Consider the following 113,141-nt stretch of genomic DNA (forward strand, 5'->3'; position numbering starts at 1 on the left):
CAGGTCCCGCCCGCGCCCCGAGCATGTGCTCGTGGATGGCATCGAAGACGCCGCTATGAGCAACGAACAAGAGTCTTTCCTCCGGGTGCGCGATCATCCATCGAGCAATGACCGGCGGAATGCGTTCGAAGATCTCGGTCCACGGATCGGCATCCGCCGGCAGAACATTCCGCGAGGACTGATCCGGCCGCAAACCGTGGCGTTCCTTCACCTCACGGATCACCTGCCCGTCGAAAGCGCCGAAACTGCGCTCGATCAGGCCCCGATCGACATGGAGCGGGCGCTCCAGGCGCTCCGCGACCACGGCGGCCGTTTTGAGCGCGCGAACGAGCGGGCTCGTGACGATGCGGGTGATCTCCGCGCCGGCCAGCGCTTCCCCGGCAGCTTTGGCCTGCGCAATCCCCGCCGCATTGAGCGGCACGTCGGCGTGCCCCTGATAGCGGCCTTCGCGGTTCCAATCGGTCTCGCCATGACGCAGGAAATAGAAGGGCCGCTTGGGGATCATGCGGAGGCTCACGGGACGGAGACGGACGGCATAGGACGGGGACAGGATCCTATCGGATGCTTTGTCGCCTGTCAGGAAGCCCACCTTCTCGGCTACAGAGAGCCAAACTCCGGGTGGGAACAGACCTTGACGTTGGACGCGCTCTGGCCGCTGCTCATCATGCTCGCTTCGGCCTTTGGCGCGGCGACGCTGCTGGTCTTGCCCTCCGAGGCCATCCTGATCGCTCAGATCAAGGCCGGCCTCGCGCCTGCGTGGGCCATTCTGGTTGCTGCGACCATCGGCAATGTCGGCGGATCGGTCTTCAACTGGTGGCTCGGTATTCACGCGCGCCGCTTCGAGGGGCGACGCTGGTTCCCGTTCACGCCGCAGACGATCGAGGCTGCCAGCGCGCGCTTCCAGCACTGGGGACTGTGGTCGCTGCTCCTTGCGTGGGTCCCGGTGATCGGTGATCCGCTGACATTCATCGCCGGCGTGCTGCGCGTGCCATTCGCGCTCTTCCTGCCGCTCGTCGCCATCGGAAAGTGCGCGCGCTACGCTGTGCTGGCATTCGGTCTGTAGGGATACGGGACCAACTCCATAAAAGACGGGGGCTCCGGGGGTGTCCGTCGTGTCGAAGACACGCGCCTCCGGCACGATGCGGAGCGCGAGGCCGCGGCCTCGCTCGCGCCAAAGGCGCGATACCTCACCGCCGCACGCCTCCCCATGGCGCCACGAGCAGGCCGCCGAGCATCATGGCGCCGCCGCCGATCGCGAAGATCAGCACGTGGCTCTGCGTGAGCTCGTAGATCTGCGGCAGCACAGCGCCGGCAACGACAGCGCCGCCTGCACTCGACAGGATCATGGCGCGCATGAGCCGCGGCATGTGCTGGGCATCGGCGAGATCGCGCACGCGCGCGGCCATGAGCGCTGAGAGGCCCGGTTGCGCTCCGAAGAGGACAGACGAGAGGAAGAGTACGCCGCTCGCACCGCTCAGGAGCGGCGCACCGATGCCAAGACCGAGCGTGATGAAAGAGAGCGGCAGCGCCCAGGCCGTGCCGAGCAGCAGCCCCAGCGCGGCCATGGACCATGGGCCGAGCGCCGAGGCTATGCCGACGATGCTCCAGTGAAGGCCGCCCTCGGCCATGCCAAGCCCGAGCCCGCGCGCAAGGTAGTCCACCCAGTAGAGCGTGTGCGGCACGATGGCGATCGAGAAGAAGAAATATCCCGCGAGCAGGAAACGCAGCGGCCATGTCCATGGGGTGGCCGCGCCCAGGCGTGCGGGAGCAGGCGTGCTCGCAGCCGGCGCCCCCCGCCATCCCCAGATGGCAAGCATCATCGCCGCGAAGCCGCAAGCCGCGAGGCCAAGCCAGGCGGTTGCCAATCCCCGCTCGAGCAGGCGCGGCACCAGAATGCCCGTCATGAAGATGGCGAGGCCGACGCCGGCAAAGACGAAGCTCGCCGCCACCGGGCGCCATGCGGAAGGCGCCGTCGATGCGATCAGCGCCAGCGAGAGCACCATGATGATGCCAGCGGTCAGTCCGACCAGCCCGCGCCAGAAGCCGAGCCAAGCGAAGCCCAGCGGGACAGCCGAGGCCGTAAGCGCCAGCACGGAGAGGATTGCCACGACCGTCAGCAGGCGAAAGGCGCCCACGCGCACGCTCATCGGCACCGAGATCAGCGCACCCAGCGCGAAGCCCGCGATATTGATCGCGCCGATGCGGCCGGCTTCGAGAACATTGAGCTGGCCGGACGAGATCAGGGCCGGCACCATCGCGGTGTAGGAAAAGCGCCCGAGGCCCATGCCGACGAACATGCCGCCCCCGCCGCCGAGCGCCACCCGCCGCCATGCCGGCCAGCCATCCATGCTTGCCTGCCCCTCACGCGGCGGCGAGGCCGCCGCGGGCTCGCTCATCGCGCGAGCTCCCGATCCACCTTCTCGATGAGGTAGGCCCATTTCTGCTTCTGGGCCTCGACCAGGGCTTCCATGCGCGTGCGCAGACGGGCGAGCGCGGCGCAGTCCGGCGTCGGCGCGGCAGAGCCCTCCGCGCCCATGCGCTCGATGTCGGCGAGCAGCTCGCTCGAAGTCTTGTCGAAGGCGTCGGTGCGATCGTCCTGCACGATCGGCGCCGCTTCCTTGAGGAACTGGTCGTGCGCCCAGCCGCGCTTGTCCCTGAGTGCCCTGAGCCGGGACTGGAACAGCGGCCGGTTCTGGCTGGTGAGATCCCGGAGCGCCGCCGCCGACTGGCCGACGACCGACTCGAAGGCCTGGCGCGTGCAACCGACGTCCTGGCCCGCTGCAGGCGCCGAGAGGGACAGGATCAATGCCGCTGCGGGCGCGGACGCCGCCACCGCTGCAGCCAAACCCCCACGTATCGCGCGAGCGAGCACCAACTCCGAGCTTCCTTCCTGGTCGGCCCGCCGGGCCCCCATTATTGCTTGTTTGGCAGGATCAGTAAGATCGCACCCTCTTGCCATCCCCAGGCGACCGCCGCCAGCCGGACCGGGGGAATTTAGCCGTGTTCCCCGAATCACGGAATACCGGCTGGCCGAGGCTGCCACACACGGCCGGACAAGACGACGGCCAGACCGCATAACAGCATGAGCGCAAACCAAAGATCTCCGTAGCGAGCATAGCTGGTCGGCGGGATGGCCGCTGGCACGCGCGCGTCGATCACCCCCACCACATCGAGGTCCAGGCGGTGCAGGACGCGGCCGCGGGCGTCGATGACGGCGGAGATCCCATTATTGGCCACGCGCAGCAGGGGCAATCCCTCCTCGACCGCACGCACACGCGCCTGATGCAGGTGCTGGCGCGGGCCCGTCGTGTTGCCGAACCACCCGTCATTGGTGACATTCACGAGGAACGACGGGCGTTCCTCACCTTGCACGACGGCACGCGGGAAGATGGCCTCGTAGCAGATGAGCGGGGCAAAGCTGGCCATGCGTGGCAGCGCCATGAGCGGACGCGGGTTCGGACCGGGGGTGAAGCCTCCGCGCCGGCGCGTCAGCGGCTCGAGCCCGATGGCATCGAGCAGCGCGTTGAGCGGCAAATATTCGCCGAAGGGTACGAGGTGGATCTTGTCGTATATGGCCACCGGTTTTGCTCCGGCACCGAAGGCAATCAGGCTGTTGTAGATGCGGCGCGATCCCCCTGGCGCGCTTGCGTCGGGTGGATCGGCGCGCAGGCCACCGGAAATGAGATGCGTGCCAGCCGGCAGGGCTTTGCCCAGCTCTTCGAGGGCCGTGGGCGTGTCGAGGGGGAGGAAGGGCATAGCCGCCTCGGGCCAAATCACGAGATCGACGCCCTTGGCACCATCCTCAATTCCCGCGGCATTTCGGGACGTCAGCGCGAGGTGCAGATCGAAGATCCGCCGCTGGTGCTGGGACTGCCACTTCTCGCGCTGGGGCACGCTCGGCTGGACGAATCGGACGCGCGGTCCTTCGGTCGATACCGCTTGGACCGCCGCGAGCTGCCAGTGGCCATAGGCCATGAGTGCGAAAATCGTTCCGACCGAGATTGCCATGCCGCGCAACGGCGCTCCGTCGGCCCACGCCACGAGCGGCGCCGCGAGCACGAGCACGGCGACGAGGCTCAATCCGTAGATGCCGATCAGCCCCGCGGTCTGCATGAGGCTCTCGGGATAGGTGAGCGCATAGCCGATCACGTTCCACGGAAAGCCGGTGAAGACGTGCCCGCGCAGCCATTCGGCAGCGGCAAGCGCCAGCGCAAGAGCAAGGACGCGCACCAATCCCGGCCGCCACACGAGGGATGCCGCCGCCGCGGCACCCGCCCAGAAGAGCGCGAGCCCGGCCGGCATGACGGTGACCGCAATGGGGATCAGCGCGGCAAATTTCTCTGCCTCCACGAGGAAGGCTTCCCCGATCCAGAAGAGGCCGGCAAAGAAATAGCCGAACGCGAACCACCAGCCGATCAGCGCCGCGCGCGCCGTGGGCCTATGGCGCCACGAGACGCCCGCCGGGAGAGCCAGCGCCCCATCGATCTGCCAAACGAGCAGTGCGAACGTCACAAACAGCACGGGCCAGATGTGAAACGGCGCCACGGCCAGCACGGAGACGACACCGGCCGAGCACGCCAGCGCCGCTCGCTGCCATCCCGTGCGTCCCCGCACCCAGTTGGCCAAACGCTCTATGATCATGGGTATTAGTGCCTAGTGTCCCGATTCCGCAGTTCGCCACATCTCGATGCTAGCGCCCCGAGCGAACTTCGGAATCAAAAGGGGCACTAGAATCATAAACTTGCTTGTGTGATTCAGATCGAGAAATTCGCTCGATGCCGTGCCCCGGGAGATGGCGAATTTCTCGATCATCACACTAGTCGCGGCTTTCCTCGATGAGCCACGTGCGCAGCTCGGTCTTCAGGATCTTGCCGTAGTTGTTCTTCGGCAGTGCGGCAACAAAGCGGTAGCCGCGAGGGCGCTTGTAGCGGGCGATATTGTCGAGACAGAGCTGATCGAGGTCCCCCGGCCCTGCCTGAACGCCCGGACGCAGGACAATATAAGCGACAACCTCCTCGCCCCAGTCGGCGTGCGGCCGCGACACGACCGCGGTTTCGAGCACGGCGGGGTGCGTCAGCAGGACTTCCTCGATCTCGCGCGGATAAATGTTCGAGCCGCCCGAGATGATCATGTCCTTGGAGCGGTCCTTGATGGTGAGGAAACCTTCGGCATCCATGGTGCCGAGATCACCCGTCCAGAGCCAACCGTCGCGCAGCGCCTTGGCGTTCGCTTCGGGGTTCGCCCAATAGCCTTTCATCACCGCGTCGCTGCGCGTGACGATCTCGCCGACCTCACCCCGCGGCACCTCACGGCCCCGATCGTCCACGACCTTGATGGCGCAGCCCGTGCGCGCGATGCCCGTCGAGCCGAGCCGCTCGTCGTAGCGCGGGTGCTCGCTGTCGGCGTGCATCCATTTCGGCAGGCCCGAGATGGTCATCGGCGACTCGCCCTGACCGAAGAGCTGGTAGAACTTCGGCCCGAAGACCTCCATGGCGCGCTTGATATCGGCGACGTACATCGGCGCGCCGCCATAGCTGATCGTCTTCAGGTTGCGCGTATCGGCAGAGCCCGCGAGCGGATGCGTGACGAGACGCGTCACCATGGTCGGCGCGGCGAACATCGCGATGTTCGAGTGCAGCGGCATGGCACGCAGAATGCGCTCCGGCTCGAAAGAGCCTGGAATGATGACATTGTGCCCACCCCGCGCCGCGAAGGCGGCCGCCCAGCATCCCGAGCCGTGCGAAAGCGGCGCCGCATGGAAGCACGTATCGCGATGATCGATATGGTCGATGTCCGTGCAGTAGGCGTGCGCGCAGAACAGCAGATTGCGGTGCGTGAGCATGGCGCCCTTGGGCCGCCCGGTCGTGCCGCTCGTGTAGAAGAGCCACGCTTCATCATCGATCGTCACCGGGCTCTCGCTGATGGCTTCACCGGCAAGCAGCGCCGCATGATCCCGCGAGCCCGTCTCGATGATCAGCGGCAGTGAGACGCCCCCCGGCAGCTCGGCAAGCTGGGATAGTTTGTCGGGCGTGATGAGGCACAGCTTCGCGCCTGAGTTCTCGAGGATCCACTGGAGCTCCTTGGCATGGAGCTTCGCGTTGATCGGCACGACCGCAAGGCCCGCCCGCCAGGCGCCGAACATGAGCGGCAGGTATTCGAGGCAGTTCTCCATCCAGAGGCCTACCCGGTCGCCAGCCCTGAGGCCGTGGCGAGCGCGGAGCGCGCCCGCAATTCGCGCGACTTGGTCCTCGAACGCGGCATAGGAGAGTGTGCGCCCCTCCTCCGATATTGCGGGGCGATCGGGCTGGTATTCCGCCACGCGCTGCAATGTGTAAGACAGGTTCATGCCGCCTCCCTCGCCCGTGCCCGGGCAATCCGGGCGCCCTACATTACGGGCTTCGGGGGCGGGCGCCAGTGGGCAAGGCGCGGCAAAATCAATCGAGGCGGAGGCGCGCGGCTCTGCCCCGTGCTAGGCGGCAGCTTCAATCTTGTTCTTGAGCTGCAATTCCTCGCCCTTCAGCAACGGCCCGATCTCGTGAGCCGGCCGCGGTCGGCTGAACAGGAACCCTTGTCCCTCGGTGCAATTGACCGAGCGAACGGCCTCCAACTGCTCGTGCGTCTCGATGCCTTCCACAGTCAAATCCATGCCGAGGCCGTTGGCGAGCATGGCCACCGCCCGCACGATCTCGTACGAGCTCGGATCCGTGATGATATTCTTGATGAAGCAGGGATCGATCTTGAGGCGATCGAACTCGAACTTCTGCAGATAGCTCAAGGACGCATAGCCCGTCCCGAAGTCGTCCATCGCGATGCTTACGCCCAGCTCCCGCAGGCTTCGCAGCACGTTGAGGGTCTCCGCCGTGCTTTCGAGAACTGCGGTCTCGGTAACCTCGATCTCAAGGCGCCGCGGTGGCAGGTCGGACGCGACAAGCGCGCTGACGATCATTTCCAGCGCCCGGTGGTGACGCAACTGCACCGCCGACATGTTGACCGAAACACGCATCTCCTCCGGCCAGCCCGCCGCAATCGCGCACGCTTGCCTGAGCGTCCATTCGCCGATGGCATTTATGAGCCCGGTCCGTTCGGCGAGCGGGATGAAGTCCGCGGGCGAGATGAGGCCCTTGATAGGATGATGCCAGCGCAGAAGAGCTTCGCAGCCCGTGACCTTGCAGCGCTCGAGATCGACGAACGGCTGAAAGAACAGCTCGAGCTCGCCGTTTGCGACGGCCCGCTGCAGATCTCGCTCCATGGTGTGCTCTTCGAGGAGCCGTTCTTCCATCTCCGGCTCGAAGAACTCACAGAGCCCGCGCCCTTTCCCCTTGGCTCGGTACAAGGCGAGATCGGAATTGCGCATGATCTGATCCACGAGATGCCCGTCCCGCGGAAAGAGCGCAATGCCGATGCTGACCCCGATCGTGATCGGCTGACCATCGATCTCGTAAGGCTGACTGATGGCCTCGACAATGCGCTGGGCCATCGCGGCGGCATCTGCCGGATGAGAAAGCGCGCTCTGGACGATCGCGAACTCGTCGCCCCCCATCCGCGCGATCACGTCGCTTTCTCTTGCCGCGCCCCTGAGGCGGCTGGTCACGCCTTGGAGGAGCTTGTCGCCGGCTTCGTGACCGAGCGTATCGTTCACGTACTTGAAGCGGTCGAGATCGAGGAGATGGACTGCAACGAGCTCATTCTGCCGCGCACGCGACAAGGCCTGATCCAAAGTGTCGTTGAAAAGCACCCGATTGGGCAAGCCGGTCAGCGCGTCATGGCGCGCCATGAAAGCGATCCTCTCATGGACGCGGTATCGCTCGGTCACATCCTTATGAGTCGAAACCCACCCGCCGCTCGCCAGCGGCTCCCGTGACATTGCGAACCAGCGCCCGTCGCTGAGCTGCTCGATGGAGGACGCTCTTTCCTTGGCGAGGCCCAGAAGCTCCCGGCGGTACGCCTCGGGAGAGCCGAACGCGTAGATCCCGCGCAGGATGCGCGCCTCCACGATCTGGCCAAGCGGGGTTCCCGGCAGCACATCGTCGAGCGACAGGCCGTACATGTGCGCGTAGCGCGCATTGCACACGATGAGCCGCTGCTGCGCGTCGAACATCGCCAGGCCATGCTGCATGTTCTGCAAGGCCGCGTTGAACTGCTCATTGCGGACACGTAGCTGATCGGCGGATTTCTTCATCGCCTTTTCCGCGAGATCGCGGGCCAGGACGTAGGGCCGCACTACCCAGAAGAAGATCACGGGCGCGCAAATGAGCACGAGCAGCGCGGCATCGATGAGCGACATCGCCCACTGCGAAACCGGCAATGTGGTCGCCACTACCGCTACCGGTATTTCGATCGCCAGTACGACAGCAGCAATGCGGGCCACCAGAATGAGGTCATCCCCGCGAAGCCATCCGAGACCCTTGAGCATGAGCTAGTGACCTTGTCTGAGCTTTGAAGAAACTGCTCACGTCGCCTATTCGCAAATTGTCAGGACCGCTCGGGCGGGCTCAAGCGCGAGCACGCTCGACCGACAACACATTCCCAACTCGGCGCCGCGCCTTTTCGGGAAATTGACACCAGTTCGTGCCGCTGTGCCGGATCTCGCCACACCTCAGTGGCCCGCGAAAAAAGGGCGTGGCGCGAGGTGCCGCGCTCGAGTGTCCTGGATCATGCCGGCCGCTTTCGCCTCAGCGTCGGCGCCGTCTGGGGCCCGAGAGGGTTGACGATTTGCTTGCGCCTCGTCGCCGTTCTTGCCGGCGGCTGAAGGAATTGGACTCCGATGTCCTTGTCCTTGCGCCATGCGACCTCACAGGCCGCCTCCAAGCCGTCCATCTCGATGATGAGATCGAAGTGATGGGGGACGTGCACGACGGTATCGCAGCGCAGATGGGCTCCCGCATCGGTCAGGTCCCGCACCTGACATGGAACCGTCGATTGATGATTTCTGAAAGCGATGATCCCCGTCATGAGAACCCGACGTCGGCTGAGGCGCCTTTTGCTGTCCTGCGCCTGCCTGAGTTGCTCTTTGGACATGATATCCTGCAACTGGTGGTTGTTCATAATTGATCTTGCTACCATGAGAAACTTAACAAGAGCTACTTCTCGAAGCGCCATGCTGCGAGCGTGGCCGACATGAACTATTAGGCTAGTGTGCTATGGCCGCCCGAGATCGCGAGAGCGCCGTCGGTGAACTGGAACGGCGGGATGGCGGCACACGGGCCGGGCCAAGGCCGCGCGCAAATGCAAACAAATTGAAAGTTCGATGCGACTTGTCATTTTCGACTGCGACGGAACCCTGATCGACAGTCAGCACGCCATCTACGGGAGCATGTCCCAGGCATTCGGCGCCCTCGGGCTGCCGGCGCCTTCGCGCACCGACGTGCTCGGCATCGTGGGCCTGTCGCTGCCCGAGGCCCTCGCGGTCCTGGCCCCCAGGGAGAGCGAGGCCGTGCGCCGCGAGCTCATTGATGCCTACAGAAATGGCTTTGTGGGTGTCCGGGCCCGGCCCGATCATCAGGAAGCGCTGTACGACGGCATTTCGGCGACGGTGGCGGCGCTCGCCTCCCGCCCGGACATCGTCCTTGGCATCGCGACCGGAAAATCCAAGCGCGGCGTTGCTCGCCTGCTTGCGCAAGAAGGCTGGGAGGACCATTTCCTGACCATCCAGACCGCTGATGACCACCCCTCCAAGCCGCATCCGTCGATGCTCCTGCAGGCCATGGCCGAGACCGGCGCAGCGCCCCATGAAGCCATCATGATCGGCGACACGACGTACGACATGGAGATGGCGCTGAATGCCGGCGTGGGCGCAATTGGCGTTTCTTGGGGCTATCACGCGAGCGAGCGCCTGAGAGGCGCGGGCGCCCATGCGATCGTCGAGAAAGGCTTGCATCTCTTGGATGCCATCGAACTGCAGCTCGCGGCCCAGCAGGAGGCCGCATCATGAGCGATAATACGAGCGGCAAACCCGATCCCGTCGAGCTCGCGCGCACCGGACAGGTGCGTCAGTTGCCCAAGCGCTTCTATCGCGAGGCGACGGTCGCACCACGCGGCGGGGGCTACGCCGTGCATCTCGATGGCCGGCCGCTTCGCACACCGGGCAAACTCGTCCTCGTCCTGCCGACGTCCGCGATGGCCGAAGCCATTGCCGAGGAGTGGGCCACGCAGGGCGAGCACATCGATCCTTTGACCATGCCGCTCACCCGCCTCGCCAACAGCGTCCGCGATCAGGTCGAGGGGCGCGAGGAAGCCGTGCGCTCGGACATCGTGAAGTACGCCGGCAGCGACCTTCTCTGCTATCGCGCCGATGGCCCCGCGGGGCTGGTGGACGCCCAGGCCGCCGCCTGGGATCCCGTGCTCTCCTGGCTGCGCGAGGCGCACGGCGCCGACCTTGCTGTTTGCGCCGGGCTCATGCCGGTGGATCAGTCCGCGGCCTCGCGCGCTGCCATCGAGCGCGCTGTGGCACCGCTCGAGCCCTTCCGACTTGCTTCGGCGCATGTGATGACGACGCTGCTCGGCTCGGTCGCATTGATGCTGGCCACGCTCTCGGGGCGCCTCACGCCGGACGATGCGTGGCGTGCCGCACACGTGGATGAGTCCTGGCAGATCGCGCAGTGGGGCACGGATGCCGAAGCGGCGCGGCGCCACGAAAACCGGAAGTCGGAATTCCTTGCCGCCGTCCGCTTGAGCCGGCTACGGGACGATGCGAGCTGAGGGACCTCGGCACCACGGCGGCGCGCCTCAGAAGTCCGAGATGATGCCGCCCTTTTCCCAGTCACCGTAGCGCGCGGGATCGGGGCCGGGCTGGCCGCCCTTTTCGGCCGGTGCCTCGCGGGCCTCGGCATCGCGCTGCCGGCGGCGCTCTTCGGCTTCGGCCAATGCGCGCTGAGCTTCGGGGCTCAGAGGCCGCTTCGGCGCCTCGGGAGCCGCCTCCGGTGCGTTCGGGGTTTCTTTGGTGGTCACTTCGGCTTCCTGACTGCCTGTTCCATCTGGCATTTCGGGCAACACTTACCATATAGCATGTGCATGTTCCGCCACCCCGATTTGAGCCTGGGCCGACGGAAATCAAGGAGTGCTCGATGTCATACGCCAAGACCGCAATGCTGCTTGCCCTGCTGACCGCGATTTTCGTGGCCATTGGCGGGCTGGCCGGCGGTCAGACCGGCATGGTGATCGCGTTCGTGATCGCCCTCGGCATGAACGCCTTCAGCCTCTGGCGGTCGGACAAGATGGTGCTCCGGATGCACGAGGCCGAGGAGGTCGACGAGCGCTCGGCGCCTGAATACTACAATCTCGTGCGAGAGCTCGCCGCGCGCGCCGAGTTGCCCATGCCGAAGGTCTATGTGTTGCATAACCCGCAGCCCAATGCCTTCGCGACCGGGCGCAATCCGCAGAACGCCGCCGTTGCGGCCACCACCGGCCTCCTCGAGACGCTGAGCCACGAGGAAGTTGCCGGCGTGATGGCGCACGAGCTGGCCCACATCAAGAACCGCGACACGCTGATCATGACCATTGCCGCGACCATCGGCGGCGCCATCTCCATGCTCGCGCAGTGGCTGCAGTTCCATGCCCTCTTCGGCGGCAACCGCAACAACAGCGGCGGCGCCGGCATTCTCGCGACACTCGCCGCGATCATCCTCGCGCCCATGGCCGCCATGCTCGTGCAGATGGCCATCAGCCGCTCGCGCGAGTACCAGGCCGACCGGCTCGGCGCGCACATCTGCGGCAACCCGCTGTGGCTCTCCTCGGCGCTCTATAAAATCGCCGGCATGGCCCAGCGCATCGAGAACCCCTCGGCCGAGGCTGCGCCTGCAACCGCGCACATCTTCATCATCAACCCGCTCTCGGGTCGCGGCATCGACAATTTCTTCTCGACGCACCCGAACACCGAGAACCGCGTCGCCGAGCTCGAGGCGCTTGCCCGCGAGATGGGCGTCACGAGCTATCGCAGCGCGCCGACGCCAACGGCGTCGCCCTCGGCTGGCCCGTGGAGTGGTGGCGCGCCCTCGGGCGGCCGTGGCCCCTGGGGTTGAGGGCTGACACTTGAACCGCGACCGCACGAAGGCGCCGCCCAAGCGCCGCTACCGCAAACCGGACACGCAGACAGCCATCCGGCCGGATCAACCCCGCTCGCGCAGCCCGCATGACAAGAAGGAGCGCAAGCCGGCGGCTCCGCCACCAGCGGCGGGGCTCGAAGCGCGCGTGATGGCCGTCGATATTCTCGACAACGTGCTCGGGCGCGGCAAGACGCTCGACGAGGCGCTCGGCGCCACGCAGTCCGGCGCGCGCCAGCGTGAGCTGCCGGCACGCGATCGGGCCTTCGCGCGCCTCCTGGCCACGACAGTGCTGCGCGATCGCGGGCGCCTCTCGACGGTGCTCGGCCGTTTTCTGGAGCGACCGCTGCCGCGTGAGGCACGCCGCGCCGAGTTGATCCTGCTGAGCGGCGCAGCCCAACTCCTGCTGCTCGGCACGCCGGGTCACGCCGCCATCTATCTCGCGGTGGAACAGGCGCAGCGCGATCCGAAGGCCGAGCGCTTTCACAAGCTCACGAACGCCGTCCTGCGCAAGGTCGCAGACCAGGGCCCGAAGATCCTGCCGACGCTCGATCCGGTCACCACCGACGTGCCCGAGTGGCTGCTCGCGCGGTGGTCGCGGACGTATGGAGAGGAAGCTGCGCGGCGCATTGCCGAAGCGAGCCTGCACGAGGCCGCTCTCGATGTGACGCTCAAATCTCCATCAGAAGCCGCCATCTGGGCCGAGCGCCTTAAAGGCACCGTGCTGCCGACCGGGACGATCCGCCTCGAGGAGCACGGCCCGGTCGAGGAGCTATCCGGCTTTGCCGAAGGCGCCTGGTGGGTGCAGGACGCCGCCGCAAGTCTTCCCGCGCGCCTCCTCGGTGACGTTGCCGGCAAGCGCGTCGCCGATCTCTGCGCGGCGCCGGGCGGCAAGACGGCGCAGCTCGCGAGCCTCGGCGCGCGCGTAACGGCCGTCGATCATTCGGTTCCGCGCCTCAAGCGGCTCGATGCAAACATGCAGCGTCTCGCCCTCGCGGATCGCGTCACGACTATTCAGGCCGACATTCTGGACTGGCGCGCGCCCGAGCGCTTCGATGCCGTGCTGCTCGATGCCCCCTGCTCGGCAACGGGCACAATCCGCCGTCATCCCGATCTGCTGCACCTCAAGACTTCGGCCGACGTCGAGCGGCTCGGCAAGTTGCAGGCGCGCTTTCTCACGGCCGCTGCCGCGATGGTCGCACCGGGTGGTACGCTCGTCTACTGCACGTGCTCGCTGGAGCCCGAGGAAGGCGAGCAGCAGATCGCGCAGTTCCTTGTCGAGAACGCGGACTTCGCGCGCGCGCCCATAGCGGCGGCCGATGTTGGCGGCGTCCCCGAATGGGTCACGCCGCTCGGCGACCTGCGTACGCTGCCCTCTCATCTGCAGCTCGAAGCGCCCTATAAGTCGGGCATGGACGGCTTCTATGCGGCGCGCCTCGTGCGCAAGGCTTGAGCTTCAGGCCGCATGAAAGAGGCGCACGGCCTCGTCGCACTCGAAGAGATAGAGCAGCGTTCGGATCGCGGCACCACGTGGGCTCGTGAGCCTGGGATCGCGCTGGAGGAGCAACGTCGCATCATCGCGTGCTGCGGCGAGCAGCTCCGGGAAGCCCGGAACCTCGGCCACGCGGAATTCCGGTGCACCGCTCTGACGCGCGCCAAGCACCTCGCCGCCGCCGCGCAGCTCCAGATCCTTCTCGGCAATGAGAAAGCCGTCCTCGGTCGATCGCATCATTTCGAGGCGGGCCTGCGCGGTCTCGCCGAGCGGCCCCTTGTAGAGAAGAATGCAATAGGACTGCCGCGCGCCACGCCCGACGCGCCCGCGCAACTGATGGAGCTGCGCGAGGCCGAAACGCTCGGCGTGCTCGATGACCATGATCGAGGCATTGGGCACGTTCACGCCGACCTCGATCACCGTCGTCGCCACGAGCACCGAAAGCTGCCCGGACGAGAACGCCGCCATCGTCTCGTCTTTGGATGTGCCGGACATGGCGCCGTGCAGAAGGCCGACTTTCCCAGGCCCCAGCACTTGCGTGAGGTGCGCCGCTCGTGCCTCCGCAGCCGCCAGCTCGGAGGTCTCGGTGCTCTCGATGAGCGGGCACACCCAGTAGATCTGCGCGCCCTCGTTCACGGCGCGCTTCAGCCCGTCGACGATCTCCTCGATGCGCTCGACATTGGCGAGCCGCGTATCCACGGGTTTGCGGCCTGCGGGCTTCTCCGTAAGACGCGAGACATCGAGATCGCCGTAGTGCGTCATGAGCAGCGTGCGCGGGATCGGCGTCGCGGTCATCACGAGCACATCCGTGCCGCCATCGCGCCCCTTGGCCTGTAGCGCGAGCCGCTGATGCACGCCGAAGCGATGCTGCTCGTCGATCACCGCGAAGGCGAGATCGTGGAACACGACATCGTCCTGAAAGAGCGCGTGCGTGCCGATCAGGATTTCGATCTCGCCGGCTGCGAGGCGTTCGAGCAGCTCACGCCGCGGCTTGCCCTTCTCGCGACCCGTGAGCAAACCCACGCGCAGGCCCGAGGCCGTGGCGAGCGGCTCGATGGTTTCCAGATGCTGGCGCGCGAGCACTTCCGTCGGCGCCATGAGGGCGGCCTGCGATCCGGCCTCGACCGCGATGGCCATGGCCATGAGCGCGACCACCGTCTTGCCGGAGCCGACATCGCCCTGCAGGAGGCGCAGCATCCGGTGCGGCGCCGACATGTCCTTGGCAATATCGACAATGGCCTTCTGCTGCGAGGCCGTGAGCGCAAAGGGCAGCGCCGCCGCAATGCGCGTGCGAATAGCGCCATCGCCGATGGTCTGGCGCCCGGGTCGCGCCTTGAGGCTCTGGCGCACGAGGCCGAGTGCGATCTGGCCGGCGAGCAGTTCGTCATAGGCGAGCCGCTGCCACGGCGCGCCGCCCGGCGAGACATCGCCGGCGTCCGCGGGCCGATGCAGCCGCGCCAGAGCCTCGCTCACAGTCGGCCACTGCTTCTTGGCGAGCCATTCGTTCTCCTGCCACTCGGGGAAGGCGGGCAGACGGTCCATAGCCTGGCGTAGTGCCTTGCCGAGCACCTTGCCCGAGAGCCCGGCCGTCAATGGATAGACCGGCTCCAGCAAGGGCAGGTCGTCACGTGCCTCGGGGGCGACGATGTAGTCCGGATGCGTCATCTGCACCCGGTCGTTGTAGTGCTCGATGCGTCCCGAGATGAACCGCACCGATCCCACCGGGAGCTGCCGCTCGATGAAGCTGCGATCAGCATGGAAGAACACGAGGTCGATCTGGCCCGTATCATCCTCGCAGGCGACCTTGTAGGGCGCCTTGTTGTTGCCGCGCGGGCTCGGCCGATGCTTCAGCACGCGCACTTCGAGCGTCGCGATGGTCCCTGGAACGGCCATCGCGATGGTCGGCGCCGCCCGGCGGTCGATCACGCCCGTCGGCAGGTGCCAGAGCAAATCGACGACCCGTGGCGCCGCGATCCCCGGCGGCAGGCGGACAGCCTTCTTGAGCAGCGTCTCCAGCCGCGGCCCGACGCCGGTCAGGCCACGGGCCGAGCCAAACAGGGGTGCGAGCTGATCTGGTCGCATGCGCTCTCGTCGGCTGCCGGCTGCTCAATCTGGTCATGGCAGGTGCCCCTTGGACGGGGCCGCCTAAAGGGCTATATCACAGCCCGTGATCGTCCGGTGGCCCTGGGCCTCGGATGGTCCAAACGATCCACCGGACCTGCCGCCTTCGGGCGTGCGGGCGGGATTGGATTCCGCAGGGTCGATGATCTGCCGCATGACCGGGGGATCGACGCCGGCCGCGCCGGACGAGGAGCGCACTTCCAATGACACCAGACGAAACGCGCCGCCGCCGCGCGCTCTACCGCGCCCAGCATCGCGGCACCAAGGAAATGGACTTCCTCCTCGGTCGCTACGCGGAGGCCAAGCTCGCGGGCATGGCGGGGGGAGACCTCACGGCCTTCGAGGAGCTGCTCGCGCTCCCTGATCCCCAGCTCCAGAGCTGGCTCATGCTCGGCCAGACCTTCGAGGGCAGTGCGCTCGCAGACCTGCTCCGCGACATCCAGCACTTTCACGGCATCGGCGCGCGCGCGCAATAATCAGTATCCATGGCCCAGACTCAGACCGCCAAGCAGCCCGCACCAGCTCCCGCCATTCTGCCCGGCGAGGAGATCATCCTCGGTGCGCCCGACGGCTATGACGCCGCCGTTCTCGCGCGCCTCGCCGACGAGGCGAGCGCCGTCCATGGCGCGCCGCAGACGTTGCTGCATGTCGCTGCCGACGACCGCCGCCTCGAACAGCTCGAAACAGGCCTCGCGTTCTTTGCCCCCAAGACGCGCATCATCACCATTCCCGCCTGGGACACCGTTCCCTACGACCGTGTCGGTCCCGAGCCTGAAATCGTCGCACGCCGCATTGCCGGGCTTGCGCGGCTCGTCGCCGGCACCTCCAAAACGCCGACCATCGTCCTCACGACGGCGAACGCCATCCTGCAGCGCGTACCGCCGCGTGATTTCCTGCGCCGCGCGCTCCGCCCCATGGCGCCCGGCCAGCGCGTCGACCGCACACGCCTCATCGAGCGCCTGACGCGCGCCGGTTATGTGCGCGTCGGGACCGTCATGGAGCCGGGCGAGTTCGCCGTGCGCGGCAGCCTCGTCGATCTCTTCCCGCCAGGCCGCACAACGCCCGTGCGTCTCGATTTCTTCGGCGACACCATCGAGAGCATCAAGGCCTTCGATCCCGAGACCCAGCGCACGGGAAAGATCGTCCAGAAGCTCGTGCTCATGCCGGTGAGCGAGATCGCCTACGGCCCCGATGCCGAGAGCCGCTTCCGCCAGGGCTATGTCGCAGCTTTCGGCGCCGTGAAAGGTGACGACCCGCTCTATGAGGCGATCAGCTCGGGCCAGCGCTATCCCGGCATGGAGCACTGGCTCGCGCTCTTCCATGAGCACATGGAGACGCTGTTCGACTACGCGCCGGATGCGCTGCTCAGCTTCGATCCCATGATGGACGAGACGGTCGCCGATCGCCTCGAGCAGATCCGCGATCACTACGAGGCGCGCGTGAACGGCCTCGAGACGACGGCCTTCGGCGCTGCGCCCTACAAGCCGCTCCCGCCAGATCGCACATACTTGAGCGACGGCGAATGGCGCGGCGTGCTCAAGAAGCGCTTCCTGCTGCGCTTCTCAGCGTTCGGCGCGACTCCTGCCGAGGACGCGCGCCAGCGTGATTTCGGCGGTCGGCCGGGGCGCACGTTCGCGACCGAGCGCAACAGCGAAGGCGTGAATGTCTTCGATGCCGTGATCGCGCATGTGAAAGCGATGCAAGCGAGCGGCAAGCGCATCGTCCTCGCCGCCTGGACGATGGGTGCCGGCGAACGCCTCGCGAACCTTCTTACCGAGCGCGGTCTCGCGAAACCCACGCGCATCGCCAATCTCGCCGAAGGCCTCGTTCTGCCGCAGGCGACGCCGCTGCTCGCGACCCTCGGGCTCGAGCGCGGTTTCGAGACGCCCGACCTCGCCGTCATTGCCGAGCAGGACATTCTCGGCGACCGCCTGATCCGCCCGAAAAAGCGCTCGCGCCGCGCCGCCGATGTCATCACCGAGGCGACGAGCCTCACGGCCGGCGATCTCGTCGTGCATTCCGATCACGGCATCGGCCGCTTCATGGGCCTCAAGACCATCGAGGCACTGGGCGCGCCCTATGACTGCCTCGAGATCGACTATGCCGGCGGCGACAAGCTCTATCTGCCGGTCCAGAACATCGAGCTGCTGTCGCGCTACGGCTCGGACGAGACGAACGCGCAGCTCGACCGCCTCGGCGGCGTCGGCTGGCAGACGCGCAAGGCCAAGCTCCGTCAGCGCCTCCGCGAGATCGCTGGCGAGCTGATCAAGGTCGCAGCCCTCCGCCAGCTCAAGACGGCGCCCGTGCTCGAGGCGCCCGAAGGCGCCTATGCCGAGTTCGTGACGCGCTTTCCGCACCAGGAAACCGAGGATCAGGCCCAAAGCATCGATGCCGTGCTCGGCGACCTCACCTCGGGCCGTCCCATGGATCGGCTCGTGTGCGGCGACGTCGGTTTCGGCAAGACGGAAGTCGGCCTGCGCGCGGCGTTCATTGCCGCGATGGCCGGTTTGCAGGTCGCCGTCGTCGTGCCGACGACTCTCCTCGCGCGCCAGCACTACAAGACCTTCGTCGAGCGCTTCAAAGGCCTGCCCATCCGCATTGGCCGCGCCTCGCGCCTCGTCAGCCCGAAGGAGCTGGCGGAGGTGAAAGCCGGCCTCAAGGACGGCACCATCGACATCGTCGTCGGCACGCACGCGCTGCTCGGCAAGCAGATCCAGTTTGCCCGTCTCGGCCTGCTCATCGTCGACGAGGAGCAGCACTTCGGCGTCGGCCACAAGGAGCGCCTGAAGCAGCTCAAGGAGGACGTCCACGTTCTCACGCTCACGGCAACGCCGATCCCGCGCACGCTCCAGCTCGCGCTCTCGGGCGTGCGCGAGCTCTCACTCATCACCACGCCGCCGATCGATCGCCTCGCCGTGCGCACGTACATCTCGCCCTTCGATCCGATCATCATCCGCGAGGCACTGCGCCGCGAGCGCCACCGCGGTGGACAGTCCTTCTACGTCGTGCCGCGTATTGCCGACCTCGACGACGTCGCCGAATTCCTCACCGAGGAGGTGCCGGAGCTGCGCGTCGTGCGCGCGCACGGGCAGCTCTCGCCTTCGCAGCTCGAAGACGTGATGAGCGCGTTCTACGACGGGCAGTACGATGTGCTGCTCTCGACGGCGATCGTGGAATCCGGCCTCGACATCCCGAATGCCAACACGCTGATCGTGCACCGCGCGGACATGTTCGGCCTCGCCCAGCTCTATCAGCTCCGCGGCCGCGTCGGGCGCTCCAAGACCCGCGCCTACGCCTACCTCACGACGCCGCCCGGCAAGCGCCTCACCGAGGGCGCCGAGAAGCGGCTCAAGGTCCTCCACTCGCTCGATACGCTGGGCGCCGGCTTCTCGCTCGCCTCGCACGACCTCGACATTCGCGGCGCCGGCAACCTGCTCGGCGACGAGCAGTCCGGCCATATTCGCGAGGTCGGCTTCGAGTTGTATCAGTCCATGCTCGAGGAGGCGATCGAGGCCATCCGCGGCGGCGACCTCGGCGATATCGACGAGCAGTGGAGCCCGCAGATCACGCTCGGCACCCCCATGCTGCTGCCCGAGGGATACGTCGCCGACCTGCAGGTGCGCCTCGGCCTCTACCGTCGCCTCGCCACGCTCAAAACGCGCGAGGAGATCGACGCTTTTGCCGATGAGCTGATCGACCGCTTCGGGCCCCTCCCCGACGAGGTCGAGCATCTCCTGGATGTCATGGAGATCAAGGCGCTCTGCCGCCGCGCCGGCATTGCCGAGATCGATGCCGGACCGAAGGGGGCCTCGATCCTTTTCCGCAAGGGCCAGTTCGCCAATGCGCAAGGCCTCGTCGCCTTCATCCAGGCGTCAAGAGGACTGCTTAGGCTCATGCCGGATCAGAAGCTCGTCTTCAAGGCGGACTGGGAGGCTCCGGCCGCCCGGCTCAAAGGCGTGCGCGGGCTCGTGCAGGAGCTGGCGAAGGTCGCGGAGAGTGGCCAATAAGGCAACCCCACAGTTTCTCGCGGCCGCGGGATTGACTTGCACTGCGCGCGCGGGCTCCCTGCTCGTCCTTGGGTCCAGCAGGGAGAGCGGCCATGGCTTTCATTACTGCCGATGTGGTGCCGAGCGACGACGAGGAACAGCCCTTCAAAGTCGTCTTCATGCGCGGTGACGAGATCATCGCGGAGTGGCTTGTCGAGTCGCAGGAAGAGGGCGAGGAGCAGCTCCTCGAAGCCGTCCGCGAGCTCGGCGAGGACGACGATGATGACGACGACAAAGATGACGACGATGATGAGGAGGACGAAGACGACGAGGATGATGACGACGACAAGAAGCGCTAGAGCTTCCTCTCCTCGATCACACGTCGAATGATTTGCGGGCGCTCACGCGCCCGCTTTCGTTTCAGAAGATCCGACCGGAAGCGGCGATTACTCCGCCGCCACCGCGAGGCCGCGCTTCCGGTCCTTGATGCGCTGCTCGATCACGGGACGGAAGTTACGCAGGAGGCCCTGCACGGGCCATGCCGCCGCGTCACCCAGCGCACAGATGGTGTGGCCCTCGACCTGCTTCGAGACGTCGAACAGCAGGTCGATCTCCTCGAGCTCCGCGTCGCCGCGCTCCATGCGCTCGAGCACGCGCCACATCCAGCCCGTCCCCTCGCGGCAGGGCGTGCACTGGCCGCAGCTCTCGTGCTTGTAGAAGTAGGCAATGCGGCGGATGGCGGCGATGATGTCCGTCGACTTGTCCATGACGATGATGGCCGCCGTGCCGAGGCCGCTCTTGAGCTTCGACAGGCTGTCGAAGTCCATGGTCAGGTCGTCACACATCTCTTTCGGCAGGCAGGGCATGGACGAGCCGCCCGGGATCACGGCGAGCAGATTGTCCCAGCCCCCGCGGACGCCGCCCGCGTGTTTTTCCAGCAGCTCGCGCAGCGGAATGCCCATCTCCTCCTCGACCACGCACGGCCGCTCGACGTGGCCGGAGATCTGGAAGAGCTTGGTGCCGGTGTTGTTCGGCTTGCCGAGCGCGGAGAACCACGTCGCGCCGCGGCGCAGGATGGTCGGCACGACCGCAATGGACTCGACGTTGTTGACGGTCGTCGGGGCACCGTAGAGGCCCGAGTTCGCCGGGAACGGGGGCTTCAGGCGCGGCTGGCCCTTCTTGCCCTCGAGACTTTCGAGCAGCGCCGTCTCCTCGCCGCAGATGTAGGCACCCGCGCCGTGGTGGACGTAGCAGTCGAAATCCCAGCCGTGGATGTTGTCCTTGCCGATGAGCTTCGCCGCATAGGCCTCGTCGATCGCCGCCTGCAGGTGCTCGCGCTCGCGAATGAACTCGCCGCGCACGTAGATGTAGCAGGCGTGCGCACGCATGGCGAAGGAGGCGACGAGGCAGCCCTCGACCAGCAGGTGCGGGTCGTGGCGCATGATCTCGCGGTCCTTGCAGGAGCCGGGCTCCGACTCGTCCGCGTTCACGACAAGATAGGAAGGCCGCGGATCGTTCTTCGGCATGAACGACCACTTGAGGCCCGTCGGGAAGCCGGCGCCGCCGCGCCCGCGCAGACCCGAGGCCTTGACCTCGTTGATGATGCCGTCCTGGCCGAGGTCGATCAGGGCCTTGGTATTGTCCCAGGCGCCGCGGGACCGCGCGCCGGCGAGGCGCCAGTCATGGAAGCCATAGAGGTTCGTGAAGATGCGGTCCTTGTCAGCGAGCATCATGTCCCCTTGGGTCTTCGGGCCGTCTGTGGGCGCATGGCCCCGGAATCTGGACCCGTTCTAGCAGCCCGCACGCTGCAGGGCGAGGGCTGATCTGCCGCAGCGCTCTGCGGTTCTGGCCCGCGTTTACTCGGCGGCGGCGGGCAAATCCCGCCCTTCCACAAGCGCCAAAGCCGCCCGTACGAGATCCCCGCCCGCCGTGGCCCGCGGCCCCTGCTCGGAAAGCAGCCGGCGGAAGGCGCGTGCCCGCGGCTGACCGTGGTACAGCCCAAGAATATGCCGGAGAACATTGTAGGGCCGGCCACCCTTCGCCACATGGCGCTCGATGTACGGGATGAGCGTGCGCAGGACGTCGCCGCGGCTGATCTCGGGGCGATCACTGCCGAACAAACGGCGATCCACCTCGGCCAGAATGTAGGGCGTATGGTACGCAGCCCGCCCCAGCATCACGCCGTCGAAAGTCTGCAGATGATGCTCCGCCTCGTCGATCGAGCCGATGCCGCCATTGAGAACGATCGTCAGCTCGGGCCGCCGCGCCTTGAGCCGCGCGACGCGGCCATAGTCGAGCGGCGGGACCTCCCGATTCTCCTTGGGCGAGAGGCCCTTCAGCCAGGCCTTGCGGGCGTGCACGATGAACGTGTCACAGCCGGCCTCTGCCACGGTGTCGATGAAGCGGTCGAGATCGGCCTCGCTGTCCTGATCGTCGATCCCGATCCGGCACTTCACGGTCACGGGTACGCGCACCACCGCCCGCATGGCCGCGACGCAGGCAGCGACCAGCTCGGGCTCAGCCATCAGGCAGGCACCGAAGCTGCCGACCTGCACCCGATCGGAGGGGCAGCCGACATTCAGGTTGATCTCGTCATAGCCCCAGGCCTCGCCGATCTTCGCCGCCTCGGCGAGCCCAGCCGGATCCGAGCCCCCGAGTTGCAGGGCGATCGCGTGCTCGCTCGGATCGAAGCCGAGCAACTGCTCCCGCTTGCCGTGGATGACGGCGGGCACCGTCACCATCTCGGTATAGAGCCGCGCCTGCGCCGACAGCAGACGGTGGGCGAAGCGGCAATGCCGGTCCGTCCAGTCCATCATGGGGGCAATGCAGAAGCGGTGCGCCTGGGCCTTCATGGCGCCCATATCGGCCAAGAACGCCATTTCGGCAAGCCCGCACGCCCCTATACGCTCATGTAGTGGTATCCATCGAGGCCTGGAACCGATGCCTCGCCAGGAAGGCTGCACCTGAAATGAGAACCAATCGCACTGCCGCCGCACTCGCCGAAGCCCTCGCAGGTCCCGGTGCCCTGGTCCTCCCCGGCGCCTATGATCCCTTGAGCGCCAAGCTCGTCGAGGAAGCCGGGTTCGGCGCCGTCTATGTCGGCAGCTACGCGGCCGCTGCGGCGGGCTATGGCCTTCCCGATGTCGGCGCCCTCACGCTCGATGAGATCGTTCGCCATACTAAGGCGGTCGTCGATGCCGTCCGCGTCCCGGTTGTCGCGGATGCCGAGGACGGCTTCTTCGAGCCCGGCAATATCTGGCGCACGGTCGATGCCTTCGAGCGCGCCGGCGTGGCTGCCATCCACATCGAGGATCATGCGGGCGGAAAGCACACGACACTGCCGCAGAAGCTCATCCCGCTCGACGCGATGAAGCACAAGCTGCGCGCGGCACTCGATGCGCGACGCTCGAAGGAGCTGGCCATCGTCGCACGCACGGATGCCATCTGGGCCACCAGGAACCTCGATGAGGCGATCGTGCGTCTCAAGGCATTCGAAGATGTCGGCGTCGACTATCTCTTTCCGACCGGCGCCACGCCCGAGATGCTCCGCCACATCCGCACGCACGTGCGCACGAAGATCATTACGATCAATCTAGCGAGCGTTCCTGATCCATCAGACTGGGATGGCGCTGCCGATCTCGTCATCGATTATGGCTTCTGTCTGAGGGCAGCGACGAAGGCTCTCAAGGACAGTTTGAAGCTCGCCAAACAGCGCAAGCCCGAGGCATTCGGACCAGCCCACCTCGAAAGCGAACCCGATTTCGAGGCGCGGCTCGGTTATGCCGATTTCACCCGCCGCGCGGAGAAGTATCAGTAGCCGTCATGCCATTTCCACCCGAGCGCATCGTCTGTCTGACAGAGGAGACCGTCGAGACCCTCTATCTCATCGGCGAGGAGGCGCGCATCGTCGGCGTCTCGGGCTATGCCGTACGGCCGGCACGCGTGCGTCGGGAAAAGCCGCGCGTGTCCGCCTTCATCAGCGCGGACATCCCCAAGATCCTCGCCCTCAAGCCTGATCTGGTCCTGACCTTCTCCGACCTCCAGGCGGACATCGTCGCGAGCCTGATCCGTGAAGGTATCGCCGTCCACGCCTTCAACCAGCGCACAGTGGCTGGCATCCTCGACATGATCCGCCTCCTCGCAGCCATGGTCGGTGCTGCGGACAAGGGCGAGGATCTTGCAGCAGGGCTCGAAGCCCGCCTCGACACGATCGCGCGCGAAGCCGCCCGGCTGCCACGCCGCCCGCGGGTCTACTTCGAGGAATGGAACGAGCCGATGATCAGCGGCATCGGCTGGGTCTCCGAGTTGATCGGTATTGCCGGCGGCATCGACATCTTCGGCGACCTCTCGAAGCGCAAATCCGCCAATGACCGTATCGTCACGCCGGACGCTGTGATCGCCGCCGCCCCCGACATCATCCTCGGCTCTTGGTGCGGCAAGAAATTCCGCCCCGAGCAGGTCTGTGTGCGGCCGGGCTTCGACACCATTCCAGCCGTGCGCAGCAACGCACTGCACGAAATCAAGTCGCCCATCATCCTTCAACCGGGTCCCGCAGCCTTGACCGACGGCCTCGACGCCATCGTCAACCATGTCCATGCATGGGCGCTCGAGCCCCGCTAGACCGGGCAATCTTGTCGAATGCGGGCTAAATATCTATTTTGGGCAATCATACCTCTTCATTGTTTCCACATTTCGGATGGTGGCGGCGTCAGGAGTTTCCTATGCCAGAGCCAGACCTTTATCTTCTTGGGCGCAGCACGGCCGAAGAAACCCGTCTTCAACGACAAATTGCCGACCTCGCGCCAGCCTCGGACGCTCAGTTCGACCGGATCGGCATCAAACCGGGCGAGCGCATCGTCGACATCGGATGTGGACCAGGGGGTGCCCTGCATTTGCTCGGCAAGCGCGTCGGGCCGTCAGGCTCGGTGCTGGGCATCGAGCGAAGCCCGCACTTCGTCGAGCTTGCCCGCACATTCGTCGCAAGCCACGCCCTGAACCACGTCGAGGTGCGGGAGGGCGACGCCTATTCGACCGGGCTGCCGCGCGCCTCCTTTGACGGCGCGCATATGCGCCTCGTGCTGGTCAATGTCCCGAGCCCGGACCGCATCATGCACGAGATGGTCTCACTCGTACGGCCCGGCGGATGGATTGCCTGCTTCGAAGCGGACTACGTCGCTCATCTTTGCGACCCGCCTATCGCGGCATGGTCGCGCCTGCTCGACGCCTATACGACCTATTCGGCGGCGCGCGGCATCGACTTGTTCATTGGCCGGCGTCTGCATCGTCTTCTGCGCACGGCCGGCGTCGAGGATATTCGGACCGATGCGGTGATCCACGTCTATCCGCCGGGGCACGATCGTCGGCCCATCCTCTACGACTTCATCAGTAACGTCGCCGATCAGCTCATCGACGGTGAGTATATCGAGCGGACTGTTCTCGAGAATGACATGTCGGAATTGGCCACGCACCTCGCCAATCCAGGCGTGCTGGTGACATCGCACGTGTACTATCGGGCAATCGGGCGCGTGCCCCACTGATCGCGGCATACGTGCCCGGCGGCGAATGCTCTCATCCGCCGCCAGGTTCACTTGCTAAGCAGCAGCTCGCACGGGAGCTTTGCGGCGCGCCTGCTCGGCAATGCTCCCTGCCCGCTCGGCTTCCTCGATCTCGGCTTCGGCAATGGCCTTAGCCAGGGCAGCGTGAAGCGCCTTGGCTGCATCGAGCGTCAACTCGACGGCCGCGCGCGCACCCGGCGGCAGCTCCGTATTGATGAAGTCGAGCGTTATGACGTCTCCCGCCAGCGCGTGGCGCGCATGATCGTAGGCGACGACCGAGTGCGTCACCTCGAACCATTCGCCATCGGCTTTCGCCATGCCCTCTGCGGGCGCGATTTCGACGATCGATGTGCACATGATGCCTACCTCGCGAGATGCTTGCCGAAGAACGCGAAGACCTTCTTCCAGCCGTCGAGCGCCTGATCCACGCGATAGAGCGGCCGGTGATAATAGAAGATGCCGTGGCCGGCGCCGTCATAGCGGTGGAACTCGTAGTCCTTGCCGTGCTTCTTGAGCTCGGCCTCGTGCTGGTCCACCTGCTCGGGGCTCGGCGCGCGATCCTCGTTGCCGAAGATGCCGAGCAGCGGGCAGGAAAGATCCTTGGTGAGGTCGATCGGCGCAACCGGCGTCTTGTCGTTGAGATCCTCCTTGGGCATGACCACGCGCCCGCCCCAGAGATCGACGCAGGCATCCACATCCTTCTTCTGGCACGCGTAGAGGAAGGCGTGCCGTCCGCCCGAGCAGGAGCCGAAGACACCGACCTTGCCATTGTGGCCCGGCTGCGCCCGCATCCATTTCACAGCGGCCTCGGTGTCGCCCACGACCTGCGCGTCCGGCACGCCGCCCTCAGCGCGCACTTTCGCTGCGACATCGTCCGGGTCGCCCTGGCCATTGCGCTCGTAGAGGTTCGCGCAGATGGCGAGATAGCCGTAGTGCGCGAACTTGCGCGTCATCTCGATGTAGAGCTCGCTCCATCCCGGAAGATGATGCACGAGCACGACGCCGGGAAACGGCCCCGGTCCCGATGGGCGCGCTGTGTAGGCCGAGATCTCGTCGCCTTTGTCGCCCTTGAGCTTGATGAGCTCCACGGTCATGCCGCGGTATGGCATTCGGCTTCCTCCTTGCTTTGGCTCTCCCGCCTGATGGCTCGGGCGGATGTTAGTTTGCCGAGTGCAAGGACGCCAGCCCACCCACCTAGTGCGCGACTGCGCTGACGGTCTCACCGACCTCGGGCATATATCCACGCGCCGTGAGCAGGTGGAAGCGCGTCACGAGCAGGACGGCATAAACGATGATGCCCGCTGTCAGCCCGATCCACACGCCGATCGCGCCAAGTCCCATCTGGAAGCCGAGCCACCAGCAGCCCGTGAATCCGATCACCCAGAAGCTAAGCGTCGCAAAGAGGAGCGGCACGCGCGTGTCGTTGAGGCCCCGCAATGCGCCTGCCGCTACCGTCTGCAGGCCATCGGTAATGAAGAAGAACATGCCGACCAGCAGCAGCGTCGCCGTCAACTCGAAAGTGGCCGCGGTCTCCGGCGTTTGCGCGCCGAGAAAGAGGACCGGCAGCACATCGCGCGCCAGCGCCACAAGGCTCGTCATGATCGCCATGAAAGCCGCGCCCAGCGCCAGCGCCGCAAATCCTGCCCGCCGCGAGGCTGCCGCGTCTCGCCGGCCAACGGCATGGCCGACGCGGACCGTCGCGGCAATGGAAATGCCGAACGGCACCATGAACAGCACGGCGGCGATCTGCAGGGCGATCTGATGCGCAGCGAGCGCCGTCGTGCTGATCGTCCCCATGAGCAGCGCTGCCGCCGCGAACACGCCGAACTCGAGGAGATAAGCCCCCGAGATGGGCAGACCGACAACGAGCAGCTTGCGGAAGAGCGGACCGTCGAAACGCCAGAAGCGCCCGAGAACGTGATACTTCCTGAAAGGCCGCTGCGTCACGCAGACGACCAGCGCGACCACGCACATGGCGATGTTGACGAATGTCGTCGCGATGCCGGCGCCGAGCAGGTCCAGGCGCGGCAATCCGAACTCACCGTAGATGAGCGCCCACGCGAGGACGAAGTTCGCAGGGATGGCGACAAGCGTGATCCAGAGCGCGGGCTCGGGCCGGTTCACTGCCCCCATGAAACCGCGAATGGCCATGAAGATCCATGCGGGGATGAGACACCAGCCGAGGCCCAGGAGGTAGCGGCCCGCGAGCGCGGCACTCTCCGGCGTCTGGCCGAGAGCCTGCAGGATCTCCACGCCCCAGAATTGGAGCGCCGTGAGCGGCACGCCGGCGAGCACCGACGCCCACATGCCGACACGCAGCGCGCGCCGGACGCCTCTGGGATCACGCGCACCAAAAGCTTGCGCGGCGAGCGGCGCCACCGCGGCGACCAACCCCATGCCGAGCGTGAATGCCGCAAAGAGGACCGTGTGCGCGAGCGCCGCTGCTGCGACGACGTTCGCACCGAGCCGACCGAGCAGCATGAGATCGGTCGTCATCATGGCGATCTGGCCGAGCTGCGTCAGCGCAATAGGCGTCGCGAGCCGGACCGTATCGGTCAGCTCAGTGCGCCAAAGACTGATGCCGGGCGTGGGGGACGCGCCCGCCGGATACGTTCGATCATGTGAGGACATGGCGCCTTTTTAGGCAGCTTCGCCGGGATTGGAAGTGCGAAGTGGCCAGATCGCGAAAGCGTGAGCGCGACGTTGCGGTAAAAGCTCAGTCGTCATCCCACGCGCGGCGCTTGCGCACGGTCGGGATCGTTGGAAGATTGTGCACCCAACCGAGATGATTGGAGAGCGCGGAAAAATGACCGACATCAGACGTATCATCACGCTGCGGGACGTCATCCTGAGCGAGATGGGCCGCCCACTGGCGAACCCCATCACCCGGGCCATTGGCTTGGCGGTCATTACAAATCCGTTCGCGGGCAAATTCTCGGAAGACCTCAGCGCTCTCTTCCCCGTTGGGCGCGCCATCGGCGAAAGGCTCTCCGGCGATCTGCGCGCCCTGCTCGGCGGTCCGGCCGTCGCTTACGGCAAGGCCGCGCTCGTCGGCATCAACGGAGAGAAGGAGCATGGTGGGGCGTGCATTCATCCCATGCTCGGACGTCCCATGCGCGAGGCAATAGGCGGAGGGAAGGCGGTCATCCCGTCGAATGTCAAAGTGGCCGCTGTCGGAGCGAGCCTCGACGTCCCCATCGGACACAAGGACGATGTCTGGTCATTCGATCATTTCGACACGGTGACCGTATCCGTCGACGACGCGCCGCGTGCCGACGAGATCGTCATTGCGCTGGTCTTCGCCGATGGCGGCCGGCCACTGCCCCGATGCGGCAAAGGTCCTGTCTGAGCCATCACCTGACCATTAGCTATCGTCGTGCGTGCGCACGCGGCGGCTGACGATCTCGCACAGCTCGCGCACGTGATCTGCCGTCTCGAGTGCCTCCACCAGCGCGACAAGACGATCGCGATCCTGATCGCTCAGCAGGCCGTGCACGTTGCCTGAGAATTTCCGTCGGACCTCCTCCTGCCCGACATCGCTGTCGGCACTACCGCGGCGGTAAAGGATCTCGTGCTCGAACGTGCGCCCGTCCGTCGTCGTCACTTTCATGCGGCAGGCATGGCGGAAGCGATGTCCCATGGCCTCGAGTTCCGCGTCCTCGCGAATGGTGATCCGCGGGATGAAGGCGAGTAGCGCGGGATCCTGCATACGCTGCGCCGTGTAGTCCGCAACAGTCACATCGCCGCCGGTCGCCATGGCGGCGAGACCATAGAACATGTTCATCTGTGCGGCCGTGACGCCGGCATCGCGATAGGTCCAGGCCGTGTGCACGAACGTCATGTGCCCGCAGCCGACATCGACCGCGCGAATGTCGCTCGCGATCAGCTTGTGTGTCGTCATGATGTGGCGCAGGGCATCGAGGGACGTATGGATGCTCGTCACGTTGGGATAAAGCTTGAAGCCGACGCGCTGCGTCTCCCACACGCTCCCGAGGCCCTCGGTGAGCCGCTTCACGTTCGGCTCGCGCGAGTACGAGCTGAGAAATCCGCCGTAGCCCGCTTCGACCACGTCCGAGATCCCCGTGAAGCCGCGCTTCGCGAGCTCCGCAGCATAAACGCCGCCCTCGGCCGCGCGCCCGGCGTGCAGGCGCTTGACCATGGCCCCCTCTTGGGCCGCCATGAGCCCCGCCGCCATCGAACCGCCAATGCCGAGCGCATTCTGCATCGCACGAGCATCGAGCCCAAGCAGCCGTCCCGCAGTGGCAGCCGCGACGAATGCCCCGCTCGTCCCTTGTGGGTGAAAGCCGTTGAGAAAGAGCTTCGTCGTCGCTGCATTGCCGATACGTGTCCCGACTTCGCAGCCCGCCACGATTGCCGTCAGCAGATCCCGCCCGCTGACCTCCGGGTGTCCCTCCGCGTAGCCGATCACGATCGGCGTCGTCAGCGAGTTCGGATGGACGACGGACTCCGTGTGGATGTCGTCCATCTCGAAAGCGTGCCCGGCCGTGGCATTGGCGAGTGCCGCCTGCGACCACGAGGTCTTGTGGCGCGTGGCGAACAGCGATGCTACCGGCTTCGCTTCTTGCGTGCGCACCAGATCCTGCACGTGCCGCGTCCATGGCAGCGTTGCGCCATAAAGGCAGACGCCGATGCCATCGAGCAGGCTCAGCCTCACGCGCGCGATGACCGCGGCAGGGATCTGCTCATAGGTCAGCCCGCTCGCAAAGGTTGCCAGGTCGGCCGTAGCGTTCTGCTGCAGCGGAGGTAGTGACGCGCTCATGAGGGTTTCCTTGCCCGATTGCCGGCCTTCGCCCGCCTATGTCTCGACAAGTCCAAGGAGAGATTGAATGTCATTGAAGACATAGTCCGGCCGCGGGACAGAGTCGTCGAGCGGCACGCTACGGCGATTGATCCAGGCAATGGTCAATCCCTTAGGCTTGCCACCCACCAGGTCGGTGAACTGTGACTGACCCGAGTGCAGGATATCGCTCTTTGGAATGCCCGCGTTGTCGATAAGGTACTGAAAAAGAGTGCCGTCAGGCTTGTATCCCCCGGCCCGCTCGGCCGTACATACGAGATCGAACGATCGGCTGAGAGGCGTGAGCGCGAGAAGATCATCATCGATGTTCGATACGACGGCGAGCTTGTAACGGCCAGCAAGTCGCTCCAGCGTCGGCAGAACGTCATCATACAGGAAGAAGCTGCTGAAGGCATCGAAGTAGTAGTCAATAAGGTTTGGATCTCCTCGAATGCCGTGTCTGGCGAATGCATCGGAGAGAGAGGTCCTGCAAATCTCCCGATAGGACCGATACGGCTCCCAATACTGCTCGATGTTCCGGTGTTCCCAGAACTCCCAGAATTCCTTGGTATCGACACCTCGCGCGCCCGTCGCGTCCAGAATTCTCTGGAAGGCGCCATAGGAGCTGTCGCGGACGCTGATAAGCGTCCCGAACACATCGAACGACATCATCTTGGGGACGAGGCGCCCGTCTTCCCTCTTCCGAACCATGGGTGAAAACCGTATCGTTGGAGAGATGCAGCCAACTTCGACGCTCCGCAGTTGACTGCACCTCGGCAAGGGTTGCGACGACTGTACAGCACCACCATTGATCCCAACGCCCATTCTTTGCGGGATTCATCCATGCAGAACCGTTGGACCGTACTGGCGCTGCTGTTCACGGTGCGCCTCGCCATGGCCTTCCAGTTCCAGGCCGCCGGCGCAGTTTCTCCGGCTTTCATGAATACGTACGGTGTCGCTCTTGCCGATATCGGGCTCCTGATCAGCATCTATCTCGCGCCGGGCATCCTGTTCGCGGTACCCGGCGGCGAAATCGGACGACGCTTCGGCGACAAATCCGTTGTGTTGTTCGGGCTTGCCCTGATGATCGCGGGCGGGCTCGTCATGGCCATGGCCACGAGCTGGCACGGGCAGCTTGCGGGGCGGCTCCTCGCAGGTATCGGCGGCGTGCTCATCAACGTGCTGATGTCGAAGATGGTCACCGACTGGTTTGCGGGAAAGGAGATCGCGACAGCCATGGCGATCTTCGTGAATTCATGGCCTGCCGGTATCGCCATCGCGTTGATGGTCCTGCCGGTTGTTGCGGCCGCGGGCGGCGTCGTCGCGGTCGCGGCCACGACGGCGGTGCTTGCGCTTATCGGGCTGATCCTGCTCGCCGCGCTCTATCAGGCGCCAACCGATCAAAGGATGGCAGCCGGCGCCGCGAGCACGTGGCCGGAAGGGAACGCGCTCAGGGCGGTGCTCGCGGCCGGTTGCATATGGGGGCTCTACAATGCCGCCCTCGGGATGGTTTTCGGATACGGCACGGCCCTCCTCACCGAGCGCGGTTGGAGCCTCACGACCGCGGGCTCAGCGACGAGCCTGGTTCTCTGGCTGGTTGCGCTGTCGGTTCCCCTCGGCGGCTTCATTGCCGATCGCACCGGGCGACCGAGGGAGGTCATGCTCGCGGGTTTCGCGCTCTTCGCCTTGGCCCTTTTCGCAGGCGCGCGCGCGGACGCTGTTGTCTTGGCGTTCGTCATGCTCGGTCTCGTGTCGGGTCTTCCGGCTGGCCCCATCATGAGCTTGCCCAGCCGCGTCCTGGCCGCGAGCACCCGTGCAACGGGCATGGGTCTCTATTTCTCGATGTTCTACGTGACGGTCGTGTTGGCGCCCATCCTCGCTGGGCGCCTCGCTGAGTTCGCCGGCACGGCGCGAGCGACCTTCGACCTCGGCGTTGCAATGCTGCTCGGCTGCATGGCCCTGGTCTGGTGCTTCGATCGTCTCGCCATGCGTCACAACATGGAGCAGGCAACGACCGCATGAGCGGTCCTCGCCGCAGCCTCTTTATCACTCAGGCTCATGACCGCCTCCCCATTTTGGAAACGGATCAGGAAGCTGCCGCCACGCCCCGGTATCGACATGCCCGGTCTGAGGCAGAGAGAGCAAACAATGATCGAGTGAGGCGCGGATCGCGGCCTCGTCCATGTCCCGCGTCCCGATGAACACGATCTCCTGCTTGCGATCGCCGAACGGCTCGCTCCAGCGGCGCCGGATCATGGCAACGTGATCCGGGTCCTGCGGCCAACGCGCCTTCGGCACGGCAGCCCACCAAAGTCCCGCAGCATTGTGGCGGACCAGCGCACCGGCCATGCTCACCTCGCCGCACCATTCCGGTCGCGTCGCCACCCAGAAGAAGCCCTTGGCGCGCACGACATTGGGCCACGTGCGGTTGAAGAAGGCGTGCAGCTTGGCTGGTTCAAAAGGTGCGCGCGCCCGATAGACGAAACTGCGGATGCCGTATTCTTCGGTCTCCGGCACATGGTCTTTGAAGCCGTTGAGTTCCTTGAACCAGAGCGGATGACGATGAGCATTCTCGAAATCGAAGCGGCCTGTGTCGAGAATCTCCTTCAACGGCGCTCGACCCTCCGTGGTCTCGACAATACGCGCACTCGCATTGAGCGAGCGGACAATCATACGCGCCGCCTCGATCTGCTGCGGCGTGGCGACATCCAGCTTGTTGAGAACCACGACGTCCGCGAACTCGATCTGCTCGACGAGAAGGTTCACGAGCGGACGGTGATCTCCCTCACCGAGGGACTGGCCACGATCCGCGAGGAAATCCGTCGAGGCATAGTCTTGCAGGATGTTGGCCGCATCGACGACTGTCACCATGGTGTCGAGGCGCGCGACGTCGCCGAGGCTCACGCCACTCTCGTCACGAAAATCGAAGGTCGCCGCGACCGGCAGCGGCTCGGAGATGCCCGTCGATTCGATCAGTAGGTAATCGAACTTTCCCTGCTCGGCCAGGCGACGCACTTCATCGAGCAGATCGTCCCGCAGCGTGCAGCAGATGCAGCCGTTGGACATCTCGACGAGCGCCTCGTCGGTTCGCGAGAGATTGGCGCCGCCATCGCGCACCAGATCGGCGTCGATGTTCACCTCGCTCATGTCGTTGACGATCACCGCGACCTTCCGGCCCTCGCGATTGTTCAGCACATGATTGAGCAGCGTCGTCTTGCCGGCCCCCAGAAATCCGGACAGCACCGTGACAGGTAATCGGCCGTCCGGTCGCCCCTTCTGGCGCGCCAGATGCTGCATAAGTTGCTGATCCATAGTTATTTTGTCTCCCGTGCCCATCTCATTATATAACGTTATACTATTACATAACGGCCGTCGAGTTTGGAATGCGTCGGGGTTCCGACGATGTCAGGGTTGTTCAGGGTCAGATCGCCGTGCAGTCTTGCGCCAAGCACAAACGACGGGCGGAGGACGCGCACATGCCGGAAATGGGCCTCAAGGACAAAGTCGCCATCGTGACGGGCGCGGGCTCCCGCGCGCCGGGCATCGGCAACGGCCGCGCGGCGGCCATCCTGCTCGCCCGCGAAGGCTGCAAGGTCGCGCTGCTGGACGCGACCAAGGAGCTCGGCGACGCGACCAAGGAGATGATCGATGCCGAGGGCGGCACGTCCATGGTCGTGGTCGGCAATGTCGCCGATCAGACCTCGTGCGCGGCCGCGGTGAAGTCGGTCGTCGATGCCTGGGGGCGCGTCGACGTTCTCGTCAACAACGTCGGCATCGGCGGGCCCATGGGCAATGCGGTCGACACCAATGCCGAGGCCTGGGACATGGCCATGCGCATCAACGTCACCTCGATGATGCTCATGGCCAAGTACGCCATTCCCGAGATGCGCAAGCAGGGCGGCGGCTCGATCATCAACATTTCATCGATCGATGGCCTGAAGGGCGGCAACCCGAGCCTCTTTTATTCGGCCTCGAAAGGCGCTGTCGTGAATATGACGCGCTCGATGGCGGCTCATCATGGTCCTGAAGGCATCCGCGTGAACTGCATCGCGCCGGGGTACGTCTACACGCCCATGGTCTTTTCCGGCGGCATGACGCCGGAGCTGCGCGATGCACGCCGCAAGAACACGCTGCTGCAGACCGAAGGCACGGGCTGGGATATCGGCAGTGGCGTGGTCTATCTCGCCTCCGAGCAGGCGCGCTGGGTGTCCGGCATCATCCTCTCGATCGATGCGGGCTCCATGGCCGGAACGGTCGGCAACACCACGCCCGTCAAGGCCTTCGACTGAGCCTGCATGGCTCAGGGCGCGCTTTCTGGTCTAAGCTCGCGCCAACGACACAACGAGATTTTGGAGGACGCTGATGGCCGCCACGAAAGTTGCCAAGCTCGAAACGCTTTCCTGTGACGCCGGCTGGCGTAACTACCACTTCGTCAAGATCACGACGGATACGGGCATCGTCGGCTGGAGCGAGTTCGACGAAGGCTTCGGCGCTCCGGGGCTCAGCGCCGCGATCCAGCGCATGGCGCCGCGCGTCGTCGGCCAGGATGCTCATGACCACGAGCGCATCTACCAGGAGCTCTACGCGATCACGCGCCCCGCGGCCGGCGGTGTCGTGGCCCTCGCGCTCGGCGCGATCGAGAATGCCTTGCTCGATGCCAAAGCCAAGAGCCTCGGCGTTCCCTGCTACGAGCTACTCGGCGGCAAGATCCGCGACCGCATTCGCGTGTACTGGTCGCACTGCGCCACATGGCGGATCAATCACCCGAGCTACTACAAGCCCGCGATCACCGACCTCGACGGCGTGAAGAGCATCGGCCGCGAGGTGCGTGAGAAGGGCTTCACGGCCTGCAAGACGAACATCTTCCTGTATGAGGGCCAGAAGAACCCGAAGGGCTATCGCCCCGGCTTCGGCTCACCGAACCAGCCTGATCTCAATGTCGAACGGAATGTGCTGCGCAATCTGCGCGTGCATCTGGAAGCGCTGCGCGACGGCGTCGGCCCCGATGTCGATATCCTTCTCGACCTGAACTTCAACGCCAAGACCGAGGGCTATCTCAAGATCCTGCGCGAGATCGCCGATCTCGACATGTTCTGGATCGAGATCGACAGCTATAGCCCGGAAGCGCTCGGCTATATCCGCCGCCAGAGCCCGCACCCGATCTCATCCTGCGAGACGCTGCTCGGTGTGCGCGAATTCCTGCCCTATTTCCGCGAGCAGGCCATGGACGTCGCGATCATCGACACGCCGTGGAATGGTGTGTGGCAGTCCATGAAGATCGCCAATCTCGCCGAAGCGCACGAGGTGAACGTGGCGCCGCACAACTTCTATGGCCATCTCTGCACGATGATGAATGCGCACTTCTCGGCATGCGTGCCGAACCTGCGCATCATGGAGACGGACATCGATCGCCTCGCCTGGGATCACGAGCTCTTCACGCATGTTCCCGAGTTCAAGGACGGGCACCTCATCCTGCCGGATCGCCCCGGCTGGGGCACGGAACCGAACGAGGCGGGCCTCGCAGCCCATCCACCCAAGAACAATGCCGGGTTGCTCAACTACGGCACTCAGAAGAAGTGAGGCGCCGCCTCAGGCCGCATCATGGAAGATGATGCCGAGCGTGTGACGGCGCCCGCTCAGCACTTCACTCACGCCATGGCGGAGGTTCACGCGGTACGTGCCGCGTGTACCCCGCACCGGGCGATGGTGGACAGCGAACACGACGGCGTCGCCCTGCGTGAGGGGAGCGACGGACGCGCGAGACTGCATGCGCGGGCGCTGCTCGGTGATCACGAACTCACCGCCCGCGAAATCGCGCCCCGGTGCCGAGAGCAGGATCGCCACCTGCAGCGGGAAGACGTGCGCTCCGTAGAGATCCTGGTGCAGGCAGTTGTAGTCGCCCGCGGCGTACTGCAGGAGCAATGGCGTTGGACGTGTCTGCCCGGCAGCGTGGCAGCGCTTCAGGAAAGCCGCGTGCTCCACCGGGAAGCTCTCCTCAATCCCCATATCCGCATTCCAGCGATTGGCGATCTCAGCGAGGTGCGGATAAAGCGACGCCCGCAGCTCCGCGATCAGATCGGGCAGCGGATAAGCAAAGTACTTGTACTCGCCACGCCCGAAGCCGTGCCGCGCCATGTGGATATGGCTGCGGAAGCGGCTGTCGTCGGGATACATGGCCGCGACCGTGCGGCACTGCTCTGGCGCCAGCAGGTGCGGGAGGACGGCGAAGCCCCGCGCATCGAGGCTTTCGCCGACGGCTGCCCAGTCGATCGCCGGCGCGGACGCAGGGCGCCGCTCGGCAGCAAGAACCTTGCTCACGACCGGCTCTCCCGCGCCAGCAGCTTCTGCTTGCGCTCGACGCCCCAGCGATAGCCCGAGAGCCCACCGTCATTGCGCACGACACGGTGGCAAGGAATGGCCACGGCAATGCGGTTGGCCGCACAGGCCGCCGCCACCGCGCGCACCGCCTTGGGCAGACCAATCCGCTCGGCGAGCTCGGAATAGCTGACGGTAGTGCCCGCGGGGATCTCGCGCAGCGCCTGCCACACGCGATGCTGGAAGGCCGTGCCGCGCACATCGAGCGGCAGGTCGAATGTGGCTCCCGGCGCCTCGATGAGCGCGATCGCCTTGGCGACCACATCTTCGAACTGACGATCGCCGCCGATCAGCTCGGCCTTCGGAAAGCGCTCTTCGAGATCGCGGACCAGGGCCTCGGGATCATCGCCGAGCAGGATTGCCGCGATGCCCTTGGCACTCGCCGCCACCAGGATAGCGCCGAGGGAGGTTTTGCCGACGGCAAAGCGCAGTTGCATGTCCTTGCCGCCCGTACGAAACGTCGTCGGTGTCATGCCTAGAACCTCATCGGCATTGGCATAGAAACGGCCGCTGGAGTTGAACCCGGCCTCGTGAATGGCTTCGGTCACGCTCGTTCTCCTTTTGAGATTGTCGCGCACGCGCTTCTGGCGGTGGGCGATCGCATAGGCCTTCGGCGTCAGGCCCGTCACAGTCTTGAACACGCGATGGAAGTGATAGGGGCTGAGACCCATCGAGGCAGCGAGCGCGTCAAGCGTCGGCGGCTCCTCGGCAGCCTCGATCAGGCGGCACGCCTCGGCCACCATGCGCGCGTGCTCGGCATCGAGCGACAGCGCATTGGGCTTGCAGCGCTTGCAGGGACGGAAGCCTGCCGCCTCTGCCGCCGCACACGAGGTATGGAACGCTATGTTCTCGCGCCGCGCGAGACGTGAGGGGCACGAGGGGCGGCAGTAGATGCCGGTCGTCGCCACGGAATAGACGAACGTTCCGTCCGCAGCCTTGTCCCGCGCCGCCACTGCCGCATAGTAGCGGTCTTGGTCGCGGGCGGCCGGACGGCCGGTCTTGGACGGCGTGTGCCTCGTGGCCATTTTCGTGTGCTTTCTCGTTTCCATGCCTGAGAAGATAGGCGCCGCGGCCCCTCCCTGCACTCCGATCCTTGCTTTCAAATCAAAATTGCTGGGCCTGCCCATCCCAAGCCCGGCGCCCAGTGGCCGGGACCAACGTTCTGGGGGATTGACCGCGGGCCCTTTCGGGCTGCCAATGGGCCGGGGCTCCCGGCACTGCTCTTTCCTGCGGATTGACGACCATGCTTTGCTGCATCAGGCGCTGTGCAATCGCAGTGCTTCTTCTGCTGCTTCCCCTCGCCTCTGCGAGGGCCCAGGAAGCGAGCCTTGTCTCAGTCCAGACCCCTCGCGGCGCCAAGCAGGCATTCATCCTGATCAAACCGCAGAAGCCGGTGGCCGCGGTGATCCTGTTCGCGGGTGGTCACGGCGCGCTGCGCCTGACGAGCGCCTCGTCCATGGGCTGGGGCGCGCAGAACTTCGTGGTGCGGACACGCGACAAGTTTGCGCGCCAGGGCTTCATGGTTGCCGTTGCCGATGCCCCTTCCGACTATCAGAGTGCGCGCGGCATGAACGCCATCTTCCGCATGAGCAGCGGACACACGAACGACATCGGGGCGATCGTCAGCTATCTCAAGAAGCAGGCCAACGTGCCGGTCTGGCTGGTGGGCACGAGCATGGGCACCTTCTCCGCCGCGAACGGCGGCATCGGCCTCAAGAATATCGATGGGATCGTTCTGACATCGACGATCACGCGCGCGGATCCGAATTGGAGCATCCGCCAAAGCCACCCTCACGGCGTAGCCAGCATGCGGCTTTCCGCCCTCACCGTGCCGACGCTGATCCTTTCGCATCGTAATGACGGCTGCGCCATCACCCCGGCATCGGATACGCCGAAGCTGACCAGGGCGCTCACCAAGTCCCGCAAAGTCGATGTCGTGCTGCTCGACGGCGGCAACGCGCCGAAGTCGGAGCCTTGCCAAGCCCTGGCTCAACACGGGTTCTACGGCATCGAGGATCAGGCCGTCGCGCGCATCGCCCAGTTCATCAAGAGCAACTGAGCAACCCGCGCCGCCTCACTTCCTGAGCAGCGCCGCGCCAGCACCCAGCGCACGCAGCTTGCCGGCTGCGACCGCGCGCGGCAGGGGCGCCATGCCGCAATTCGTACAGCCCTGGATGCGCTCGGCATCGGCGTGCTTCAGCGCCTGCCGGAGCGTGCCCGCGACCTCCTCCGGCGTCTCGATCTTGCTCGTTGCCACGTCGATGGCGCCGACCAGGATCGTCTTGTCGGAGAGATGCGAGATGAGCGAAATAGGCACCTTGGAGCCCGCACATTCGAGCGAGACCTGCTGAATCTTGGAGCGGTTCAGCGCTGGGAAAATCTCCTCGTACTGGCGCCACTCGCCGCCGAGGGTCTCCTTCCATTTGACATTGGCCTCGATGCCGTAGCCATAGCAGATGTGGACGGCCGTCGTGCACTTGAGGCCTTCTGCAGCGGCCTCCAGCGCCGCAATGCCCCAATCCTTGACGTCATTCATGAAGACATTGAAGGCCGGCTCGTCGAACTGGATGACGTCGGCGCCCAACGCCTCGAGCTCGCGTGCCTCTGCATTGAGCGCCTTGGCAAAGGCCATGGCCATGTCGGCGCGGCGGCCGTAGTGCGCATCCGCGATCGTGTCGCAGATGGTCATCGGGCCCGGCAGCGTGAACTTCATCTGTCGCTTGGTATTGGCGCGCACGAAGCGCACGTCCTCGCTGTGCACGGCCCTCTTGCGCGTGATTGGACCCGTCACCGTCGGCACCTCGACGACATAGCGGTTGTCGCGAATGCCCATCTGGGTCTTCTTCTGCCAGTCGATGCCGCTCACGTGCTCGAGAAAGCCGTGCACGAAGTGAATGCGGAACTGCTCGCCATCCGAGACGATGTCGATGCCGGCATCCTCCTGCAGCTTGAGCCACACGAGAACGGCGTCCTCCTGCGCGCGGCGGAGCGCCTCGCCCTCGTAGCGCCAAGCCGCCCAGAGCTTCTCCGGCTCGGCAAGCCAGGCGGGCTTCGGTAGGCTGCCTGCGATCGTCGTCGGAAACAGTGTTTGTGCCATGGCGCTTTCCTCCCGGAACCTTCTTACCGGCGCGCATTTTTTGTGAAGCCGCGCGCTCGTGGTGGAGCCGGACCCTAAAGAGGCCCGTAGTCAAGACAGCTCACAATCCGTTGATCCGCATCAGTGCATCGAAGTGCTTCTGAGCCTGGAAATCAATGAACTGCATATACTGGCGCGCCGTCTCCTTGACCTGATCCTCGGGCATGATCTGCAGAGGCCGTCCCGTGGACATTGCGAGCACCTGCTGCTTCGCCGCGCGCTCCAGATAATAGAGGTCATCGAAGGCAAAGGCGATCGATGGGCCGCCGATCGATATGCCGTGATGGGCGAGGAAGAAGATGTCGGCCGTCGGGTTGCCCTTCTGCGCCTCGGCAATGCGCTTGCCTTCGCTCTCATCGAGGGCAATGCCGCCGAACGACTGATAAGCAATGCGGCCGTAATAGCGGGCTGCCGTCTGGTGCGCCATTTCGAGGCGGCCGCCCTGCACCATGGTGAGCGATGTCGCCCAGGGCATGTGCACGTGCAGAATGCACTGGTGACGCGGATTGGCACGATGCCCTTGCACGTGGATATGGCGCGCCGTGGCCTCGACTTCGCCATCGCCCTCGATGACGTGGCCATGCCCGTCGATGAGCAGCAGGTGCTCGGGCCGCATCTCCGACCAGTGCACGCCGTACGGATTGATCAAGTAGCGTTCCTGAGGCCCCGGCACGACCACGGAGAAATGATTGCAGATGCCCTCGGAGTAACCGAACTTTTCTGCAAGGCGGAGGGCGGCGGCAAGCTCGCGGCGCAGGTGCAGTTCAGAGGTCGGGGAAATGGGCATTCGGAACCTCGATCATCGGGGAATAGCTGAACCCCGAGGATAGGAAGGATATGCCGCCCTGCCAAGCTGTGCCGGGCCTGGCCATCGTGGGCGTGGAGCGCTTGACCGCTACAGCCGTTCGAAGGCAGGTTCAGCGGGAGCGGCACCCTGAGGGAGCGCTGCACCATCGGCGCATCGGAGGGGGAGGCCAATGCCCGCCTGGTTCGAGATATTCACACTGGTCACGGCCACGACGGGTGCCGGCCTCGTCGGCGGTATTTTCTTTGCCTTCTCGAATTTCGTGATGAAAGCGCTTGGCGAGCTCGATGCCGCCCAGGGTGCCGACGCCATGCAGCGTATCAATGTGACGGTGCTGAACCCGCTGTTTTTCGCGCTCTTCTTCGGCACAGGCTTCATTGCGCTGATCGCCGGCATCACGACACCCGATCCGTGGAGCTCTCCGGGCGCCATGCTGAGCCGCATCGGCGCCGCGCTCTATTTGTTCGGCACGCTCGGGATCACCATCGTGTTCAACGTGCCCCTGAACGAGAAGCTCGCCAGAACCAAGCTGAGCGATCCCGATCTCGCTCAGACATGGACGGACTACTTTGCCGCCTGGATGTGGTGGAACCACGTGCGCACGATCGCAGCACTGCTCGCGACGATCTGCTTCGCGCTGGCAATTGCGCTCTAGCTCAGAGCTTCGCGTGGCGCAGCCGCAGGGCGTTCGTAATGACGCTCGCAGACGAAAGCGCCATGGCAGCCGCCGCAATGACCGGCGAGAGCAGCAGGCCGAACAGCGGATAGAGCACGCCCGCGGCGACCGGCACGCCAGCAGCATTGTAGATGAAGGCGAAGAAGAGGTTCTGGCGGATGTTGCTCATGGTCGCCGCTGAGAGGTGCCGTGCGCGCACAATGCCGCCGAGATCGCCCTTGAGGAGCGTGACGCCTGCGCTCTCCATGGCGACATCCGTGCCCGTGCCCATGGCGATGCCGACATCAGCCGCCGCAAGTGCGGGTGCATCGTTGATACCGTCGCCGGCCATGGCGACCACCCGGCCCTCGCGGCGCAGGCGCGTGACGACCTTGCTCTTGTCCTCGGGCAGGACCTCAGCTTCGACCTCCGGGATGCCGAGCTGGCGCGCGACCGCCTCGGCCGTGGTCCTGTTATCACCGGTCAGCATGACGACGCGGATGCCGGCCTCCTTGAGGGCCGCGATCGCGCCGGGTGTCGTGGCCTTCACCGGATCCGCGATCGCGATGAGACCGACGGCCTTGCCATCAATGGCGACGTAGATGGCCGTCGCGCCATCGCGGCGTAGGTCGTCGGCGCGGGCATCGAGGCCCGTCGTGCCGATATGAGAATCGGCCATGATCCGGCGATTGCCGATGACCAGCGCACGGCCTTCGACAGATCCGACGACGCCTTTTCCGATCGGCGTATCGAAGTTCTCTGGATTGGCGAGTGCGAGATTGCGTTCCGTCGCGGCGCGCACGATCGCATCGGCGAGCGGATGCTCGCTGCTCCGCTCCAGGCTGGCGGCGAGACGCAACATCTCGTTCTCATCGATGCCGGAGACAGTGTGAAGTGCGACGACGCTCGGCCGGCCCTCGGTCAGCGTCCCGGTCTTGTCCACGACGAGCGTGTCGACCTTCTCCATGCGCTCGAGCGCCTCGGCATTCTTGATGAGCACGCCCGACTGCGCGCCCCGCCCGACGCCGACCATGATGGACATGGGCGTCGCAAGCCCCAGCGCACACGGGCACGCAATGATGAGCACGGAGACTGCCGCGATGAGACCGAACGTCAGCCGCGGCTCCGGCCCCCAGAGCGACCATGCGACGAACGCCAGGACCGCGACCGTGATCACCGCCGGCACGAACCACGCGGAGACCTGATCAGCCAACCGCTGGATCGGCGCGCGGCTGCGCTGAGCCTCCGCCACCATCTGCACAATACGTGCGAGAACGGTATCACGCCCCACCTTGTCGGCGCGCATGACGAAGCCGCCCGACTGGTTCATCGTGCCGCCGATGACCTTGTCGCCGGTGCTCTTCGTGATCGGCATGGATTCGCCCGTCACCATGGATTCATCGAGCGCGCTTCGCCCTTCGAGGATCTCGCCGTCGACGGGCACGCGCTCGCCAGGACGCACGCGCAGGCGATCGCCGGCCGACACATGGTCGAGGCTCACATCCTCGTCCGTGCCATCCGGGCGGATGCGGCGCGCCATCTTGGGCGAGAGATCGAGCAAAGCGCGAATGGCACCACTCGTCTGCTCGCGTGCGCGCAACTCCAGCACTTGCCCGAGCAGCACCAGCACCGTGATGACAGCCGATGCCTCGAAGTAGACGGCGACGGCGCCATCATGACCGCGCATGGAGGCCGGGAACAGGCTCGGCCAGAGTGTGCCGACAATGCTGTAGAGCCATGCGACGCCCGTGCCGATGGCGATCAGCGTGAACATGTTGAGGTTGCGCGTTTTGATCGACGCCCAGCCGCGCTCGAAGAACGGCCAGCCCGCCCACAGCACGACCGGCGTCGCCAGCGCGAGCTGGATCCAGTTCGATGTCTGCTGCCCGATCCACTGATGCAGATCGATGAGGTGGCCGCCCATCTCCAGCACGAACACGGGCAGCGTCAGCGCGAGGCCGATCCAGAACCGCCGCGTCATGTCGATCAGCTCGGGATTGGGCCCCGTATCGGCTGTCGCAATCTCAGGCTCCAGCGCCATGCCGCAGATGGGGCAGCTCCCGGGTCCCTCCTGCCGGATTTCCGGGTGCATGGGGCAGGTATAGATCGTCCCCGCAGGGACGGGCGCGGGTGGCGGCGCCTCGTCTGGCGCGAGATACCTCATCGGATCGGCGATGAACTTCTCGCGGCAGCGCGGATTGCAGAAATAGTACGTGTGGCCTTCGTGCGTATGGCGGTGCTTGGCCGTATGCGGGTCCACGCTCATGCCGCAGACAGGGTCTTTGACCTTGTGGGCAGCTTCCGTTGAGCCATGACCGTGACAGCACGAGCCGCCGTGGCCTGCGTGCGCGTCATGTGATCCGTGCGATCCGTGATTGTGCTGGCTCATGATGCCTTCTGCCTCGTTTGATCGGTGACGGCGGATATACCCCTCACCGGTATCCTTCGATTGACAGATATACCCCCGTCGGGTATTCGTCAAGCATGAGCCATGATGCCAAATCGTCCCGTCTCAAGCGCCTCAACCGGATTGAAGGTCAGGTGCGGGGCCTCGCCCGCATGGTCGAGGAGGACCGCTACTGCATCGACATCGTCACGCAGATCGCGGCGGTGCGCGCCGCGCTTCGGCGCGTCGAGGAGTCCGTGCTGCGCGATCACATCGACCATTGCGTCCGCCATGCCATTGCCAGCGGCAACAAGGCCGAGCAGGAGCAGAAGGTCGCCGAGCTCATGGAAGTGCTCAGCCGATCGGATCGCTGACCCTGGCCATCCGGCCCCCACTCAGTGAGGCCCCACATGACATCGCTCATTCGAGCCTTCTCGCGCCGTTCTGCCCTCGGTCTCCTCGCCGGTCTGGCCGCTGGCCATGCGACGCCCATCCGAGCCGAGGCCGCGCCTGCGCTCGATGTGTTCAAGGACCCGAACTGCGGCTGCTGCGGGGGATGGATTGCGCACCTGATGCACCACGGCTTCATCGCACGCGCCACAGACACTTCAGACATGACGGCCATCAAAGCGCGTCTCGGCATCCCCGATGCGCTCGCCTCATGCCACACGGCGCAACTCGGCAACTATGTCATCGAGGGACATGTTCCTGCACACGCGATCAAACGACTTCTTGCAGAAAAGCCCGACGCGCTCGGCCTCGCAGTGCCCGGGATGCCCATTGGCTCTCCGGGCATGGAAGGCGGCAAGCCGGAAACCTACGACGTGATCCTGTTCGGCAAGGGCGGACAGTCGCGCTTCGGTCGCTATCTCGGTGATCGGCCCGTCTGATACGCACGCGAAGGGGAACGAACGATGCCACCCATCAGCTTTCCCTACCGCGCGAGCGTCATCAGACGCAGTCTCTGGGTGAATGCCGCCTTTGTGGCGCTTGGCCTTCTCTATTTCGTAGTCGCACGGCCGCTCAAATGGCACTTCGTCGATGTTGCCATGCTGCTCGGCCTCGTCTTCTATGCCGCGCGCGCTCTCTATGATGTCGTGCGGCTGATGCGGCCCATGCCCGCCATCGTCATGAGCGACGATGGTCTTCGCGATCCGGCGCTTGGTGATGCCCTGATCCCCTGGAACGCGATCAAGGAGATCCGCGTCGGCCGTATGCGCGGCCTCGGGCAGTTGTTCCTCATCGCCGACTCCCAGCGCCTGTCCGCCAGCCCCGGCGGCCCGACGCTTCGGTTCGCCAACTGGGTGCGTGGTGCTCGTGCCGGCCAGCAGGGCGCCGATTTCGTGCTCCCCATGTCGCCAACGATCGCGCTCGAAGCCGGAACCGACGACCTGATCGCCGCCATTCGCGCGCGCCCGCTGAGCGCTGCCCTCGAAATCTCCGACGCCGACGCTACCCCGGCAGGTACGTGACCTTCGCCAGTAAGAGCGTTGCCATGCTCATGCCACGCGGCAAGCCTAATCCTGCGGGCAGCGACAGTCCGCCCACGGGAGGACTTGATGTGGCAGGGATGCGTGGGACTACTGACGGCGCTCATGATCGCGCTCGGAGCGATCATGCCGGCGCGCGCTCAGCAGCCCGAGAGCGAATTCGCCGAACACTTCGCGCGTTGGCAGCAGGTCCAGGACAACGAGCAGCGTATCGCGCTGGGTGAGGCCTTGCTCGCCCGCGCAGCATCGCTCGAGCCATGGCCGCTGGCTGCAGGGCGCGAGCACGTGCGCGCCGAGTTGCAGTTCGGCGTCGCGAGCGCCTATGTCAACCGACCGACGGGGGTACGAGCGGACAACATCGAGAGCGCCATCTCTCACTTCGAGTCCGCGCTGCCGGCCTGGACATTCGAGCGCGATCCGCAGAACTGGGCCACGCTCAGAAACAATCTCGGCATTGCCTACTGGGCACGCATCCGCGGCGAGCGCGCAGACAACCAAGAGCGCGCCATCGCGCATTTCGAATCCGCACTTCGCGTCTTCACGCGCACCACAGCCCCCCAGGAATGGGCACGGCTGCAGAACAACCTCGCGGTCGTGTACCAGAGCCGCATCCGCGGCACGGCAGCCGACAACCTCGAAGCCGCCATCGCACACACCGAGGCCGCATTGAGCGTGTTCACGCGCGAGGCCGCGCCGATGTTCTGGGCCATGGCACAAAACAACCTCGGCTCGATCTATCGCAATCGCATCGGCGGCACGCGCACCGAGAACCACGACAGGGCCATCGGCCATCTCCTGGCCGCCCTCGGTATCTTCACGCGCGAAAGCGTGCCCAAGGAGTGGGCCTCGGCACATTACAACCTCGCGTCCATCTACCTCGTGCGTGCCGGCGGCGAGCGCGCCGATAACCAGGAGCAGGCGATCAGCCACCTCGATGCCGCACTCACGGTCTTCACGCGCAGCGGATTTCCCATGGAGTGGGGGCGCGCGCAGAGCGCGCTCGGCAATGCCTATTCGGGGCGCATTCGCGGCCTCCCTGGCATCAACCGCGAACTCGCGATCGCCGCCTACGAGGCCGCCCTTTCCGTATTCACGCGCGACGCCTTTCCGCGCGAGCATCTGCGCACGGGCCGCGCGCTCGGCCATGTCCTCCTTCAGGCCGGCAACTGGCAGGAGGCAAGCTCTGTCCACACGAGTGCGCGCGAAGCCTTCCTTCTTCTGTTCGGTCAGGGGTTCGATGAAGTGGAGGCGCGCTCCCTTATTGCGGATGCGGGCCCGCTGTTCGCTGAAGCCGCCCTTGGTGCCGTCGAGCGCGGCGCTCCCGAAGCTGCCGTTGCGCTCGCCGACGAAGGACGCGCGCATCTGCTGGCCGTATCGCTGCGGCTGCAGTCGCTGGAACTTTCCGCAGAGAACCGTACTCGCCTCGAGATGCTGCGCGCATCGATCAGGAATGCTCAGAGCACCCTCGAGGCTGCAAGCGCCACCGAGCGCGCCGCCGCGATCGAGCATCTGGCCGGGCTACGCCGCGAGCTCCTCAAGCTCGTATCGGCGAGCGGCACGAATGAGGATCGCAGCGGAATGGTGCTCGCGGAGGCGCGCCGGATCACCGCCGAAGGCGGCGCGGTCGCCATCCCCGTCGTCACGGCCCTCGGTGGTCGGCTCATTGTAATGACAGGCGGCGGTGGCGGAAGTTTCGAAGCCATCGACCTGCCCGAGCTGACACCCGAGCGTCTCTCCGTGCTGCTTGCCGGGCCCGATGGCACGACGGGCGCCGGTTGGGTCGGTGCCTACTTCGCCAACTACTTCGAGGGCGAGGAGAAGGAAAAGCGCTGGCCACAATGGCTGGCAGCGATCGATGATCTCGGGCCGGACCTCTGGCGCCTCTTCGCAGGCGAGCTCGACGCAACGCTCAAGGCGCAGGGCGTGAAGCCCGGTGCGCAACTCGTCTGGATACCTTCGGGCTGGCTCGGCGCGCTGCCCCTCGGCCTCGCTCAGGATCCAGTCAGCAAGCGACGCCTTGCCGACGACTATGAGATCACCGTCGCGCCAAGCCTTGCCGCACTGGCAGCTTCGCGCGAGCGCGCAGCGACGGCCGACACCGCGACACTCGCGGCCGTGATCAATCCGACGGGCGACCTGCCCGGCTCGGAGATGGAGGGCGCGCTCGTCGCCGCACGTTTTGCGGAAACCTCGCGCACGATCCTCTTAGGGAACACTGCCACCCTCGATGCCACACTCGACGCGCTCAAAGGGCGCACGCACTGGCACTTTGCCTCGCACGGCACGTTCTCATGGTCCGACGTTCGCCAGTCGGCCCTCATCATGCATGACTTCGCGCGGCTGAGCGTTGGCCGCCTGCTCGAGGCGGACGGGCTCGGCAAACCCCGGCTCGTCGTGCTTTCGGCCTGCGAGACGGGGCTCTCGGAGATCACGAACAATCCCGACGAATTCATCGGTCTCCCCGGCTCCTTCATGACGCTCGGTGCGGCGGGAGTTCTCGGCACCTTGTGGCCGGTCTCGGATGCGGCGACGGCACTGCTCATAGCCCGCTTCTACGAGTTGCATATCGACGAGCGGCTGCGTCCCGCGACGGCGCTGCACCGGGCACAATCCTGGCTCAGGCAAGCGACGAATGCCGAACTCACGGCGTACGTCGAGGATGCCGCCAAGGCGGAGCGGATCACCCGCCGCCAAGCCGGTGAGATTGCCCGGAGCCTGAGCCCGGAAACTCTGAAGCGCGGGCGCAATCGCTCAGCCATCGAATGGCCCGCGCGCAGCGATGGCCAAAAGGAAGCCGCTGATCCCACGGCGGTCGCCCGTCCGTTCGCACATCCCTATTTCTGGGGCGGTTTCGTCCATACCGGACACTGATTGCGACGCGCGCGCAGCCATCAACTGGCAGGCATGTCGGCAAGGTCCCTTGCCTTGAGGCGCTCCTTGGTCGAGCATTGCCGGGAAAGCCTGCCCAGCAGACGTCTCCAGAAAACGGGAGTGCCTCCGTGTCATCATCCGCCTATACGCCCCCGCCCGACGGCTCCAGCTGGGACGCCATCGCTCCCGCCGCAGGCGGCTTCAATGCCGAGAAGCTCGAAGCGGCCATCGCCTGGGCCGAGGCCTCCGAGAGCCCGTGGCCGCGCTCGCTCTACTATCCCGATGGCCGCTATGTCGGGAACGTCGAGTGGAACGAGAGCGGACCGTGGAGCGAGATTGCCGGCATCGTGCGCCCGCGCGGTGGTCCGGCCGGCATGATCCTCAAGGGCGGCCGCATTGTTGCCGAATGGGGCGATACGCGGCGCGCCGACGTCACTTTCAGCGTCGCGAAGAGCTATCTGTCGATGCTCGCCGGCATCGCCATCGGCGACGGCCTCATCGGCAGCGTCGACGACCGCGTCGGCGCGACCGTGAAGACGGGTCACTTCGACGGGCCGCACAACGGCCTCATCACATGGCGGCATCTGCTCACGCAGTCCTCCGAGTGGGACGGCGTGCTGTGGGAGAAGTCCGATCAGGTCGATCACTTCCGCCAGGTCGGCGGCGCGGAGAACAACAAGCGCAAAGGCGAGCTGCGCCAGCGCCAGACGCCCGGCACGTATTACGAGTACAACGATGTGCGCGTGAACGTGCTCGCCTTTGCGCTGCTGCAGCGCTTCGGCCGGCCGCTCCCCGACGTGCTGCGCGAGCGCATCATGGACCCGATCGGCGCGTCGAAGGATTGGGAGTGGCACGGCTACTCGACGTCGTGGACAGAGGTCGCCGGCAAGCGCGTGCAGTCCGTCTCGGGCGGCAGCCATTGGGGCGGTGGCCTTTTCATCCCGACACGCGATCACGCGCGCGTCGGCCTCCTCGTCGCCAGCAACGGGCGCTGGGGCAGCCGCCAGCTCCTTCCCGAAGGCTGGATGGCGCAGTCGCTCGAGCCTTCCGCGACGAACGACGGCTACGGCTTCCTCTGGTGGCTGAACCGCGGCGGGCGCAACTATCCAAGCGCTCCGGCCGATAGCTGGTTCGCCCTCGGCGCCGGCACGAACCTGATCTGGGTTGCGCCCTCTCAGGATCTCGTCGCTGTCGTGCGCTGGATCGACAAGGCCAAGGCCGACGGCTTCTTCAAGCGGCTCATGGCCGCCGCCGCGTAGAGGATCGCCAACGAGGAGGACCATCATGCAGAAGACCGCCGATGAGCCCGTCACGCTCGAGCGCGTTCGTGAAATCGGCGCGGCATTCGCCCGCCGCGACGTGGATGCGATCGTCGACTGCTTTGCCGAGGACGGCGAGTTCCGCAATGCCAAGGGCCCCGATGTGTGGGGCCAGTCGTACAAGGGCAAGGAGCAGATCCGCAGCTACTTCGTCCCCCTGTTCGCCAACAGCCCGGATGTCCGCTGGGAGCACACGGCCGAATACGTCGTCGGCAATCGCGCGGTCACGGAATGGCTCCGCACGGCGACGCTCCCCAATGGCCAGAAGCAGGAATGGCTCGGCTGTGATCTCTACACGTTCCGCGGCGACAAGATCGTGCGCAAGGACACCTACATCAAGGTCGTCGCCTGAGGCAGGGGCTTCAGTCCGGGATGAGGCCGCCATCCACGTTGAAGGACTGGCCGCTGACGTTTCGTGCGCGCGCCGAGGCGAGGAAAACGATCATGTCGGCGATGTCCTCGGGCTCATTGGGCCGGCGCAGCGGGACGCTGGCAACAGCGCGCGCCTCGACGACCTCGATGCTGAGGCCCTCGGTCTCGGACATGACTTTCACAATCTGCTCGTAGAGCGCCGTCCGCACGATGCCGGGGCAGACAGAGTTGACATTGATGTTGTGCGGCCCAAGCTGCTGGGCGGCCGTCTTGGTCAGGCTGATGACCGCGCCCTTGCTCGCGGCATAGATCGCGTTCGATGTGCCTGGAAAGCCCTTGCCCGCCACCGAGGCGATATTGATGATGCGGCCGCTGCGGCGCGGGATCATCTCGCGCGCGACGCGCTGCAGGCAGAAGAAGACGCCCTTGGCGTTCACGCGATGAATGCGGTCCCAATCCTCCTCCGTGAGGTCCATGATGTAGGCGCGCCGCGTGACGCCCGCATTGTTGACCAGCGTATCGATGCGCCCGAAGGCCGCCACGCTCTCGGCGATCATGCGGTCGATCTCCGCGACACTGCCGAGGTCGGCGCGGATCGCGAGCGTGCGCCGGCCCTTGGCCTTCACGGCCGCCGCCGTCTCCTCGAGCGTGCGCTCGTTGATATCGACGACCACGACATCGGCTCCCGCATCTGCGAGCGCCAGCGCCGCAGCCTTGCCAATGCCCTGACCTGCGCCCGTCACGATGACGACCTGATCGCTGAGATCCATTTCTCCCTCCCTTGATTGCAGTCCGGTGGGCCTGAGGGGCCTCTGCCGCATACTGACATCCTCGCGGCTCGCCGACCATATGCCGGCGTCATCCCGCGGGGCTCATGCCAGCCGCGCAGAGTTCCCCCTTGCCGGTGCGCCGCCCGCGCGGCAACAATCCACGCACCAGCCGCCATCCATCCGCGAGCCCATGTCCGGCTCATCTACCGAAAGCGATCCCATATGAACGCACCCGCCCGTATGCGCGCCCTCCTTGCCAAGCCCGACTTCGTGGTCATGCCCGCCGTCTGGGACGGCCTCACGGCCAAGCTCGCCTTCGGGGCGGGCTTCGAGACCGCGTTTCTTTCGGGCTCCTGCGTCGCGGCGAGCCGACTTGGCGGCCCCGATCTCGATCTCATCACGTTCGCGGAGATGTTCGACTCCTTCAACATGGTGCGCGGCGCCGCGCCCGATCTTCTCGTCCTCGCCGACGGCGATCACGGCTATGGCAATGCCATGAACGTGCAGCGCACCGTGCGCGCCTATGGCCGTGCCGGTGCAGCCGCGATCCTGATCGAGGACAAGATCACGCCCCGTGCGCTCACTTCCGCCGGCAAGCCCTGCCTGCCGCGCGAGGAGGCGCGCATGAAGGTCCGTGCCGCCGTGCAGGCAGCGAAAGAGTCCGGCATCCTGATCATGGCGCGTACCGACTGCCGGCCGACGGCGGGCATCGAGGAGGCCGTGGCGCGCATCGAGATGTTCGTCGAGGAAGGCGCGGACATTCTCTTCCTGGACTCGCCAGCCGACGAGGCCGAAATCCGCCGTGCGGTCGCGGCAGCAGCCGGACGGCCATCGTTCGCCGTGCTCTCACCGGGCGCACCGCGCGAGACGCCCAATCAAAAGCGTGCGGCCGAGCTCGGCTTCAAGATCGGTACGTATCCAACGGCAATGCTCTCGCCGGCTGCGGCCGGCATGAAGGCCGGCCTCGCCGCTCTCAAGGAGGGAAAAGCCGAGGCCGCGAGCGCCCTTCCGCCGCCCGAGCTGCGCGCGACGCTCGGCTATCAGGACTACGAGGCCCATGCCAAGCAGTTCATCGTAGGCTGAAGCACGCAGACAACGGGGCACAACAAGCGGCCCCCGTGCGCCGTACTTGAGGAAGACCAACCAAAGGAGAGTGACCGCATGTTCTCACACGTCATGCTCGGTGCCGATAACGTCGACGCATCCAAGAAGTTCTACGATGCCGTCCTCGGTGTTCTCGGGGTACCGGAGGGCAAAGCCGACCCCAAGGGGCGCATCTTCTATCGCACCAAGACGGGCGTGTTCGGCCTGAGCAAACCGATCGACGGCAAGGCGGCGAGCCACGCCAATGGCGGCACTGTCGGTTTCGCCTGCGACAGCCCGGAAAAGGTCAAGGCCTTCCACGATGCGGGCGTGGCGAATGGCGGCACGAGCATCGAGGACCCGCCCGGCTGGCGCGAAATGGGCCCGGCCAAGCTCTATCTCGCGTACCTGCGCGATCCCTACGGCAACAAGATCTGCGCGCTGCATCGCGGCTGATCGGCACCGCGCGGAACCGCGTCATGGCGCTCAGGCTTGCCTGGGCGCCTTTTCTTTTGTCGCGGGGTGGGCCTGATCGCCACGCTAGGCGGGATTGTCGAGGTTCAGCTCGTTCGTATTCTCGTCGTAGCCGAACAATTCGGCGTAGCGACCCCAGGAAATGACGGCGCGCATGGTCTCCTCGGCGCGCTCCTCGGACATGTGATCCTCGAGCTCCTCCGAGAAGCGTCTGAAGGGCGCCCTGTGGCTCGGCCGCTCGTCCAACACGCGCCGGATCAGCCCCGCCAGCGGGACGAATGCGAGCAGGTGATCGGCAAAGAGCCGCTTGCGCGCATCGAGAGAGGATTCGACATAACGCCGGCCATAGGGCGTGAGCTTCACGTCACCCTCGGCCACCTCGGCAAAGCGCAGGAGCTGAAGTGCTTCCGCAATGGGGAAGAGATCGTCGACTTCCATCTGCAGCGTCGCGGCGAGGTCGGGAAGATCTGCGCTGCCGTCGTAGGGAGGCGACGCCAGGGCTTCCATGAGTCCCGACAGACGGTTGGTGGAGATGCGAGGCAGCGCCATGCCGATCCCGCTCCCGAGAACGACGCCGCCGGTCCGCTTCTCCACGCGCTCAGTCGTGGGGCGCTGCGTCATCAATCCGTAGATGTCGTCGACGAGCTTGCGGAATACCGGATCCGTACGCGAGCGCGGATGAGGAATCTCGACCTTCACTTCGGACGCGACGCGTCCCGGATTGGACGAGAAGATGAGGATGCGATCGCACAGCAGCACCGCCTCCTCGATATTGTGGGTCACCATGAGGATGGATTCGATCGGGAGCCGACCCTCGCTCCAGAGGTCAATGAGGTCCGTTCGCAGCGTCTCGGCGGTCAGCACATCGAGTGCCGAGAAAGGCTCGTCCATGAGCATGAGCCTCGGGTGCACCACGAGCGCGCGGGCAAAACCCACGCGCTGGCGCATGCCGCCCGACAGCTCTTTCGGATAGGCGCTCTCGAAGCCGTCGAGGCCGATGAGATCGATGGCTTCGATGGCGCGACGGCGGCACTCGCTTGCCGGAATGCCCAGCGCCTCGAGGCCGAGCTCGACATTGCCGAGGACCGTGAGCCACGGAAAGAGCGCGAAGCTCTGGAAGACCATCGCGATGCCTTCGCAGGGGCCTGATATCGGCGTCCCGCGCCACTGGACGCGACCGCTCGTCGGCTGGAGCAGGCCCGCGATAATCCGCAAAAGCGTTGATTTTCCCGAGCCGGAACGGCCGAGCAGGCCGACGATCTCGCCTTGCTGAATGGTCAGCGAAACATCATCGAGGACAACGAGATCGGCGTTGTCTCCCTTGTGATAGACCTGTCGTACGCCGGCAATTTCGACGAGGGGCGCGCTCGCGACGCGCTCTCCGAGATCGGTGGTTTCCAGCATCGGCATGATGCGCTCCCTTTCTCAATCGAGACGCAGCCGGCTGGCAGCAAGCGCGTAGAGTGGCCGCCAGAGCAGACGGTTCAGCATGACGACGAAAAGCGACATGGCGGCAATGCCGAGAACGATCCGAGGGTAGTCACCCGCCGCAGTGGCCTCGGCGATGTAGGCTCCGAGACCATGGGCTTGGAGCTTCGTATTCCCCCACGTTGCAACCTCCGCGACGATGGAGGCATTCCAGGATCCACCGCTCGCAGTGATGGCGCCGGTGACGTAGTAGGGGAAGATGCCGGGCAGAATGACCTTGCGCCACCAGTCCCAGCCTCGAATTCGGAATGTCGCGGCGGCCTCCTTGAGGTCACTGGGGAAGGCACTCGCGCCCGCAATGACGTTGAAGAGGATGTACCACTGCGTTCCGAGGATGATGAGGAACGAGAGCCAGATATCGGGATTGAGATCGAACTTCACGATCGCCACGACTGCGAACGGAAAGACGATGTTTGCCGGGAACGCAGCAAGGAACTGAGCCAGCGGCTGGACGCGCTCGGCAAGTTGCGGCCGGAGCCCGATCCATACGCCGATCGGCACCCAGATCAATGTGGCCAGGGCGATCAGCACGGTCACGCGCAGCAGCGTAAGGCCACCGAGCGCGAACACCCGCACCCATTCGCTCCAGGGCAGCCCGGTCATGACGAAGCTCACGATCAGCCACACGGCATAGGCTGCGCCCGCCACTACGAGCGCGAGCCATGCCCGATCCGCCCAGGCGCTCGACAGTGCCGCTCGAGCCCCACTTGGCAATTCCGCAGGCAATTGCAGTCGCGTCCGGGGAATGCCCTGGAGAAAAGCGGTGAACGGGCTGAGACACCATCGAAAGAGTCGCGCCCGGCGAACGGCGTCGAGAAACCAGGATCGAGGCACGGTCGCCGCCGCGGTCTGCTCCACGCGAAACTTCTCCGCCCAGGCGACTATGGGCCTGAACAAAAGCTGGTCGTAGAGGAGGATCACGACCAGCATCGCGAGCACGGCCCAGCCGACGGCCGCGAGGCTTTGCTTCTCGATTGCGAGAGCCAGGTAGGAGCCGATGCCAGGCAGTGCGACCGTGGTGTTGCCGACCGAGATGGCCTCAGAAGCCACCACGAAAAACCAGCCCCCGGACATGGACATCATGGTGTTCCAGACCAGCCCCGGCATTGCGAATGGCACCTCGAGGCGCCAGAAGCGTTGCCAGGTCGAGAGGCGAAAGCTGCGGCTCGCTTCATCGAGATCGGAGGGGAGCGTCTTCAGCGACTGATAGAAGCTGAAGGTCATGTTCCAGGCCTGGCTCGTGAAAATGGCAAAGATTGCCGCCAGCTCGACGCCGAGGACCTGGCCGGGAAAGAGCGCCATGAAGGCGACGACCGTGAAGGACAGGAACCCGAGAACCGGAACGGACTGGAGAATGTCGAGGAGAGGTATGAGGACTATCTCGGCGCGGCGGCTCTTCGCGGCGAGCGCGCCATAGGCCAGCGAGAAGATGATCGAAGCGACGATCGCCGCCAGCATGCGCATGGTCGAGCGCAGCGCGTACTCGGGCAGCATCGCAGGGTCGAGAGAGACGGGCGATACGTCGAGCGACGTCAGCGGCGCGAGTGTTTCGCGTCCCCCGTGCGCCAGAAGAATGAGCACGGCAAACAGCAGGCCGAAAGTCAGAACGTCCCAGAGATTGGCGACGTAGGGGCGCCGGGCAATGGTCGCGAAGGCAGGCTGATGCAAGCGCATGGGGACGTTCCGAATAGCCGCCCGACGTTCACTCCCCCCTCCTACTCTCATCACATGTCGAACGCATGCATATATGCGCGCGTGCTGAGGAATGCAGCGTCGCACGAAAGATCGTCACGAAGAGGTGCTCGGGAGAGGGCGGTTATCAGGTCGCAACGCGGCTCGAGCCGAACCCGGATTAACTAAGAAGCACGCGCCCCGAGGGCGCCCGCCAAATTCGGTGTCACAGAGCCTGTCAATAAGCCTAAGGGCGCTTGACGGCGAACAGAGAGCCTGCTGTAGAGGTAGCAAAGCAATAAACAATATCAGGGTGTTCCAGCACCCTGCGTTCTGGGAGGCCGTTTGCCAATTTCGACGTTGCCACTGAACCAGCATCCCGAGTTTCGGGGTCGCTCATTATTTCGACGCCCAGGCCGCCGGCGGTGGCTGGCCCTATTCTCCGTCCTGAAAGGCTAGGCAATGGAGCCGTCCGTCGCCATTGAGACCCAAAGCCTCGTCAAGGACTTCAAGGGCTTCCGCGCCGTCGACAGCGTCAATCTCTCCGTCCGGCGCGGCACCATTCACGCCCTGATCGGCCCCAACGGCGCGGGCAAGACGACCTGCTTCAATCTCATCACCAAGTTCCTGCAGCCGACGTCGGGGCGCATCTACCTGAACGGCCAGGACATCACCCGGCTTGCTCCCGCGAGCGTCGCGCGGCTCGGCCTCGTTCGCTCCTTCCAGATCTCGGCGACATTCCCGCACCTCACGCTGCTCGAGAACGTGCGCATCGCATTGCAGCGCCAGCTCGGCACCTCGTTCCACTTCTGGCGCTCCGAGGCCTCACTCAACCAGCTCAACGATCGCGCCATTCAGATCCTCGACGATGTCGGGCTCGCGGGCTCCGAGACCCTGGTCGCCGCAGAGCTCCCCTATGGCCGCAAGCGCGTGCTGGAAATCGCGACGACGCTCGCCCTCGAGCCCGAGGTCATGCTGCTCGACGAGCCCATGGCCGGGATGGGGCGCGAGGACATCGGCCGCATCTCGCAACTCATTCGGAAGGCGGCCAAGTCCAGGACCGTCCTCATGGTCGAGCACAATCTCTCCGTGGTGGCGGATCTCTCCGATACCATCACCGTTCTCGCCCGTGGGCGCGTGATCGCGGAAGGACCGTACGCCGCGGTCTCGCAGAACCCTCAAGTGATCGAGGCCTACATGGGGACGACGGACGCCGAGGCCACCCCCGCGCTGCGAGGTGCCCATGGCTGAGGCCGCCCCACTTCTCGATGTTCGCGATCTTCATGCCTGGTACGGCGAAAGCCACGTGCTGCATGGCATGACGTTCTCGGTCCGCAAGGGCGAGGTGGTGACGCTGCTCGGCCGCAATGGCGTCGGCAAGACCACGACCATGCGCTCGATCATGGGCATCGTTCAGAAGCGCGCGGGATCGGTGCGCTACAATCAGACCGAGACCATAGGTCTGCCCTCGAACCAGATTGCGCGCTTCGGGATCGGCTACTGCCCCGAGGAACGCGGGATCTTCGCCAGCCTCAATGTGACCGAGAACCTGCTGCTGCCGCCCGCCGTAAAAAGCGGCGGGCTGTCGCTCGACGAGGTTCATGCGCTGTTTCCGCGACTGAAGGAGCGCGCCCGCAGCCAGGGCACGAAACTGTCCGGCGGCGAGCAGCAGATGCTGGCCATTGCGCGCATCCTGCGCACGGGCGCCGAGCTCCTCCTCCTCGATGAGCCGACCGAGGGCTTGGCGCCGGTCATCGTGCAGCAGATCGGCGCGGTCATTCGCGACCTGAAAGCGCGCGGCTTGACGGTGCTGCTGGTGGAGCAGAACCTTCACTTTGCGGCGACAGTTGCAGATCGACATTATCTGGTCGAGCACGGCCATGTGGTCGACGAGATCGAGAACAGCCAGCTAGCAAACAGTCGCCAGCGGCTCGAAGCACACCTCGGGGTGTAAACACCGAATACAAGGGAGAAGCGCATGCGTTTGAAGACACTCGCCCTCGCCGCAGCGGCTGCTGTCGCAGCTACGCCGGCCATGGCCCAGTATTCCAATGACACGATCAAGATCGGCGTCATGAACGACCAGTCCGGCCTTTATGCCGACCTCTCCGGCCAAGGCTCGGTCTGGGCAGCACGCCGTGCGGTTGCAGACTTCTGCAAGACCACGAAGTGCCACGACAAGATCGAGATCGTCTTCGCCGACCACCAGAACAAGCCGGACATCGGCTCGACGACGGTGCGCCAGTGGTTCGACGTCGACAACGTCGACGTCGTCGTCGACGTGCCGACCTCGTCGGTCGCCCTTGCGGTGAACAACATCACCAAAGAGAAGAACAAGGTCTTCCTCGTCTCCGGCGCCGCGGCCTCGGATCTGACGGGCAAGGCCTGCACGCCCAACACCGTACACTGGACGTACGACACCTGGGCGCTCGCCAACGGCACCGGCAACGCTGTCGTGAAGACCGGTGGCGACACGTGGTTCTTCCTCACGGCCGACTACGCCTTCGGCCACGCCCTCGAGCGTGACACCGCGGCCGTCGTCGAGAAGAGCGGCGGCAAGGTCGTCGGCCGCGTGCGCCACCCCTTCCCCGGGCAAGACTTCTCGTCCTTCCTGCTGCAGGCGCAGTCCTCCAAGGCCAAGATCATCGGCCTCGCCAATGCCGGCAGCGATACGACCAACTCCATCAAGCAGGCTGCCGAGTTCGGCATCGTCCAGGGCGGCCAGAAGCTTGCGGGCCTCCTCGTGTTCATCACCGATGTGCACGCGCTCAGCCTCAAGGTGGCGCAGGGCCTGATCCTCACGGAAGCCTGGTACTGGGATCAGACCGATGCCAACCGTGCCTTCTCGGCCGAGTTCGAAAAGGCCAACAAGGGCAACAAGCCGACGATGGTGCAGGCCGGCGTCTACTCCGCCGTCTATCACTATCTCAAGGCCGTCCACGAGCTGAAGTCGGATGCCGATGGCGCAGCCGTCGTCGCCAAGATGAAGTCGATGCCGACGGAGGACGCGCTCTTCGGCAAAGGCCAGATCCGCGCCGATGGCCGCAAGATCCACGACATGTACCTCTACGAGGTGAAGTCTCCTGCCGAGAGCAAGGGGCCGTGGGACTACTACAAGCTTCGCGCGACGATCCCCGCCGCCGAGGCCTTCCGGCCGCTCGACCAGGGCGACTGCCCGCTGGTGAAGAAGTAATCCGAACGGGCGAGGCGGTGCTTGCGCGCCGCCTCCCCTGCCTCGAGGCGGGAAAAGCGCATGTTTGAACTCATTGGCGTGCCGCCCCAGGCACTCTTCGGCCAGCTTCTGCTCGGCCTGATCAACGGCGCGTTCTACGCACTCCTCAGTCTCGGGCTTGCCGTCATCTTCGGCATGCTCAACGTCATCAATTTCGCGCATGGCGCCCAGTACATGATGGGCGCGTTCGGCGCGTGGATGCTGCTGCAGTACGTCGGCATTCCCTACTGGGGTGCGCTGCTGGTCGTACCGGTGATCATCGGCGCGACGGGCATCATCCTCGAGCGGCTGCTGCTCGCCCGCCTCTATCACCTCGATCATCTCTACGGGCTGCTGTTGACGTTCGGCCTCGCGCTGATCTTCGAAGGTCTCTTCCGCAAGCAGTACGGCTCGTCCGGCCTGCCCTACGCCAATCCCATTCCGGGCGGCACGAACCTCGGGTTCATGTTCCTGCCCTGGTATCGCGGCTGGGTCGTGCTCATCTCGATCGTCGTCTGCCTGGCGACATGGTTCATGATCGAGAAGACCAAGCTCGGCAGCTATCTGCGCGCCGCGACCGAGAACCCGACGCTCGTGCGCGCCTTCGGCATCAATGTCCCGCGCATGATGACGCTCACGTACGGCTTCGGCGTCGGCCTCGCGGCGCTCGCCGGCGTTCTTGCCGCGCCGATCTACTCGGTGAACCCGATCATGGGCTCGAACCTCATCATCGTCGTGTTCGCGGTCGTCGTGATCGGCGGCATGGGCTCGATCATGGGCTCGATCGTGACGGGTTTCGGCCTCGGCGTCATCGAGGGCTTGACCAAGGTCTTCTACCCTGAGGCATCGAACACGGTCATCTTCATCATCATGGCCATCGTGCTGATGCTCCGGCCTGCGGGCCTCTTCGGAACGCCACGCTGAGGTGCCTGCGATGAAAAACTACGACATGCCGATTTTTGCGGCGCTCATCGCCCTGCTGATCGTGGCCCCGCTCGCGATCTACCCCGTCTTCCTGATGAAGGTCCTGTGCTTCGGGCTCTTCGCGCTCGCCTTCAACCTGCTCATCGGCTACGTCGGCCTCTTGTCCTTCGGGCACGCGATGTTCTTCGGCTTCTCGGCCTATATCTCGGCCTACACGGTCAAGGTATGGGGCTGGCCGACGGAGATCGGCATCCTCGCCGGAACTGCCGTCGCGGCTATCCTGGGCCTGATCGCGGGCGCGATCGCCATCCGCCGCCAGGGTATTTATTTCGCCATGGTCACGCTGGCGCTCGCCCAGATGGTCTTCTTCTTCTGTCTGCAGGCGCCGTTCACCGGCGGCGAGGACGGCATTCAGGCCGTTCCGCGCAGGCCGCTGCTCGGCTTCATCGACATCACGCGCGACATCAACTTCTACTATGTCGTGCTCGCCATCTTCGCCGCGGGATTCCTGATCATCTACCGCACCATCCATTCGCCCTTCGGCCAGGTGCTCAAAGCCATTCGCGAGAACGAGCCGCGCGCCATTTCGCTCGGCTACCACGTCGACCGCTACAAGCTGCTCGCCTTCGTCCTCTCGGCGACGCTGGCCGGCCTAGCCGGCGGCACCAAGGCCATCGTCTTCCAGCTCGCATCCCTCACCGATGTGACGTGGCAGATGTCCGGCGAGGTCGTCCTGATGACGCTTGTCGGCGGCATGGGCACGGTGTTCGGCCCGATGGTCGGCGCGGCGGTGATCATCACCATGCAGAACTATCTCGCAGGCTTCGGCGAGTGGGTCCTCGTCATTCAGGGCTTCATCTTCGTCGTCACCGTCCTGCTGTTCCGCCGCGGCGTCGTCGGCGAGATCGCAGCCCTTGCGAGCCGCCTCGGGCGCGGGCGCGAGAGCTCGGCCCGCATGGCTGGAAGTCCCGCAGCAGGACATTGAGGCGGCCCTGTACCGCGGTCTCGCCCCAGACGCGTGGCGAGACCGCCTCCCCCGTTGCCGAGTGGTGCTCCCAAAGCCGCAATCCGGATTGACGGGTTGCCGGTCGAAGGTTCAGAAACATCCGTTGCAATGGTCGGCGCGGGCCTCGGAAATGGCGCCCGCCGGACGAGACGGGGTTCCCGGGGAGGAAGCATGATGCGCGCATTCGTTCAACTCATGGCACTCGCTGCGCTGGCAGCCCTCTCCCCGGCCCAAGCGCAGGCGCCGACGGGCAAAGTCACCGTGCTGACGTCCTTCTCCAAGGATGTGACCGATCCCTTCAAGAAGGCCTTCGAGGCCGCACATCCGGGAACGACCGTCGAGATCCAGAACCGGAACACGAATGCCGGCGTCAAGCTGCTCGAGGAGACGCGCTCGGTCAATCAGGTCGACATCTTCTGGGCCTCGGCGCCGGATGCGTTCGAGGTACTGAAGGGCAAGAAGCTGCTTCAGCTCTACAAGCCCAAGGCGGCAGGCATTCCCGCGAAGATCGGCGCCTACCCGATCAATGATCCGGACGGCTACTACTCGGGCTTTGCCGCCTCCGGCTACGGCATCATGTGGAACGAGCGCTATGCCAAGGCCAACAAGCTGCCCGACCCGAAAGAGTGGCAGGACCTCGCCAAGCCCGTTTATTTCGACCACGTGTCGATCGCGGCGCCCTCGCGCTCGGGGACGACGCACCTGACGATCGAGACGATCCTGCAGGGCGAAGGCTGGGACAAAGGCTGGCGCACGATCAAGGAATGGAGCGGCAATCTCCGCAATGTCACCGAGCGCTCCTTCGGCGTGCCTGATGCGGTGAACTCGGGCCAGGTCGGCTACGGCATTGTCATCGACTTCTTCGCCTTCTCGGCCCAGGGCGCGGGCTTCCCCGTGAAGTTCGTCTATCCGACGGTGACGACGATCGTGCCGGCCAACGTCGGTATTGTCGCCAATCCACCGAACAAGGCCACGGCGGAGGCCTTCGTCGAATATCTGCTCTCGCCCGCCGGACAGGAAGTGCTCCTCGACAAGGGCATCCGGCGCCTGCCCGTTCGCCCCGAGACCTACGCCAAGGCACCGGCCGACTACCCGAACCCCTTCAAGGATCCCTCGCTCGGCGGCAAGGTGACGTTCGACTCCGGCCTATCGAGCGCGCGCACGGCCGTCGTCGACACGCTCTACGATCAGCTCGTGACCTTCCAGCTCGACGGCCTCAAGGCGGCGACGAAGGCCATCCACGCCGCTGAAGCCGCGCTCGCAAAGAAGGACAACGCGGCTGGCCGCGCCGCCCTGAAGGAAGCGCGCGATCTCGTCGCCAAGATGCCGGTTACGGCTGAACAAGCAGCCTCTCCGGAAATCCGGGCGGCCTTCACGGGCGGCAAGGAGAAGTCAGCGCGGCAGGCCGAGCTCGAGCAGCAGTGGGCGGCAAGCGCCAAGGCTGCCTATGCCGCGGCCGAGGCCAAGGCGAACGAAGCTGCCAAGCTCGCCCGCTAAAGGGGGCGCGCCTTGGCCACCGCGATCGAAGCTCCGCGCGCCCCGGCACAGCGGTTTGCCGCCACGCCGGGGCAGATGCTGCTCGCGGCGCTGATCGCACTGTTCCTGGCGCTCTTCCTCGTTATCCCGGTCATCACCGTCATCTACGTTGCCTTCACCGAGAAAGGCACGGGCGCCTTCACGCTCATCAACTTCTACGACTTCGCGCGTACAGACCTGTTCATCGCCTCCTTCTGGAACTCGATGTACGTCGCGGCGATGACCGTCGTCCTCGCATCGCTGTTCGCGCTGCCACTTGCCTACCTCACGACGCGCTTCGAGTTCCGTGGCGCCGGCATCGTCCAGATGCTCGGCTTCATCCCGCTCATCATGCCGCCCTTTGCGGGCGCCGTGGCCATGCAGCTCCTGTTCGGCCGCAATGGCACGATCAACCTTCTGCTGGACGACTGGTTCGGCTTCAAGATCCCGTTCATGGAAGGCCTCAACGGCGTCGTCTTCGCGCAGGCCGTCCACTACTTCCCCTTCATCCTGATCAATCTCTCCGCGGCGCTCCGCAATATCGATCGCTCCATGGAGGAAGCGGCGCAGAACCTCGGCTCGCACGGCTTCCGCCTTTTCCGACGTGTCGTCTTTCCGCTTGCCATGCCCGGTTACATCGCCGGTGCCAGCCTCGTGTTCGTGAAGGTCTTCGACGATCTCGCGACGCCGCTGCTGCTGAACGTGAAGGACATGCTGGCCCCGCAGGCCTATCTGCGCATCACCTCGATCGGGCTTGCCGATCCCATGGGCTACGTGATCGCGGTCGTGCTGATCGTTGTGTCGGTTGCCGCCATGGGCGCCTCGGCATGGGTGATGAAGGGCCGCGACTATGCGACGGTCCAGCGGGGCGGCGGCGGTCTCTCGAAACGGCCGATGAATCGGAGCCAGGCCATTGGCGCCTATGCTGTCGTGCTGCTCATTCTGTTCCTCGTGCTCGCGCCGCATATCGGGCTCTTCCTGCTCTCGATCGCGACTGTGTGGTCGTTCAGCCCGCTGCCGGACGGCTATACCTTCGCGCACTACGCGCGCGTCTTCGCGGAATCGAGCGTCTTCATCAAGAACACGCTGCTGTATGCGACCCTCGCCGGCATCATCGATGTCGTGCTCGGCACAGCCATTGCCTATCTCGTGCTGCGCACGAAGCTGCCCGGCCGCCACTGGCTCGACTGGACGGCCTCGGCTGCTCTCGCCATTCCAGGGGTCGTGCTCGGTATCGGCTATCTCAGGACATTCTTCGACGTGAAGATGCCGGACGGGACATCGTTCGCCTCTTTCTGGATCGTCATCGTGCTGGCGCTCGCCATCCGCCGCCTCCCCTATGCACTGCGCGCCTGCTACGCGGCTCTGCAGCAGGTCTCGGCCTCATTGGAAGAAGCCGCGGAGAACCTCGGCGCAACCAAGTCGCGCACTGTGCGGCGCATTGTTCTGCCGCTAATGATGGGCGGCATACTGGCGGGCTTCGTCACGAGCTTCGCGACCGCGGCCGTCGAGCTTTCGGCCACCCTCATGCTCGTGCAGAGCACGTCCGATGCGCCTTTGGCCTACGGTCTCTATGTCTTCATGCAGTCCCCGGCCGGTCGTGGGCCGGGTGCTGCGCTCGGCATCATCGCGGTACTCCTTGTCGCGGTCTGCACGCTGATCTCGAACTGGATCATCGAGCGCAACCAGCATCTGCGCTCCACACGCACCTGAAGGGCCATGACAGCAATGTCGGACAGGCAAGGCGTCGCCGTCGAAGTCCAGAATGTGGACCTCTCCTATGGCACGAACCACATTCTGAAGGATGTGAGCCTTTCCGTACGCCCTGGCGAATTCTTCGCCTTCCTCGGGCCTTCGGGCTGCGGAAAGACCACGCTCCTGCGATTGATTGCTGGCTTCAACCAGGCCGATCGCGGCGAGGTGCGTCTCGGCGGCATGGACATCTCGCATCTGCCGCCCTGGCGCCGCGACGTCGGCATGGTCTTCCAGAGCTATGCCCTCTGGCCGCACATGACGGTCGCGCGGAACGTCGCCTTCGGGCTTGAGGAGCGGAAGATGCCCCGTGCCGAAATTGCGTCGAAGGTGAAGTCGGCACTGGCGCTCGTGGGTCTCGAGGCGCTCGCCGACCGCTATCCCTCGCAGCTCTCGGGCGGCCAGCAGCAGCGCGTCGCGCTCGCACGCACGATCGCCGTCGAGCCCAAGGTCCTGCTGCTCGATGAGCCCCTTTCCAATCTCGATGCCAAGATGCGCGTGCAGGTGCGGCGCGAATTGCGCGATCTTCAGCAGCGCCTCGGCCTGACGACGATCTTCGTGACGCACGACCAGGAGGAGGCGAACTCCATCTGCGATCGCATCGCCGTGCTGAATGACGGCGCGGTTCAGCAGGTCGGCACGCCCATGGAGCTCTATCAACGGCCCGCGAACCTGTTCGTCGCGAGCTTCCTCGGCACGGCGAACATTCTCCCGGGCCGCATTGCGGGTGATGGCGCCGGACGCATATTCGCGATCAGCGACGGCGCCGAGCTCCCGCTGCCTCCAGGCCAACTTCCCCCGAAGCAATCGAAGCTCGTGTTCCGCCCGCAGCACGCAGCGCTGAACCCAGCCGGCAGTCCGGGTCTCGCAGGGACAATCGCGCATCGCGAGTTTCTCGGCGCGGTCGTCCGCTATGGCGTCTCCATTGCCGGCACCGAGATCCTCGTCGAATCCCCGTTCGGATCGGCCGAGGACCTGCGCGACATCGGCAGCCCGGTCTCCGTGGCCGTGGACGTCGAGCGCGTGCACTTCCTGGATGCCTGAGAACAAGGCATCGAGGGGCGCGTTCGAGCGCCCGTCGCCCCTCGCCCGGCGGGAGCCCCCTGCGCGATTTCCGACAGTTCCCATGCCAGGACAGACGTGCAAGTCTTTGCGCACAACAAGGAATCGAGAGGGATCTGAATGTACCGGATTGGCGTCGACATCGGCGGCACCTTTACTGATTTCGCGCTGAGCAGCGCGTCCGGCGGCCGCATGGCGATCCACAAGCGTCTGACTACGCCACACGATCCCTCGGAGGCCGTGCTTGCCGGCGTCGCGGCGCTCGTCGCTGAGAGCCGCATTGAGATCGGCTCGGTCACCGATATCGTGCACGGCACGACGCTCGTGACGAACGCTGTCATCGAGCGCCGTGGAGCCGTGACCGGAATGCTGGTGACCGCCGGTTTCGGCGACATCATGGATATGGGGCCCGAGCGCCGGTACGACCTCTTCGACCTTCGCATCAAGTATCCACCGCCGCTCGTGCCGCGTCGCCTCAGGATCGAGGTCGACGAGCGCGTGCGCTACGACGGCAGCATTGAGCAGCCGCTCGACGAGGCGGGCGTCATTGCCGCGGCGAAAAAGTTCCGCGAGCTCGGCGTCGAAGCCGTGGCCATCTGCTTCCTCCATGCCTATGCGAACCCGGCGCCGGAGGAGCGTGCCGCTGAAATTCTGCGCGAGGCCGCACCCGAGATCACCGTCTCGACCTCGGCCGACGTCTTTCCCAACATGCGCGAGTTCGAGCGCTGGACGACGACCACGCTCAATGCCTTCACGCAGCCGATGTTCGACCGCTACGTGAAGCGGCTCGAGGACGGCCTCGCCGGCGCGGGCTTTGGCGGCCGCCTCTACATCATGGGATCGAGCGGCGGCACGCTCACGACGGACGCCGCGCGCCGCTATCCCGTGCGCGCGCTCGAGTCCGGCCCAGCGGCTGGCGCCCTGATGAGCGCCCATCATGGCCGCGCCCTCAAGCTGCCGAACCTGCTCTCCTTCGACATGGGCGGCACGACGGCCAAGGGCGCACTCGTTCGTGGCGGGCAGGCGATCAAGAAGTACGCCATGGAAGTGGCGCGCGTGCACGAGTTCCGCCAGGGCAGCGGCCTGCCGATCCGCATTCCCGTGATCGACATGATCGAGATCGGCGCTGGCGGCGGCTCCATTGCCGAAGTCGATGAGCGCGGCCTGCTGCGCGTCGGCCCGCGCAGTGCGGGCGCGATGCCGGGCCCAGCCTGCTACGGCCGTGGCGGCACGCGGCCGACGTTGACCGACGCCAATCTCGTGCTCGGCTATCTCGATGCCGACTTCTTCCTCGGCGGCAAGATGAAGCTCGACAAGGCCGCATCGGAGAAAGCCATCGCGGAAAATGTCGGAAGGCCGCTGAAGCTCGAAACGTTGCGCGCCGCCTGGGGCATTCACGACATCATCTGCGAGGATGTGGCGCGCGCCTTCCGCATTCATGCAACAGAGCGCGGCTTCGACTACCGCAACAGCAGCATGGTGGCGTTCGGCGGCTCCGGCCCGCTCCACGCGCTGTCCGTCGCGCGCAAGCTGAAGATCCCACGCGTCGTGCTGCCTGTCGGCGCGGGTGTCATGTCGGCGCTAGGTCTCCTTGTGAGCCCGCTCGCTTTCGAGGTTGCCCGCTCGCGGCGCATTCATGTCGCGGACATCGACGCAAAAGATTTTGCGACGACCTTCGCGGCGCTGGAGAACGAAGCAGCCGGCTATCTGAAACGCGCCGGCGTTGCTGAGGCGGACATCAAAATCGTGTGCCATCTCGACATGCGCTATCAGGGTCAGGGCCACGAGATCGAGGTCACGCTACCTTCGACCAACGATGTCGCCGGCGTCTTTGCCGACCTTGGTGAGTTGTACGGCCGCGCGTACGAGAAGGCCTATGGCCTGCGCCTCGACGAGCCGACCGAGATCGTCAACTGGAAGGTCGAAGCCGTAGGTCCCACGCCCTCCATCGCCGAGGGCCGTAGCGGCACCGCAGCGGGCGGCGCAGACCGTGCGCTCAAAGGTACGCGGCAAGCCTACGACCCCGTGCACGGCGGCCTTTCGGCGTGGCCCGTCTACGACCGCTATGCGCTTGCGCCCGGTGCTGTCGTGCAGGGTCCGGCCTTGATCGAGGAGCACGAGAGCACGTGCGTCATCGGCGCCGGCAGCTCCGTCACGGTCGATGCCCATTTCAATCTGATCGCAGAACTGAGCGCCTGAAGAGAGCCACAACCATGAACAATGCCCCCTTCGACGCTGTCAGCCTCGGAATCATGTGGGACCGTCTGGTCTCGCTCACGGACGAGATCGTCTCGACGCTCGTCCGCAGCTCGTTCTCCACGATTGTCTACGAGAGCTACGATCTCTCGTGCGTCGTCCTCGACGCCGATACCAACTCCATCGCGCAAGGCACATTCGGCATTCCGGCCTTCATCGGCAGCGCACCCGTCACCTTGCGCCACATGCTGAAGAAGTTTCCCGCCGAGACGCTGAAACCCGGCGACATCGTCGTCACGAACGATCCCTGGCTCGGTACCGGCCATCTGTTCGACATCACGATGATGCGCCCCGTATTCCGCAAAGGCCGCATCGTCGCCTACACGGTCAGCATCACGCATCTGCCGGACATCGGCGGCAACGGCTTCGGCTCGGCCTCGACGGAGGTCTATCAGGAAGGTTTGCGCCTGCCGATCTGCAAGCTCTATGAGGCCGGGCGCCTCAATGAGCTGATCGTCGAGATCATCCGCACGAACGTGCGCGTGCCCGAGCAGGTCATGGGCGACGTCATGGCCAACGTGAGTTGCAACGAGGTTGGCGGGCGCGAGCTCCTCGCCTTCATGGACGAGTACGGCCTCGAGGATCTGCGCGCGCTTTCGGCGGCGATCCGCGGCCAATCCGAGCGCGCCATGCGGGCGAAGATCAGCGAGTTCCGCGATGGCACGTACCGCAATCGCATCAAGGTCGAAGGCTTCGGCGAGCCTGTCGAGTTCGCCGTGCGCGTCGACGTCAAAGGCGACAGCGTCGAGATCGATTTCGACGGCACGTCCGGGTGCGTGCGGGCGGGCGTCAACGTGCCCATCTGCTATACGAACGCCATGGGCCTGCACGCGATCAAATCGCTGACGCTCCCGTCCATTCCGAACAACGAAGGCTCGGTCGCGCCAATCAAGGTGAAAGCGCCGCCCGGCTGCATTCTGAATGCGCTGCCGCCCTTCCCGACGGGCGGACGCCATGCCATGGGCCACTTCGTAACGCCGACGATCTACGGCGCGCTCGCCGAGGCCACGCCCGATCGCGTGCAGGCCGACTCCGGCATGATGAACCTCATCACCTTCCAGGGCCGACGCCGCGACGACCGCGCGTTCTCGTGCCTCTATTTCGCCGCCGGCGGCTATGGCGCACTCGAAAATCTCGACGGCTGGGCTACGCTACCCCATCCCTCGAACATGGCCGTCGTGCCCGTCGAGATCTGGGAAACGCTTACCAACATGACCATCGAGAGCAAGCGCCTGCTCACGGACTCCGGCGGTGCCGGGCGCTGGCGCGGTGGCCTCGGCCAGGAGGTGGTCCTGCGCAATGACACGGGTCACACACTAACCATGCTCGGTATGGGCAATCGCATGGAGTTCCCGGCTCGCGGCATGTTCGGTGGTGGCGCCGGGACGCTGCGCGTGCACGCCGTGGATGGCAGTCCCGTGCACGCGAAGGGGCGCATCGACGTTGCGCCAGGTCAGCGCATTACGGTGACGGAGGCGGGCGGCGGCGGCTTCGGCGATCCACGCCAGCGCAGTCGCGAGGCCGTGCGCGGTGACGTGCTGGATGGGTTCGTCAGCGCTGAAGCTGCGCGCGCGATCTACGGCGCGGAGAGTTAGGGCCAGGAAAGGCTAGGCGCGACTGATATCCTCTGCGGCCCGTGTCATCTCGGGGCCGAGGTAGGCGCGCATGCGCTCTTCAGCGATCAGCGACTTGAAGTCCGGCACTTGTGTCACCGTGCCGCCCGCGACGAACAGGAAGCGCTCGGCGATCTCGTTGAGGATCTCCAGGTGATAGCTCGCCGTCGGGTGCAGGCAGAGAAAGACGAGGCGGCCTTCCGCGCGGAGCTTGCGGAAGAAATCCAGCATGAAGCCGATGTAGCCGTCCTGCGTGTTGAACTGCGGCTCGTCGAACAGATGCACCACCGGACGGTCCACTGGTGAAGGCGCGAGGAAGGCCGAGGGCACGAGCTTGCGGAAGCGGCGCACCTGGTAGGACTGATGGTAGTGGATGGCGAGACGATCGCGTTCGGCATACTTCACGCGATGAATATCGCTGCCGGCGACGAGCACGCGGCCGCTGGTCGGTGCATTCGATCCGGTCATCATCTCGAACAGCGTGGTCTTGCCGGCGCCATTGGGGCCGACGACACCGACAATACCGGGGCCGTCAATTGAGAGGTCCGCTTCGAGCTTGAAGGTCGGTCGGCGCACGAGAACGCCCCGCGTGTAGACCTTGCGCAGGTTCTGGAGCGAGATCAGCGGCACGGAAGCAGGTGTCGCCATGTTCAGACTCCGAGCAGCCGTTGGCGGAGAGCATCGTCGTCCCGCAGCGTCGCAGCGTCGCCGGACCAGGCAACCGTGCCACGATCGAGAACGACGGCCCGATCCGCGACCGAAAGCGCGATCTCCGCATTCTGTTCCACGACAACCGATGCGATCCCCTCCTGCTTGAGACGGCGCACGGTCGCAAGGACATCCGAGACGACTTTCGGCGCGAGACCTTGGCTCGGCTCGTCGAACAGCACGAGGCCGGGCGAGCCGAGCAGTGCGCGCGCAATGGACACCATCTGCATCTCGCCGCCGGAGAGATTCTCGGCATCGCGGTGCATGAGGTACTCGAGCGGCGAGAAGATCGAGAAGGTCTCGTTGATCGTCCAGGCGCGGAAGGGCGTCTTCTTGATCGCGATCCTGAGATTCTTCGCGACCGTGAGCGTCGGGCAGAGACGCCGGTCATCGGGCACCCAGCAGATGCCGGCGCGCGCGATCATGTGCGTCGGCGCGCGCGTGATATCACCACCATTGAAGCGGATGTTGCCGCGGCGCGGTCGCGTCAGGCCAAGGATCGAGCGGATGGTCGTCGTCTTGCCGGCGCCGTTGGCGCCGAGCAGTGCCAGAACCTCGCCCTTGCTCACGCCGAGCGACACGCCGTAGAGCGCCTGCGTCTCGCCGTAGAACGTGTCGATGCCTTGGACCTCGAGGATCATCCGAAGCTCCCGAGGTTCGAGCGCTTCACCCAGGGATTTTCCTGAAGCTCACGCGGCGTGCCGCGCGCGACGACCTGGCCCCAGTGTATGACCGAGATGCGGTCGGCGAGCGAGAACAGGAAGCGCATGTCGTGCTCGACGGCGACGATCGTGAGCTTGCCCTTGAGAGCGCCGATCAGATCCGCGAGGCGGAGCGTGCCGTCCGTGCCGAGGCCGGAGGTCGGTTCGTCGAGGCAGAGCACGCGCGGGCGCTGCGCGAGGGCCACTGCAATTTCGAGCGCGCGCCGCTCGCCATAAGACAGAAGCTTCGCCGAGATCGCGGCCTTCGCACCAAGGCCGACGGAGGCCAGCACCGCGTTGGCCTCATCGGCAAGGGCGGTATCGCCGGCAACGGCGCGGTGCACGTCGAACCCGCGCGCGCGGAAGGCCGGGAGCGCCACCATGACGTTCTCTTGCGCCGTGAAATCATTGAAGAGCGTCATGATCTGGAAAGAGCGGGCCACACCCTTGCGTGCAATGGCGTGCGGGTCGAGACCGGCGATGTCCGAGCCATCGAGGCGGATGCGCCCGCGGCTCGGCTTCACGCTTCCCGTCAGCGTGTTGAAGAAGGTCGTCTTGCCGGCGCCGTTCGGCCCCATGATGCCGTGCAGCTCGCCCTCGTTAACGGACAGATTGATTTCCTCGAGGACGACACGGTCCCCGAAGCGTACGTGAATGCCATCAGCCTCGATCAGCGCCATCATCCGCTCCGAGTTTCAGAGCTGAGGACGGCCGGCGTGGCGCTGCGGCTTCTCCAGCGCTCGGCGATCAGTTTGGCCGTGCCAGCGATGCCTTCGGGCCGGAAGAGCACCAGCAGAACGAACATCGTGCCGAAGTAGAGCATCCATGCATTCGTCGCGGCGCCGATGACGTCACGGGCAATGAGGAAAACGATCACGCCGATGACCGGCCCCCAGAAGCTCACGAGGCCGCCGCCGACCAGCGTCATCATCACAATGAGGCCGGATTGCGCGAGGTTCATCACATCCGGGAATGCCGAGCGCTGCGCCATCGCGAAGAGACCACCGGCGAAACCGGAGAAGGCGGCAGAGAGCACGATGACGCTCAGCTTGTAGAGCCAGACGTTGTAGCCGAGATGCGCGGTGCGGACCTCGCTCTGGCGGATGGCCGAGAGAATGCGGCCGTAGGGCGAATTGACGAGCCGCCAGAGCAGTACGACGACAACCGCGAACACGGCCAGCACGAAATAGTAGAGGGCGTCGTTGTCGGTGATGTCGAACGAGACGACGCCGAGATTGACGGGGAGACGCGCGATGTTCAGAAGGCCGTCCTCGCCGCCGGTGACGCTGTGCCACTTCACGGAGATGGTCCAGAAGATCTGGCCGAAAGCAATCGTCATGAGCGCGAAGTAGATGCCGCGGCGGTGGGCGATGAAGAGGCCGACGAGGAGGCCTGCAAATGCCCCCGCGAGCAGCGCGCCGGCGAGGCTCACCCAGATGTTCGCGGCGATGTTGAACTGCGTGAGGCCGAACGCATAGGCGCCGACGCCGAAGAAGGCGCCGTGGCCGAACGACGGCAGGCCCGATGTGCCGAGAAGTAGATTGAACGCGAGCGCGTAGATCGACCAGATCACGATCTCGACGCCGATGTACGGATAAAGTCCGACCGCGCTGATCCACAATGGCACCGTGGCCAGCACCAGCCAGGTGCCGAGCATGGTCGGCGTGATCAGTCGCGCGTCGCTGGATGTACCGGTCATGATCCTCTCAAACCTCCAGCACGCTCTTCTTGCCGAAGAGTCCGCGTGCGCGGAACGATATGACGGCCACCAGCAGCAGGTACATCGAGAGCAGCGACCACTCCGAGGCATAGGCGCCAGATACACCGACGGCGAGGCCGACGAGCAGGCTTGCGATCACGGCACCCCAGAAGCTCCCGATGCCGCCGAGCACGATGATCAGGAAGGCCGGCACCACGGCATCGACACCCATGTGCGGCCTGATCCCCCAGATCGGCGCGACGACGATCCCTGCAAATGCGGCGAGCATGGTGCCGAGCACGAACACGCCGAGGCGCAGCTTTGAGAGATTCACGCCGAGGGCGCGCACCATCTCGCTGTCGTGGGCGCCCGCTTTGATCATGGCGCCGTAGGGCGTCTTCTCGATAAGCAGCCAGACGAGGCCGATGGCGATCGCCGCCATGCCGGCTGCGTAGAAGCGATAGGTGGACCAGATCAGGTCGGCGAAGATAAAGCCGCCACTCATGGATTGTGGGATCGGCAGCACATGATCGCGCGTGCCCCAGGTGAGGCGGAGTATCTCCTCCAAGACGAGCGCGACACCGAACGTCAGCAGCAGGCCGTAGAGCGGGTCCTTGCCGTACGTGCGGCGCATGCAGAACTCGACGGCAATGCCGACGATACCGGCGAGGCAGGGCGCAACAATCAGAGCGATCCCGTAGCGCCATCCGATCGGAACCTGCAGCCAAAGCGCCGCGAGGTCCGCCGGAAGCGGCGGCTTGGGCCCCGTCAGCGCCAATGCGAGATAAGCGCCGAGCGCGAAGAGCGAGCCGTGCGCCAGATTGATCTGCTCCATGAGCCCGACAATGAGCATGAAACCCAGCGCGATGAGTGCCAGAAGCAGCCCGAGCACGAGGCCATTGAGCAGATGAGGAAGAAGATCGAACACGCAGGGCGCCTTTTGCTTGGCGTTCTGATCAGCACCGCGGCATCGGCTTGATGCCTGTCGGATCACGACGCGCACTGCCCACGATAGGCCCCGCATCGTGCGCGCTGTTGTCATCGGCCGGCGAGGCGGGGGGAGCAGTCGCCCGCCCCGCCTTCCGAACTTTATGCGTCTACCGATGGCACTTTGTCGTAGGGGACGAGCTTGCACTTTGTCGGTGCCGCGTCGTCCAGAACATCCTTCGGCTCGGCCCAGCTCATGATCTCGAAGTGATCCGTGTTGTCGACGGGTTTCGTGTTCTTGCGGCAGAGATAGATCGTCTGCTGCACCTGATGCGTTACGGGATCGATGTAGGCATCGAAGTGCTGCATGCGATCCTTGGCCGACATTTTGTGGCCTTCGAGCGCCTTGATGATCGCGATGTTGTTCGTCGATCCGGCGCGCTCCATGGCACGGAAGAGTTCCTGTGTCGCCATGTAGCCGTTGTACGACACGTTCCCGGGTACGGGGATAGGTCCGTTCTTGTTGGCGTCCTGCCACTTCTTCACGAACTCGGGGACACCCGGGAGATCGAGCTTGTGGTACCAGGTCGTGCCGAACACGCCGAACAGGCTCTGCGGCGAGCCCCACACATCCGGCCAATCCTGCTGATTGTTGATCCACGCCGGGCCGCCCGCAGAATCAAGCTTGAGCTGCGTGATCTGCTCGCGGAGCGCCTTGTTGTCGTCACCGGCAATGGCGGTGCCGACGACCTGCGGTTTGATCTGCTGGATCTTGAGCAGGTAGGACGTGAAGTCGCGCGTGTTCTGCGGCACGAGCAGATTGTCGATGATCTTGCCGCCATTGGCCTCGACCAGGGCCTTGGTGGCCGCGGCTGTCGAATGCCCCCACACATAGTCGTTGGTGAGCAGAAGCCAGTTCTTGCCGATCGACTTCACCGCGTTCGCGACGGCGGCCTTGGAGAAGTTCGTACCATTGCCGTCCCAGACGAACTTGATGCGGCTGCAGTTCTCACCGGCCTCGCTCGGGGCGGAAGAGTTCGTGTTGAGGAAGATGGTGCCGTACTTGTTGGCGACCTGCGTGATCGCGTTCGCGACGCCCGAGTGAAGGGCGCCGATCAGGATCGGGCAATCCTCGCGCGTGATGAAGCGTTCCGCGACGCGCGTGCCTGCGGCCGGGCTCGACTCCGTGTCGGCCGTGACCCATTCGATCTTGCGGCCGAGCACGCCGCCTCTGGCGTTCCATTCGTCAATGACCATGCGGATGGCGCGATGCTCATCCTGGCCGCTGTTGCCGAACTGTCCGCCCGCATCGTTGGTGAGGCCGAGCTTGATCGGCTTCTTGCTCTGCGCATAGGCGCGATTGTGATGCCAGGGGCCGTAAAAAGCGCCGACGCCTGCAAGAGACGCCGTCATCAGGCTGCCCTTCAAAACCGAACGCCGGGACGGGCCACGCCCGGCTTTGCCGTTCTTCGTCATCGCTTCCTCCTGTCAACCACGGCTGCTCGCTCGTTTGACGGCAGCTCTTCCTTGAGGCATAGAATAATCATTCCATCTGCCTTGTGAAGTGAAATATCCGTATCTTCCGCCGGAATCTGGAGCCCACGTGAGAAAGCATCCCAAACGTTCGGGAATGCAGACGAAATCAGCGCAGCTCAGCGCCTACGACTCGTTGCGTGAAGGCATTGCGCAGCGCTATCCGCTCCTCTCCGACCGTCTGCGCGTGATCGCCGAGTTCGCGCTCGAACACCCGACGGACATGGCTCTCGGCACGGTTGCCGAAGTTGCCGCGCGGGCCAAGGTGCAGCCATCGGCGATCGTTCGCTTTGCACACGCGCTCGGCTTTGGCGGCTTCACGGAGCTGCAGCAAGTCTTTCGCTCGCGCCTCGTTGCCGGCGCCGTGCCGAGCTATCGCGAGCGCATTGACGGGCTGCGCCGCGACGGAAGCTTTCAAGACAGCAGCAACCCGCACGAGCTGCTCGCGCGCTTCGCGTCCGAGGGAACCGTATCGCTGGAGAACCTGCAGGAAAGTGTTCGAGACGCGGATCTGAAGCGTGCCATCGGCCTGATGGGACAAGCGCACGCCATCTACGTGCTTGGCCTCGGCGGCTCGTTTCCGGTCGCCGCCCATCTGACGTACGTCCTGCGCCGGCTCGGGCGGCGAGCGATCCTGCTCGACGGACTGGGTAATGTGCTTGTCGATCACGTCCTGACGGCAACCCGTCGGGATGTCGTCATCGCCGTCAGCTTCCGCCCCTACAATCCTGAGACCGTTCAGCTCGTTCCGGAGTTCCACGCGCGCGGCGTGCCGATCATCGCCGTGACCGACAGCCTGCTCAGCCCGATCGTGCACGGGGCGGATGTCGTGTTCGAGATTCCCGATATGCCCGAGGCCGTGCTGCGCACCATGGTCGCCCCCATGTGCCTCGTCCAAAGCCTCGCCGTCGGCCTGACGATCAAGGCGAACGAGCCTTTGACTTCGGGCGCGACGCGGCTGGCCTCATCCCCTCGGTGATTGAACCGCGCGATGCGCGCAGTCCTCTCCTTCCATTGCCGCCCCTTGTCACGCACGCGCGGATCGTCGAGGTTGGCGCCACAAAACAAGCCCAAAGGAACAGCGATGCCCGCCACGTACGCCAATCACCGCGCGCAGTTGAAAGCCATTTTGGTCGCCTGGGGTATGCCCGACGACAACGCCGAGATCACCGCCGACGTCCTGGCGTGGTCGGATCTGCACGGCGTCGACAGCCACGGCATTTCGATGATCCCGAGCTACGACACGCTGCGCCGGAATGGCCGCGCGCGCATGGACGCCCGGCCGCGGATCATCTCCGAGACGCCCGTGTCGGCGGTGGTGGACGGCGGTGGCGGGCTCGGTCACGTGCCCTCGCATTTCGCCATGTCGACGGCGATCGCCAAAGCCAAGACCGTCGGCATGGCCGCAAGCGTGGTGCGCAGCTCCGCGCATTTCGGCGCCGCGGGATACTTCACCCTGATGGCTGCGAACGCCGGCCTCGTCGGCATGGCCTGCACGTCGGCCTCGGGCATTCAGGTTGCGCCGACCTTCGGCAAGCAGGCGCGTCTTGGCACGGATCCCTGGTCGTTCGCCGCCCCCAGCGCCGACGGCGTACCGTTCCTGCTCGACATGGCGACGACCACGGTCGCAGCGGGGCGCATTCGCAACAAGGCGAACGAAGGCCTCCCGACGCCCGACGGCTGGGTGCTGGATCGCGAGGGCCGCCCCTCCAATGATCCGCTGGTCGCCAAGGAGAAAGGCGGGTTCATGACCTCGCTCGGCGGCTCGCCGGAGAATTCGAGCTACAAGGGCTACGGCCTTGCGGTGATGGTGAACATCCTCGCGTCCTGCCTGTCGGGCGCGACGCTCATCACCGATCCCGAGCACACGAAGAAGCCTGTCGGCCAGGACATCGGGCACTTCTTCATGGCCATCGATCCCGCCATCTTCCGGGGCGCCGGCGATTTCGAAAGCGACGTTGCGAGCTTCCTCGGCGTGCTCAGAGCCACGACGCCGGTCGATCCGGCCCAGCCCGTCATGGTGGCCGGCGATCCGCAGTGGAAAACGGCCGAGACGCGCCTGCGCGACGGCATCCCGGTTGGCGCCGGATTGCTCGCGCAGATCCGGCAGATCGCACAGGCTGCTGCGGCCCCTTGGCTGCTCGACTGACAATCGCACGATAGAAGTCGGCGCTGCCGATCGCGCCTGCGCGGCCATCATCTTCAGCCCGAAGGGCTGTGGATGATTGGCCGCTCTAAACCGATCGGTGGATGCGACACGTCGGACACACCCATAGTTTCGCGCGCTTGGGCCGAGGGCTCACGATCGCGGGACGAGGGATAGGGTATGCGAGAGCACTACAAGCTACGGACGATTGAGATTCTTGCACACGCGGCAGCAGCGGTCCGCCACAAATCGGCGGGCGCGATGATCAATTTCATCGTCTGACCTGAGGCAATCACACCCCGCGCAAAGGCTCGAGACACAGAGCTTCGCGGGATCGATGAGCCCGGCCGGCTGCATCAGCGGTAAGCCTGAAATCGTCTACCAGTGAGCTGCGGTTGATCCCGATGCACGACGAAGTTGCGCAAAAGCCACAAGCGTCGACTGGACAGCTCGGCGATCTTGCCCTAGTGATCCCGGCCGCTGTCACGAGATTGTCGTCTTCCGGAGGGGGCCGCCAATGACGGAATGCCACGGAAGTGCATCAGCATATTCATTAGCCAGCCCGGATATCGTCTCAGAGGAATTCGAAGGCGAGTTTGTCATCCTCGATCTGAGCTGCGGAAAATATTACAGCATGGATCCGGCAGCGAGCGTGCTCTGGCGCGCCATCGTGGCCGGCGTGCACCTGCAGGACCTCGCCGCGGCCGTCGACGGTGCTCCTGCCGTCACGGCTCAGTCCATTCACGAGTTTGCAGAGAAGCTTGTGAGCTACGGCTGCCTCGTGCGCTCCGGCGCACAAGCATCCGCTCCGATCGACCCCGCCACGATCGACACGCTGAGGGCGAGCACCAACCCTCCCACTGTCGAGATGTTCGACGATTTGGCCGATCTCATCCTTGCAGATCCGATCCATGACGTCGAGGAGACGGCGGGATGGCCCATTCGCAAGCCGACCGCGGCGAATTGAATGGCGATGCGGCGACGGAGATGTCGCGTGATCTTCTCGCTTTTGCCAGCGAGCTGCTGAGCTTTGCCGAGCGAGAGCACGGACGGCTTCCGCATCAGCGCACCTTCATCCTTCCCGGTGTGTCTCTGGGCACTGGCTATTCCGCGCCTCAGTTCGCCGAGCTTTGCGACCGGGCCTATCTGTCCGCGTCCGCTCCCGAGGATGCTCATTCGGTAGCGCTCGCCGTGCTGGATTACGAAGCGCTCCCGCACATGCCGCGATGGCGCGGACCTGCGCCCGGTTTTCACGACGTGACATCCGGGCTCGCGGCGCACGGCCTGCGCGCGGCATACGACGCGGGATATGCGACCTGGGATATCTACGACCCCGCGCGCGGACTGGGTGTTCGCGCAATGGAGGCGACGGCGCTGCGGCCGCCATGGGAGCCATCCTTTCCGCTGCGCCTGCTGCTGCACTGGGCAGCCCGAGATCCGCGCCGCGGCATGATCCACGCGGGCACCCTCGGGCATCGAGGCTACGGGGTATTTCTGGTCGGCGCGGGAGGTTCCGGAAAATCCGGCACCACGCTCTCCGGCATCCTGCATGGACTGACCAGCGTCGGCGACGACTACGTGGCGGTCAGCTCGCGCGACGCCATCGTCGAAGCGCTGCCGGTACTGCGGCGCATGAAGCAGGATGTGGCGGGGCTGCGCCGGCTTGGTCTCGAAGCTGGGAAAGGCCCTCTCGACGGGCCGCCCAACTGGCAAGGCAAGATCGAGTTCGACTTCGAGGCCCTGGCTGCCGGCGCGCGCGCCGAGCGCCTGACCATGACCGCGATCCTCATGCCGCACATAGCAAGGGCGCCGTCCTCATCGTTCCGACCAGCCACCGCCAAGGAGGCCATGATCGCCATGGCGCCGAGCAGTCTTTTTCAGCTTCACGGGAGCTGGCGCGAGGATTTCGGATTGATCGCGTCGGTCGCGCGCACCTTGCCGGCATTCCATCTCGATCTCAGCGAGGATCCGGGAGAGATCGCCGCTGCAATCCGGTCCTTTCTCGAGAGCAGGTCGGCGCGATGAAAATCTCCATCCACATGCCCGCCTACAATGCCGAGAGCACGATCGGCTCGGCTCTCAAATCGCTTCTCCGCCAGCGCGACGCAGGCGAGCTCGACATCATCGTCGTGGATGATGGCTCGACCGACAGCACGCGCGATGCCATCGGCGCCCTCGCCGCCACGGCACCGGAGATCAGGCTGCTCTGCGTGCCTCACGGCGGCATTTCGAAAGCCCGGAACACGGCACTGCGGGCGACGCGGCCGGACACGGATCTCATCACCTTTCTGGACGCCGACGATCTGTCGCCCGCGGGCAGATTGGCACGCGATGCCGCTCTCCTGAAAGCGGATCCGGGTCTCCAGTTCGTATACTCCAAAATTCGTTTCTTCGATCTCGAGGACGCCGAGCATCTGGCACCGAGCGCAACGTCGCATGCCGTCGATGGCTGGATCGGCCAACTCGGTCAGGCGCTGTTCCGGCGCGAAGTCCTCGAAGCGGCTGGGCCATTCGACGAGACGCTGCAGCAGTCCGAGGATCTCGATCTCTGGTTTCGCATCTTCGCCGAGCAGCCCAAATACGCGGTCACCGAAGAGATCGGCGTGTACTACCGGAAGAACCACGGCAGCATCACCGAAAATCGCCGTCAGTTCCGGCAGGAGCTGATGAGGACCTTGTTCAGACATCGCAAGCGGCAACCCAAACTCGGCGAGCTCGGTCTGCCGCAAGGCTTCATCTCGGCCGACCACATGGCGGAGCTTCGGACATGGGTAAAATGATCGCCTATAGCGCCGTCATTCCAGCCTTCAATACGCAAGCCTACATCGCCGACGCGATCCTCTCGATCCGCGCTCAAACAGTGCCGCCGCAGGAGATCATCGTCGTCGACGACGGCTCGACCGACCGAACGGTGGAGGTCGTGAGAAGTCTCGGCGCCGATATCCGGATCATTCGCCAGGAAAATCGCGGCGCCGGTCCGGCCACCACAGCCGCGATCGAAGCGGTAACGACCGGCCTGATCGCCGGCCTCGATTCCGATGATATCTGGCTGCCGCACAAGATGGAGCGGCAGTTGCAGGCATTGCAGGAAATGCCCGAGATCGCGGGCTGCTTTGCGAGAATGCGGCAGTTCCAACACGGCGCCGACATGGATGCGGATGGCCCCGTCGCCGACTCGTGGCTCCGGTCGTCCATGGTCATGCGCACCGAGGTTGCGCTCGGCGCCGGGCCGATCGTCGGGCGGATCGGAGAGCTCGTGGACTGGCTGGCGCGCATTCGCGAGCGGGGCCATCGCCTGCATCTTCTCCCCGAGGTCCTGGCATTGCGCCGCGCGCGCCCAGGGAGTCTCACCTACGACCGTGACGCCGCATGTAGCAGCGCCTATTTGCTCGCCGCCCGCAAAGCAATCCTGCGGCGGCGCGAGACGCCCGCAAGATAGAGGGCCCCAACATGCTCCTTATGCCGCGACATTTCTCGGCCTCACGACGCTTTCCCCAGCTCTCATGGGCCTGGCCGAACGGCAGCCGTCAGCTTCTTGTCATGGCGGCGGGCCACGCCGACGAGACGCGTGCCGCTGAGGCGCTCATCGAGTGGCTGTCGACGACGGACATCGATAGCTGTCACTTTCCCGAGCAGCGGCTTCTGGTGCGGATTGCCAGCCGCTTTCCCGAGACGCGCCTCAAAGTGGCCGAGCGTGCGCGCCTCAATGGCATCGTGCGGTTGCTCTGGACGAGATCGCGCCTCACTCTCGACAATGCCGCGCCGGCTCTCAAGGCCCTGCGCGAGGCCGGCGTAGAGCTGCTCGTCCTCAAGGGCATGGCGCTCACCGCGCTCAACATGCAGAACCTCAAGGGACGCATCGCGCACGATGTCGATATCCTCGTGCGCCCTTCCCACGTAGCGACTGCGCTCTCGACCATGGACCGCAGCGGCTGGCGCTCTGCGCGCGGCGAGTCGGGGCTGTTTCTCATGAAGCGCGGCGCGGCATTCCGCAGCCTCAACTTCCTGAAGGCGCCATTCGGCGACATAGACCTGCACACGCGGGCGTATCACACTGCGAAGCCCGACAGTGCACCCGAGACGGGCCTTTGGACGAGGAGCGCGCGGGCCGAGCTGCTGGGCATCGACGTGCTCGTGCCGAGCGCGACCGACCGGCTCGTGATCGCCATCGCGCACGGTGCTCTCGATGCCCATCGCCACAGCGACTGGCTCATCGACTGCGCGCAGATCGCCGGCGAGGGCGAAGTCGACTGGCCGCTGGTCGTGAGCCTTGCGACAGAGCTTGGCATCCCGGCGGAGGTGACGCTCGCCCTGACGTATGTGCGCGAGGTCCTGGGCTACCCAATTCCGGAGAGCATCCTTGCGCAGCTCTGGAGTGCCGCAAGGAGCATGCCAGCCGACTACTACAAGGCGCTCATGCTCGGCTATCCGAGGGCCCGGCACTCGATGGTCAGCAGCGTCGGGCGGCGCATCTTCAAGGCCCGGCATCAGGCGCAGGTCAAGGCCGCCAACGGCAGTGTCGGCTCCGCCGCCGATCCCCGCATCGAGATGCGCAGGATCGGTCGTCCGGCGGAGTTACCGGACAGCCCGCCGGCGCTGCGCCACCGCGTCAGCATCGCGCCTGGAGCACAACGGTGCGCGATCGTGATTGCCATGGAAGGCGCCGGCCCGGCCCGGCGCTATGTATTCGAAGTCAACACGCACGACCGCCACCTCGCACAGATCACGTACAGGGATCTGTTCGGCCGCGGAGAGCTCTTCCTCGGTGCGGAGATTGGACTGCCTGGTGACGTCGCCGTCGACCACATCTGGATCGAAGCGCGTCAGTCCGGAATTCTCGTGCCCGGACATTCGGCCGACGAGCAGGCGAAGTTCGGCCCGCGGCCCTTCCGCCTTCTCGCGAGTTGAGTCTCGGCTTCTAGTCCTGCGTCGGATCCTCGTCGCCGGACATATGGCGGACGATCGCCTGCCGCACGGCGTCCGGTTGCTCGGAGAGCGCGTTCGTGAGCGCGCGCAGGTGGCGCCGCGTATCATGAAGCTGGTCGATCAACGAGAGAATGACCGGCAGGCTCGCGTGGTCCAGTCCCATGCGGTAGTGCAGGTCGCAGGCGAGCGCCACACGGGTCTCATCGATACGATCGAAGAGATAGCCTTCGGCATCGCTGTGCGGCGCAATCACGCCTTCTTCGATCCAGGTCATGAGCACCCGGTGCTCGAGGACAGTGAACTGCGCAATGAGCTCGCTTTCACGGATCATGTCAGGTTGCTCCCTTTCTGCGCGGTTGCTGCGGATGGCTCTTCTCCCACTCGGCCATGAACTGCGCGAGCGCCTCGTCCGCGCCTTCCGGTGGCACAATGTGGATCTCGACGAGTTGATCGCCGCGTTCACCGGACTTGCCGCGTAGCGCGCCCTTGCCGCGCAGTCGCAGCTTCGTGCCCTCTTTGGCGCCTTTCGGCACTTTGACGTCGACCTGTCCGTCCACCGTCTCGATGCGCACGCTGGCGCCGTTCAGCGCCTCGCCGAGCGAGACCGGCAGCTCGCTCACGATATCCGCCCCCTCGCGCCTGAAGCCCGGATGAGGCCGAACGGAGATCTGAACATATGCGTCGCCGGACTGGCCGTCGGAGCCCGGCAACCCCTGCCCCTTGAGGCGAAGCACCTGACCGTCGTCAACACCGGCCGGGATTGCAATATCGAGCGTCTTGCCGTCCGGCATGGACACCACCTTGCGCGCGCCGTTCACAGCATCGAGAAAATCGATCTCGAGAGCATAGCGCACGTCCCGCGGCGGCATGCGGAAGCCGCCGTGCTCACCGCGCCCGCGGAAAAGGTCGGCGAAGACATCGAAGTCCAAATCGGCCTCGCCGCCGCTCTGCGCCCCGGCCGTCCCGCGGCGGCTGTAGCGCATGTTCGGATCGGCTTCGGCGTACTCGCGGTAGAAGTGCCGCTCGGGCTGGCGCTCGGCACCGGTCTCGTCGATCTCGCCGGCGTCGTAGCGCTTACGCTTGTCCGCATCTCCGATGATGTCGTAAGCGGCATTGATCTCCTTGAAGCGGCTCTCGGCCTCGGGCTTACCCGGATTGAGATCAGGATGCGTTTCCTTGGCGGCCTTGCGGTAGGCCTTGCGGATGTCGTCCTGGGTGGCGCTGGGCGCGACGCCCAGGATCTCATAGGGATTGGCCATGCTGTCTCACGTCAGGATCCAGATGTGGCGCGATCGCGCAGAGAGCACCCGAGCAGACTACGCCAGCCCATGCAGCGCCATCAACGGCAGAGCGACGCGTGCCGAGGCCGCAAACCGACATCGGCAACCAACTACTAAACGTGCTTCAGGCCAAAATGTTGCCGCCTGTCGGCAATCGCGGTTGGTGAAGCATAAAATTAGATCCAGCGGACGCAGCATAGTCGCCCGCTGGATGATTTGCGCCGCCGGCAGGCTCGCGCGTTACCAGGGCCGCCAGTCGGACTGGCCGATGCGATCATCATAGACCGCCCGCGCATTGAAACGCTTCCAGGTTGCGGTCACCTTCGCGCCGACGGGAATGCGCTCGTAGAGCTCGATCACGTGCGCGTTGTGCATCCTCACGCAACCCCGTGACACGTTCTGCCCGATGGTCGAAGGCGCGTCCGTGCCGTGAATGCGATAGAGCGTGCTGCCCAGATACAGGGCGCGCGCGCCCATGGGGTTCTTCGGATCGCCGCCGGGCACGGTTGGCGGGATGCTCGGATTTTCACGTCGCATTTCCGCGGTCGGCGTCCAAGGCGGATCGACGCGCTTCTGGGTAACGCGTTGCACGCCCTCCCAGCGACTTTCGGCCCGTGGCACGCTGATCGGATAGCTCACAGCGCGGCCGCGGCTGGTCACGTGATAGAGCCGCCGGTCGCCGAAGCTCACGATGACCTCACCTGGTTCAACCGCCGGATCGAAATGAACGACGCGCCGGTCCGAAACCGTATTTTTTCCTGTGTCCTCGCCGGACAGCCAGTCAAACAGGCCCTGGGCCTGCGCTGCTTGCGGAGGCACGAAGAGCAGTGCAGCGAGTGCGGCCACAGCGCCGGTGGCGGCACTGCGAAGCCGAGAAGTTCCATTCATGATGTGCGTATCCTGACCCGCGCCCGTGATGGCGCATAGCTTCTGAAGTGGTGGGGTGGAAGCTCGGAGAGGATCTTTAAATGTGCATGCGCCGTGTCGCGGCGTACACCGCATCATAACTGAGATGAAGGTGCGGCCCCGAGCTCCAGGAGCTCGCCCCGGCGATGCCGAGTTGCTTATCCGGCAGCGGAATGCTCGCTGACGCACCTGGCTCGCCGCATTTGCGCTTCGCGACCGGATCGAGCATCGACGCGGCTGCACGCGGCGCAAGTTTGCACCGATGCTTCTTCGGAAGCTGATGATGGCAGAGCGAACCTGAAAGGTGCTGGCTGCTCAGATGCGCGCGGGACATTTCCGGCGCCGGATCATCCACGCGTGCAGCGTCCGCGCTCGTGCCGAGCGCCATCAGCACGACAAAAATCGCCAGAAGCCCTATGGCCAGGCCTTTGAGGATGTCTGTCAGTGACCTCGACATGCCGACACGCGTGTCCTTGATCCGCAAAGATCGAAATGATCTCGCGAAGCACAACGTAGTGGTGTTCGCCTGGTTTTGGGAGCTGCGCGAGGCGGACTTCTGAAGTCCCGTGGCGTCGCTGCCACAATTTCTCGGCGCGCCCCCTTGATGCGCCAGAAGGATGCAGGCTGCGACGTCAGCGCGCACGGCGACATATCAGTCGTGCCGGCCGTGCCCGAGCCGTCCGCTCCGACTTACCTCTTGTCAGGCCGCGCCTGTTCTGGCACGTTCATTATATCCATACGGATATAGCGTGAGAAGTACCCCTTGAAGCGCGCCGCCATCCCAGCGCCGGTCCTGAACCTTGGCAGACGCGCCATGACGGCGCCGCTGTCACTCAAATCGGCGCCCCTCGTGCTGGTTGAACGGCCGCAGGACGGTCCGCTCCCGATCGCACGCCGCGCAAAAATCTGGGAGCTCTCGCGCTATCTGCACTGCTCGATCATCGGCACCTGCCTCTCGACGGCCGAGCTCCGCCACATCCTGGCCAAATCGGGCTTCCTCACGGACGGTGCCTGCGACCACGAACTGCACGGCAGAGGCGTGACGGTCGCGGGCCAGTCGGACGTTGCCGGCAAGCTTCTGCACAAGGCGCTCGACAAGCGTCACCGCCAAGCCATCAACCAGTTTGCCAAGGCCAAGAGCGCCGCAGAGCTGACCGCGCTATGGCGCGAGGCGCTGGCACGCGGCGAGGTCCCTGGTGCCTACTGGGCGGCTCTGACACACCCGGAGGCATCCGACGATCTCGTCCGGCAGATGTTCGGCGAAGTGCACATGCTTTCGCACCTCGTCGGCGCGGCCAATCGCGCGGACATCCGGCGGCTGACCGACCTCGAAGCGGAGAATGCCCAACTGCGGGAGAAGCTGCGGCGCCAGGAGGCCCATCTTCGCGAAGGTCTCTCGACGCGCGACGCGACAATCCGCGATTTGAACCAACTTCTCGCCCGTCGGATTGCAGAGCAGGTCAGCGGTACAAGCGCGTCCTCGACGTCATCCGAGCACGCGACGCTTACCGCGGTCGTGAGCGATCTCGAGCGCCGCGTCGGTGCTGAAAGCCGGCGGCGCGCCGCACTCGAAGCGCGCCTGGAGCGTCTTGCGGAGGAGGCTCGCCGTGATCGGGAAGCCCGATCGGCAGCAGAAGCGCGCGAGCAGACGCTCAGGGATGAGCTGGAGACACTCGAAGCGCGCCTGGCCTTCCCGGTCGAGGTCGCGTCCACGCCGGAGCTGACCGACCGCTTCGAGGGACTTGCCGTTCTCTATGTCGGCGGGCGCCAGCAACAGCAGAGCCATCTCAAGTCCCTGGCAACGCCCATGGGGATCGAGTTGCTGTTCCACGATGGTGGTATCGACGACCGCCACGGCCTCCTCGCCGGCATGGTCAGCCGCGCTGATGTCGTCATGTTCCCGGTCGATTGCGTGAGCCACGAAGCCGTGTCGGCCGTGAAGCGCTTGTGCCGCAACGCCGGCAAGCCGTTCGTCCCGCTCCGCACTGGCGGGCTCAGCTCGTTTCTTGCCGCGCTCGAGCGCATGGCCCCCTCGCAGGTGAGCCGCGAAAGCGCTGCATCGGCTTCGGCCTGACATCGGCTTCCGTTTCCGGCTTGCAACCCGCCGGCCGATGTATCCGCCGGGATATAGGTTGATCAACGATCCAGGAGGAGGTCGCTTAGACATGGCACGAGCTGCTCCAGACGACCGATCGGCGGACCGGCCTGTGCGGCTTGCAGAAGCGCTCGAGCTCGTTCGCCGTCAGCTCCCATTGGTTCGGGAGCAGGAGCAGGTCGGCCTTCTCGAGGCACGCGGGCGCATTCTGGCAGCCCCACTCGCAGCGCCAGTCGATCTGCCGCTTTACGACAGCTCCGCGATGGACGGATTTGCCGTTCGCTCCGAGGATCTGCTGCCGGGCGCAGTTCCCTCGCTGAAGATCGTCGGGGAGGCCGCCGCGGGCCATCCATTCGGCGACATCCTCTCGGAAGGCGAAGCCGTTCGCATTCTCACAGGCGGCCGCCTGCCGGACGGTGCCGACCGAATCATCGAGCAAGAGTTGTGTCTCACCGCCGGAGACCGCGTGTATGTGCGCGGTGAAATCTCCGCCAAAGACAACTGGCGACGGCGCGGAGAGGACGTGCGCGCCGGCACTCAACTCTTTCCCGCCGGCCACCGGCCTCGCGCCCAAGATGTGACGCTCGCGGGGGCGCTCGGCGTGCAGCACGTCACGGTATTTCGTCGGCTACGCGTCGGCCTGTTCTCGACGGGCGATGAGTTGCGCGAACCCGGACACGCGCTCCGAGGTGGACAGATCTGGGATGCCAATCGGCTGCTGCTGCCGGGCCTCCTGGAGCCGCTCGCGTGCGACGTCCGCGACTATGGGATCCTCCAGGATGCCCCTCGAGAGATCGAGAGTGCGTTGCTCGCGGCGGCGCGCGATTGCGACCTGCTCATTACAACGGGAGGCATGTCGGTCGGGACCGAAGATCACATGCGCGCCGTCATCGGCCGTCGCGGCTCGCTGGAGGTATGGCCCCTCGCCATCAAGCCCGGACGGCCCGTCGGCCTCGGAGATATCGACGACTGTCCTATTCTCGCGCTGCCCGGCAATCCGACAGCGGCCGCCATTGCCTTCATCGCGTTCGGCCACCCCATCGTGAGCATGATGGCTGGCGTTCAAAATGATCAACCGCTGTTGCTCACCCTGCCTGCCGGCTTCACATTCGAGAAGAAGCACGGTGTTCGGCAGTTCCTGCTTGCTGACCTTGCTCGCGGTGCGGAAGGGATAAGCGTGGCCATTCCGCTGGCGCAGCAAAGTCCGGCCATGCTGTCACCGCTGGCGCAAGCACGCGGGCTCATTGTGCTGCCGGAGGCGTGCACGATAGTGGCCCCCGGCGATCCCGTCATGTTCGTTCCACTCGACGCCTTCCTGCGGTGAGCCCCCCGTATGGCGCGGCCTCCGCACGTGGGTCTGTTGTAGAAAAGCTGTGGGCGTGATGTGCATCCGCCAAACGCTCGACACGACCTCTTGCGGCTCAAATGAGAATCACCAACTAGATATAGATGTCGTGGTCCTGAAGCCGCCGTGGCTTCGGGCTAAGAGTGAAGCCGGTGAGCCTTTTCGGAGGTGATTCCGGCGCTGCCCCCGCAACTGTGAGCGGCGAGCGCTTGTCCGATCCGTGTCACTGAGGTCGCAAGACCTTGGGAAGGCCAGGACAAGTGCAGCGACCCGCGAGCCAGGAGACCTACCCCGACGCCAAAACAACGTCCTCGGGCGGGGTGTCCCGGTGGTCGCTGGCAGGTCTGTCTTGCGCGATTTTTCGCGCTGTTCCCGCTCGCGCCCGCTCGGCCCATGCCCCCAATGAAATGGGGTCAAGCCGGTGTCCTATACTCTCGAAGCCAAATCAGCCGATATCGCTGAAGGCCGCAGCGCTCGGTCAACTTCAGCGGCGGCCAAATCCGCGCCGGCGTACCAGGTCATTCGTCGCAACGGCACCGTCACGCCGTTCGACGCAAGCAAAATCACGATCGCCCTGACCAAGGCTTTCCTCGCCGTCGAAGGCGGGCGCGCGGCCGCCTCGCGCCGCGTGCACGAGGTCGTCGAGGAGCTGACACAGCAGATCGCGACCGCACTTATGCGCCGGAGCGATGTCGGCCGCACATTCCACATCGAAGAGATCCAGGACCAGGTCGAGCTCGCGCTCATGCGGGGCGGGCATCACAAGGTCGCGCGCGCCTACGTGCTCTATCGCGAGGCACGGGCGAAGGAGCGCGCCGCCGAAAAGGCCGCCCCGCCTGCGCCGAGCATTCAGCTCAATGTCACCAACGCCGACGGGTCGAAGTCGCCGCTCGACGAGCGGCGTCTGATCGGCGTCATCGAGGAAGCCTGCGCCGGTCTTGCGGATGTCTCGCCTGCGCCCATCCTGGCCGAGACGCGACGCAATCTCTACGACGGCATCACGCTGGACGAGCTGGCTCTCGCGCCGATCATGGCGGCGCGCACGCTGATCGAGCAGGAGCCGAACTACGCCTATGTCAGCGCGCGCCTGCTGCTCGACAAGCTGCGCCGCGAGGCGCTTTCGTATGCACATGGGCGCTCTGAGCAGGCCACGCAGGCCGAGATGACGGCAGGCTACGCCGAGTACTTCCCGGCCTATATCGCGACGGGCATCAAGGCAGGCCTGCTCGATCCCGAGCTCGGCCGCTTCGATCTCGAGCGCATGGCCGCCGCGCTGAAGCCCGATCGTGATCTGCAGTTCCAGTTCCTCGGCCTCCAGACGCTGTACGACCGCTACTTCCTGCACGTGCACGGCACGCGCTTCGAGCTGCCGCAGGCATTCTTCATGCGCGTCGCCATGGGCCTCGCCATCCGCGAGATCGACCGCGAGGCGCGCGCCATCGCGTTCTACGACCTGATCTCCTCCTTCGACTTCATGTGCTCGACGCCGACGCTCTTCAATGCCGGCACGACGCATCCGCAGCTCTCGTCGTGCTTCCTTACGACCGTGTCGGACGATCTCGACGGCATCTTCAAGTCCATCAAGGACAATGCGCTGCTAGCCAAGTACTCGGGCGGTCTCGGCAATGACTGGAGCCGCGTCCGCGGGCTCGGTGCGCACATCAAAGGCACCAATGGCCAGAGCCAGGGCGTGGTGCCCTTCCTGAAGGTCGCGAACGACACCGCGATCGCCGTCAATCAGGGCGGCAAGCGTAAGGGCGCCGTGTGCGCGTATCTGGAGACGTGGCACGTCGACATCGAGGAGTTCCTGGATCTCAGGAAGAACACCGGCGACGACCGCCGCCGCACGCACGACATGAACACGGCTAACTGGGTGCCGGATCTGTTCATGCAGCGCGTGGCCGAGGACGGGCAGTGGACCCTCTTCTCTCCGGACGAGACGCCGGACCTGCACGATCTGTATGGCGCGGCCTTCGCCGAGCGTTACGCGCACTACGAGCAGAAGGCCGAGCGCATGGAGATGCGCGTCGCCAAGCGCGTGCGCGCGGTGGACCTGTGGCGGCGGATGCTCACCATGCTGTTCGAGACGGGGCATCCCTGGATCACGTTCAAGGACCCGTGCAACATCCGTTCGCCTCAGCAGCACTGCGGCGTCATCCATTCCTCGAACCTGTGCACGGAGATCACGCTCAACACGTCCGACAGCGAGGTCGCCGTCTGCAATCTCGGTTCGATCAACCTCGCCGCGCACGTCACCGAGAAGGGTCTCGATCAGGAGCGTCTGGCGCGCACGGTCAACACGGCCATGCGGATGCTGGACAACGTCATCGACATCAACTTCTACACGATCCCCGAGGCGCGTCGCTCGAACCTTCGGCATCGCCCGGTCGGGCTCGGCCTGATGGGGCATCAGGATGCCTTGCACGCGCTCCGCATCCCGATCGGCTCCGACGAGGCCGTGAAGTTCGCCGACGAGAGCATGGAGGCGATCAGCTACTGCGCGATCTCGGCCTCGGTCGATCTTGCGGAGGAACGTGGCCGCTATGCCTCGTTTGATGGCTCGCTCTGGAGCCGCGGCATCCTGCCGATCGACTCCATGCAGCTCCTCGCGGATGCGCGCGGCGAATATATGCGGGCGGACACCTCGACGACGCTCGACTGGGACAGCCTGCGCCAGCGCGTGATGACGTCGGGGATGCGCAATTCCAACGTGATGGCGATCGCCCCGACGGCCACGATCTCCAACATCGTCGGTGTCGCACAGTCGATCGAGCCGGCCTTCCGCAATCTCTACGTCAAGGCCAACATGTCCGGCGACTTCACGGTCGTGAACCCGTACCTCGTTCGCGACCTCAAAGCCCGCGGCCTCTGGGACGAGGTGATGATCTCCGACCTCAAGTACTTCGACGGCTCGCTCGGTCCTATCGACCGCGTGCCGGAAGATTTAAAGGCCCTATACGCAACGGCCTTCGAGATCGATGCGCATTGGCTCGTGGATGCTGCAGCGCGCCGCCAGAAATGGATCGACCAGGCGCAGTCGTTGAATCTCTATCTGGCCGCACCGAACGGCCGCAAGCTCGACGCGCTCTATCGCTTGGCCTGGGAGCGCGGACTAAAGACGACCTATTACCTGCGCACGCAGTCTGCGACGCACGTCGAGAAATCGACACTGAAGGGCACCGACGGCAAGCTCAATGCAGTGTCGGCCGGTGGCGGGATGCTCTCGGCGCCTGAGGAAACCGCGTCGCCACCCATCATGGCCTGCTCGATCGACGATCCGACCTGCGAAGCCTGCCAGTAAGCCAACAACAAGCATTCAAGAACCGGAGATGCCGACAATGCTCGACTGGTCCGAACCAGCAGCCCCCGTGACGACACCCGCAGCGCGCAAGCCGATTCCGAAAGCGCCGGCACTTCCCGCAGACAGCACGGGCCTCGGAGAGATCGAGCGCGGCGGCGCGCGCGTCTCGGTGGACGACAAGCGCATGATCAACTGCCGCGCCGATGTGAACCAGCTCCTGCCGCTCAAGTACAAGTGGGCCTGGGAGAAGTACCTCGCCGCCTGCAACAACCACTGGATGCCAACCGAGGTGTCCATGCAGGCGGACATCGCGCTTTGGAAATCACGCGACGGCCTCACGGAGGACGAGCGGCGCGCCATCAAGCGCAATCTCGGCTTCTTCGCGGCGTCGGAGTCGCTCGTCGCCAACAACATCGTGCTGGCCATCTACCGCCACCTCACGAACCCCGAGTGCCGGCAGTACCTGCTGCGCCAGGCCTTCGAGGAGGCCGTGCACACGCACACTTTCCAGTACATCGTTGAAAGCCTCGGCCTCGACGAGGGCGAGCTCTTCAACATGTACCGCGAGGTGCCCTCGATCACCGACAAGGCGGCGTGGGCCCTGAAGCACACCAAGAACCTCGACGATGCCGACTTCAAGACCGGCACGCCCGAGGCCGATCAGGACTTCATGCGCGATCTCGTCGCCTTCTACGTCGTATTCGAAGGCATGTGGTTCTACACCGGCTTCGCGCAGATCCTCTCGCTCGGCCGGCGCAACAAGATGGTCGGCATTGCCGAGCAGTACCAGTACATCCTGCGCGACGAGAGCATCCATCTGAACTTCGGCATCGACGTGATCAATCAGATCAAGGTCGAGAACCCGCATCTCTGGACGAAGGCCTTCCAGGACGAAGTGCGGGGAATGCTGCGTGAAGCGGCGGAGCTCGAGGCATCCTATGGCCGCGATACCATGCCGCGCGGTTTCCTCGGCCTCAATGCGGCGCTCTGCGAGCAATACATGCACTTCATCGCCAATCGCCGCTGCGCGCAGCTCGGCCTCGCGCCCGTGTTCAAGGAAACCGAGAACCCGTTCCCCTGGATGTCCGAGGCCATGGACCTCAAGAAGGAGAAGAATTTCTTCGAGACCCGCGTCATCGAATACCAGAACGGCGGCGCGCTCAGTTGGGAGTGACAGAGCTGACGGCAGGCGCCTAGTATGCCTGCCGTCAGTATTTGCGCCCCGTGGCGCCGCTCGTACGGGAATGCCTCAATGAGCCCTTTCATTGCCGCGGTTGTCCAAACCGCATCCGTTGCTTTCGATCCCGCCCGCACTGTCGAGAAGCTCGGCGATTATGCCGTCAAGGCCGCGGCTCAAGGTGCCAAGCTGGTCGTATTTCCGGAGGCGTTCGTCGGCGGCTATCCCAAGGGGCTCGACTTCGGCGCGCGCGTTGGTTCGCGCTCGGCGGCCGGTCGCGATGCATTCCGAGTCTACTACGACGGCGCGATCGAGGTGCCGGGACCGCACGCCGCGCGAATGGGCGAGATCGCGGCCGCCAACAGCATCTATCTCGTGACCGGCATCATCGAACGCGACCAAGGCACGCTCTACTGCACCGTGCTGCACTATGCGCCGGACGGCACGCTGATCGGCAAGCATCGCAAGCTGATGCCGACCGCGGCCGAACGCCTCGTCTGGGGTTTCGGCGATGGCTCGACGCTCCCGGTCTTCGACACGCCGCACGGCAAGCTCGGCTCGGTCATCTGCTGGGAGAACTACATGCCCATGCTGCGCATGGCCATGTACAGCAAGGGCGTCTCCCTCTACTGCGCGCCGACCGCGGACGATCGGGAGACATGGCTCTCGACCATGCGCCACATCGCACTCGAGGGACGTTGCTTCGTGTTTTCATCCTGCCAGTTCACGCGCCGCAGCGACTATCCGGCGGATTACCCCATCGATGGCAATCCGGCGCCGGATAGCATTCTCATGCGCGGGGGAAGCTGCATCATCGGCCCGCTCGGCCAGATGCTCACGGAGCGGGTCTTCGATCAGGATGCCATCCTCACGGCAGAGATCGATCCGGGCGAGGTCGCGCGCGGGAAGTACGATTTCGACGTGGCCGGACACTATGCCCGTCCCGACGTCTTCCGCCTCATGGTCAATGAGACCCCGCAGTCCGCAGTGCAGACGAATGCCCCGGCCGTCTTCGGCGTCCGCGGCGATTTTTGAGCCGTCTCAGCACGCGCTCGACACCGGTCCGCGCCTTTGATACAGAGAAAGCGCCGACGGTCCCCGCAAGGGGATAACAGGGAATTCGGTGCGCGGGCTCTGCCCGCTAGTCCGAAGCTGCCCCCGCAACTGTAAGCGGTGAAGGGTGCTCATCAACGCCACTGGGGTCACGATCCCGGGAAGGCGAGCGCCTCAAGCCCGCGAGCCAGGAGACCTACCGCCGGATTGAGCCCCATTGAAGCCGGTCGGGGTGCATCGGCGGAGGTAGAGAAATGACCGCACCGGTTAAAGCTCCGCCGCGCGCCTATTGCGCGGGATTTCCGCTTATCACGCACGCAGCGCGCTTCCTCCGAGGCTGAGCCATGACCGCGCCGCGACTGCTGTCGCGGCTCGAACGTGCGGCACTCGGCCGGACGCGCTCCCGTGCGGCGCACGAGCTTGCGGACTATCCCGATGCTCGTGACTTCTTCCGTGCGAGGCAGCGCAGTAACCAGCCGCACGATCCGGGCCGCCTGATCGAAACCGCCTTCCTCGGCGCCGTGCCGGAGGATGATGCCGAAGCCTTGCTCATCGCGTGGCTGACCGTCCTGCCCGAAGGCGTGGATGCGCCCGCGGCCGCAGCTCATCTCGCGCGCCATCTCAATCAGCTTCTCCAGCGTCCGCCGTCGCGCGCCCAGCGTCGGTTGCTCGATCTTCTTGCCTACGTCGCCGCGCACAAGCGAACGACCGGCACCCCGCTCACATCTGATCTCAAGCGAAAGGCCTAGCCATGACCAAAGCTGCGAACCTCGGCTTCCCGCGCATCGGCGCCAAGCGTGAGCTGAAACAGGCAACCGAAGCCTACTGGAAAGGCGCGATCGACGCGCCGGCGCTGCTCGCGGCCGGCGCGGCACTCCGCGCGCGACACTGGCAGCTACAGAAGGAGGCCGGGATCGACGTGATCCCGTCGAACGACTTCTCCTTCTACGATCAGATGCTCGATATGACGGCGACGGTCGGCGCCATTCCGCCGCGATTTCTGGCCGATGCGGACGCAAAACCCACCCACCCGAACGGCAGCGCGCGCGGAGCCATGGAGGCCGCTGCGAACGGCCAGGGCAATCCCGCGCTCGACCTCTACTTTGCCATGGCGCGCGGCTCGAAAGCTGCGCCGGCAATGGAGATGACCAAGTGGTTCGACACGAACTACCACTACATCGTGCCGGAGTTCTACAAGGGACAGGCCTTCAAACTATCGTCGCGGAAGGCGATCGACGAGTTCAAGGAGGCGAAAGCTCTCGGCATCCACACGCGCCCCGTTTTGATCGGGCCCGTGACGTACCTCGTGCTCAGCAAGGCCAAGAGCGAAGGCCTTGATCCGCTGTCCCTGCTGGATACGCTGCTCCCCGTCTATGCCGAGCTTCTGGCGGAGCTCAAGACGGCGGGCGCCGACTGGGTGCAGATGGACGAGCCCATTCTGGCGCTCGATCTCACGCAGCCACAGCGTCGTGCCCTGAGGCTCGCCTACAAGCATCTGGCGCCACACGCGCCGAAGATCATGGTCGCGAGCTATTTCGGGACTTACGGCGACAACCTTTCGGTCGCGGCGGATCTGCCTGTCCAGGGCCACCATGTGGATGCGGTGCGCGGATGGGCGGAAGTCGACAAGGTACTGAGCGCCCTGCCGGCGGAGCGAACGCTCTCGCTCGGCGTGGTGGATGGCCGCAATGTCTGGCGCACGAACCTGTGGGGCGCCTTCGAGATCATCGAGCGAGCCATGAAAGCGCGCGGCGGCGACAATCTTCAGATCGCGCCGTCGTGCTCGCTCATTCACGCGCCTGTCGACCTCGACAATGAGACGAAGCTCGATCCCGAGCTGAAGAGCTGGATGGCCTTCGCCAAGCAGAAGCTTCATGAGGTCGCCGCGCTCGCCGTAGCCGCCTCGAAGGGGCAGGCGGCAGTGGGAACCGCCTTCGAGGCGAGCGATAAGGCCGCGCGCGCCAGAGAGGCGTCCCCGCGCATCCACAATCCAGAAGTTGCAGCGCGTATCGAGCACGTGACCGAGCAGGACCTCACGCGACGCAGCTCATTTCAGGCGCGTCGTGCAAAGCAGCGGGCCGCCTTCGGCCTTCCGGCTTTCCCGACGACGACGATCGGATCGTTCCCGCAGACAGAGGCCGTGCGCAAGGCACGTGCTGCGCACAAGCGCGGAGAAATGAGCGATGCCGCCTATGGCGAGTTCCTGCGCGAGGAGACGGAGAAAGCCGTCCGCATTCAGGAAGAGCTGGATATCGATGTGCTCGTCCACGGCGAGTTCGAGCGCAACGACATGGTCGAATATTTCGGCGAGCAGCTCTCCGGCTTCGCGTTCACGCAGAACGGGTGGGTGCAGTCGTACGGCTCGCGCTACGTGAAGCCGCCGGTGATCTTCGGCGACGTCTCGCGCCCGAAGCCGATGACCGTCGAATGGTCCTCCTATGCGCAGTCGCTGACCAAGCGGCCCATGAAGGGCATGCTGACGGGCCCCGTCACCATTCTGCAGTGGTCCTTCGTGCGGGACGATCAGCCTCGCTCGGTCACCTGCCAGCAGATCGCTCTCGCGATCAGGGATGAAGTGCTCGATCTCGAGAAGGCCGGTATCCGCCTCATTCAGATCGACGAGCCCGCATTGCGCGAAGGACTGCCGCTGCGCGCTGCCGAGCACGAAGCATACCTGAAATGGGCGGTCGACTGCTTCCGACTGGCGGCTGCGGGCGTTGCCGACGCGACGCAGATCCACACGCACATGTGCTACTGCGAATTCAACGACATCATGCCGTCGATCGCAGCGCTCGATGCCGACGTGATCTCCATCGAGACGTCGCGCTCCGACATGGAGCTGCTCGAGAGCTTCTCCGATTTCAAGTATCCGAACGAGATCGGACCGGGCGTCTACGACATCCATTCGCCGCGATGCCCCGGTGCGCAGGACATGACCGCGCTGCTGAAGAAGGCCAAGGAGCGTCTCGCGCCAGATCAGATCTGGGTCAATCCCGACTGTGGCCTCAAGACGCGTCGCTGGGAGGAAGTGAAGCCGGCGCTCGAGAACATGGTCGCGGCAGCAAAGGCCATGCGGGGACGCGCCTGAGGCAACACTGCCCGCGCGATTGACGCGCAGCCTCAAGAGGCGGACGTACTCCGCGGCAATCCCGATCGTGCCGATCACAAGCCGCAGTACGTCCGCCGGATAGCCTAAACGCCGAGCAGGTGCTCGATGCGGATCGGCAATTCGTGGATGCGCCGTCCGGTTGCATGGAAGACGGCATTTGCTATAGCCGGCGCCATGCCGACGAGCGAGACCTCGCCGAGCCCCTTCACGCCAAGGGGATTGACGTGCGGATCGACCTCGTCGACGAACAGCACATCCAAGTCCGGAATGTCGAGGTTCACCGGGAGCAAGTACTCTGCCATGTGCGCGTTGACGGGGCGCCCATCGCGTGCGTCGAGTGACGTGTGCTCCATCAAGGCCATGCCGATGCCGCCGATCATGCCGCCCAGACACTGACTTCGCGCGAGCCTCGGATTGACGATGCGTCCTGCACCGTACGCCCCGAGCGCCCGTCTCACGCGCGCGATGCCGACATCGGGATCGACGGAAACCTCCACGAACACCGCGCCGAAAGCGTGCATGGAGTACTTGTTGTCGATCTCGGGATCTCGCGCGACGCTCACGGTCGCCTCAACCGGCACGCCGCCGGCAGCACCAACGATCTCGGCGTAGGACTGGCCGCTTGCCGCGCCTCCTTTCCGGCGCAGATGGCCATCGACCCATTCCAATGCCTCCTTGCCCATGTTGTGCGCCGGCGAGCGCGGGTTCGCGGCCGCGCGCTCGACAAGCAGATCCTGGACGGCGAGGCAGGCCGCCCGAATGGCCGAGCCGACAGCCGCCATGGTTTGCGATCCACCATGCGGCGGTGCTGGTGGAAAATCCGAGTTCCCGAGGCTGAAGCGAACGCGCCCGACAGGAATGCCGAGCGTATCCGCCGCGACCTGGGTCATGGATGTGTACGTGCCAGGCCCCATATCGCTGGCCGCGCTCTCGATTTCCGCCGTGCCATCGGCGAGAAGGCGCGCCCGCGCACTGGCCGGGAATTGCATCGCAGGATATGTCGCGGTCGCCGTGCCCATGCCGATCAACAGTCGCCCATCGCGCATGGACTGCGGCTCGGGCGTTCGCTTGGCCCAGCCGAAGCGCTCCGCGCCAATGTCATAGCACGCCATGAGCGAGCGGCTCGAGAACGGCCTGTTCGTGCTCTCGTCGATCCGAGGCTCGTTGCGCCGGCGAAGCTCGATCGGATCGATCCCGAGCTTGTAGGCGAGCTCATCGAGCGCTGTCTCGAGTGCGTACATGCCGCTCGCCTCGCCGGGCCCGCGCATGTATGTGGGCGTGCCCGTGTCGAGCGGCACCAGACGGTAGCGGGTCCTCACATTCGGGCACGAATACATGAAGTCCGTACCGGACGTGAGCGACTCGATGAACTGCTCGTAGCGGCTCGTCTCGCCTGTGCCCTCATGAATGATGCTGGTCAGTCGGCCGTCGCGCGTAGCGCCAAGCGCCATGCGTTGCAGTGTCCGTGGCCGATGCCCGGTGGTGAATGACATCTGTCGGCGCGTGAGCGCGAGCTTGACCGGCCGCCCCACTTGCCGCGCGGCCAATGCGGCGAGAGTGACGTGCGGCCACGTGCGCAGGCTCGTTCCGAATGCGCCGCCGACGAAGGGGCAGATCACCTGCACATTTTCTGGTGCCATGCCGAAGACCGCCGCGATCTCTTCCTGCTCGTTGGCGACGAACTGGCTCTTGCTCCAGAGCGTCAGGCGATCGCCATCCCATGCCGCAATAGTTGCATGGGGCTCCATTGGATGATGGTTCTGCCGCGCGATGTCCGACGTGATATCGACCGCCACGGCCGCCGACGCGAGGGCGGCCTCAGGATCTCCGCGAACGTTGTCGGCTTCCAGTCGGCCGTCCGCTTCAGGCGCGATCGGCTTTGCCTGCTTGTCGCGCGGGCCGACGATCGGATGCTGCGCATCATACGTAATGCGCAACGCCGCGGCCGCGCGCTCCGCACGCACCAGAGTGTCGGCGACGACGAGCGCCACAGGCTGGCCATAGAAGCGCACCTGATCATCCTGCAGCACGTGCAGGCGCTCGCCATAGGAAGGATCGATACCGCCCTTGTGTGGATTGTACGGAAGGCGGGGCGCATTGAGATGGCTGATGATGGCCAGAACGCCAGGCAGGTGCTCGGCCGCCGGATCGATCCCCGTGATGCGCCCGAGGCCGATCGTGCTCGAGACGATCACTGCATAGGCCTGATTGGGCTGATTGAACTCGGCTGCGTAGCGTGCCGCGCCAGTAACCTTTGCGCGCCCGTCGATACGGGTGAGCGGCTTTCCAATGGCTTGCGGGTTCATGGCACATCTCTCGCCAGTTCGAGGGCCCGGACGATGGTTGCGGGCATGAGCTCCATCTTGAACTTGTTGCCCGATCTGGCCTGCGCTCCGGCGAGAGACAGGCGCGCCGCCAGCTCGAACGAGGAGCGGTCCGCCGGCCGACCGGCCAGCGCCTGCTCGCAGGCACGCATGCGCCAGGGCTTGGTTCCAACGCCACCGCACGCGATACGCGCCTCGCGGATGACACCGTTCTCCAGATCGAGCAGAGCAGCGGCCGAGACGACCGCGAACTCATAGGATGAGCGATCGCGGACCTTGAGATATCGGGCTCTCGGCGCGTACCGACCACCCGGCACGCGGATAGCCGTGATGAGCTCGCCAGGCTGCAATGTGTGCTCGAGATGCGGCGTCGTACCGGGAAGGCGGAACAGATCCTCGACCGGAAAGGTGCGCTCTCCGTTCGGCCCCAGGACCTGCATGGTGGCATCGAGCGCAACCAGGGCCACGGCAACATCGGAGGCATGTGTCGCGAGACAATGACTGCTCGTGCCGAGCACGGCGTGATTGCCGTTGTAGCCGTCCATCGCAGAGCATCCAGAGTCTGGCGTACGTTTGTTGCAGCCGGCATCGAGCATCCGAAAATACGGACAGCGCGTGCGCTGGAGCAGATTGCCGCCCATCGTTGCGAGATTGCGCAACTGCGGTGAGGCACCCTCGAGCAGCGCTTCGGAAATGACCGGCTGCAGGCGCTTCACGTCCGGATGCGCCGCGCACGCCGACATCGTCACGAGAGCACCTATGACGAGATCGTCTCCGTCGGCCTGGAGGCGCTTCAACGGCAGCGCATTGATGTCGACCAGGCGATCGGGCTGTTCGACCTCCTCGCGCATCAGATCGACGAGCGTCGTGCCGCCCGCGATGTAGCGCGCCCCGGCCCTCGCAGCGGCAATCGCATCACCGACGCTCGACGCTTTCTGCAAGCTGAAAGGGATCATAGCTTGCCCCCTTTCGCGACGTCGGAGATGGCTTCGACAATGCCGGCATAGGCACCGCATCGGCAGATGTTGCCGCTCATCCAGGCTTTGATTTCCTGCACCGATCCCGCATGGCCTTCGGATATGCAGGCGACACCGGACATGATCTGGCCGGGCGTGCAGTAGCCGCACTGAAGGCCGTCCCGCTCGATGAATGCCTGCTGCAGGGGATGCAGATCGTCGCCCTTGGCGAGCCCTTCGATCGTCGTGATCTCGGCACCATCGTGCATCGCCGCCAATGCGAGGCAGGAATTGATCCGCTGGCCATTCAGAAGGACGGTGCACGCGCCGCACGCACCTGCATTGCAGCCCTTCTTGGTCCCCGTGAGGTCTAGCGTCTCGCGCAGGATATCGAGGATCGACTGGCGCGGATCGACAGAGAGCGTGCGCGGCTGGCCATTGACGATGAGGCGAATGGTGCTGCCCTCTGCCGCTGCAGAGGTCGTTGGTCCAGTCTGCTGGGCGTTCGACGCTGGCGCCGTGGCGAAGGCCACTGCACTTGCTGCCGTCTGCAATGCGGCGCGCCGCGTTACGCGCGCAGGAGGGTCGCTGCGCCCCTGGCTTCCAGTGTGCTCTGCGTCTGTGGACATGGCTATGATCACTCCATTTTCATGGTTTCTCTCTCTTCCACTTCCATGCAATCCCCCCTAGGCCGATCGGGTCGACCTCACCTGACACCCTCGAACTGCGATTTCGTGCAGAGCGACCAACGGGGCTCGGCCGAAGCGGCAGCTTTGCAAGGACGAGCTGGCCCTATGCGCCAGTACGTGCGGGGCTTCGGCCTCTCAGCCCTCAATCGATGATGTGGTAGCCGCCATCAATGTACAGCGTATCGCCCGTGATCAGCTTCGCCGCATCCGTAGCCAGGAAGGCGACCGCGACACCGACATCGTCGATCGAAACGAGGCTTCGCGTCGGAGCCTTGGATTCCGCCTTGCTCAGCAGGGCATCGAAATCGGAAATACCGGATGCCGCGCGCGTCTTGAGCGGACCCGGCGAAATGGCATGCACTCTGATCTTCTTCGGCCCCAGCTCGGCGGCCATATAGCGCGTTGCCGACTCCAGTGCTGCCTTCACAGGCCCCATCATGTTGTAGTGCTCGACGACCATCTGCGAGCCGTAATAGGTCATCGTGAATGCAACGCCGCCGTTCTTCATGAGCGGCTCCGCGAGCTTGGTCATGCGGATGAAAGACCAGCACGAGAGCTCCATCGCGAGAAGAAATCCCGCCTTGGAGCAATCGACGACCCGGCCTTGCAGATCATCCTTGGGTGCAAAGGCAATGGAGTGCAGGAGGATATCGAGCCGGCCCCACTTCTTCTCGATGTTCTCGAATACGGCTTCGAGCTGATTGCCCTGGCCCAAGTCCAGCGGCAGAAATATGGATGCGCCAAGCTCCTGCGCCAAGGGCTCCACGTAGGTGCGTGTCTTGTCGTTCAGATAGGTAATCGCTAGATCCGCTCCGAAGGTTTGGAAGGCCTTGGCACAGCCCCAGGCAATCGACTTGTCATTGGCGATGCCGGTGACGAGTGCCTTTTTCCCCTTCAGAAGCGTGAGAGACGAAAGGTCGATCATGCTCGCAACTCCCAAACGCTCTTCTCGACATTTTGCGTCACGACGCGCCATGTATGGCGCGCGATCATCAACTCCTCATCGGTTGGAATGACGTAACAACCGACCTTGGAGTCACGCGTAGATATGCGCAGCGCGCTCTGCTCGTTCGCATCGGGATCGAGCTCCACGCCGAGCCAATCCATCTGGCGGATGACCGCCTCGCGAATGCTCGGCGCGTGCTCGCCGATACCTGCCGTGAAGACGAAGCCGTCCAGGCCGCGCATTGCGGCAGCCAGCATCCCAGCGAAGAGAGAGATCCTGTAGGTGAAGTAGTCGAGCGCCATCTTCGCGCGAGGTTCTGTGCTGGCCAGCAGCTCACGCACGTCATTGCTCATGCCCGACAGCCCCAAGAGACCGCATTTCTTGTAGAGGAGGTCGACAAGCGCGCCGGACCCGAGATGCTTCTGATCGACGAGGTAGAGGATCACGCCCGCATCCAACTGTCCCGGCCGCGTGCCCATGGGCAGACCATCGAGCGCCGTAAAGCCCATGGTGCTTTCGACGCTGCGGCCGCCCATCATCGCGCACATGGAGGCCCCGCTGCCGAGATGTGCGACGATAACTCTCTTGCCCACGAGCTCCGGAGCGAGGCTCTCGAAGCTCTGGGCGATGTATTCGTAGGAAAGCCCGTGGAAGCCATAGCGCCGGATCCCTTCGACATAGAGATCCTCCGGTATGGCGTAGCGATCTGCGATTTCCGCGTGTCCCCGGTGGAAGGCCGTGTCGAAGCAGGCGACCTGCGGCAGATGCGGCTGCCTCTCGAGCAGCAGTCGAATTGGAGCGAGGTTGTTCGGTTGATGCAGGGGAGCCAGCGGAACGAGCCTCTCGAGCTGGCGCAGCACCGCCTCGTTCACGATGGTCGGTGCGCTGTAGTCTGGCCCGCCGTGTACGACGCGGTGACCGACGGCAATCGGCAGATCGCCGCTGCTGTACGCCCTCACAAACTTGACGACTTCGTCCAACGCATCTGAAACACCGTCGATCTCATCGGCTTCCCAAGTCTGGTCGATGAGCGTCTGATCGCCATCGGCGGCGAAAAGATGCGGCAGCGAGCCAATGCCGTCGAAGCCCCCCTTCATCAGCCGGCGGCACTCACCATCCCCGTCGACCGAGAAGAGCTGGAACTTGATGCTCGAGCTTCCAGCATTCACCACGAAGATCGCGTTGCTCATGGCTCAGCTCTGTATGGGCCGACCGGTTCTCTGGCTGTAAGCGAGAAGAGACGCCACTGCACAGGACGCGAGGCGCGTTCGAAGATTGTCGGCGCGTGACGTCAGAATGACCGGCACGCGTGCGCCGAGCACGATACCTGCAGCATCGGCATTGGAGAGGAAGGACAGATTCTTCGCGAGCATGTTGCCGGCTTCCAGATCCGGCACGACGAGGATCTGCGCCTTTCCGGCAACCGAGGACTTGATGCCCTTGATCCGCGCGGCTTCCTCGCTGATGGCATTGTCGAACGCGAGGGGACCATCCAGGTCGCCGCCCGTGATCTGCCCGCGATCCGCCATTTTGCACAGCGCCGCCGCTTCGATGGTCGAGGGGATAGCCACGCTCACAGTTTCAACGGCGGACAGTATGGCGACCTTGGGCGTGCCAAGGCCGAGCCCCACGAACAAGTCGATCGCGTTCTGCACGATGTCGCGCTTGGCCATCAGATCCGGCGCGATATTCACGGCCGCATCCGTGATGAACAGGGTCTGACTATGCGTGGGAACGTCCATGATGAAGACATGGCTCACGCGCCGCCCCGTCCGAAGACCATCCCGCTTCGTGACCTCGCCGAGGATCTCATCCGAATGGAGACTGCCCTTCATCAGCAGCTCGGCCTTGCCCTCGCGCACGAGCGCAACGGCCCTCTCCGCCGAAGCCTGGCTGTGCGACGCATCGACAATCTCGATGCCGCTGATGTCGAGATTGAGCTTCTCGGAGATGCCGCGGATCCTGCCGGCCGGGCCGACCAGGATCGGCATGATCAAGCCGGCCTGAAAAGCCTCGATGGTGCCGCTGAGAGAGCTTTCGTCGCACGGGTGCGCCACAGCCGTCCACAATGGCGGCTTGGTCTTGGCCACATCGATGAGGCGCTCGTACTTGGCGTGCTGGCGAGCATGAAGCTGCGTCGGTGACTTGAGTTGAGCTGTTGCCTTGGCCATCCTGATGTACTCACACGCTGGCCGCCATGAACGGTCCCTTCACCACTTGAGATTCATGGCGATGGTTCCTGGCACACCTCCCTCGAAGCTGATCACTTCCGCGGTCAGCTTGAACCCCAGGGGCTTGAGCTCCCTGGCGTAGAATTCGTATGCCTTCTTCGCGAAGCCTTCGAGGGAGTCGGGCCAGTCAGCATCGCTGTTGTTGATCCGCCGGCCGCGGTCATTGCAGTACTGGCATGGGAAAGTCAGAACCTCGATCTGATGCTGGCCCTGCCTCGCAGCGATGCTGATGGCATCGTTGATACGCTTGACGACATTGGGATGCAGCTCTCGCGACAAGAAGGCCTCGTGCAGCTCCTTCTTCATCTTCTCCTGCTTGAGCTTGTATTGCCGCTCCTCGTCCATCTTGGCGGATTCAGCTTCGGAGGTCATCTCCTTCAGATCGCGTGGGTTGAGGAAACCAGGCATGATACGCGTCCTCATTTGTGGTTGCTCGAAAGAGCACCGAACATCACACTAGTTCCTGTGGCCCGGCTCTTGCGGTCTCGACGTCATCGAGGATCTGCCGTGAGGCGGCTCGTCACCATTGTGTCGGGCTGGGCGCCGCCTGTCGTCGAGCCGTAGCAGCGGCTCGATCCCTGCCAATCTCTCTCGCGTGGTCGATTGCCCGACGACATTGACGATGCGACGTAGCCGACCGATCAGATCGGCGGCGAGCTCGGGGTCTTCCGCCAGCATCTCCGGTATCGTATCCAGGCACGTCCGCTCGTCGAGCTGAAGCATGAAGTACTGCTCGCGCACGAGCTTCTTGAAGTCGCTGAGCGACATGCCGCGCCCCGCTTCCTCGCGCACTTGCCGCAGAAGATTGAAGCCGCGCTCGTCCGCCACACCTTCAGGCATGCGCACGTAGAGGAGGGCCCGCGTGACCGCCTCGCGCGGGCCGCCGTCCGGAATGGCGCGCTTCAGCTCTTCGATACGCCGCGCAACGAGGGCACGGCGCGCGCCGTCCTCGCCCGCTTGCTCGCGGACCTGGCGATCGGACGCTTTGAGCCCGACAAGCGCCTGGAGCAGCGGCGCGCCATATATCGCGTAGAAGGTCGCCTCACACATGGCGTCGCGCCAGTCGCGATAGGCATCGAGGCCTTTTTCTATCTGCTCGGACATTTGCTCCTGCGCACGCCACATCGGATTGTCGGCGGGCACGACCCGGCGATAGTCCTCTGCCATATCCACGAGCGCCCCCATGGGCGGCAGGAGGGGGTTCTTGGCGGAGAACATCTCGTACTGCAGTCGCAAGGGATGGAGATTGCGTATCCAGCTTGCCACGCCGTCATTGGCGATGCTGCGAACCCAGGGCCGCATGAATGTTCGATAGAGGCCGAGATTGATGTCGGATACGCGCGCCGCCGCGGCAAAGCAGCGCTCGTCCTCCTCGCTGTTGCCCCCGAGCGCGCGGATGTCCTCCAAAGTTCGGCTTACGAAGCGGACCAGGTAGTCTCCCGCCACGAGGTCCGACGTGGGGTCGACATCGCTCTTGGGCGTCAGCACGGCTTCGTAGAGGCCAGGCGGCAGCACATCGATCAGATCGATATTGCTGGCGAACTCGTCGTGCTCCTTTTTCGCAACGGAGGCGGAGACGAAAATGCCGAGATGGCCGATGGTATCGTGCAGGGCGTAGACAATGGTTTGCCCGTCGGCACGGATCTCATCGACGCTCTTGTAGAGGTCGAGTATCCAGTCCAAGGCCTGCTGAGGTGGCGTGATGTTGTCCGCCTTGGAGCAGAAGATGACGATCGGCGATCTGATGTTGTGCAGATCGATGCGCGTTCCGTCGGAGGCCGCGATGCCACTGGATGAGAGCTTGTTGCCAACGAACAGCTCGTCGGCAATGAACTGCATCTCCTCCGCATTGAGCATGACGTGCCCGCCCCACCACTCCTCGAACTCGAGGTAGCGGGGACCCTCGGTATCGATCTTCGAATAGAGATTGTAGGTCTTCGTCCAGTATGTGTTCGACGGGTTCAGGTTCTCGAAGTTCGTCACCAGCCAGGCGCCGTCGAACTTGCCGTTGCCGAGATCGCCCATCAGCGCTGTGAGCCATGTGCCGCCGAGAAGGCCGCCCGTATAGCGCATGGGGTTCTTGCCATGAACGCCTGCCCAATAGGAGAGCGGCGAGCCCGCGATGATGATCGGGCCGAACAATTCCGGGCGCATGGCGGCCAGCATCATCACGGCCCACCCTGCCTGGCAGTTTCCGATCACTGCCGGCTTACCTTCAGCCTCGGGGTGGCGGGCGATCACATGCTCCAGGAATGTCGCTTCCGCGCGCGCAATATCCTCGATTGTCTGGCCTGCCACAGGATCGGGAAGGAAGCCGATGAAATAGCAGGGATGACCGGCCTTGATCGCGACGCCGATCTCGCTGTCGGCCTTGAACCCGCCAATACCAGGGCCGTGGCCGGCCCGCGGATCGACGATGACGAAGGGCCGCTTTCTCTGATCGAGGTAGAAGTCGCGAGGTGGCACAACGCGCGCCAGGACATAGTTCACCGGGCGTGCGAGTTGGCGCCCGTCCATGACGAGCTCGACCTCGAATTTCAAGACGTGCGGGGCGGCCTTTGCCGCATGAGTCGCGTAGCGCTCACCACGCTCCGCCATCACATTGAGAAAGAGAGCCGTGCGCTGAAAGGCGTCCGTCCAATAGTCCGTTACCGTGTCGAAGAACGGCCACGGGCGTGCGTGCTCTCGAAAATCGGCTGATGTGCGCTGGTTCATGGAGTGACACCGTTGCGCCTTCATTCGCCCAAGCAGTGCTCTAAGACATCAATCACAGTGCAGAGGGCAGGCTGTGAGGGATCCGACAGGCTCGCATTGTCTGAGTTAACGCTAACTACCGCGCTCCGCCGTTGCCATCCGGGTTTCTCCCGGTCTTCCCTTGGTGGGGTACTGACGTGAGCGGGCACGACAGCACCACGCGATCAACGCGCCGTCGGATGCGAGAGCTCTGACGATCAGCCGTCGTTATTGACGGCTGTGCTGTTGATGTCATCCCGACAGCACCAAGCGCCGAGCTGCCAGTTCCGCGAGGCCGCAGGGGCCTGGCGGACGCCCGCCGGCCTCTCCTCAATTGGCCTAGGCTAAAGTTTTTTGGACCTGTTCCCCCAGGAACAGCGGCGGCCTCTCCCCGATGACATATTGGCTCCATCGAAGGCGAGCTTCGAGACGCCAACAGGCGGCCACGTCACGGGAGACACTGCCATGACCCACAGCAGCAAGAATCCTGAGCTTCGGTCTTTGACCCACGAAGAAATTGACGCCGTCGCCGGCGCGCGCGTGAGGGCCGTCATCGTCTTCGGCGACTGCACGACCAACCCGCGCGATTTCACCGACTTCGGTGTGCCTGTGATCATCTTCAATCCCTGGATCACGCCCGGCACGCCCGAGCGCGCAGGCCAGGTCCCCCTCTAGTCCCGTTTCCACCAACTACCGCAGCACCTCACCACCACCTCAACCCACCCACCAAGGAGAACTACGATGCTTAAGGATCTCAACAAGGCCCCCCAGACTGCCGAGCTTCGCGAGCTGAGCCTCGATGAAATCGAAGCCACATCCGGCGCCGGCCTCATTTCATGGCTGAAGAGCATCTTCGGCGGCAACGATCCGAAGCCCGCCCGGGGCCCTCACAATCGTCCCGACGATCACCTCAAGTGAGAAGCCCCTGGCAGGCGGCGCGCGACCACTCCAAGGGTCCGCGCCGCCGGCCCCCTACCCTCTAAAGCAGCAGAATCGCAGTGGTACATACCCAGAACCGTTGACGCTGCGGCCTATGTTGTAGGAGCCTGGAGGCGGGGGACCGGGGCAATGCACGTATACTTGCGAGGCAGCTTTGAGCAGAAACTCCGGCTCGTATCCGGGCTGGTCCTGTTTGCCTTTGCCGCAACCCACTTCCTCAATCACGCGCTCGGACTGGTGAGCCTCGAACTCATGCACGACGCTCAGCATCTCCGCACGGCCATAACGAGATCGGCCGTTGGCACCTTGATCCTGGGCGCCGCGCTTGTCACCCACATCACGCTCGCCCTGCTGAAGACGGCGCGGCGGAAGACATGGCGTATGCCCCGTTGGGAGGCCGTGCAGATCCTGCTCGGGCTCGCCATCCCGTTCTTCCTGTTCCCGCACATCGTGAACACGCGCATTGCGCATCAGTTCTTCAGGGTCGAGGACAGCTACCTTTATGAGCTCGTACGCCTGTGGCCCGACAGTGCCGAATTTCAAGCGCTTCTGATGCTGACGGTCTGGGGGCACGGATGTCTCGGCCTGCACTACTGGCTGCGCCTGTCGGACCCCTATCGCCGGGTCGCGCCGGCACTTCTGGTCTTGGCCATCGCAATTCCCATCCTCGCCTTGGCGGGATTTGCCGTTGCCGGCCGCACGGCCGGTGACATCATGAGCGATCCCGAGGCTCTCGCGGCGCTCAAAACCCGATCGAACTGGCCCAATGCCGAGGACAGTGCCGTCCTCGCCTGGCTGCGCGTCACCGTGCGCATGATCTTCTATGCGATCGTGGCCGGAGTCATCGGGCTCGCCATATCACGTCAGCTCTCGCGCAAGATCTTGAGCAAGCCCGTTCGCGTCAGCTTCATCGATGGCCCGACCATCGAGGCCGCGCCGGGCAAGACCCTGCTCGAGCTCAGCCGTGCTGCGGGCATCCCGCATGCCTCGGTCTGCGGCGGCCGCGGGCGCTGCTCCACGTGCCGCGTGCGCATCGAGAAGGGCCAGGATCGCCTGCCACCACCGACCGGCGCGGAAGCTGTCACGCTCGCCTCCATCAGCGCGCCGAGCAACATCAGATTGGCCTGTCAGATTCGACCCTCAGCGGATCTGTCGGTCGCCATTGTCAGCCGCCCGGCAGTCCCAGGGCCGCCCCAGGAAAGCTTCTTCGACTTCAAGGAAGTTGTCGCCGCGCACGTGCGCGGCGTCACCGGTGAGCATCTCGTCGATATGTCGTCGCATGATCCAGTCGCCATTGAGAAGTGGTTGAAGGACAGCGGACAAGAGGCCGGCCCGGTGCAGGATCTTTCGGCTGCAGGATTTTCTCTCGAAGGCGCGCGCGTCGAGTACCTCGCCGATCAGCCGAAGGCAGCGATCATCTTCCGGCGAAGCGGGCGCCCCGTCACGCTCTTCCAATCCGCGCTCGATGACGCGTCGCCGCTCGCCATGCGCGGTCAGCACAATGGCTACCACGTGCGCACATTGAGCGTTGGTCGCGTCTCCTACGTGCTGGTCTCCGATCTGGCTGCAAGGGAGCTCGATCTCATGGAGGAAGCCTTGCAGCCTGAAGAACCCGAGCTGAAAGCAGACGCGCGAGCGGCGATACAATGAATTTCTCACGCACATCATACTCAGACCTGCTGACCTGCATGAGGTCCACATGAGCGAGCTATTCCGAAGAGAAGCTGTCGCGCACGCAACGCGGCGCCTGGACGGGCAGGTCGTTCTGGCGACGCCACTGTCGGTGCGCACGCTGGGCCTGCTGCTCACGGCAATCGTTTTCGCTGCAGCAACATTCGCCGCCCTCGGCACGTATTCGCGGAAGGCGACGGTTGCCGGCTATCTCATCCCTGATCAAGGCATGATCCGCGCGGCAGCTCCCGCGTCGGCCACGCTCCAGAGCCTCATTGTCAAGGAAGGCGACGTCGTCTCGGCCGGGGATCGCATTGCAGTCCTCAGCATGTCGACCGAGACGGCCGCAGGCAATGTCGGCGACGTGATCTCGCAGGGACTGACCTCGGAGACGCTCGCCGCGCGTACAAAAGCCGAGTCGCGCCTCGCTCAGCTCGAAGTGGAGCGCGAGCAGGCGAACATCCGCCTGTCCAAGAGCGAAGCCGAGCACAAGCAGATCACGATCCAGGTCGGACTTCAGGAGCAGCGTCTCGAGATTGCGCGCGGCGAATACGCGCGCGGCGTAGAGATCGCCAACAAGGGCTTTCTCGCGCGCCGCGAGGTCGATGCCCGGCGTCTCGCCGTTCTCTCGGCGGAGCAGGAGCTCGCGTCACACCATCGCCAGCTCGCCAGCATCGAAAGCGCGATCGCGGAGATCAAGGGACGCCTCGCCTCGATCCCGCTCGAGATCAATGCCGCGCGCTCGGAGGCATCGAGCGCTCAGGCGAGCCTTCAGCAGCGCCGCGCCGAAGCCGAGGCGCGACGCCTCCAGTTTGTCACCGCGCCGGTGAGCGGCCGCGTTGCCGCGCTGCCGGTGACAACGGGTCAGCCCATTGCTGCCGGCGGAACGATCGCGGTGGTCGTTCCCGTCGGCGGCAAGCTCGAAGCCGAGCTGCTGGCGCCATCCCGCGCCATCGGCTTCATTCAGCCCGGGCAGGATGTCGAGATCAGCCTCCAGGCCTTTCCCTATCAGCGCTTCGGTACCATTCGCGGCACCATACGCACGGTCTCGAGCACCGTGATCAGTCCTGCGGAGATCGGCTTTCAAGGCTTGCGTGTCGATGAGCCCGTCTTCCGCATTCGCGTGTCGCTCATGCGTGAGAGCATGATGGCTTACGGGCAGGCCATTCCTTTGCAGCCGGGAATGCTTGCCTCGGCGGAGATTGTGTTCGATCGGCGCAGTCTGCTGCGCTGGCTGTTTGATCCGATTTATGCCGTGGGGCTGAGGTCATGAGCATTCTGGACGAACTGCACTTCGGCGGTCGTCGCCTGCCGGTTATCACGGCCTCCGAAGCTGCCGAGTGTGGCCTTGCGTGCATCGCCATGATCTCCCGCTACCACGGCCACGATGTGGACCTGAACGGCCTGCGCCAACGCTATGCCCTCTCGCTCGCCGGCGCGTCGCTCAAGAGCCTGATGGAGATCACGGACAAGCTCGGCTTCTCGACGCGCGCGCTTCGCGTCGAGCTCGGCGCGCTCGACAAAGTCCGCCTTCCAGCCATCGTGCATTGGGACCTCAACCACTTCGTCGTTCTGAAGAGCGTCGGCCGCCGCAAGCTCGTCGTGCACGATCCGGCGCTCGGCGTGCGCGTGTTCAGCCCTGAGGAGTTCTCGAAGCACTTCACGGGCGTCGTGCTGGAGCTCGCACGGGCCGAGACATTCGAGCCGGTCTCGGCGCGGATGCCGATGAAGCTCTCCATGCTGTGGTCGAGAATGACGGGTTGGTGGCCCGCCCTCGCCCAGGTCCTCGTCCTGTCGGTCGCGTTGCAGATCGTCACGTTCGTCGCGCCCCTGCAGATGCAGCTTGTCGTCGATGAGGCGCTCGCCAGTGTGGACCGCGACCTTCTTACGGTGATTGCGCTCGGCTTTGGTGCGCTCGTCATCATTCAGGCGGCTATCGAAGCGCTCCGCTCGTGGGCGCTCAGGGTCTTCGGCCATCTCCTGAGCTTCCAGATCTCCGGCAATCTCGTGCGCCATCTGCTGCGTCTGCCGAGCGACTATTTCGAGAAACGACATGCCGGCGACATCATCTCGCGCCTCGGCTCGACCAAACCCATCCAGGATGCCATTACGCAGGGTGTTGTCGGCACCGTCATCGACGGCATCATGGCCTGCGTCGCCGCGGTCATCCTGTTCTTCTATTCGACGACGCTGGCAATGATCGTCATCGCCGCCGTGCTGATCAACATGGCGCTGAACCTCGCCCTATTCCCGCGCATGAAGCAGCGCATGGAGGAAGAGATTCTCGCCGAAGCGAAGGAACAGACGCACCTCATGGAGAGCGTGCGGGCTGCGACGACACTCAAGCTTCTCGGGCGGGAGGCCGTACGCGAGAGCGGATGGCGCAACCTGCACGCCGACTCCACGAATGCCAGCATTGCCGTCGGCAAGCTCACCATCTCACAGTCCCTCATTCAGAGCATCGTGACGGGCCTGCAGACGGTCATCGTCATCTATGTCGCCGGCCGCCTCATCCTCGACGGTCAGGGCTTCTCGGTCGGAATGCTGTTCTCGTTCCTCTCGTACCGGCAGACGTTCACGGACCGCGCCAATGCGCTCGTCAATCAGCTCATGCAGTTTCGCTTTCTGCGTCTGCATCTCGACCGCCTCGCCGATATCGTGACGACGCCGACGGAACTCTCTGGCGCCTCGTCCGAGCCTGCGGAGGTGAGAGGACACGTGCGCCTCAAAGACGTGTCCTTCCGCTATGGCGCAACGGATCCGCTGGTGCTCGAGGACATCAACCTCGAGATCTCGCCTGGTGACTATGTCGCCATTCACGGCGCATCCGGCGGCGGCAAGAGCACGCTTCTGAAACTCCTTCTCGGTCTCAACCAGCCCTCCGATGGGATGATCGAGCTCGACGGGCAGCGCGCGACGGCGGAGCGGTGGCGCGCCTGGCGCGAGAAGGTGGGCGTCGTCGCCCAGGACGATCGGCTTCTGTCCGGCACGCTCGCAGACAACATCGGCGGGTTCGATCCCGATCTCGACATGCAGCGGGTCGTCGCTGCTGCCGTGGCCGCGCAAGTGCACAATGATATTGTTCGCATGCCCATGCAGTATCTGACGCTCGTCGGCGATATGGGCTCGACGCTCTCCGGCGGCCAGCGCCAGCGTGTCCTGCTCGCGCGCGCGCTCTATCGCCAGCCGAAGATCCTCATTCTCGACGAGGGCACCGCCAATCTCGACGAGCAGAATGAGGAGCTGATCGCGGATCTCATCGACCAGATGCCGATCACGCGCATTGTCGTGGCGCACCGGCCTGCACTTCTGCGACGGGCGAAGCGCGTTTACGAGGTCGGCGGGCGTCGGCTCAAGGAAGTCCAGTATGGATCAGGACATAGCCCGCTCGCGGCAGCCGTCGCGGCCCCGTAGCTCCTTCACTCTCATCGGACACCGAGGCAATAAGCAGCGAGCAACAACGACTGCGCCTCGGTATTTTTGCGAAGCTCGTACTCGGCAGCCGGCCCGCAAACGACTTCGCTTGATGTAGCTCGTGGCAAGGGCGCTCATGCGCGCGCGCAATCCAAGGGCCTACAGCGCGCGCGCCCTAAACCGACCTGCCTCGTCGCGCCTACCGCCACACTCGGCACGAACGCGGTCGGGACCAAGTGGGAGATGATCGCAAGTGTTCTTGCGGAGGCCGTCTCCATAAAAAAAGGGGCGGACCAGCAATGGCCCGCCCCTCGCAACTGAGCTCGGAATGATCTCAGATCATCCGGCGCTCTGGACTAGAAGGATCGAGCCACGGGTTGTAGACAGGCCCTGGCCCGCGGATGATCCTGATGCAGCCTTCGTTGGTGAAGGGATTGAGTGCCACGCCGCCCGTCACCGTATCAAGCTCGGAGGCGGAGAGTGATCGAACACCATCCTTGGCTGTTCGGCGGCTGTTGTTCGTGAGATTGCTCATCTGTGTTCTCCCAAATGTGTTGAAGTTTCGAAGAGCGATCAGGTCCGCGGGCGTCCCTGAGCCGTATCCAAGATCTGCTGCCAGGTGATGCCGCTACCACCTCCCCTGCTCGGAGCGGTAGCCACGGCAGCAACGACACCAAGCACCGTCCCAATACCCATCGCGATCAGAAGAGGGCCGAGCGCTCCCGAGACCTCTTCCACTTCCGCTGCGCCAAGTGAGCGAATATCTGCGCCGAAGCTGTCATTGCCCGACGCGTCGGCAATCCCGTCTTCATTGCGAAGGCGGATATGCTCGCCCATGGCCGTCTGCTCGTTCGTATTGGTCATCTCAATCTCCAGAGTTGTGTTCTGTGCCCTTTGCACGATCGGAGCATCTCGCAACAACGTCCGGCGCGCTGTCGCCTAGGGCACGAGGCGAGAGAATCTTGCGGCTGCTTGTTGGAGGCGGTCGGACGGCAGCCAAAGCCCATGCCCGCACGTGCGATGGAGCTCCGCGCAGATGCTGCTTCCGCCTGGGAACGTCCACTTCAACTTCGCGGCGTGCCCTGAGGGACAGCGCACACGAAGCGCAAACGACATTGTGGACGCGTGGCCGATTGGTCGGACACGCACTGAAACTCACACCCGAAAGGAAATGACTATGAACACGAAGGACACGATTGGTACGCAGTCGCAGCCCCAGGAGCTCTCCGCGTCGGAGATCCAGCAGGTTTCCGGCGGCATTGCCTGGTTCCCGATCATCATGGCGGTCGCGCGCTTCGCCTTCTCGCAAGCCAAGCATTAGTTCATCGAGCAGGCCAGTCATGGCCTGCTCGAATACCTTTCAGACAATGAGTTCGAGATCGCCCAAGCCGGCGATGGATGGGCGAAGAGAAAGATCAACCAGAATTCAGTTGGAGAACTTGCATGCAGACGAACGATCAATCGCGACGCCAGAAGGCCGAGGCGTGTCGCACGCTCTCCGCGATGGAGGTCGCCAGCGTTAGCGGTGGGGTGGTGATGATACCGACGGCTCTTCTCTATCCGATCTACATCGCCGGCAGCCGCAGGACGCAGAAATAGCGCGCCCGCCAGTCCAGGAGGCAATCCATCAAGCGGCGGGGCGGCATCAGGCTGCGCCGCCGCTTCGTCTGTTGCCCTCAGAGAGAGGAGATTTGATTGCCCAGCCGCCACTGGCTTGGAGACATCGCAAAACGGGCCCGAAATGCCTTATTGAAGTGAGACAGATCGTTGAAGCCCCAACGGTAGGCGATCGTCGAGATGCTATCGCCCTGCTTGAATGGGTCCTTCAAATCCTTGCCGCACGCTTCCAGACGGCACTCCAGAAGCCAGCGACCGAAGCTCTTCCCACTCTGCTGAAAGCGTAGCTGAAGCGTGCGCACGGAAATGCCGAGATGCGAGGCCACGAGCGACGGGGAAAGCTCGGGATTATGCAAATGCTGCCGGCAGAAAGTGAGAATTGACTGCATCATCAGTTCCGGAGCGAGGCTGTTCGGCCTGACTTCCCGCGCACTCGCCAGAGTCAAAAGATTGCAGAGGTTCTCGACCATCAGGACGGCTTCGCTCGTGCT

General features: G+C 64.8%; 102 protein-coding genes and 2 riboswitches (2 of these 104 cut by a window edge). Of the genes, 57 read left to right on the top strand and 45 right to left on the bottom strand.

The genetic code is table 11. The annotated features are described in order from the left end of the window. Positions 1-505, bottom strand: the 5' portion of a protein-coding gene (locus CS1BSM3_RS20380) for a histidine phosphatase family protein (RefSeq protein ID WP_072390166.1). Its footprint begins 71 nt before the window's first position; only the first 505 of its 576 coding nucleotides appear in the window; it begins with the start codon at positions 503-505; the stop codon falls past the left edge of the window. Between the two features lie 126 nt (positions 506-631). Between CS1BSM3_RS20380 and CS1BSM3_RS20385 the strand changes: the two genes are divergently transcribed. Beyond that, positions 632-1,063, top strand: a complete 432-nt coding sequence (locus tag CS1BSM3_RS20385) for a YqaA family protein (RefSeq protein ID WP_244540574.1) — start codon at positions 632-634, stop codon at positions 1,061-1,063. A gap of 124 nt (positions 1,064-1,187) precedes the next feature. Here CS1BSM3_RS20385 and CS1BSM3_RS20390 read toward each other — a convergent pair whose 3' ends face one another. The 5 genes from CS1BSM3_RS20390 to CS1BSM3_RS20410 form a co-directional block, all read right to left on the bottom strand. After that, entirely contained in the window at positions 1,188-2,396 is a 1,209-nt protein-coding gene (locus CS1BSM3_RS20390; protein WP_072390169.1) for a YbfB/YjiJ family MFS transporter, read from the bottom strand. Then, positions 2,393-2,845, bottom strand: coding sequence for a hypothetical protein (locus CS1BSM3_RS20395; protein ID WP_083528762.1), 453 nt, complete (start codon positions 2,843-2,845; stop codon positions 2,393-2,395). The genes CS1BSM3_RS20390 and CS1BSM3_RS20395 overlap by 4 nt, the downstream gene beginning before the upstream one ends. Before the next feature lie 167 nt (positions 2,846-3,012). Then, positions 3,013-4,641: an apolipoprotein N-acyltransferase gene (gene lnt, locus CS1BSM3_RS20400; protein WP_072390172.1), complete on the bottom strand. Its 1,629-nt coding sequence runs from the start codon at positions 4,639-4,641 to the stop codon at positions 3,013-3,015. 175 nt (positions 4,642-4,816) lie between these two features. Continuing rightward, on the bottom strand, positions 4,817-6,346 hold the full coding sequence (locus CS1BSM3_RS20405; RefSeq protein ID WP_072390175.1) for a class I adenylate-forming enzyme family protein: 1,530 nt from the start codon (positions 6,344-6,346) through the stop codon (positions 4,817-4,819). A gap of 123 nt (positions 6,347-6,469) precedes the next feature. Continuing rightward, positions 6,470-8,413, bottom strand: a complete 1,944-nt coding sequence (locus tag CS1BSM3_RS20410) for a putative bifunctional diguanylate cyclase/phosphodiesterase (protein WP_072390178.1) — start codon at positions 8,411-8,413, stop codon at positions 6,470-6,472. 341 nt (positions 8,414-8,754) lie between these two features. Between CS1BSM3_RS20410 and CS1BSM3_RS28705 the strand changes: the two genes are divergently transcribed. The 3 genes from CS1BSM3_RS28705 to CS1BSM3_RS20425 all read left to right on the top strand — a co-directional run bounded on the left by CS1BSM3_RS28705 (position 8,755) and on the right by CS1BSM3_RS20425 (position 10,698). Then, a complete protein-coding gene (locus CS1BSM3_RS28705; RefSeq protein WP_244540575.1) occupies positions 8,755-9,051 on the top strand; it encodes a hypothetical protein in 297 nt (98 codons plus the stop codon). Positions 9,052-9,247: 196 nt separating this feature from the next. After that, positions 9,248-9,931 (top strand): HAD-IA family hydrolase, encoded by a 684-nt coding sequence (locus CS1BSM3_RS20420; protein WP_072390184.1) that lies wholly within the window; start codon positions 9,248-9,250, stop codon positions 9,929-9,931. Further along, positions 9,928-10,698, top strand: a complete 771-nt coding sequence (locus CS1BSM3_RS20425; protein ID WP_072390187.1) for an ATP12 family chaperone protein — start codon at positions 9,928-9,930, stop codon at positions 10,696-10,698. Before CS1BSM3_RS20420 ends, CS1BSM3_RS20425 begins: the two co-directional genes overlap by 4 nt. Before the next feature lie 27 nt (positions 10,699-10,725). On the opposite strand, the gene CS1BSM3_RS20430 is transcribed toward CS1BSM3_RS20425, so the two are convergent. Then, positions 10,726-10,947: a DUF1674 domain-containing protein gene (locus CS1BSM3_RS20430; RefSeq protein ID WP_072390190.1), complete on the bottom strand. Its 222-nt coding sequence runs from the start codon at positions 10,945-10,947 to the stop codon at positions 10,726-10,728. Positions 10,948-11,063: 116 nt separating this feature from the next. Here CS1BSM3_RS20430 and htpX point away from each other — a divergent pair, with 116 nt between their 5' ends. Further along, positions 11,064-12,017: a zinc metalloprotease HtpX gene (gene htpX, locus CS1BSM3_RS20435; protein ID WP_072390192.1), complete on the top strand. Its 954-nt coding sequence runs from the start codon at positions 11,064-11,066 to the stop codon at positions 12,015-12,017. A gap of 172 nt (positions 12,018-12,189) precedes the next feature. Further along, the gene (locus tag CS1BSM3_RS20440; RefSeq protein WP_072394170.1) at positions 12,190-13,491 is read left to right on the top strand and encodes an RsmB/NOP family class I SAM-dependent RNA methyltransferase; all 1,302 of its coding nucleotides are present in this window, start codon (positions 12,190-12,192) and stop codon (positions 13,489-13,491) included. A 3-nt stretch (positions 13,492-13,494) separates the two neighbouring features. Here CS1BSM3_RS20440 and recG read toward each other — a convergent pair whose 3' ends face one another. Continuing rightward, positions 13,495-15,612, bottom strand: coding sequence for an ATP-dependent DNA helicase RecG (gene recG, locus CS1BSM3_RS20445; RefSeq protein WP_072390195.1), 2,118 nt, complete (start codon positions 15,610-15,612; stop codon positions 13,495-13,497). A gap of 242 nt (positions 15,613-15,854) precedes the next feature. Here recG and CS1BSM3_RS20450 point away from each other — a divergent pair, with 242 nt between their 5' ends. The 3 genes from CS1BSM3_RS20450 (at position 15,855) to CS1BSM3_RS20460 (ending at position 19,996) form a co-directional block, all read left to right on the top strand. Continuing rightward, complete coding sequence (locus tag CS1BSM3_RS20450) at positions 15,855-16,127, top strand: FAD assembly factor SdhE (RefSeq protein ID WP_072390198.1); 273 nt, start codon at positions 15,855-15,857, stop codon at positions 16,125-16,127. Between the two features lie 9 nt (positions 16,128-16,136). Beyond that, complete coding sequence (gene mfd / locus CS1BSM3_RS20455; protein WP_083528765.1) at positions 16,137-19,658, top strand: transcription-repair coupling factor; 3,522 nt, start codon at positions 16,137-16,139, stop codon at positions 19,656-19,658. Between the two features lie 92 nt (positions 19,659-19,750). Further along, complete coding sequence (locus CS1BSM3_RS20460) at positions 19,751-19,996, top strand: hypothetical protein (RefSeq protein ID WP_072390201.1); 246 nt, start codon at positions 19,751-19,753, stop codon at positions 19,994-19,996. An 87-nt stretch (positions 19,997-20,083) separates the two neighbouring features. On the opposite strand, the gene nuoF is transcribed toward CS1BSM3_RS20460, so the two are convergent. After that, on the bottom strand, positions 20,084-21,367 hold the full coding sequence (gene nuoF / locus CS1BSM3_RS20465; protein WP_072394174.1) for an NADH-quinone oxidoreductase subunit NuoF: 1,284 nt from the start codon (positions 21,365-21,367) through the stop codon (positions 20,084-20,086). 126 nt (positions 21,368-21,493) lie between these two features. Then, the gene (dusA, locus tag CS1BSM3_RS20470) at positions 21,494-22,489 is read right to left on the bottom strand and encodes a tRNA dihydrouridine(20/20a) synthase DusA (protein ID WP_072394176.1); all 996 of its coding nucleotides are present in this window, start codon (positions 22,487-22,489) and stop codon (positions 21,494-21,496) included. Between the two features lie 116 nt (positions 22,490-22,605). Here dusA and CS1BSM3_RS20475 point away from each other — a divergent pair, with 116 nt between their 5' ends. The 3 genes from CS1BSM3_RS20475 (at position 22,606) to CS1BSM3_RS20485 (ending at position 25,174) form a co-directional block, all read left to right on the top strand. Then, the gene (locus CS1BSM3_RS20475; RefSeq protein ID WP_072390204.1) at positions 22,606-23,454 is read left to right on the top strand and encodes an isocitrate lyase/PEP mutase family protein; all 849 of its coding nucleotides are present in this window, start codon (positions 22,606-22,608) and stop codon (positions 23,452-23,454) included. Positions 23,455-23,459: 5 nt separating this feature from the next. After that, entirely contained in the window at positions 23,460-24,257 is a 798-nt protein-coding gene (locus CS1BSM3_RS20480) for a cobalamin-binding protein (RefSeq protein ID WP_072390207.1), read from the top strand. Positions 24,258-24,358: 101 nt separating this feature from the next. Continuing rightward, positions 24,359-25,174, top strand: a complete 816-nt coding sequence (locus tag CS1BSM3_RS20485) for a methyltransferase domain-containing protein (protein WP_072390210.1) — start codon at positions 24,359-24,361, stop codon at positions 25,172-25,174. A gap of 54 nt (positions 25,175-25,228) precedes the next feature. Here CS1BSM3_RS20485 and CS1BSM3_RS20490 read toward each other — a convergent pair whose 3' ends face one another. The 3 genes from CS1BSM3_RS20490 to CS1BSM3_RS20500 all read right to left on the bottom strand — a co-directional run bounded on the left by CS1BSM3_RS20490 (position 25,229) and on the right by CS1BSM3_RS20500 (position 27,823). Further along, positions 25,229-25,549 (bottom strand): DUF6295 family protein, encoded by a 321-nt coding sequence (locus CS1BSM3_RS20490; RefSeq protein WP_072390213.1) that lies wholly within the window; start codon positions 25,547-25,549, stop codon positions 25,229-25,231. Positions 25,550-25,554: 5 nt separating this feature from the next. Continuing rightward, positions 25,555-26,301, bottom strand: a complete 747-nt coding sequence (locus tag CS1BSM3_RS20495; RefSeq protein WP_072390216.1) for a dienelactone hydrolase family protein — start codon at positions 26,299-26,301, stop codon at positions 25,555-25,557. Positions 26,302-26,386: 85 nt separating this feature from the next. Continuing rightward, positions 26,387-27,823 (bottom strand): MATE family efflux transporter, encoded by a 1,437-nt coding sequence (locus CS1BSM3_RS20500; protein WP_072390219.1) that lies wholly within the window; start codon positions 27,821-27,823, stop codon positions 26,387-26,389. A gap of 175 nt (positions 27,824-27,998) precedes the next feature. Between CS1BSM3_RS20500 and CS1BSM3_RS20505 the strand changes: the two genes are divergently transcribed. Beyond that, the gene (locus tag CS1BSM3_RS20505) at positions 27,999-28,541 is read left to right on the top strand and encodes an amino acid synthesis family protein (protein WP_072390221.1); all 543 of its coding nucleotides are present in this window, start codon (positions 27,999-28,001) and stop codon (positions 28,539-28,541) included. 15 nt (positions 28,542-28,556) lie between these two features. Here CS1BSM3_RS20505 and CS1BSM3_RS20510 read toward each other — a convergent pair whose 3' ends face one another. Both CS1BSM3_RS20510 and CS1BSM3_RS20515 read right to left on the bottom strand, forming a co-directional pair. Next, positions 28,557-29,972, bottom strand: a complete 1,416-nt coding sequence (locus tag CS1BSM3_RS20510; protein ID WP_072390224.1) for an MmgE/PrpD family protein — start codon at positions 29,970-29,972, stop codon at positions 28,557-28,559. A gap of 36 nt (positions 29,973-30,008) precedes the next feature. After that, complete coding sequence (locus CS1BSM3_RS20515; RefSeq protein ID WP_072390226.1) at positions 30,009-30,701, bottom strand: HAD hydrolase-like protein; 693 nt, start codon at positions 30,699-30,701, stop codon at positions 30,009-30,011. Positions 30,702-30,833: 132 nt separating this feature from the next. Between CS1BSM3_RS20515 and CS1BSM3_RS20520 the strand changes: the two genes are divergently transcribed. Further along, the gene (locus tag CS1BSM3_RS20520) at positions 30,834-32,012 is read left to right on the top strand and encodes an MFS transporter (RefSeq protein ID WP_072390229.1); all 1,179 of its coding nucleotides are present in this window, start codon (positions 30,834-30,836) and stop codon (positions 32,010-32,012) included. A 24-nt stretch (positions 32,013-32,036) separates the two neighbouring features. On the opposite strand, the gene zigA is transcribed toward CS1BSM3_RS20520, so the two are convergent. Then, positions 32,037-33,302 (bottom strand): zinc metallochaperone GTPase ZigA, encoded by a 1,266-nt coding sequence (zigA, locus tag CS1BSM3_RS20525; RefSeq protein WP_072390232.1) that lies wholly within the window; start codon positions 33,300-33,302, stop codon positions 32,037-32,039. Positions 33,303-33,466: 164 nt separating this feature from the next. Here zigA and CS1BSM3_RS20530 point away from each other — a divergent pair, with 164 nt between their 5' ends. Then, positions 33,467-34,279 carry an SDR family NAD(P)-dependent oxidoreductase gene (locus CS1BSM3_RS20530; protein WP_072390235.1) on the top strand — a complete coding sequence of 271 codons (813 nt, stop codon included), beginning with the start codon at positions 33,467-33,469 and terminating at the stop codon, positions 34,277-34,279. 73 nt (positions 34,280-34,352) lie between these two features. Then, positions 34,353-35,570: a mandelate racemase/muconate lactonizing enzyme family protein gene (locus CS1BSM3_RS20535; RefSeq protein WP_072390238.1), complete on the top strand. Its 1,218-nt coding sequence runs from the start codon at positions 34,353-34,355 to the stop codon at positions 35,568-35,570. Positions 35,571-35,579: 9 nt separating this feature from the next. On the opposite strand, the gene CS1BSM3_RS20540 is transcribed toward CS1BSM3_RS20535, so the two are convergent. Further along, a complete protein-coding gene (locus CS1BSM3_RS20540; protein WP_072390241.1) occupies positions 35,580-36,308 on the bottom strand; it encodes a 2OG-Fe(II) oxygenase in 729 nt (242 codons plus the stop codon). Continuing rightward, positions 36,305-37,390: a bifunctional DNA-binding transcriptional regulator/O6-methylguanine-DNA methyltransferase Ada gene (gene ada / locus CS1BSM3_RS20545; RefSeq protein WP_143149302.1), complete on the bottom strand. Its 1,086-nt coding sequence runs from the start codon at positions 37,388-37,390 to the stop codon at positions 36,305-36,307. The genes CS1BSM3_RS20540 and ada overlap by 4 nt, the downstream gene beginning before the upstream one ends. Positions 37,391-37,641: 251 nt before the next feature. Between ada and CS1BSM3_RS20550 the strand changes: the two genes are divergently transcribed. Next, positions 37,642-38,424, top strand: a complete 783-nt coding sequence (locus CS1BSM3_RS20550; RefSeq protein WP_143149303.1) for an alpha/beta hydrolase — start codon at positions 37,642-37,644, stop codon at positions 38,422-38,424. A gap of 15 nt (positions 38,425-38,439) precedes the next feature. Here CS1BSM3_RS20550 and CS1BSM3_RS20555 read toward each other — a convergent pair whose 3' ends face one another. Together CS1BSM3_RS20555 and CS1BSM3_RS20560 are read right to left on the bottom strand one after the other, a co-directional pair. After that, on the bottom strand, positions 38,440-39,462 hold the full coding sequence (locus tag CS1BSM3_RS20555; RefSeq protein ID WP_072390246.1) for a methionine synthase: 1,023 nt from the start codon (positions 39,460-39,462) through the stop codon (positions 38,440-38,442). Positions 39,463-39,562: 100 nt separating this feature from the next. Next, positions 39,563-40,288: an aldolase gene (locus CS1BSM3_RS20560; protein WP_072390249.1), complete on the bottom strand. Its 726-nt coding sequence runs from the start codon at positions 40,286-40,288 to the stop codon at positions 39,563-39,565. 190 nt (positions 40,289-40,478) lie between these two features. Between CS1BSM3_RS20560 and CS1BSM3_RS20565 the strand changes: the two genes are divergently transcribed. Further along, on the top strand, positions 40,479-40,961 hold the full coding sequence (locus CS1BSM3_RS20565; RefSeq protein WP_072390252.1) for an anthrone oxygenase family protein: 483 nt from the start codon (positions 40,479-40,481) through the stop codon (positions 40,959-40,961). Position 40,962: 1 nt separating this feature from the next. Here the strand turns inward: CS1BSM3_RS20565 and CS1BSM3_RS20570 are convergent, their stop codons facing one another. Further along, on the bottom strand, positions 40,963-43,350 hold the full coding sequence (locus CS1BSM3_RS20570; RefSeq protein WP_072390255.1) for a heavy metal translocating P-type ATPase: 2,388 nt from the start codon (positions 43,348-43,350) through the stop codon (positions 40,963-40,965). Between the two features lie 95 nt (positions 43,351-43,445). Here CS1BSM3_RS20570 and CS1BSM3_RS20575 point away from each other — a divergent pair, with 95 nt between their 5' ends. From CS1BSM3_RS20575 to CS1BSM3_RS20600, 6 genes are all read left to right on the top strand, one after another. Further along, the gene (locus tag CS1BSM3_RS20575) at positions 43,446-43,721 is read left to right on the top strand and encodes a metal-sensitive transcriptional regulator (RefSeq protein WP_072390258.1); all 276 of its coding nucleotides are present in this window, start codon (positions 43,446-43,448) and stop codon (positions 43,719-43,721) included. Positions 43,722-43,757: 36 nt separating this feature from the next. Further along, positions 43,758-44,237, top strand: coding sequence for a DUF411 domain-containing protein (locus tag CS1BSM3_RS20580; RefSeq protein ID WP_072390261.1), 480 nt, complete (start codon positions 43,758-43,760; stop codon positions 44,235-44,237). Positions 44,238-44,261: 24 nt separating this feature from the next. Continuing rightward, positions 44,262-44,819, top strand: a complete 558-nt coding sequence (locus tag CS1BSM3_RS20585) for a hypothetical protein (protein ID WP_072390263.1) — start codon at positions 44,262-44,264, stop codon at positions 44,817-44,819. A gap of 87 nt (positions 44,820-44,906) precedes the next feature. After that, positions 44,907-47,708, top strand: a complete 2,802-nt coding sequence (locus tag CS1BSM3_RS20590; RefSeq protein WP_072390266.1) for a CHAT domain-containing protein — start codon at positions 44,907-44,909, stop codon at positions 47,706-47,708. Positions 47,709-47,836: 128 nt separating this feature from the next. Continuing rightward, a complete protein-coding gene (locus tag CS1BSM3_RS20595) occupies positions 47,837-48,967 on the top strand; it encodes a serine hydrolase domain-containing protein (RefSeq protein WP_174263741.1) in 1,131 nt (376 codons plus the stop codon). Between the two features lie 25 nt (positions 48,968-48,992). Next, positions 48,993-49,379, top strand: a complete 387-nt coding sequence (locus CS1BSM3_RS20600) for a nuclear transport factor 2 family protein (protein WP_072390268.1) — start codon at positions 48,993-48,995, stop codon at positions 49,377-49,379. Between the two features lie 10 nt (positions 49,380-49,389). Here the strand turns inward: CS1BSM3_RS20600 and CS1BSM3_RS20605 are convergent, their stop codons facing one another. Further along, entirely contained in the window at positions 49,390-50,169 is a 780-nt protein-coding gene (locus CS1BSM3_RS20605) for an SDR family NAD(P)-dependent oxidoreductase (RefSeq protein ID WP_072390270.1), read from the bottom strand. A gap of 222 nt (positions 50,170-50,391) precedes the next feature. On the opposite strand from CS1BSM3_RS20605, the gene CS1BSM3_RS20610 reads away from it, so the two are divergent. Both CS1BSM3_RS20610 and CS1BSM3_RS20615 read left to right on the top strand, forming a co-directional pair. After that, positions 50,392-51,252, top strand: coding sequence for an isocitrate lyase/PEP mutase family protein (locus CS1BSM3_RS20610; RefSeq protein ID WP_072390272.1), 861 nt, complete (start codon positions 50,392-50,394; stop codon positions 51,250-51,252). Positions 51,253-51,330: 78 nt separating this feature from the next. Next, entirely contained in the window at positions 51,331-51,708 is a 378-nt protein-coding gene (locus tag CS1BSM3_RS20615; RefSeq protein ID WP_072390274.1) for a VOC family protein, read from the top strand. 84 nt (positions 51,709-51,792) lie between these two features. Here the strand turns inward: CS1BSM3_RS20615 and CS1BSM3_RS20620 are convergent, their stop codons facing one another. After that, complete coding sequence (locus CS1BSM3_RS20620; RefSeq protein ID WP_072394183.1) at positions 51,793-53,130, bottom strand: ABC transporter ATP-binding protein; 1,338 nt, start codon at positions 53,128-53,130, stop codon at positions 51,793-51,795. Between the two features lie 21 nt (positions 53,131-53,151). Then, entirely contained in the window at positions 53,152-54,888 is a 1,737-nt protein-coding gene (locus CS1BSM3_RS20625; protein ID WP_072390276.1) for an ABC transporter permease, read from the bottom strand. 459 nt (positions 54,889-55,347) lie between these two features. Between CS1BSM3_RS20625 and CS1BSM3_RS20630 the strand changes: the two genes are divergently transcribed. The 10 genes from CS1BSM3_RS20630 (at position 55,348) to CS1BSM3_RS20675 (ending at position 68,206) form a co-directional block, all read left to right on the top strand. After that, the gene (locus tag CS1BSM3_RS20630; RefSeq protein WP_072390278.1) at positions 55,348-56,136 is read left to right on the top strand and encodes an ABC transporter ATP-binding protein; all 789 of its coding nucleotides are present in this window, start codon (positions 55,348-55,350) and stop codon (positions 56,134-56,136) included. Next, the gene (locus tag CS1BSM3_RS20635; RefSeq protein ID WP_072390279.1) at positions 56,129-56,839 is read left to right on the top strand and encodes an ABC transporter ATP-binding protein; all 711 of its coding nucleotides are present in this window, start codon (positions 56,129-56,131) and stop codon (positions 56,837-56,839) included. Before CS1BSM3_RS20630 ends, CS1BSM3_RS20635 begins: the two co-directional genes overlap by 8 nt. Before the next feature lie 24 nt (positions 56,840-56,863). After that, positions 56,864-58,078, top strand: coding sequence for an ABC transporter substrate-binding protein (locus CS1BSM3_RS20640; protein WP_072390281.1), 1,215 nt, complete (start codon positions 56,864-56,866; stop codon positions 58,076-58,078). A 60-nt stretch (positions 58,079-58,138) separates the two neighbouring features. Continuing rightward, complete coding sequence (locus CS1BSM3_RS20645) at positions 58,139-59,020, top strand: branched-chain amino acid ABC transporter permease (protein ID WP_072390283.1); 882 nt, start codon at positions 58,139-58,141, stop codon at positions 59,018-59,020. A 10-nt stretch (positions 59,021-59,030) separates the two neighbouring features. Then, entirely contained in the window at positions 59,031-60,005 is a 975-nt protein-coding gene (locus tag CS1BSM3_RS20650) for a branched-chain amino acid ABC transporter permease (RefSeq protein ID WP_072390285.1), read from the top strand. Between the two features lie 192 nt (positions 60,006-60,197). Continuing rightward, positions 60,198-61,523 carry an ABC transporter substrate-binding protein gene (locus CS1BSM3_RS20655; RefSeq protein WP_072390288.1) on the top strand — a complete coding sequence of 442 codons (1,326 nt, stop codon included), beginning with the start codon at positions 60,198-60,200 and terminating at the stop codon, positions 61,521-61,523. 75 nt (positions 61,524-61,598) lie between these two features. Further along, positions 61,599-63,254 (top strand): ABC transporter permease, encoded by a 1,656-nt coding sequence (locus CS1BSM3_RS20660; RefSeq protein ID WP_083528966.1) that lies wholly within the window; start codon positions 61,599-61,601, stop codon positions 63,252-63,254. Positions 63,255-63,260: 6 nt separating this feature from the next. Beyond that, complete coding sequence (locus tag CS1BSM3_RS20665) at positions 63,261-64,337, top strand: ABC transporter ATP-binding protein (protein WP_072390291.1); 1,077 nt, start codon at positions 63,261-63,263, stop codon at positions 64,335-64,337. A 138-nt stretch (positions 64,338-64,475) separates the two neighbouring features. Beyond that, on the top strand, positions 64,476-66,554 hold the full coding sequence (locus tag CS1BSM3_RS20670; RefSeq protein WP_072390294.1) for a hydantoinase/oxoprolinase family protein: 2,079 nt from the start codon (positions 64,476-64,478) through the stop codon (positions 66,552-66,554). A 14-nt stretch (positions 66,555-66,568) separates the two neighbouring features. Beyond that, a complete protein-coding gene (locus CS1BSM3_RS20675) occupies positions 66,569-68,206 on the top strand; it encodes a hydantoinase B/oxoprolinase family protein (protein ID WP_072390297.1) in 1,638 nt (545 codons plus the stop codon). Between the two features lie 12 nt (positions 68,207-68,218). On the opposite strand, the gene CS1BSM3_RS20680 is transcribed toward CS1BSM3_RS20675, so the two are convergent. The 6 genes from CS1BSM3_RS20680 to CS1BSM3_RS20705 form a co-directional block, all read right to left on the bottom strand. Then, positions 68,219-68,872: an ATP-binding cassette domain-containing protein gene (locus CS1BSM3_RS20680; RefSeq protein ID WP_072390299.1), complete on the bottom strand. Its 654-nt coding sequence runs from the start codon at positions 68,870-68,872 to the stop codon at positions 68,219-68,221. A 2-nt stretch (positions 68,873-68,874) separates the two neighbouring features. Beyond that, positions 68,875-69,573, bottom strand: coding sequence for an ABC transporter ATP-binding protein (locus tag CS1BSM3_RS20685; RefSeq protein ID WP_072390302.1), 699 nt, complete (start codon positions 69,571-69,573; stop codon positions 68,875-68,877). Beyond that, positions 69,570-70,313 (bottom strand): ABC transporter ATP-binding protein, encoded by a 744-nt coding sequence (locus CS1BSM3_RS20690; protein WP_072390305.1) that lies wholly within the window; start codon positions 70,311-70,313, stop codon positions 69,570-69,572. The genes CS1BSM3_RS20685 and CS1BSM3_RS20690 overlap by 4 nt, the downstream gene beginning before the upstream one ends. Further along, positions 70,313-71,332 (bottom strand): branched-chain amino acid ABC transporter permease, encoded by a 1,020-nt coding sequence (locus tag CS1BSM3_RS20695; RefSeq protein WP_072390308.1) that lies wholly within the window; start codon positions 71,330-71,332, stop codon positions 70,313-70,315. The genes CS1BSM3_RS20690 and CS1BSM3_RS20695 overlap by 1 nt, the downstream gene beginning before the upstream one ends. A gap of 7 nt (positions 71,333-71,339) precedes the next feature. Continuing rightward, the gene (locus CS1BSM3_RS20700) at positions 71,340-72,260 is read right to left on the bottom strand and encodes a branched-chain amino acid ABC transporter permease (RefSeq protein ID WP_072394189.1); all 921 of its coding nucleotides are present in this window, start codon (positions 72,258-72,260) and stop codon (positions 71,340-71,342) included. A gap of 161 nt (positions 72,261-72,421) precedes the next feature. Next, a complete protein-coding gene (locus CS1BSM3_RS20705) occupies positions 72,422-73,735 on the bottom strand; it encodes an ABC transporter substrate-binding protein (protein ID WP_244540576.1) in 1,314 nt (437 codons plus the stop codon). Positions 73,736-73,889: 154 nt separating this feature from the next. Here CS1BSM3_RS20705 and CS1BSM3_RS20710 point away from each other — a divergent pair, with 154 nt between their 5' ends. From CS1BSM3_RS20710 to CS1BSM3_RS20740, 7 genes are all read left to right on the top strand, one after another. Further along, on the top strand, positions 73,890-74,771 hold the full coding sequence (locus CS1BSM3_RS20710) for a MurR/RpiR family transcriptional regulator (protein WP_072390311.1): 882 nt from the start codon (positions 73,890-73,892) through the stop codon (positions 74,769-74,771). 105 nt (positions 74,772-74,876) lie between these two features. Further along, entirely contained in the window at positions 74,877-75,941 is a 1,065-nt protein-coding gene (locus CS1BSM3_RS20715; RefSeq protein WP_072390314.1) for an Ldh family oxidoreductase, read from the top strand. 631 nt (positions 75,942-76,572) lie between these two features. Beyond that, entirely contained in the window at positions 76,573-76,905 is a 333-nt protein-coding gene (locus CS1BSM3_RS20720) for a hypothetical protein (RefSeq protein ID WP_143149304.1), read from the top strand. After that, positions 76,872-77,963, top strand: coding sequence for a phosphoenolpyruvate carboxykinase (ATP) (locus CS1BSM3_RS28340; protein ID WP_072390320.1), 1,092 nt, complete (start codon positions 76,872-76,874; stop codon positions 77,961-77,963). Before CS1BSM3_RS20720 ends, CS1BSM3_RS28340 begins: the two co-directional genes overlap by 34 nt. Further along, positions 77,960-78,718 (top strand): glycosyltransferase family 2 protein, encoded by a 759-nt coding sequence (locus CS1BSM3_RS28345; protein ID WP_072390323.1) that lies wholly within the window; start codon positions 77,960-77,962, stop codon positions 78,716-78,718. Before CS1BSM3_RS28340 ends, CS1BSM3_RS28345 begins: the two co-directional genes overlap by 4 nt. Further along, a complete protein-coding gene (locus tag CS1BSM3_RS20735) occupies positions 78,706-79,377 on the top strand; it encodes a glycosyltransferase family 2 protein (RefSeq protein WP_083528769.1) in 672 nt (223 codons plus the stop codon). Before CS1BSM3_RS28345 ends, CS1BSM3_RS20735 begins: the two co-directional genes overlap by 13 nt. An 11-nt stretch (positions 79,378-79,388) precedes the next feature. Next, entirely contained in the window at positions 79,389-80,846 is a 1,458-nt protein-coding gene (locus CS1BSM3_RS20740; protein ID WP_083528770.1) for a nucleotidyltransferase family protein, read from the top strand. Between the two features lie 10 nt (positions 80,847-80,856). On the opposite strand, the gene CS1BSM3_RS20745 is transcribed toward CS1BSM3_RS20740, so the two are convergent. The 4 genes from CS1BSM3_RS20745 to CS1BSM3_RS20760 form a co-directional block, all read right to left on the bottom strand. Then, on the bottom strand, positions 80,857-81,195 hold the full coding sequence (locus CS1BSM3_RS20745; RefSeq protein ID WP_072390332.1) for a chaperone modulator CbpM: 339 nt from the start codon (positions 81,193-81,195) through the stop codon (positions 80,857-80,859). A 1-nt stretch (position 81,196) separates the two neighbouring features. After that, positions 81,197-82,123: a DnaJ C-terminal domain-containing protein gene (locus CS1BSM3_RS20750; RefSeq protein WP_072390335.1), complete on the bottom strand. Its 927-nt coding sequence runs from the start codon at positions 82,121-82,123 to the stop codon at positions 81,197-81,199. Positions 82,124-82,384: 261 nt separating this feature from the next. Continuing rightward, positions 82,385-83,032 carry a L,D-transpeptidase gene (locus CS1BSM3_RS20755; protein WP_072390338.1) on the bottom strand — a complete coding sequence of 216 codons (648 nt, stop codon included), beginning with the start codon at positions 83,030-83,032 and terminating at the stop codon, positions 82,385-82,387. A 76-nt stretch (positions 83,033-83,108) separates the two neighbouring features. After that, entirely contained in the window at positions 83,109-83,507 is a 399-nt protein-coding gene (locus CS1BSM3_RS20760) for a hypothetical protein (protein WP_072390340.1), read from the bottom strand. A 357-nt stretch (positions 83,508-83,864) separates the two neighbouring features. Between CS1BSM3_RS20760 and CS1BSM3_RS20765 the strand changes: the two genes are divergently transcribed. The 7 genes from CS1BSM3_RS20765 (at position 83,865) to metE (ending at position 95,109) form a co-directional block, all read left to right on the top strand. Further along, positions 83,865-85,124, top strand: a complete 1,260-nt coding sequence (locus tag CS1BSM3_RS20765) for a DUF2325 domain-containing protein (RefSeq protein ID WP_174263742.1) — start codon at positions 83,865-83,867, stop codon at positions 85,122-85,124. A 91-nt stretch (positions 85,125-85,215) separates the two neighbouring features. Next, positions 85,216-86,469 (top strand): molybdopterin molybdotransferase MoeA, encoded by a 1,254-nt coding sequence (glp, locus tag CS1BSM3_RS20770; protein WP_072390347.1) that lies wholly within the window; start codon positions 85,216-85,218, stop codon positions 86,467-86,469. Between the two features lie 114 nt (positions 86,470-86,583). Further along, positions 86,584-86,799: riboswitch (cobalamin riboswitch) on the top strand. A 112-nt stretch (positions 86,800-86,911) separates the two neighbouring features. Then, entirely contained in the window at positions 86,912-89,791 is a 2,880-nt protein-coding gene (locus CS1BSM3_RS20775; RefSeq protein WP_072390350.1) for a ribonucleoside-diphosphate reductase subunit alpha, read from the top strand. Between the two features lie 37 nt (positions 89,792-89,828). Further along, positions 89,829-90,965, top strand: coding sequence for a ribonucleotide-diphosphate reductase subunit beta (locus CS1BSM3_RS20780; RefSeq protein WP_072390353.1), 1,137 nt, complete (start codon positions 89,829-89,831; stop codon positions 90,963-90,965). Positions 90,966-91,043: 78 nt separating this feature from the next. Next, positions 91,044-92,003, top strand: a complete 960-nt coding sequence (locus CS1BSM3_RS20785; protein WP_083528772.1) for a carbon-nitrogen hydrolase family protein — start codon at positions 91,044-91,046, stop codon at positions 92,001-92,003. A gap of 40 nt (positions 92,004-92,043) precedes the next feature. Further along, positions 92,044-92,240, top strand: a riboswitch (cobalamin riboswitch). 125 nt (positions 92,241-92,365) lie between these two features. Further along, a complete protein-coding gene (locus tag CS1BSM3_RS20790; protein ID WP_072390358.1) occupies positions 92,366-92,770 on the top strand; it encodes a hypothetical protein in 405 nt (134 codons plus the stop codon). Between the two features lie 2 nt (positions 92,771-92,772). Beyond that, positions 92,773-95,109 (top strand): 5-methyltetrahydropteroyltriglutamate--homocysteine S-methyltransferase, encoded by a 2,337-nt coding sequence (gene metE / locus CS1BSM3_RS20795; RefSeq protein ID WP_072390362.1) that lies wholly within the window; start codon positions 92,773-92,775, stop codon positions 95,107-95,109. Positions 95,110-95,213: 104 nt separating this feature from the next. Here the strand turns inward: metE and CS1BSM3_RS20800 are convergent, their stop codons facing one another. From CS1BSM3_RS20800 to CS1BSM3_RS20835, 8 genes are all read right to left on the bottom strand, one after another. Next, complete coding sequence (locus CS1BSM3_RS20800; RefSeq protein WP_072390365.1) at positions 95,214-97,436, bottom strand: xanthine dehydrogenase family protein molybdopterin-binding subunit; 2,223 nt, start codon at positions 97,434-97,436, stop codon at positions 95,214-95,216. Further along, on the bottom strand, positions 97,433-98,410 hold the full coding sequence (locus CS1BSM3_RS20805; RefSeq protein WP_072390368.1) for an FAD binding domain-containing protein: 978 nt from the start codon (positions 98,408-98,410) through the stop codon (positions 97,433-97,435). Before CS1BSM3_RS20805 ends, CS1BSM3_RS20800 begins: the two co-directional genes overlap by 4 nt. After that, positions 98,407-99,039: a (2Fe-2S)-binding protein gene (locus tag CS1BSM3_RS20810; RefSeq protein ID WP_072390371.1), complete on the bottom strand. Its 633-nt coding sequence runs from the start codon at positions 99,037-99,039 to the stop codon at positions 98,407-98,409. Before CS1BSM3_RS20810 ends, CS1BSM3_RS20805 begins: the two co-directional genes overlap by 4 nt. Positions 99,040-99,241: 202 nt before the next feature. Next, positions 99,242-100,024 carry an enoyl-ACP reductase FabI gene (gene fabI / locus CS1BSM3_RS20815; protein ID WP_072390374.1) on the bottom strand — a complete coding sequence of 261 codons (783 nt, stop codon included), beginning with the start codon at positions 100,022-100,024 and terminating at the stop codon, positions 99,242-99,244. Next, complete coding sequence (locus CS1BSM3_RS20820; RefSeq protein WP_072390377.1) at positions 100,021-101,235, bottom strand: acetate/propionate family kinase; 1,215 nt, start codon at positions 101,233-101,235, stop codon at positions 100,021-100,023. Before CS1BSM3_RS20820 ends, fabI begins: the two co-directional genes overlap by 4 nt. 3 nt (positions 101,236-101,238) lie before the next feature. Further along, positions 101,239-102,216 carry a phosphate acetyltransferase gene (locus CS1BSM3_RS20825; protein ID WP_072390380.1) on the bottom strand — a complete coding sequence of 326 codons (978 nt, stop codon included), beginning with the start codon at positions 102,214-102,216 and terminating at the stop codon, positions 101,239-101,241. 39 nt (positions 102,217-102,255) lie between these two features. After that, positions 102,256-102,684 (bottom strand): hypothetical protein, encoded by a 429-nt coding sequence (locus tag CS1BSM3_RS20830; RefSeq protein WP_072394195.1) that lies wholly within the window; start codon positions 102,682-102,684, stop codon positions 102,256-102,258. A gap of 48 nt (positions 102,685-102,732) precedes the next feature. After that, positions 102,733-104,991 (bottom strand): DUF3141 domain-containing protein, encoded by a 2,259-nt coding sequence (locus CS1BSM3_RS20835; RefSeq protein ID WP_072390382.1) that lies wholly within the window; start codon positions 104,989-104,991, stop codon positions 102,733-102,735. A gap of 483 nt (positions 104,992-105,474) precedes the next feature. Between CS1BSM3_RS20835 and CS1BSM3_RS20840 the strand changes: the two genes are divergently transcribed. From CS1BSM3_RS20840 to CS1BSM3_RS20855, 5 genes are all read left to right on the top strand, one after another. Next, a complete protein-coding gene (locus CS1BSM3_RS20840) occupies positions 105,475-105,684 on the top strand; it encodes a hypothetical protein (protein WP_072390383.1) in 210 nt (69 codons plus the stop codon). Between the two features lie 66 nt (positions 105,685-105,750). Continuing rightward, positions 105,751-105,927 carry a hypothetical protein gene (locus CS1BSM3_RS28350; protein WP_174263743.1) on the top strand — a complete coding sequence of 59 codons (177 nt, stop codon included), beginning with the start codon at positions 105,751-105,753 and terminating at the stop codon, positions 105,925-105,927. Between the two features lie 150 nt (positions 105,928-106,077). Further along, positions 106,078-107,598 carry a 2Fe-2S iron-sulfur cluster-binding protein gene (locus CS1BSM3_RS20845; RefSeq protein WP_072390385.1) on the top strand — a complete coding sequence of 507 codons (1,521 nt, stop codon included), beginning with the start codon at positions 106,078-106,080 and terminating at the stop codon, positions 107,596-107,598. 49 nt (positions 107,599-107,647) lie between these two features. Further along, positions 107,648-108,892, top strand: a complete 1,245-nt coding sequence (locus tag CS1BSM3_RS20850) for a putative HlyD family type I secretion protein (RefSeq protein WP_072390387.1) — start codon at positions 107,648-107,650, stop codon at positions 108,890-108,892. Then, the gene (locus CS1BSM3_RS20855) at positions 108,889-111,033 is read left to right on the top strand and encodes a peptidase domain-containing ABC transporter (RefSeq protein WP_072390389.1); all 2,145 of its coding nucleotides are present in this window, start codon (positions 108,889-108,891) and stop codon (positions 111,031-111,033) included. Before CS1BSM3_RS20850 ends, CS1BSM3_RS20855 begins: the two co-directional genes overlap by 4 nt. Positions 111,034-111,367: 334 nt before the next feature. Here CS1BSM3_RS20855 and CS1BSM3_RS20860 read toward each other — a convergent pair whose 3' ends face one another. Together CS1BSM3_RS20860 and CS1BSM3_RS20865 are read right to left on the bottom strand one after the other, a co-directional pair. Beyond that, positions 111,368-111,568 carry a hypothetical protein gene (locus CS1BSM3_RS20860; protein WP_072390391.1) on the bottom strand — a complete coding sequence of 67 codons (201 nt, stop codon included), beginning with the start codon at positions 111,566-111,568 and terminating at the stop codon, positions 111,368-111,370. A 38-nt stretch (positions 111,569-111,606) separates the two neighbouring features. Next, positions 111,607-111,897: a hypothetical protein gene (locus tag CS1BSM3_RS20865; protein ID WP_072390393.1), complete on the bottom strand. Its 291-nt coding sequence runs from the start codon at positions 111,895-111,897 to the stop codon at positions 111,607-111,609. 313 nt (positions 111,898-112,210) lie between these two features. Between CS1BSM3_RS20865 and CS1BSM3_RS28355 the strand changes: the two genes are divergently transcribed. Next, a complete protein-coding gene (locus CS1BSM3_RS28355) occupies positions 112,211-112,354 on the top strand; it encodes a hypothetical protein (protein ID WP_174263744.1) in 144 nt (47 codons plus the stop codon). A 122-nt stretch (positions 112,355-112,476) separates the two neighbouring features. Next, positions 112,477-112,632 (top strand): hypothetical protein, encoded by a 156-nt coding sequence (locus CS1BSM3_RS28360; RefSeq protein ID WP_174263745.1) that lies wholly within the window; start codon positions 112,477-112,479, stop codon positions 112,630-112,632. Positions 112,633-112,709: 77 nt separating this feature from the next. On the opposite strand, the gene CS1BSM3_RS20870 is transcribed toward CS1BSM3_RS28360, so the two are convergent. Further along, a protein-coding gene (locus CS1BSM3_RS20870) for a helix-turn-helix domain-containing protein (RefSeq protein ID WP_072390395.1) crosses the window boundary here: on the bottom strand, positions 112,710-113,141 show its 3' end. 516 nt of this gene lie beyond the right edge of the window; the window shows 432 of its 948 coding nt (coding positions 517-948); the start codon falls outside the window, past its right edge; the stop codon is at positions 112,710-112,712.

It is taken from the genome of Hyphomicrobium sp. CS1BSMeth3, assembly GCF_900117415.1.
Taxonomy (GTDB): domain Bacteria; phylum Pseudomonadota; class Alphaproteobacteria; order Rhizobiales; family Hyphomicrobiaceae.

Excerpts from the sequence above, each read along its gene's own strand:
- CS1BSM3_RS20390 (WP_072390169.1), bottom strand. The coding sequence starts at position 2,396 with ATGAGCGAGCCCGCGGCGGCCTCGCCGCCGCGTGAGGGGCAGGCAAGC.
- lnt (WP_072390172.1), bottom strand. The coding sequence starts at position 4,641 with ATGATCATAGAGCGTTTGGCCAACTGGGTGCGGGGACGCACGGGATGG.
- CS1BSM3_RS20405 (WP_072390175.1), bottom strand. The coding sequence starts at position 6,346 with ATGAACCTGTCTTACACATTGCAGCGCGTGGCGGAATACCAGCCCGAT.
- CS1BSM3_RS20410 (WP_072390178.1), bottom strand. The coding sequence starts at position 8,413 with ATGCTCAAGGGTCTCGGATGGCTTCGCGGGGATGACCTCATTCTGGTG.
- CS1BSM3_RS20420 (WP_072390184.1), top strand. The coding sequence starts at position 9,248 with ATGCGACTTGTCATTTTCGACTGCGACGGAACCCTGATCGACAGTCAG.
- CS1BSM3_RS20425 (WP_072390187.1), top strand. The coding sequence starts at position 9,928 with ATGAGCGATAATACGAGCGGCAAACCCGATCCCGTCGAGCTCGCGCGC.
- htpX (WP_072390192.1), top strand. The coding sequence starts at position 11,064 with ATGTCATACGCCAAGACCGCAATGCTGCTTGCCCTGCTGACCGCGATT.
- CS1BSM3_RS20440 (WP_072394170.1), top strand. The coding sequence starts at position 12,190 with ATGGCCGTCGATATTCTCGACAACGTGCTCGGGCGCGGCAAGACGCTC.
- recG (WP_072390195.1), bottom strand. The coding sequence starts at position 15,612 with ATGCGACCAGATCAGCTCGCACCCCTGTTTGGCTCGGCCCGTGGCCTG.
- CS1BSM3_RS20450 (WP_072390198.1), top strand. The coding sequence starts at position 15,855 with ATGACACCAGACGAAACGCGCCGCCGCCGCGCGCTCTACCGCGCCCAG.
- mfd (WP_083528765.1), top strand. The coding sequence starts at position 16,137 with ATGGCCCAGACTCAGACCGCCAAGCAGCCCGCACCAGCTCCCGCCATT.
- CS1BSM3_RS20460 (WP_072390201.1), top strand. The coding sequence starts at position 19,751 with ATGGCTTTCATTACTGCCGATGTGGTGCCGAGCGACGACGAGGAACAG.
- nuoF (WP_072394174.1), bottom strand. The coding sequence starts at position 21,367 with ATGCTCGCTGACAAGGACCGCATCTTCACGAACCTCTATGGCTTCCAT.
- dusA (WP_072394176.1), bottom strand. The coding sequence starts at position 22,489 with ATGAAGGCCCAGGCGCACCGCTTCTGCATTGCCCCCATGATGGACTGG.
- CS1BSM3_RS20475 (WP_072390204.1), top strand. The coding sequence starts at position 22,606 with ATGAGAACCAATCGCACTGCCGCCGCACTCGCCGAAGCCCTCGCAGGT.
- CS1BSM3_RS20480 (WP_072390207.1), top strand. The coding sequence starts at position 23,460 with ATGCCATTTCCACCCGAGCGCATCGTCTGTCTGACAGAGGAGACCGTC.
- CS1BSM3_RS20485 (WP_072390210.1), top strand. The coding sequence starts at position 24,359 with ATGCCAGAGCCAGACCTTTATCTTCTTGGGCGCAGCACGGCCGAAGAA.
- CS1BSM3_RS20490 (WP_072390213.1), bottom strand. The coding sequence starts at position 25,549 with ATGTGCACATCGATCGTCGAAATCGCGCCCGCAGAGGGCATGGCGAAA.
- CS1BSM3_RS20495 (WP_072390216.1), bottom strand. The coding sequence starts at position 26,301 with ATGCCATACCGCGGCATGACCGTGGAGCTCATCAAGCTCAAGGGCGAC.
- CS1BSM3_RS20500 (WP_072390219.1), bottom strand. The coding sequence starts at position 27,823 with ATGTCCTCACATGATCGAACGTATCCGGCGGGCGCGTCCCCCACGCCC.
- CS1BSM3_RS20505 (WP_072390221.1), top strand. The coding sequence starts at position 27,999 with ATGACCGACATCAGACGTATCATCACGCTGCGGGACGTCATCCTGAGC.
- CS1BSM3_RS20510 (WP_072390224.1), bottom strand. The coding sequence starts at position 29,972 with ATGAGCGCGTCACTACCTCCGCTGCAGCAGAACGCTACGGCCGACCTG.
- CS1BSM3_RS20515 (WP_072390226.1), bottom strand. The coding sequence starts at position 30,701 with ATGGTTCGGAAGAGGGAAGACGGGCGCCTCGTCCCCAAGATGATGTCG.
- CS1BSM3_RS20520 (WP_072390229.1), top strand. The coding sequence starts at position 30,834 with ATGCAGAACCGTTGGACCGTACTGGCGCTGCTGTTCACGGTGCGCCTC.
- zigA (WP_072390232.1), bottom strand. The coding sequence starts at position 33,302 with ATGGATCAGCAACTTATGCAGCATCTGGCGCGCCAGAAGGGGCGACCG.
- CS1BSM3_RS20530 (WP_072390235.1), top strand. The coding sequence starts at position 33,467 with ATGCCGGAAATGGGCCTCAAGGACAAAGTCGCCATCGTGACGGGCGCG.
- CS1BSM3_RS20535 (WP_072390238.1), top strand. The coding sequence starts at position 34,353 with ATGGCCGCCACGAAAGTTGCCAAGCTCGAAACGCTTTCCTGTGACGCC.
- ada (WP_143149302.1), bottom strand. The coding sequence starts at position 37,390 with ATGGCCACGAGGCACACGCCGTCCAAGACCGGCCGTCCGGCCGCCCGC.
- CS1BSM3_RS20555 (WP_072390246.1), bottom strand. The coding sequence starts at position 39,462 with ATGGCACAAACACTGTTTCCGACGACGATCGCAGGCAGCCTACCGAAG.
- CS1BSM3_RS20560 (WP_072390249.1), bottom strand. The coding sequence starts at position 40,288 with ATGCCCATTTCCCCGACCTCTGAACTGCACCTGCGCCGCGAGCTTGCC.
- CS1BSM3_RS20565 (WP_072390252.1), top strand. The coding sequence starts at position 40,479 with ATGCCCGCCTGGTTCGAGATATTCACACTGGTCACGGCCACGACGGGT.
- CS1BSM3_RS20570 (WP_072390255.1), bottom strand. The coding sequence starts at position 43,350 with ATGAGCCAGCACAATCACGGATCGCACGGATCACATGACGCGCACGCA.
- CS1BSM3_RS20575 (WP_072390258.1), top strand. The coding sequence starts at position 43,446 with ATGAGCCATGATGCCAAATCGTCCCGTCTCAAGCGCCTCAACCGGATT.
- CS1BSM3_RS20580 (WP_072390261.1), top strand. The coding sequence starts at position 43,758 with ATGACATCGCTCATTCGAGCCTTCTCGCGCCGTTCTGCCCTCGGTCTC.
- CS1BSM3_RS20585 (WP_072390263.1), top strand. The coding sequence starts at position 44,262 with ATGCCACCCATCAGCTTTCCCTACCGCGCGAGCGTCATCAGACGCAGT.
- CS1BSM3_RS20590 (WP_072390266.1), top strand. The coding sequence starts at position 44,907 with ATGTGGCAGGGATGCGTGGGACTACTGACGGCGCTCATGATCGCGCTC.
- CS1BSM3_RS20600 (WP_072390268.1), top strand. The coding sequence starts at position 48,993 with ATGCAGAAGACCGCCGATGAGCCCGTCACGCTCGAGCGCGTTCGTGAA.
- CS1BSM3_RS20605 (WP_072390270.1), bottom strand. The coding sequence starts at position 50,169 with ATGGATCTCAGCGATCAGGTCGTCATCGTGACGGGCGCAGGTCAGGGC.
- CS1BSM3_RS20610 (WP_072390272.1), top strand. The coding sequence starts at position 50,392 with ATGAACGCACCCGCCCGTATGCGCGCCCTCCTTGCCAAGCCCGACTTC.
- CS1BSM3_RS20615 (WP_072390274.1), top strand. The coding sequence starts at position 51,331 with ATGTTCTCACACGTCATGCTCGGTGCCGATAACGTCGACGCATCCAAG.
- CS1BSM3_RS20620 (WP_072394183.1), bottom strand. The coding sequence starts at position 53,130 with ATGCTGGAAACCACCGATCTCGGAGAGCGCGTCGCGAGCGCGCCCCTC.
- CS1BSM3_RS20625 (WP_072390276.1), bottom strand. The coding sequence starts at position 54,888 with ATGCGCTTGCATCAGCCTGCCTTCGCGACCATTGCCCGGCGCCCCTAC.
- CS1BSM3_RS20630 (WP_072390278.1), top strand. The coding sequence starts at position 55,348 with ATGGAGCCGTCCGTCGCCATTGAGACCCAAAGCCTCGTCAAGGACTTC.
- CS1BSM3_RS20635 (WP_072390279.1), top strand. The coding sequence starts at position 56,129 with ATGGCTGAGGCCGCCCCACTTCTCGATGTTCGCGATCTTCATGCCTGG.
- CS1BSM3_RS20640 (WP_072390281.1), top strand. The coding sequence starts at position 56,864 with ATGCGTTTGAAGACACTCGCCCTCGCCGCAGCGGCTGCTGTCGCAGCT.
- CS1BSM3_RS20645 (WP_072390283.1), top strand. The coding sequence starts at position 58,139 with ATGTTTGAACTCATTGGCGTGCCGCCCCAGGCACTCTTCGGCCAGCTT.
- CS1BSM3_RS20650 (WP_072390285.1), top strand. The coding sequence starts at position 59,031 with ATGAAAAACTACGACATGCCGATTTTTGCGGCGCTCATCGCCCTGCTG.
- CS1BSM3_RS20655 (WP_072390288.1), top strand. The coding sequence starts at position 60,198 with ATGATGCGCGCATTCGTTCAACTCATGGCACTCGCTGCGCTGGCAGCC.
- CS1BSM3_RS20660 (WP_083528966.1), top strand. The coding sequence starts at position 61,599 with ATGCTGCTCGCGGCGCTGATCGCACTGTTCCTGGCGCTCTTCCTCGTT.
- CS1BSM3_RS20665 (WP_072390291.1), top strand. The coding sequence starts at position 63,261 with ATGACAGCAATGTCGGACAGGCAAGGCGTCGCCGTCGAAGTCCAGAAT.
- CS1BSM3_RS20670 (WP_072390294.1), top strand. The coding sequence starts at position 64,476 with ATGTACCGGATTGGCGTCGACATCGGCGGCACCTTTACTGATTTCGCG.
- CS1BSM3_RS20675 (WP_072390297.1), top strand. The coding sequence starts at position 66,569 with ATGAACAATGCCCCCTTCGACGCTGTCAGCCTCGGAATCATGTGGGAC.
- CS1BSM3_RS20680 (WP_072390299.1), bottom strand. The coding sequence starts at position 68,872 with ATGGCGACACCTGCTTCCGTGCCGCTGATCTCGCTCCAGAACCTGCGC.
- CS1BSM3_RS20685 (WP_072390302.1), bottom strand. The coding sequence starts at position 69,573 with ATGATCCTCGAGGTCCAAGGCATCGACACGTTCTACGGCGAGACGCAG.
- CS1BSM3_RS20690 (WP_072390305.1), bottom strand. The coding sequence starts at position 70,313 with ATGGCGCTGATCGAGGCTGATGGCATTCACGTACGCTTCGGGGACCGT.
- CS1BSM3_RS20695 (WP_072390308.1), bottom strand. The coding sequence starts at position 71,332 with ATGACCGGTACATCCAGCGACGCGCGACTGATCACGCCGACCATGCTC.
- CS1BSM3_RS20705 (WP_244540576.1), bottom strand. The coding sequence starts at position 73,735 with ATGACGAAGAACGGCAAAGCCGGGCGTGGCCCGTCCCGGCGTTCGGTT.
- CS1BSM3_RS20710 (WP_072390311.1), top strand. The coding sequence starts at position 73,890 with ATGCAGACGAAATCAGCGCAGCTCAGCGCCTACGACTCGTTGCGTGAA.
- CS1BSM3_RS20715 (WP_072390314.1), top strand. The coding sequence starts at position 74,877 with ATGCCCGCCACGTACGCCAATCACCGCGCGCAGTTGAAAGCCATTTTG.
- CS1BSM3_RS20720 (WP_143149304.1), top strand. The coding sequence starts at position 76,573 with ATGGATCCGGCAGCGAGCGTGCTCTGGCGCGCCATCGTGGCCGGCGTG.
- CS1BSM3_RS28340 (WP_072390320.1), top strand. The coding sequence starts at position 76,872 with ATGGCCCATTCGCAAGCCGACCGCGGCGAATTGAATGGCGATGCGGCG.
- CS1BSM3_RS28345 (WP_072390323.1), top strand. The coding sequence starts at position 77,960 with ATGAAAATCTCCATCCACATGCCCGCCTACAATGCCGAGAGCACGATC.
- CS1BSM3_RS20735 (WP_083528769.1), top strand. The coding sequence starts at position 78,706 with ATGGGTAAAATGATCGCCTATAGCGCCGTCATTCCAGCCTTCAATACG.
- CS1BSM3_RS20740 (WP_083528770.1), top strand. The coding sequence starts at position 79,389 with ATGCTCCTTATGCCGCGACATTTCTCGGCCTCACGACGCTTTCCCCAG.
- CS1BSM3_RS20745 (WP_072390332.1), bottom strand. The coding sequence starts at position 81,195 with ATGATCCGTGAAAGCGAGCTCATTGCGCAGTTCACTGTCCTCGAGCAC.
- CS1BSM3_RS20750 (WP_072390335.1), bottom strand. The coding sequence starts at position 82,123 with ATGGCCAATCCCTATGAGATCCTGGGCGTCGCGCCCAGCGCCACCCAG.
- CS1BSM3_RS20755 (WP_072390338.1), bottom strand. The coding sequence starts at position 83,032 with ATGAATGGAACTTCTCGGCTTCGCAGTGCCGCCACCGGCGCTGTGGCC.
- CS1BSM3_RS20760 (WP_072390340.1), bottom strand. The coding sequence starts at position 83,507 with ATGTCGAGGTCACTGACAGACATCCTCAAAGGCCTGGCCATAGGGCTT.
- CS1BSM3_RS20765 (WP_174263742.1), top strand. The coding sequence starts at position 83,865 with ATGACGGCGCCGCTGTCACTCAAATCGGCGCCCCTCGTGCTGGTTGAA.
- glp (WP_072390347.1), top strand. The coding sequence starts at position 85,216 with ATGGCACGAGCTGCTCCAGACGACCGATCGGCGGACCGGCCTGTGCGG.
- CS1BSM3_RS20780 (WP_072390353.1), top strand. The coding sequence starts at position 89,829 with ATGCTCGACTGGTCCGAACCAGCAGCCCCCGTGACGACACCCGCAGCG.
- CS1BSM3_RS20785 (WP_083528772.1), top strand. The coding sequence starts at position 91,044 with ATGAGCCCTTTCATTGCCGCGGTTGTCCAAACCGCATCCGTTGCTTTC.
- CS1BSM3_RS20790 (WP_072390358.1), top strand. The coding sequence starts at position 92,366 with ATGACCGCGCCGCGACTGCTGTCGCGGCTCGAACGTGCGGCACTCGGC.
- metE (WP_072390362.1), top strand. The coding sequence starts at position 92,773 with ATGACCAAAGCTGCGAACCTCGGCTTCCCGCGCATCGGCGCCAAGCGT.
- CS1BSM3_RS20800 (WP_072390365.1), bottom strand. The coding sequence starts at position 97,436 with ATGAACCCGCAAGCCATTGGAAAGCCGCTCACCCGTATCGACGGGCGC.
- CS1BSM3_RS20805 (WP_072390368.1), bottom strand. The coding sequence starts at position 98,410 with ATGATCCCTTTCAGCTTGCAGAAAGCGTCGAGCGTCGGTGATGCGATT.
- CS1BSM3_RS20810 (WP_072390371.1), bottom strand. The coding sequence starts at position 99,039 with ATGTCCACAGACGCAGAGCACACTGGAAGCCAGGGGCGCAGCGACCCT.
- fabI (WP_072390374.1), bottom strand. The coding sequence starts at position 100,024 with ATGATCGACCTTTCGTCTCTCACGCTTCTGAAGGGGAAAAAGGCACTC.
- CS1BSM3_RS20820 (WP_072390377.1), bottom strand. The coding sequence starts at position 101,235 with ATGAGCAACGCGATCTTCGTGGTGAATGCTGGAAGCTCGAGCATCAAG.
- CS1BSM3_RS20825 (WP_072390380.1), bottom strand. The coding sequence starts at position 102,216 with ATGGCCAAGGCAACAGCTCAACTCAAGTCACCGACGCAGCTTCATGCT.
- CS1BSM3_RS20830 (WP_072394195.1), bottom strand. The coding sequence starts at position 102,684 with ATGCCTGGTTTCCTCAACCCACGCGATCTGAAGGAGATGACCTCCGAA.
- CS1BSM3_RS20835 (WP_072390382.1), bottom strand. The coding sequence starts at position 104,991 with ATGAACCAGCGCACATCAGCCGATTTTCGAGAGCACGCACGCCCGTGG.
- CS1BSM3_RS20840 (WP_072390383.1), top strand. The coding sequence starts at position 105,475 with ATGACCCACAGCAGCAAGAATCCTGAGCTTCGGTCTTTGACCCACGAA.
- CS1BSM3_RS28350 (WP_174263743.1), top strand. The coding sequence starts at position 105,751 with ATGCTTAAGGATCTCAACAAGGCCCCCCAGACTGCCGAGCTTCGCGAG.
- CS1BSM3_RS20845 (WP_072390385.1), top strand. The coding sequence starts at position 106,078 with ATGCACGTATACTTGCGAGGCAGCTTTGAGCAGAAACTCCGGCTCGTA.
- CS1BSM3_RS20850 (WP_072390387.1), top strand. The coding sequence starts at position 107,648 with ATGAGCGAGCTATTCCGAAGAGAAGCTGTCGCGCACGCAACGCGGCGC.
- CS1BSM3_RS20855 (WP_072390389.1), top strand. The coding sequence starts at position 108,889 with ATGAGCATTCTGGACGAACTGCACTTCGGCGGTCGTCGCCTGCCGGTT.
- CS1BSM3_RS20860 (WP_072390391.1), bottom strand. The coding sequence starts at position 111,568 with ATGAGCAATCTCACGAACAACAGCCGCCGAACAGCCAAGGATGGTGTT.
- CS1BSM3_RS20865 (WP_072390393.1), bottom strand. The coding sequence starts at position 111,897 with ATGACCAATACGAACGAGCAGACGGCCATGGGCGAGCATATCCGCCTT.
- CS1BSM3_RS28355 (WP_174263744.1), top strand. The coding sequence starts at position 112,211 with ATGAACACGAAGGACACGATTGGTACGCAGTCGCAGCCCCAGGAGCTC.
- CS1BSM3_RS28360 (WP_174263745.1), top strand. The coding sequence starts at position 112,477 with ATGCAGACGAACGATCAATCGCGACGCCAGAAGGCCGAGGCGTGTCGC.